This window comes from Heliomicrobium gestii, assembly GCF_009877435.1.
In the GTDB taxonomy this organism is placed as follows: Bacteria; Bacillota; Desulfitobacteriia; order Heliobacteriales; family Heliobacteriaceae; genus Heliomicrobium; species Heliomicrobium gestii.
In genome coordinates this window covers 1-115343 of the sequence record NZ_WXEX01000010.1, presented here as the reverse complement: position 1 = coordinate 115343, position 115343 = coordinate 1, and the positions used below count along the sequence as shown (strand labels likewise).

The 115343-nt window shown below is 57.2% G+C and carries 104 protein-coding genes, 7 tRNA genes, 1 other RNA gene, 1 riboswitch and 1 other annotated feature (1 of these 114 running past the window's edge); of the genes, 32 read left to right on the top strand and 80 right to left on the bottom strand.

From position 1 onward, the window contains the following. The 8 genes from fusA to GTO89_RS12320 all read left to right on the top strand — a co-directional run. Positions 1–965, top strand: partial view of an elongation factor G gene (fusA, locus tag GTO89_RS12355; protein ID WP_161262392.1) — the end only. 1066 nt of this gene lie to the left of the window's left edge; the window shows 965 of its 2031 coding nt (coding positions 1067–2031); its start codon lies off the left edge, out of view; it ends in the stop codon at positions 963–965. Positions 966–1130: 165 nt separating this feature from the next. Beyond that, positions 1131–1988 (top strand): PHP domain-containing protein, encoded by an 858-nt coding sequence (locus GTO89_RS12350; RefSeq protein ID WP_161262391.1) that lies wholly within the window; start codon positions 1131–1133, stop codon positions 1986–1988. Between the two features lie 7 nt (positions 1989–1995). Further along, the gene (locus tag GTO89_RS12345; protein ID WP_161262390.1) at positions 1996–3000 is read left to right on the top strand and encodes a potassium channel family protein; all 1005 of its coding nucleotides are present in this window, start codon (positions 1996–1998) and stop codon (positions 2998–3000) included. A gap of 43 nt (positions 3001–3043) precedes the next feature. Beyond that, positions 3044–4342 (top strand): phenylacetate--CoA ligase family protein, encoded by a 1299-nt coding sequence (locus GTO89_RS12340; protein ID WP_161262389.1) that lies wholly within the window; start codon positions 3044–3046, stop codon positions 4340–4342. A 31-nt stretch (positions 4343–4373) separates the two neighbouring features. Further along, positions 4374–4805: an amino acid-binding protein gene (locus GTO89_RS12335; protein ID WP_161262388.1), complete on the top strand. Its 432-nt coding sequence runs from the start codon at positions 4374–4376 to the stop codon at positions 4803–4805. A gap of 81 nt (positions 4806–4886) precedes the next feature. Then, the gene (locus tag GTO89_RS12330) at positions 4887–7661 is read left to right on the top strand and encodes a UPF0182 family membrane protein (RefSeq protein WP_161262436.1); all 2775 of its coding nucleotides are present in this window, start codon (positions 4887–4889) and stop codon (positions 7659–7661) included. Positions 7662–7729: 68 nt separating this feature from the next. After that, positions 7730–7907: non-coding RNA, 6S RNA (ssrS, locus tag GTO89_RS12325), on the top strand. A gap of 138 nt (positions 7908–8045) precedes the next feature. Beyond that, positions 8046–8313: a binding site (T-box leader), on the top strand. 219 nt (positions 8314–8532) lie between these two features. Beyond that, a complete protein-coding gene (locus GTO89_RS12320) occupies positions 8533–10083 on the top strand; it encodes a 2-isopropylmalate synthase (RefSeq protein WP_161262387.1) in 1551 nt (516 codons plus the stop codon). Positions 10084–10221: 138 nt separating this feature from the next. Here GTO89_RS12320 and GTO89_RS12315 read toward each other — a convergent pair whose 3' ends face one another. Together GTO89_RS12315 and GTO89_RS12310 are read right to left on the bottom strand one after the other, a co-directional pair. Then, positions 10222–12597: a hypothetical protein gene (locus GTO89_RS12315; protein ID WP_161262386.1), complete on the bottom strand. Its 2376-nt coding sequence runs from the start codon at positions 12595–12597 to the stop codon at positions 10222–10224. Positions 12598–12609: 12 nt separating this feature from the next. Continuing rightward, complete coding sequence (locus tag GTO89_RS12310) at positions 12610–13653, bottom strand: cysteine peptidase family C39 domain-containing protein (RefSeq protein ID WP_161262385.1); 1044 nt, start codon at positions 13651–13653, stop codon at positions 12610–12612. A gap of 246 nt (positions 13654–13899) precedes the next feature. On the opposite strand from GTO89_RS12310, the gene GTO89_RS12305 reads away from it, so the two are divergent. The 4 genes from GTO89_RS12305 to GTO89_RS12290 all read left to right on the top strand — a co-directional run bounded on the left by GTO89_RS12305 (position 13900) and on the right by GTO89_RS12290 (position 18690). Beyond that, the gene (locus GTO89_RS12305; protein WP_161262384.1) at positions 13900–14547 is read left to right on the top strand and encodes a hypothetical protein; all 648 of its coding nucleotides are present in this window, start codon (positions 13900–13902) and stop codon (positions 14545–14547) included. Positions 14548–14680: 133 nt separating this feature from the next. Next, on the top strand, positions 14681–14959 hold the full coding sequence (locus tag GTO89_RS17970; protein WP_161262383.1) for a late competence development ComFB family protein: 279 nt from the start codon (positions 14681–14683) through the stop codon (positions 14957–14959). Positions 14960–14998: 39 nt separating this feature from the next. Next, positions 14999–15883: a hypothetical protein gene (locus GTO89_RS12295; protein WP_235920439.1), complete on the top strand. Its 885-nt coding sequence runs from the start codon at positions 14999–15001 to the stop codon at positions 15881–15883. Between the two features lie 584 nt (positions 15884–16467). Next, positions 16468–18690, top strand: a complete 2223-nt coding sequence (locus GTO89_RS12290) for a PepSY domain-containing protein (protein WP_161262382.1) — start codon at positions 16468–16470, stop codon at positions 18688–18690. A gap of 114 nt (positions 18691–18804) precedes the next feature. Here the strand turns inward: GTO89_RS12290 and glgP are convergent, their stop codons facing one another. Beyond that, complete coding sequence (gene glgP, locus GTO89_RS12285; RefSeq protein WP_161262381.1) at positions 18805–20619, bottom strand: alpha-glucan family phosphorylase; 1815 nt, start codon at positions 20617–20619, stop codon at positions 18805–18807. An 86-nt stretch (positions 20620–20705) separates the two neighbouring features. Here glgP and lexA point away from each other — a divergent pair, with 86 nt between their 5' ends. Next, positions 20706–21317, top strand: coding sequence for a transcriptional repressor LexA (lexA, locus tag GTO89_RS12280; protein WP_161262380.1), 612 nt, complete (start codon positions 20706–20708; stop codon positions 21315–21317). 69 nt (positions 21318–21386) lie between these two features. Here the strand turns inward: lexA and GTO89_RS12275 are convergent, their stop codons facing one another. The 14 genes from GTO89_RS12275 to miaB form a co-directional block, all read right to left on the bottom strand. Continuing rightward, on the bottom strand, positions 21387–22484 hold the full coding sequence (locus GTO89_RS12275) for a D-alanine--D-alanine ligase (protein ID WP_161262379.1): 1098 nt from the start codon (positions 22482–22484) through the stop codon (positions 21387–21389). Positions 22485–22577: 93 nt separating this feature from the next. Then, the gene (locus tag GTO89_RS12270) at positions 22578–23057 is read right to left on the bottom strand and encodes a DUF456 domain-containing protein (protein ID WP_161262378.1); all 480 of its coding nucleotides are present in this window, start codon (positions 23055–23057) and stop codon (positions 22578–22580) included. Positions 23058–23184: 127 nt separating this feature from the next. Further along, on the bottom strand, positions 23185–24513 hold the full coding sequence (locus GTO89_RS12265) for a methionine gamma-lyase family protein (RefSeq protein ID WP_235920438.1): 1329 nt from the start codon (positions 24511–24513) through the stop codon (positions 23185–23187). Positions 24514–24594: 81 nt separating this feature from the next. Then, positions 24595–26427: a GTPase HflX gene (hflX, locus tag GTO89_RS12260; RefSeq protein ID WP_161262377.1), complete on the bottom strand. Its 1833-nt coding sequence runs from the start codon at positions 26425–26427 to the stop codon at positions 24595–24597. Between the two features lie 69 nt (positions 26428–26496). Next, complete coding sequence (locus GTO89_RS12255) at positions 26497–27387, bottom strand: AAA family ATPase (protein ID WP_328793914.1); 891 nt, start codon at positions 27385–27387, stop codon at positions 26497–26499. Positions 27388–27638: 251 nt separating this feature from the next. Beyond that, on the bottom strand, positions 27639–28454 hold the full coding sequence (locus tag GTO89_RS12250; RefSeq protein ID WP_161262376.1) for a hypothetical protein: 816 nt from the start codon (positions 28452–28454) through the stop codon (positions 27639–27641). A 32-nt stretch (positions 28455–28486) separates the two neighbouring features. Beyond that, positions 28487–28891 carry an NHL repeat-containing protein gene (locus GTO89_RS12245; protein ID WP_161262375.1) on the bottom strand — a complete coding sequence of 135 codons (405 nt, stop codon included), beginning with the start codon at positions 28889–28891 and terminating at the stop codon, positions 28487–28489. A 606-nt stretch (positions 28892–29497) separates the two neighbouring features. After that, the gene (gene hfq / locus GTO89_RS12240; RefSeq protein ID WP_012283609.1) at positions 29498–29734 is read right to left on the bottom strand and encodes an RNA chaperone Hfq; all 237 of its coding nucleotides are present in this window, start codon (positions 29732–29734) and stop codon (positions 29498–29500) included. Further along, entirely contained in the window at positions 29731–30693 is a 963-nt protein-coding gene (miaA, locus tag GTO89_RS12235) for a tRNA (adenosine(37)-N6)-dimethylallyltransferase MiaA (RefSeq protein ID WP_161262432.1), read from the bottom strand. Before miaA ends, hfq begins: the two co-directional genes overlap by 4 nt. Positions 30694–30761: 68 nt before the next feature. After that, positions 30762–31613 carry a class I SAM-dependent methyltransferase gene (locus tag GTO89_RS12230; protein WP_161262374.1) on the bottom strand — a complete coding sequence of 284 codons (852 nt, stop codon included), beginning with the start codon at positions 31611–31613 and terminating at the stop codon, positions 30762–30764. A gap of 2 nt (positions 31614–31615) precedes the next feature. After that, positions 31616–33580, bottom strand: a complete 1965-nt coding sequence (gene mutL, locus GTO89_RS12225; RefSeq protein ID WP_161262373.1) for a DNA mismatch repair endonuclease MutL — start codon at positions 33578–33580, stop codon at positions 31616–31618. A 2-nt stretch (positions 33581–33582) separates the two neighbouring features. Continuing rightward, entirely contained in the window at positions 33583–36336 is a 2754-nt protein-coding gene (mutS, locus tag GTO89_RS12220; RefSeq protein ID WP_161262372.1) for a DNA mismatch repair protein MutS, read from the bottom strand. A 170-nt stretch (positions 36337–36506) separates the two neighbouring features. Then, complete coding sequence (locus tag GTO89_RS12215) at positions 36507–37760, bottom strand: MFS transporter (RefSeq protein WP_161262371.1); 1254 nt, start codon at positions 37758–37760, stop codon at positions 36507–36509. Positions 37761–37874: 114 nt separating this feature from the next. Further along, positions 37875–39233, bottom strand: coding sequence for a tRNA (N6-isopentenyl adenosine(37)-C2)-methylthiotransferase MiaB (gene miaB / locus GTO89_RS12210; RefSeq protein WP_161262370.1), 1359 nt, complete (start codon positions 39231–39233; stop codon positions 37875–37877). A 122-nt stretch (positions 39234–39355) separates the two neighbouring features. Here miaB and GTO89_RS12205 point away from each other — a divergent pair, with 122 nt between their 5' ends. The 8 genes from GTO89_RS12205 to GTO89_RS12170 all read left to right on the top strand — a co-directional run bounded on the left by GTO89_RS12205 (position 39356) and on the right by GTO89_RS12170 (position 40244). Next, on the top strand, positions 39356–39547 hold the full coding sequence (locus GTO89_RS12205) for a hypothetical protein (RefSeq protein WP_161262369.1): 192 nt from the start codon (positions 39356–39358) through the stop codon (positions 39545–39547). Between the two features lie 115 nt (positions 39548–39662). Next, positions 39663–39738 (top strand) — tRNA-Glu (locus GTO89_RS12200). 2 nt (positions 39739–39740) lie between these two features. After that, a tRNA-Phe gene (locus GTO89_RS12195) sits at positions 39741–39816 on the top strand. 6 nt (positions 39817–39822) lie between these two features. Beyond that, positions 39823–39907, top strand: a tRNA-Tyr gene (locus GTO89_RS12190). A gap of 4 nt (positions 39908–39911) precedes the next feature. After that, positions 39912–39986 (top strand) — tRNA-Gln (locus GTO89_RS12185). A 22-nt stretch (positions 39987–40008) separates the two neighbouring features. After that, a tRNA-Lys gene (locus GTO89_RS12180) sits at positions 40009–40084 on the top strand. Between the two features lie 4 nt (positions 40085–40088). Beyond that, positions 40089–40163, top strand: a tRNA-Gly gene (locus GTO89_RS12175). Between the two features lie 5 nt (positions 40164–40168). After that, positions 40169–40244, top strand: a tRNA-His gene (locus GTO89_RS12170). 215 nt (positions 40245–40459) lie between these two features. Here GTO89_RS12170 and GTO89_RS12165 read toward each other — a convergent pair. Further along, positions 40460–41230, bottom strand: a complete 771-nt coding sequence (locus GTO89_RS12165) for a cytochrome c biogenesis CcdA family protein (RefSeq protein ID WP_161262368.1) — start codon at positions 41228–41230, stop codon at positions 40460–40462. Positions 41231–41315: 85 nt separating this feature from the next. Beyond that, positions 41316–42050 carry a hypothetical protein gene (locus tag GTO89_RS12160; RefSeq protein ID WP_161262367.1) on the bottom strand — a complete coding sequence of 245 codons (735 nt, stop codon included), beginning with the start codon at positions 42048–42050 and terminating at the stop codon, positions 41316–41318. A gap of 181 nt (positions 42051–42231) precedes the next feature. On the opposite strand from GTO89_RS12160, the gene GTO89_RS12155 reads away from it, so the two are divergent. Then, entirely contained in the window at positions 42232–43164 is a 933-nt protein-coding gene (locus GTO89_RS12155; protein ID WP_161262366.1) for a S8 family peptidase, read from the top strand. 58 nt (positions 43165–43222) lie between these two features. On the opposite strand, the gene GTO89_RS12150 is transcribed toward GTO89_RS12155, so the two are convergent. From GTO89_RS12150 to gap, 4 genes are all read right to left on the bottom strand, one after another. Then, on the bottom strand, positions 43223–44305 hold the full coding sequence (locus GTO89_RS12150; protein WP_161262365.1) for an FIST signal transduction protein: 1083 nt from the start codon (positions 44303–44305) through the stop codon (positions 43223–43225). A 193-nt stretch (positions 44306–44498) separates the two neighbouring features. Next, a complete protein-coding gene (gene corA / locus GTO89_RS12145; protein ID WP_161262364.1) occupies positions 44499–45470 on the bottom strand; it encodes a magnesium/cobalt transporter CorA in 972 nt (323 codons plus the stop codon). A gap of 125 nt (positions 45471–45595) precedes the next feature. Continuing rightward, complete coding sequence (locus GTO89_RS12140) at positions 45596–45766, bottom strand: DUF2197 domain-containing protein (RefSeq protein WP_161262363.1); 171 nt, start codon at positions 45764–45766, stop codon at positions 45596–45598. A 134-nt stretch (positions 45767–45900) separates the two neighbouring features. Continuing rightward, positions 45901–46905, bottom strand: coding sequence for a type I glyceraldehyde-3-phosphate dehydrogenase (gene gap / locus GTO89_RS12135; protein WP_161262362.1), 1005 nt, complete (start codon positions 46903–46905; stop codon positions 45901–45903). Between the two features lie 360 nt (positions 46906–47265). Between gap and GTO89_RS12130 the strand changes: the two genes are divergently transcribed. Continuing rightward, on the top strand, positions 47266–48096 hold the full coding sequence (locus GTO89_RS12130) for a methyl-accepting chemotaxis protein (protein WP_161262361.1): 831 nt from the start codon (positions 47266–47268) through the stop codon (positions 48094–48096). Between the two features lie 94 nt (positions 48097–48190). On the opposite strand, the gene GTO89_RS12125 is transcribed toward GTO89_RS12130, so the two are convergent. Genes GTO89_RS12125 through GTO89_RS12110 form a run of 4 tightly spaced genes read right to left on the bottom strand, consistent with a single transcriptional unit; the run spans position 48191 to position 53192 of the window. Continuing rightward, positions 48191–49684: a putative amidoligase domain-containing protein gene (locus tag GTO89_RS12125; protein WP_161262360.1), complete on the bottom strand. Its 1494-nt coding sequence runs from the start codon at positions 49682–49684 to the stop codon at positions 48191–48193. Further along, on the bottom strand, positions 49662–50768 hold the full coding sequence (locus tag GTO89_RS12120; protein WP_161262359.1) for a YheC/YheD family endospore coat-associated protein: 1107 nt from the start codon (positions 50766–50768) through the stop codon (positions 49662–49664). Before GTO89_RS12120 ends, GTO89_RS12125 begins: the two co-directional genes overlap by 23 nt. After that, on the bottom strand, positions 50765–52099 hold the full coding sequence (locus tag GTO89_RS12115) for a YheC/YheD family endospore coat-associated protein (RefSeq protein ID WP_161262358.1): 1335 nt from the start codon (positions 52097–52099) through the stop codon (positions 50765–50767). The genes GTO89_RS12120 and GTO89_RS12115 overlap by 4 nt, the downstream gene beginning before the upstream one ends. 4 nt (positions 52100–52103) lie before the next feature. Beyond that, positions 52104–53192 carry a YheC/YheD family endospore coat-associated protein gene (locus GTO89_RS12110; protein ID WP_161262357.1) on the bottom strand — a complete coding sequence of 363 codons (1089 nt, stop codon included), beginning with the start codon at positions 53190–53192 and terminating at the stop codon, positions 52104–52106. 152 nt (positions 53193–53344) lie between these two features. On the opposite strand from GTO89_RS12110, the gene GTO89_RS12105 reads away from it, so the two are divergent. Then, complete coding sequence (locus GTO89_RS12105; protein ID WP_161262356.1) at positions 53345–53587, top strand: hypothetical protein; 243 nt, start codon at positions 53345–53347, stop codon at positions 53585–53587. Here GTO89_RS12105 and GTO89_RS12100 read toward each other — a convergent pair. After that, a complete protein-coding gene (locus GTO89_RS12100; protein WP_235920436.1) occupies positions 53584–54201 on the bottom strand; it encodes a C39 family peptidase in 618 nt (205 codons plus the stop codon). The genes GTO89_RS12105 and GTO89_RS12100 overlap by 4 nt on opposite strands. 499 nt (positions 54202–54700) lie before the next feature. Between GTO89_RS12100 and GTO89_RS12095 the strand changes: the two genes are divergently transcribed. The 4 genes from GTO89_RS12095 (at position 54701) to GTO89_RS12080 (ending at position 57728) form a co-directional block, all read left to right on the top strand. After that, positions 54701–55216, top strand: a complete 516-nt coding sequence (locus tag GTO89_RS12095; RefSeq protein ID WP_161262355.1) for a hypothetical protein — start codon at positions 54701–54703, stop codon at positions 55214–55216. A gap of 11 nt (positions 55217–55227) precedes the next feature. Continuing rightward, complete coding sequence (locus GTO89_RS12090) at positions 55228–56796, top strand: flotillin family protein (protein WP_161262354.1); 1569 nt, start codon at positions 55228–55230, stop codon at positions 56794–56796. Positions 56797–56860: 64 nt separating this feature from the next. Further along, positions 56861–57337 carry an acyl-CoA thioesterase gene (locus GTO89_RS12085; RefSeq protein ID WP_161262353.1) on the top strand — a complete coding sequence of 159 codons (477 nt, stop codon included), beginning with the start codon at positions 56861–56863 and terminating at the stop codon, positions 57335–57337. A 76-nt stretch (positions 57338–57413) separates the two neighbouring features. Continuing rightward, positions 57414–57728 carry a YbjQ family protein gene (locus GTO89_RS12080; protein WP_161262352.1) on the top strand — a complete coding sequence of 105 codons (315 nt, stop codon included), beginning with the start codon at positions 57414–57416 and terminating at the stop codon, positions 57726–57728. 140 nt (positions 57729–57868) lie between these two features. Here the strand turns inward: GTO89_RS12080 and GTO89_RS12075 are convergent, their stop codons facing one another. Together GTO89_RS12075 and GTO89_RS12070 are read right to left on the bottom strand one after the other, a co-directional pair. Continuing rightward, on the bottom strand, positions 57869–58330 hold the full coding sequence (locus GTO89_RS12075) for a DUF5412 domain-containing protein (RefSeq protein ID WP_235920435.1): 462 nt from the start codon (positions 58328–58330) through the stop codon (positions 57869–57871). Positions 58331–58573: 243 nt separating this feature from the next. Continuing rightward, on the bottom strand, positions 58574–59200 hold the full coding sequence (locus GTO89_RS12070; protein ID WP_161262351.1) for a flavodoxin family protein: 627 nt from the start codon (positions 59198–59200) through the stop codon (positions 58574–58576). A gap of 310 nt (positions 59201–59510) precedes the next feature. Between GTO89_RS12070 and GTO89_RS12065 the strand changes: the two genes are divergently transcribed. Further along, entirely contained in the window at positions 59511–60431 is a 921-nt protein-coding gene (locus GTO89_RS12065) for a C40 family peptidase (RefSeq protein ID WP_161262350.1), read from the top strand. Between the two features lie 139 nt (positions 60432–60570). Here the strand turns inward: GTO89_RS12065 and GTO89_RS12060 are convergent, their stop codons facing one another. From GTO89_RS12060 to cobU, 17 genes are all read right to left on the bottom strand, one after another. Next, complete coding sequence (locus tag GTO89_RS12060; protein WP_161262429.1) at positions 60571–62223, bottom strand: ribonuclease J; 1653 nt, start codon at positions 62221–62223, stop codon at positions 60571–60573. Between the two features lie 457 nt (positions 62224–62680). Next, positions 62681–63031, bottom strand: a complete 351-nt coding sequence (locus GTO89_RS12055; RefSeq protein ID WP_161262349.1) for a hypothetical protein — start codon at positions 63029–63031, stop codon at positions 62681–62683. Further along, on the bottom strand, positions 63028–64137 hold the full coding sequence (locus GTO89_RS12050) for a ParM/StbA family protein (RefSeq protein WP_161262348.1): 1110 nt from the start codon (positions 64135–64137) through the stop codon (positions 63028–63030). Before GTO89_RS12050 ends, GTO89_RS12055 begins: the two co-directional genes overlap by 4 nt. A gap of 81 nt (positions 64138–64218) precedes the next feature. Continuing rightward, positions 64219–65052, bottom strand: coding sequence for a Cof-type HAD-IIB family hydrolase (locus GTO89_RS12045; RefSeq protein WP_161262347.1), 834 nt, complete (start codon positions 65050–65052; stop codon positions 64219–64221). Further along, on the bottom strand, positions 65049–65405 hold the full coding sequence (locus GTO89_RS12040) for a hypothetical protein (protein WP_161262346.1): 357 nt from the start codon (positions 65403–65405) through the stop codon (positions 65049–65051). Before GTO89_RS12040 ends, GTO89_RS12045 begins: the two co-directional genes overlap by 4 nt. An 11-nt stretch (positions 65406–65416) precedes the next feature. After that, complete coding sequence (gene guaB, locus GTO89_RS12035) at positions 65417–66874, bottom strand: IMP dehydrogenase (protein WP_161262345.1); 1458 nt, start codon at positions 66872–66874, stop codon at positions 65417–65419. A gap of 273 nt (positions 66875–67147) precedes the next feature. Then, positions 67148–67444 (bottom strand): YkvA family protein, encoded by a 297-nt coding sequence (locus GTO89_RS17690; RefSeq protein ID WP_161262344.1) that lies wholly within the window; start codon positions 67442–67444, stop codon positions 67148–67150. 31 nt (positions 67445–67475) lie between these two features. Next, entirely contained in the window at positions 67476–68117 is a 642-nt protein-coding gene (gene cobC, locus GTO89_RS12025) for an alpha-ribazole phosphatase (RefSeq protein WP_161262343.1), read from the bottom strand. Further along, positions 68114–69289: a threonine-phosphate decarboxylase CobD gene (cobD, locus tag GTO89_RS12020; protein WP_161262342.1), complete on the bottom strand. Its 1176-nt coding sequence runs from the start codon at positions 69287–69289 to the stop codon at positions 68114–68116. The genes cobC and cobD overlap by 4 nt, the downstream gene beginning before the upstream one ends. A gap of 11 nt (positions 69290–69300) precedes the next feature. Further along, entirely contained in the window at positions 69301–70218 is a 918-nt protein-coding gene (locus GTO89_RS12015; protein ID WP_161262341.1) for a GHMP family kinase ATP-binding protein, read from the bottom strand. A 23-nt stretch (positions 70219–70241) separates the two neighbouring features. Next, positions 70242–71084, bottom strand: a complete 843-nt coding sequence (locus tag GTO89_RS12010; protein WP_161262340.1) for an adenosylcobinamide-GDP ribazoletransferase — start codon at positions 71082–71084, stop codon at positions 70242–70244. A gap of 1 nt (position 71085) precedes the next feature. Continuing rightward, complete coding sequence (cobT, locus tag GTO89_RS12005; RefSeq protein WP_207708927.1) at positions 71086–72141, bottom strand: nicotinate-nucleotide--dimethylbenzimidazole phosphoribosyltransferase; 1056 nt, start codon at positions 72139–72141, stop codon at positions 71086–71088. 76 nt (positions 72142–72217) lie between these two features. Next, the gene (locus tag GTO89_RS12000) at positions 72218–72790 is read right to left on the bottom strand and encodes a cob(I)yrinic acid a,c-diamide adenosyltransferase (protein ID WP_161262339.1); all 573 of its coding nucleotides are present in this window, start codon (positions 72788–72790) and stop codon (positions 72218–72220) included. Then, entirely contained in the window at positions 72787–74262 is a 1476-nt protein-coding gene (locus GTO89_RS11995; protein WP_161262338.1) for a cobyrinate a,c-diamide synthase, read from the bottom strand. The genes GTO89_RS12000 and GTO89_RS11995 overlap by 4 nt, the downstream gene beginning before the upstream one ends. After that, positions 74262–75365 carry an adenosylcobinamide-phosphate synthase CbiB gene (cbiB, locus tag GTO89_RS11990; protein WP_161262337.1) on the bottom strand — a complete coding sequence of 368 codons (1104 nt, stop codon included), beginning with the start codon at positions 75363–75365 and terminating at the stop codon, positions 74262–74264. The genes GTO89_RS11995 and cbiB overlap by 1 nt, the downstream gene beginning before the upstream one ends. 7 nt (positions 75366–75372) lie before the next feature. Beyond that, entirely contained in the window at positions 75373–76929 is a 1557-nt protein-coding gene (locus GTO89_RS11985; protein WP_161262336.1) for a cobyric acid synthase, read from the bottom strand. Positions 76930–76931: 2 nt separating this feature from the next. Continuing rightward, positions 76932–77549, bottom strand: a complete 618-nt coding sequence (cobU, locus tag GTO89_RS11980) for a bifunctional adenosylcobinamide kinase/adenosylcobinamide-phosphate guanylyltransferase (protein WP_161262427.1) — start codon at positions 77547–77549, stop codon at positions 76932–76934. Between the two features lie 34 nt (positions 77550–77583). Between cobU and GTO89_RS11975 the strand changes: the two genes are divergently transcribed. Then, positions 77584–78135 (top strand): HD domain-containing protein, encoded by a 552-nt coding sequence (locus GTO89_RS11975; protein ID WP_161262335.1) that lies wholly within the window; start codon positions 77584–77586, stop codon positions 78133–78135. Positions 78136–78147: 12 nt separating this feature from the next. On the opposite strand, the gene GTO89_RS11970 is transcribed toward GTO89_RS11975, so the two are convergent. The 31 genes from GTO89_RS11970 to GTO89_RS11820 form a co-directional block, all read right to left on the bottom strand. Then, a complete protein-coding gene (locus GTO89_RS11970; RefSeq protein WP_161262334.1) occupies positions 78148–78768 on the bottom strand; it encodes a precorrin-8X methylmutase in 621 nt (206 codons plus the stop codon). After that, the gene (locus GTO89_RS11965) at positions 78768–79133 is read right to left on the bottom strand and encodes a sirohydrochlorin chelatase (RefSeq protein ID WP_161262333.1); all 366 of its coding nucleotides are present in this window, start codon (positions 79131–79133) and stop codon (positions 78768–78770) included. Before GTO89_RS11965 ends, GTO89_RS11970 begins: the two co-directional genes overlap by 1 nt. Continuing rightward, positions 79130–79966, bottom strand: coding sequence for a precorrin-6A reductase (gene cobK, locus GTO89_RS11960; RefSeq protein WP_161262332.1), 837 nt, complete (start codon positions 79964–79966; stop codon positions 79130–79132). The genes GTO89_RS11965 and cobK overlap by 4 nt, the downstream gene beginning before the upstream one ends. Then, positions 79963–80652, bottom strand: coding sequence for a precorrin-3B C(17)-methyltransferase (cobJ, locus tag GTO89_RS11955; RefSeq protein WP_235920446.1), 690 nt, complete (start codon positions 80650–80652; stop codon positions 79963–79965). The genes cobK and cobJ overlap by 4 nt, the downstream gene beginning before the upstream one ends. Continuing rightward, a complete protein-coding gene (locus GTO89_RS11950) occupies positions 80649–81851 on the bottom strand; it encodes a cobalt-precorrin 5A hydrolase (RefSeq protein ID WP_161262330.1) in 1203 nt (400 codons plus the stop codon). The genes cobJ and GTO89_RS11950 overlap by 4 nt, the downstream gene beginning before the upstream one ends. After that, positions 81848–82615 (bottom strand): precorrin-4 C(11)-methyltransferase, encoded by a 768-nt coding sequence (cobM, locus tag GTO89_RS11945; protein ID WP_161262329.1) that lies wholly within the window; start codon positions 82613–82615, stop codon positions 81848–81850. Before cobM ends, GTO89_RS11950 begins: the two co-directional genes overlap by 4 nt. Further along, a complete protein-coding gene (gene cobI / locus GTO89_RS11940; protein ID WP_161262328.1) occupies positions 82612–83328 on the bottom strand; it encodes a precorrin-2 C(20)-methyltransferase in 717 nt (238 codons plus the stop codon). The genes cobM and cobI overlap by 4 nt, the downstream gene beginning before the upstream one ends. Continuing rightward, complete coding sequence (gene cbiE / locus GTO89_RS11935) at positions 83329–84663, bottom strand: precorrin-6y C5,15-methyltransferase (decarboxylating) subunit CbiE (protein ID WP_161262327.1); 1335 nt, start codon at positions 84661–84663, stop codon at positions 83329–83331. It abuts the gene before it with no gap. Further along, positions 84576–85808, bottom strand: coding sequence for a cobalt-precorrin-5B (C(1))-methyltransferase CbiD (gene cbiD / locus GTO89_RS11930; protein WP_328793911.1), 1233 nt, complete (start codon positions 85806–85808; stop codon positions 84576–84578). Before cbiD ends, cbiE begins: the two co-directional genes overlap by 88 nt. 65 nt (positions 85809–85873) lie before the next feature. Further along, positions 85874–86045, bottom strand: a riboswitch (cobalamin riboswitch). 14 nt (positions 86046–86059) lie between these two features. After that, positions 86060–86335, bottom strand: a complete 276-nt coding sequence (locus GTO89_RS11925; protein WP_161262326.1) for a translation initiation factor 2 — start codon at positions 86333–86335, stop codon at positions 86060–86062. A 79-nt stretch (positions 86336–86414) separates the two neighbouring features. Next, positions 86415–87596: an LL-diaminopimelate aminotransferase gene (locus GTO89_RS11920; protein WP_161262325.1), complete on the bottom strand. Its 1182-nt coding sequence runs from the start codon at positions 87594–87596 to the stop codon at positions 86415–86417. Positions 87597–87892: 296 nt separating this feature from the next. Further along, positions 87893–88897, bottom strand: coding sequence for a dipeptidase (locus tag GTO89_RS11915; RefSeq protein WP_161262324.1), 1005 nt, complete (start codon positions 88895–88897; stop codon positions 87893–87895). Positions 88898–89015: 118 nt separating this feature from the next. Beyond that, complete coding sequence (locus tag GTO89_RS11910) at positions 89016–89276, bottom strand: stage V sporulation protein S (RefSeq protein WP_161262323.1); 261 nt, start codon at positions 89274–89276, stop codon at positions 89016–89018. Positions 89277–89488: 212 nt separating this feature from the next. Next, a complete protein-coding gene (locus tag GTO89_RS11905; RefSeq protein WP_161262322.1) occupies positions 89489–90271 on the bottom strand; it encodes a TIGR00282 family metallophosphoesterase in 783 nt (260 codons plus the stop codon). Positions 90272–90390: 119 nt separating this feature from the next. Continuing rightward, a complete protein-coding gene (locus GTO89_RS11900; RefSeq protein ID WP_161262321.1) occupies positions 90391–90912 on the bottom strand; it encodes a hypothetical protein in 522 nt (173 codons plus the stop codon). Positions 90913–91060: 148 nt separating this feature from the next. Continuing rightward, entirely contained in the window at positions 91061–92590 is a 1530-nt protein-coding gene (gene rny / locus GTO89_RS11895) for a ribonuclease Y (protein WP_161262320.1), read from the bottom strand. A 371-nt stretch (positions 92591–92961) separates the two neighbouring features. Continuing rightward, complete coding sequence (locus tag GTO89_RS11890; protein WP_161262319.1) at positions 92962–93540, bottom strand: regulatory protein RecX; 579 nt, start codon at positions 93538–93540, stop codon at positions 92962–92964. Further along, entirely contained in the window at positions 93537–94574 is a 1038-nt protein-coding gene (recA, locus tag GTO89_RS11885) for a recombinase RecA (protein WP_161262318.1), read from the bottom strand. The genes GTO89_RS11890 and recA overlap by 4 nt, the downstream gene beginning before the upstream one ends. 349 nt (positions 94575–94923) lie before the next feature. Beyond that, on the bottom strand, positions 94924–95991 hold the full coding sequence (locus tag GTO89_RS11880; RefSeq protein WP_161262317.1) for a DUF881 domain-containing protein: 1068 nt from the start codon (positions 95989–95991) through the stop codon (positions 94924–94926). Continuing rightward, positions 95988–96743, bottom strand: coding sequence for a DUF881 domain-containing protein (locus tag GTO89_RS11875; protein ID WP_161262316.1), 756 nt, complete (start codon positions 96741–96743; stop codon positions 95988–95990). The genes GTO89_RS11880 and GTO89_RS11875 overlap by 4 nt, the downstream gene beginning before the upstream one ends. A gap of 61 nt (positions 96744–96804) precedes the next feature. Then, positions 96805–98427, bottom strand: a complete 1623-nt coding sequence (locus tag GTO89_RS11870) for a DEAD/DEAH box helicase (RefSeq protein WP_161262315.1) — start codon at positions 98425–98427, stop codon at positions 96805–96807. A gap of 58 nt (positions 98428–98485) precedes the next feature. Beyond that, positions 98486–99760, bottom strand: a complete 1275-nt coding sequence (locus GTO89_RS11865; RefSeq protein ID WP_161262314.1) for a competence/damage-inducible protein A — start codon at positions 99758–99760, stop codon at positions 98486–98488. Positions 99761–99947: 187 nt separating this feature from the next. Continuing rightward, on the bottom strand, positions 99948–101210 hold the full coding sequence (locus GTO89_RS11860; protein ID WP_161262313.1) for an Nramp family divalent metal transporter: 1263 nt from the start codon (positions 101208–101210) through the stop codon (positions 99948–99950). 166 nt (positions 101211–101376) lie between these two features. Continuing rightward, positions 101377–102882: an AAA family ATPase gene (locus GTO89_RS11855; RefSeq protein ID WP_161262425.1), complete on the bottom strand. Its 1506-nt coding sequence runs from the start codon at positions 102880–102882 to the stop codon at positions 101377–101379. Then, the gene (locus GTO89_RS11850; protein ID WP_161262312.1) at positions 102882–103403 is read right to left on the bottom strand and encodes a hypothetical protein; all 522 of its coding nucleotides are present in this window, start codon (positions 103401–103403) and stop codon (positions 102882–102884) included. The genes GTO89_RS11855 and GTO89_RS11850 overlap by 1 nt, the downstream gene beginning before the upstream one ends. Positions 103404–103621: 218 nt before the next feature. Continuing rightward, complete coding sequence (pgsA, locus tag GTO89_RS11845; protein WP_161262311.1) at positions 103622–104173, bottom strand: CDP-diacylglycerol--glycerol-3-phosphate 3-phosphatidyltransferase; 552 nt, start codon at positions 104171–104173, stop codon at positions 103622–103624. Continuing rightward, positions 104157–105539, bottom strand: a complete 1383-nt coding sequence (gene rimO / locus GTO89_RS11840) for a 30S ribosomal protein S12 methylthiotransferase RimO (protein ID WP_161262424.1) — start codon at positions 105537–105539, stop codon at positions 104157–104159. The genes pgsA and rimO overlap by 17 nt, the downstream gene beginning before the upstream one ends. 58 nt (positions 105540–105597) lie before the next feature. Continuing rightward, complete coding sequence (locus GTO89_RS11835) at positions 105598–107577, bottom strand: YgiQ family radical SAM protein (protein WP_161262310.1); 1980 nt, start codon at positions 107575–107577, stop codon at positions 105598–105600. 95 nt (positions 107578–107672) lie between these two features. Then, the gene (locus tag GTO89_RS11830; RefSeq protein WP_161262309.1) at positions 107673–108845 is read right to left on the bottom strand and encodes an acetoin utilization protein AcuC; all 1173 of its coding nucleotides are present in this window, start codon (positions 108843–108845) and stop codon (positions 107673–107675) included. Between the two features lie 2 nt (positions 108846–108847). Next, positions 108848–109486 (bottom strand): CBS and ACT domain-containing protein, encoded by a 639-nt coding sequence (locus tag GTO89_RS11825; RefSeq protein WP_161262308.1) that lies wholly within the window; start codon positions 109484–109486, stop codon positions 108848–108850. Positions 109487–109503: 17 nt separating this feature from the next. After that, on the bottom strand, positions 109504–110142 hold the full coding sequence (locus GTO89_RS11820; protein ID WP_235920433.1) for a GNAT family N-acetyltransferase: 639 nt from the start codon (positions 110140–110142) through the stop codon (positions 109504–109506). 205 nt (positions 110143–110347) lie between these two features. Between GTO89_RS11820 and GTO89_RS11815 the strand changes: the two genes are divergently transcribed. Further along, positions 110348–111106: a hypothetical protein gene (locus GTO89_RS11815; protein WP_161262306.1), complete on the top strand. Its 759-nt coding sequence runs from the start codon at positions 110348–110350 to the stop codon at positions 111104–111106. Positions 111107–111229: 123 nt separating this feature from the next. Here GTO89_RS11815 and GTO89_RS11810 read toward each other — a convergent pair whose 3' ends face one another. Then, positions 111230–112414: a PP2C family protein-serine/threonine phosphatase gene (locus tag GTO89_RS11810; protein ID WP_161262305.1), complete on the bottom strand. Its 1185-nt coding sequence runs from the start codon at positions 112412–112414 to the stop codon at positions 111230–111232. Positions 112415–112478: 64 nt separating this feature from the next. Between GTO89_RS11810 and GTO89_RS11805 the strand changes: the two genes are divergently transcribed. Next, positions 112479–114065 (top strand): S-layer homology domain-containing protein, encoded by a 1587-nt coding sequence (locus GTO89_RS11805; protein ID WP_161262304.1) that lies wholly within the window; start codon positions 112479–112481, stop codon positions 114063–114065. Positions 114066–114197: 132 nt separating this feature from the next. On the opposite strand, the gene GTO89_RS11800 is transcribed toward GTO89_RS11805, so the two are convergent. After that, complete coding sequence (locus GTO89_RS11800) at positions 114198–115187, bottom strand: polysaccharide deacetylase family protein (RefSeq protein ID WP_161262303.1); 990 nt, start codon at positions 115185–115187, stop codon at positions 114198–114200. Positions 115188–115343 lie beyond the last annotated feature (156 nt).

The window sequence follows — 115343 nt, the reverse complement described above, 5'->3', positions numbered from 1 at the left end:
TCGCTCTGGTCAAACTGCAACATACCCACACCGGGGACACCTTGTTGGTCAAAGGCGCCGCCATTGAGCCGCTGCCCTTGATCGAATTCCCTCATCCCAGCCTGTCCATGGCTTTCCATCCCGCCACCAAGGCCGATGAAGACAAACTGGGCGGCAGCCTGCAGCGCCTTTTAGAGGAGGAACCTTGCCTCAAGATCCACCGGAACACAGAGACGAAAGAGACGATCCTCACCGGCATGGGCACCCTGCACATGGAGGTGTGTGTCGAGCGGCTGCAACGCAAGTACGGCGTCAATGTGACCACCAGTTGGCCCAAGATTCCCTACCGGGAGTCGGTCCGCAAGTCGGCCAAGGCTGAAGGGAAACACAAGAAACAGACTGGCGGCCATGGCCAGTACGGCCATGTCTGGCTGGTCATGGAGCCGAAGCATAACGGGGACTTTGAATTCGCCGAATCCATCTTCGGCGGTGTGGTGCCGAAAAACTTCATCCCCGCCGTCGAGAAGGGTGTTCGCGAGAGCCTCCTGGAGGGGGCGCTTGCCGGATATCCGGTGACGAACATCAAGGTGAACCTCGTCGACGGTTCCTACCATCCCGTCGACTCCTCGGAACTATCCTTTAAGATGGCGGCCCATATCGCTTTCAAAAAAGGCATGGAGATGGCTGAACCGTACCTGCTAGAACCGGTGATGCAGGTGGAGATCAACGTGCCGGAGTACTATCTGGGCGATATCCTGGGCGATCTGAACGGCCGACGCGGCCGGGTCCTCGGCAGCGAGATGGTGGGGAACCGGCAACTCATCCAGGCCCTCGTTCCCCAGCAGGAATTGATCCAGTTCCCGTTGCAACTGCAAGCGATCACCCATGGCCGCGGCAGCTACCAGGCCGAGTTCCACTCCTATCAGGAGGTTCCCCCGCGGATGGCCCAGACGATTATTGAAGCCGCCCGCAAGAACAATCACTGAGCCGCGAATGACCGATTAAATCGCAATGGGGGGCCGCATGGAGCAGGAAGAGCCTGCCCTGCGGCTCCCTTTATCGTCTTTACTGGTTTTTGGGTTATGAAAAAAGGTGTTTTTCTCATCCATAGGGAATATATCAAGGAAAACGCGGCGACAGGGGAAAAGCCTATGACCATCGACCTCCATCTGCATACAACAGTCTCCGACGGATTGCACACACCCTTGGAACTGCTTCAAATGGCTGTTACGGCCGGTGTAACGACCCTGTCGATTACCGATCATGAATCGATCGAGGGTTGCCTCGATATCGCCGACGCCGCGGAGGAGCAGGGGATTCGCGTCATCCCGGGTGTGGAACTGCTGGTGACCTATGCAGGCGAAGAGATCCATCTGCTTGGGTACGGCATGGATCTGACGGATCGTCCCTTCCTGATGCGCCTGGCGGAACTCCGCCAAGCGCGCAATGTGGTGGCCGAGCAGACGGTGCGGAACCTGCAAAACCTTGGCATCCCCCTGGCCTGGGACGATGTAGCGGCCCTCGCCCATCCCCATGGCGCCATCAGCAAGGGCCATATCGTCCATGCCCTTCACCTGGGCGGCCTGTTGACCCATCCCGCACCCGAGTTCATCGGCCGCTATCTCTCGCGGGAAGGACTGGCTCATGTGGAATACGATGCCAACAGCTTTGATCAGGGAGTCGAGTTGATCCGAGCGGCTGGCGGAGTGCCCGTTGTGGCCCACCCGGGCCTGATTCACACACAGTCACTGTTGCCGGAATTGCTGCGTCGTCCCCATGTGGGGCTGGAAGTCTTTTATGGCTACTATGGCCCCCACCGGGAGCAGTGGGTTCGTGAATACCGGCGCATCGCCGAAGCTAAAAAACTGGTCATGACCGGAGGGACCGATTACCACGGCCCCTTTGCGCCTTTCAAACCGGGGAGCGTTTCCATCCCTGATTGGGTAATGCCGCAACTGGACCGGGCCATGGCGATGGCCAGACAGTCGCGACAAGCCGCCGGAGTGTGATTGACTCGTGGAATCGCGCCAGATAAAATGGGCGACCCTTTCGATCGTCGGTTTTTTGGTCTTTGGAACGGTAGGGATCCTGTTTTTCGAAAAGGAATTCGGTGTCCTTGACGCGGCCTGGCTGACGGAAACGACCCTCTTGACCGTCGGTTATGGCGACCGCCTCCCAAAAACGACGGCCGGCCAGATTTTTCTGCTTGCCATCATGCCCCTTGGTGTCGGCATTGTCGCCTATGCCATCGGCATCATCGCTGGCTCTGTCGTGGAAGGGCGACTGGCTAATCTTTGGGGGAGGCGCGCCATGAAAAACAAGATCGCCAAACTGGACAACCATATCATCGTCTGCGGCGCCGGCCGTGTCGGCTGGCAGGTGGCCGAACAACTGTCTCGCGAAAACGTCCCCTTTGTGGTCGTCGATTCCCGCGAGGAAGTGCTGGAGAAGTATGTCTACGGCAAGTTCCTCTACGTCATGGGCGACGCCCTCGATGACGATGTGTTGCGCGAGGCGGGGATTGAACGGGCGCGCGGCGTCGTGGCCGCCTTACCCACCGATGCCGATAACGTCTTCATCACCCTGACGGCCAAGGGGATCAAGTCAGACATCCTTGTGGTCGCCCGCGCTGATCGGTTAGAATCGGAAGGCAAGCTCCGCCGCGCCGGCGCCGACAAGGTCGTCTCGCCCGCCGTGATCGGCGGAAAGCGGATGGCCCTGTCGATCCTCAAGCCGGTGAGCGTCGATTATGTCGATACCGTCCTCCACGACAGGGAGTTTGAATTCAGTATGGAGGAATTGGTCCTAGAAGCCATATCTCCGCTGATCGGCAAAACCTTGGCCGAGGCGCGCATCCGTGAGGAAACGGGGGCCATGGTGGTGGCCATCTACCGAGGTCGCCAACTGATCTCAAATCCGCAGGGGACGGAAAGGCTAGAGAACCAGGATATGGTCATCCTCTTCGGCACCCGTGAACAACTGCTTGCCTTTGAGCGGCTGGCAGCCGCCAAACCATCATAGATAAAACAAGTACATAAAAATGACGAGCTGAGGAGAGTGGCCCATGATCTGGAATCGACCGATGGAAACCTTATCGCGCAATGAGTTGGCGGCGCTGCAGCTCCAACGGCTGAAGGCCGTCGTGGAGCGGGTCTATCACAATGTTCCGGCTTACCGGGAAAAGATGCAGGCAGCCGACCTGACCCCCAGGGACGTTCGCAGTCTTGAGGATCTGCGTCGCTTGCCCTTTACGGTAAAACAAGACCTGCGCGACCATTATCCCTACGGTCTCTTCGCAGCGCCCATGCGGGAGATCGTCCGCGTTCACGCCTCTTCCGGCACGACGGGCAATCCGATCGTCGTCGGGTATACCCGCAAAGACCTGGACACATGGTCTGAACTGATCGCCCGCACACTGTCCTGCGCCGGCGCGGATGCCGATTCGGTCGTGCAGGTGAGCTACGGATACGGCCTGTTCACCGGTGGTCTCGGAATCCATTACGGCACGGAAAAGCTGGGCGCCACCGTCGTTCCCATGTCAGGCGGGAACACGCAGCGACAAATCAAGCTGATGCAGGATTTCGGCGCCACCCACTTGGCATGCACGCCCTCCTATGCGCTGTATCTTGCCGAGGCGATCAAGGAAATGAAGATCCCCCGGGAAAAGCTGCGCCTCAAAGCCGGCATCTTCGGCGCTGAACCCTGGACGGAAGAGATGCGGCGGGAACTGGAGTATCGCTTGCAGATCATGGCCATCGACATCTACGGCCTGAGCGAGGTCATGGGTCCCGGTGTCGCCAGCGAGTGCCCCGTGAAAAACGGCTTACATATTTTTGAAGACCACTTCATCCCCGAGATTATCGATCCCGTTACCGAAGAGCCGCTGCCTTACGGAGAAAAAGGGGAACTTGTCTTCACCACCATCACCAAGGAAGGCTTCCCCGTCATCCGCTACCGCACCCGCGACATCTCGGTGTTGCACGGCGAACCCTGTTCCTGCGGGCGAACCCATGTGCGCATGGAGAAAGTCAGCGGGCGCAGCGACGACATGATCATCATCCGTGGCGTCAACGTCTTCCCGTCCCAGGTCGAAAGCGTACTGCTCAAACTTGGTCTGACAGAGCCCCATTATGTCCTCGTCGTCGATCGCGTCGGCACCCTGGACACCCTCGAGGTATGGGTGGAGGTTTCGGAAAAACTCTTCTCCGATGAGGTGCGCAACCTGGAAAAGATCGAACGGAAGATTCAGCGGGAGTTGGAAAGTCTGCTGGGAATAACGGCGCATGTCCGCCTCGTCGAACCCAAGTCGATCGAACGCAGCGAAGGCAAGGCCAAGCGGGTCATCGATCGACGGAAAAAATAATATTGATACAGTGAAGGGGGAGGGTCAACCTATGAAGGTGCAACAGATCTCGGTCTTTCTCGAAAATAAATCGGGTCGTCTTTCCATGCTGACGAAGGTGCTCCGTCAGGAAAAGATCAATATCCGAGCCCTTTCTATCGCTGACACGACCGATTTTGGCATCCTGCGGTTGATCGTCGATCAACCGGACGCCGCTTATCTGATGTTGAAGCGATCCGGTTTCACCGTCAGTCACACGGCCGTCATCGCCGTGGAGATCCCTGACCATCCCGGCGGTCTCGCTGAAATCCTCGATATCTTGGCCGGCGCTGAAATCAACATCGAGTATTGTTACGCGCTGCCCCAAAAGTCCAATGACAAGGCGCTGGTCATCTTCCGCGTCGAACGGCTTGATGAGGCCATCCGTGTTCTGCTGGAGAAGGGTGTCGGCGTGCTGAAGGAAGACTCTGTATACGGAATCTAATTTCATGAAACAATAACGGATATGGATGCCTGTCCAAAGGCATCCATTTTCCACTCCTAGGAAAGGGATGATCCCTTGACCGTGAAGAATCGCCGCTTTCGAGGCGCAGCTGTCGTAGCGGTCCTCTTTTTTCTCGTGCCGCTGCTCTCTGCGCTGTTTCGCCTCTATGTGGAGTGGCGCTGGTTTGGTTCTGAGGGTTTCGGCGACCTTTGGTTCACCCGCTACGCCACCAACTGGGGCCTGATCATCGGCGCCGGGCTGCTTGCCTTTCTCTTCTTTTACCTAAACCTGCGACTGACCCGTAACGTCGTCGATAAGGCGCTCCAGTATGCCCGGACGACGGCGGAGGAACACCCGCGCCTCTTTGCGCTGGCCGATTGGATAAAGCCGGAGAAGATCGGGTACCTCTATCTGCTGCTCAGCCTGTTGCCGGCGCTGCTTGTGTCCCAATTGGCCCAAAACCGCTGGCAGACACTGTTGCTGGCGCTGCAAAATGAGCATTTTGGCATCGCTGATCCCCTGTTCCAACTGGATGTCGGCTTTTATGTCTTTCAACTGCCCTTATTGGAGTTCATCTATGGCGTCGTCCAGTTTACGCTGGTCGTGACCGCCATTATGCTGGTTGTCGTCTACCAGACAGCCAATACGTTGGGATTTGGCAAGGTCGGTTGGGGAGAACTGCCGCGGGCCCGTTTCCATCTCGCTGGGATCGGCGCTCTCTACTTCCTGATCAAGGCCTTCGGCTATCGTTTGGACATGTATGACCTGGTCTATTCACCACGCGGCGTCGTCGTCGGCGCCAGCTACACCGATGTGCATGCCCAACTGCCGGCTTACCAGATCCTCTCGGTGATCTCGCTGATCACGGCAGTCATGCTTGTCTTCGCTCTCGTTCGCCGTCGCATCCGTTGGGCCGCCTACGGCGTGGGTCTGCTCGTCGCGGCGTCGCTGCTGGTGGGCGCCGTCTATCCGGAATTGGTCCAACGGTTCAAGGTTGAACCGAACGAGTTTGTCATGGAAAAACCCTACATCGACATGAATATCCAATTTACCCGCCACGCCTTTGACCTGGATCGAATTCAGATTCAACCCTTCTCCGTCAAGAACGACCTGACGGCCGCCGACATCGTCGCCAACAGCGATACGATGAGCAATGTGCGCCTCTGGGATTGGCGTCCCCTGCAGCAGACCTACAGCCAACTGCAGGAGATTCGCCTCTACTACAAGTTTAAGGGGATCGACATCGACCGCTACCGCATCGACGGCGCCGAGCGCCAGGTCATGCTGGCGGCGCGGGAACTGGATCCATCGGCTCTGCCCGAAGCGGCTCAAACCTGGATCAACAAGCGCTTGCTGTACACCCATGGGTACGGAGCGACCATGAGCCCTGTCAACGAGGTCTCCTCTGAGGGTCTGCCGAAGTTTTTCTTAAAGGACATCCCTCCAAAACCAGCATCCCCTTCCGTGGCGATCACTCGTCCCGAGATCTATTTCGGCGAGACGGAAGGCGATTATGTTATCGTCAAAACGGCCACGAAGGAGTTTGACTATCCTTCCGGCGATGACAACGTGTACACCACCTATCAAGAGGACGCCGGCTTGCCCGTCGGTTCCTTTTGGCAAAAACTCGTCTATGCCGTTTATTTCGGCGACATGAAACTGCTCCTCTCCTCAGAAATTTTGCCGGAAAGCCGCCTGCTCATGGAGCGAAACGTCCTGCATCGCCTGGAGAAGGTGGCCCCCTTCCTGCGTTTTGACAAGGACCCCTACCTGGTGATTCAGGATGGGCGGCTCGTCTGGATGGCCGACGCCTACACGGTCACCCAGGCCTACCCCTTCTCCCAGCCGGTCAAGGGCACGGGCAACTACATCCGCAACGCTGTCAAGGCGACTGTGGACGCCTATACGGGTCGGATGACCTTCTACCTCAATGACCCCAACGATCCGATCATTCGCAGCTACGCGGCCATTTTTCCAGGCGTTTTCCGTCCCCTTGAGGAGATGCCGGCGGTCTTGCGCGATCATGTCCGCTATCCGGAAGAACTGTTTAAGATCCAGTCGCGGGTGTATGCCACTTATCATATGGAAGACACGGGCGTCTTTTATAACAAAGAGGATGAGTGGAACATCCCGAAGGCCCGAACGAGCGACAAGGAGCAGCAGGAGATTGAACCCTACTACACCCTGATGCGCCTGCCCGGTCAGGCAACGCCGGAGTACATCCTCATGACCCCCTTTACACCGTCGAAGAAGCCAAACATGATTGCATGGATGGCTGTTCGCAACGATGGCGCCAACTATGGACACCTCCTCGTTTACTCCTTCCCAAAACAGGAACTCGTCTATGGCCCGGCCCAGATCGAGGCGCGCATCGATCAGGACTCGGAGATTTCTCAAAAGCTGACCTTGTGGAACCAGAAGGGCTCATCCGTCGTACGGGGTAACCTGTTGGTCCTGCCGATCAGAGACTCGCTCCTGTATATCGAGCCCCTTTTCCTGCAATCGGAGCAAGGAAACCTGCCGGCCCTGCGGCGCGTCATCGTCGTCTTCGGCGAGCGGGTCGTCATGGAAGAAAACCTGGATACGGCGCTGCAGCGGATCTTCGGCCAAGGCGCCGCCGCCAGACCGCCCGGTCAGGGCGTGCCGACCCAGCCGGGGTCACCGCCGGCCGTGCCAGGCCAGCCGCCGGCGCCGCCGGGCGCTGCGGAACCGTCGGTAGCCGAACTGGCCGCCCGGGCGCGTCAACTCTACGACGAGGCTGACGCGCGGCTGAAAGCGGGTGACTGGAATGGCTATGGGGAGCGGTTGGGTCGACTCCGGGAGACATTGGAAATCTTAGAGAAAAAGACTCGCTAATTGGAAATTCATTTAATTTTCCATTTCACAAAGCGGGGCAAAGGTGTTATAATAAGCCTCGAACAGCAATGTGCCTACCGTGTTCGTCAGCCCGCGAATGTTTCTAACCTACAGGAAACATTCGGGAGTCAAGACCGGCAGTGGCTGCCAGGCCAGCGTTGATTGGAAGGCAAAGACGTGCCGTGAGATGCCCACCTGCGAGGCGCAGGTTTAGAAACCACGGTGCAACGGCATAGCGGGTACATTGCCGTTTCCTAGGTAAACAGTGCGCCCCGGCGATGAGCCGGGGCCATTTTTCTATGACTTTTGCATTCTTCGCCTATCGTCTATTGACAAGTCCACTGACAGTCTGGTAGAATTCGGGTCAACTTCACTAATATTCGGAAATAGACGATGAAAGGGAATAGTAGGTCCCGATGTGGAGCTCAGAGAGCCGCTGGTTGGTGCGAAGCGGTCGAAGCAGGGACGGAACTCTCCCTAGAGTTGCCGACCGAAATCCCTAATGGGAGAGTAGAATCGGACGGAAGCTTCCACCGTTACAAGGAAGGGGATATCGGAGCGAGAGAGTTTTTGTTCCCGTATCCTAAGTGAGTGAGCGGCCCTTGTTGCCGTTTCTTTGAGTGGTACCGCGAAGGCCCCCTTCGTCTCAATGGTTGAGGCGAAGGGGGTTTTTGTTTTTCCGGCGAAGGGGGGTGGTTCGGGATGGAGCTAGACCTTGGAGACCTTTCAGACCTAGCAAATGCAGCAGACATAGGGGGCTTCGACGAGCGAGATCGCCAACTGAAAGGGGCGCGCCTGCGCTGTATAAAGAACGTGGCGGAACGGAGCAACATCGAATTAGCTCATGAGAAAAAGGTAGGGGGAAAAGGCAATGAAAAGGCTCTACATCTTCGACACCACCTTGCGCGACGGAGAACAGTCACTGGGCATTACATTGAACCTGAAAGAGAAGTTGGAAGTGGCCCATCAACTGGTGCGTTTGGGCGTTGATGTCATCGAATTGGGCTTTCCCGCCTCGTCACCAGGCGACTTTGTATCGGTGCAAACGATCGCCAGGGCGTTAAAAGGGGTCACTGTCTGCGGCTTGTCACGCTGTGTGGCCAAAGATATCGACCGTTGCGCCGAGGCGCTCCGGGAGGCGGAATCTCCCCGGATCCATACGGGGATCGCCGTGTCGGCGCTGCACATGGAGAAAAAGCTGCGGATGCGGCCCGATCAGGTGATCGAAACAGCCGCTGCCGCAGTGCGCCATGCCAAGACCTACATGGACGATGTGGAGTTTTTTGCCGAAGACGCCTTCCGGAGCGACCGCAACTTTTTGGTGCGAGTGTTGACAGAGGTCATCAAGGCCGGGGCGACGGTGGTGAACGTGCCCGATACGGTGGGATATGCCACCCCTTGGGAATATGGCGAATTGATCGGCTTCGTCAAAAACAATGTGCCCCATATGGATCGCGTACGATTGAGCATCCACTGCCACAATGACCTGGGCATGGCGACAGCCAACTCGCTGGCGGGCATCAAGGCCGGCGCCGATCAGGTGGAAGGCACGATCAATGGCATCGGTGAACGGGCCGGCAACACGTCCCTGGAAGAGGTGATCATGGCCATCTACACGCAGAAGCAGCGGTATGATGTGCAGCACCGGATCAACACGCGGGAGATCGCCCCGACAAGCCGCCTTGTATCGATGATTACCGGCGTGCCTGTGCCGAGTCACAAAGCGATCGTCGGCGCCAACGCCTATATGCACGCCTCTGGCATCCACCAGGATGGCGTGTTGAAGGAGAAGCAGACCTACGAGATCATCGACCCGGAAATCATCGGAGTGCCGCGCAACCGGATCGTGCTCAGCGCCCGTTCCGGCCGCCACGCTTTAAAACACCGGCTGGCGGAACTGGGCTATAGTCTCCAGGCAGGCGACATGGAGCATCTCTACCAGGAGTTTTTGCATCTGGCCGATCAGAAGCAAGAGATCTATGACGAGGATCTGCACGCTTTGATGGGTGTCTGCGCGCCGGAGGCCCGCCGGTATCAACTGAAGAGTTTCTCCGTTGTGACAAACGGTCATGTCTCGGCGACAGAGGGCGCTGATGACGGCAACCCACCGGTGGCTGCCGCAACGGCTACGGCCACCGCGACGGTAACCCTTGAGATCGATGGCCTGGCCGTCACCGACGCCGCGACAGGCAATGGCCCCGTCGATGCTGTTTTCAAGGCCATTGACCGGATCGCCGGCATCGTGATCTGCTTAGAAGATTACAACCTTCGCTCTGTCAGCCAGGGCGCCACGGCTTTGGGGAACGCCACCGTCAAAATCACATCGGGCGACAGCCCATCGGTCGTGGGACGGGGGATCAGCACCGATATCATCGAAGCGAGCGCCAAAGCCTATGTGGACGCCTTATCGAAACTGAGATAACTCGGCCTCAACAAAGCCGTTTAACAAGCTGTTTTAATCGCGCTTCTGCGAAAGAGGTAACGATACAGTTGATCAGAAAAGACCGCCTTCTTGTGTCGAGGCGGTCTTTTCTTGAGCCTCTGATCATACGATTGTCGATCAGTCGGTCCACCGGCACTGGCGGATAAAGGCGTTCATGCGCTCCATGGAGCTTCGGATTTTCTCCAACATCGCCCGCCGGGTGAGCAGGTGAGAGGCGCTTACCGGCATTTCCTTATACAGGTGCAGTTCGCTGAACCGTTCGAAGAGCATCTCCCGCGCCGGCTTGAGTTTGAGCAAGGTCGCATAGCCGTCGCCAAGGCTTTTGTAGTATTTGCTGACCGTTTCACTCGTTTCGGAAATGCAGTAAGGCAGGACGGCCCGCATCGTGTATTCGTAGCTGTGGAGTGCCTGCTCCACATAGAGCTTCAAGCGGTTTCGTTCCAGTTCGTCTTTGGCTTTTTCCCTGTTATCACGGGCATCTTCGTCAAAGAACATGCGCACCAGGTTGACGGCGTAGGCGGGGTTGATGGCCACCGAGGCAATCGTAGCGCCCCACCGGACCAGATCGCTGTTATCGTCTTCAATCTCCGGTTGGGGGACGATGACATAGGAGATGGGACCCAAGCTGCGTTCCACTTCGGACAGGGAACGGGAGAGTTGGCCGGTGATGCCGGAAAGCGCCCGCTGCAGGTTTTTGAAGACCTCCACTTTGATGTTCTGCTTCGCTTTTCTGGCTAGGCGCTGCTCCTCCTGTTTCAGCATCATCGGCAGATAGATGCTGAGCATATCCAGGTGTTTTTTCAACCCTTGCATGGCGTAAAAGAGGTAGTTGGCGATCTGGGTGAACTTCTCTTTTTCCTCTACCTCCGCCGCGTGCAGCCTTTGAATCTCCACTTCGATGATGAAGAACTGGGAGAACAGCTGGGTCATGATATAGTCGTTGACCGCCTGAGACCACTGTGCAAAGAGCCTGCTGTCGGGAAGCGCCAGGGTGGCCTCTTTTTTGAGAAAGCTGTATTGGCCTTGAATCAGTCCCTTGATCGTCCACATCGTCGCCCGCAGGGGCACCTCGCCACGCCCCTGCACAAAGAGGCTGATGCGGCAGAAATCATCCTCTTCCTGTGCGATCTCTACATATTGAATCCGCTTCAGGGAGGAGTAGGGGAACTTGTCGAGATGACGCGATGAGTCCTGCATCAGGGAACAGCCGTCAGCATCAAGGCGAAGGAGGAAGGGCTGGTTGCTGCTTTCGGCAAGGCATAGTCCTGTTTGGGATAGTTTTTGCAGCGACACGTCCGTTTGCCAGAACATAGTGTATACGCTCTGTTTGTCTTCTTCACTGAGGCGCAGAGATAGGACCTGATCTCGATGGATGATGAAGGGAATGCCGCTGTTGTTGAAGTAAAACGCGGCGTCTAGGTCGAAGAAGCGCTGCACTGTTTCCATGCCAGCAGGATCGATGAAACGGCACTCCCCTTGGCGGTGGACAAAGAGGAGCTTTTCACCCATACAGGCTTTTTCGCCGAGGCTGCCAAAGACCTCGGTCAAGAAGATGTCCGATCCGTCCCCAAAGCGTTGGAATAGGTAGTCTTGTTCCTCCTTTTTGGGGTCCGTTAAGGAGAGTCGGCAGTTGTCGTCATCATGGAAGAGATAGATTGATTGCGTGTAAGGATCATAGGCGATAGCAGGTTGTTCAATGTCGGCCTTTTGTTCGGCCAGCAGGCGCATCTGCGCTTCATCGACGATCTGGGCTTTTGTCTCGCTTAAAGCGAGCAGGGCCGCTCTGCAGCCCCTTGCGGCATCGTCCAATGAGCCGGCATATTCGCCCGGCAGCAGCATGGCGTCGATGGGCACGAGATCGAACAGTTTGGGGGAGCGGGACCAGTTTGCCACAATGGTTCGAGCTGCCGGCTCATCCAGCACCAGCAGTTCCGCTTTTGTGACGGTTCGGTCTTTTTGCGCCCCATCAGACCAGGCAAAGCGTCCGGTCAGTTTCAAATAGGGTTTTTCATACTGGCATGATGTGACCCGCCTGAGGGGGAGTGTATTTTCCAAGCCGCCTGAGGTGAGGTGGATGGCCTCACAGGTCATTTTCATCTGGACGGGGAAGAAGCTCTGATCGATCTTTACATAGGTGCAATCTGTTGGGATGTCAAAGAGACCGGGCGCCTGCCGGCTCAGGGAAAGGAAATTGGGAAGGCTGTAGAGCAGGGAAAAGGACAGGTTGTACTCGTTTTTCTTGCTGTAAACGACACGAACCTGGTCATCAAAGGTAGTTCGCAAATCGCCTTTTTGCAACGATAGAACGATCACCTTGGGGTCGCCAAAGAGTCCCCCCGTATCGTGAACGAAGACCCGGCCTTGGTTGGACAGATAGAAGGTGCGCGTGCCGACGAGTGAGGAACCGGTAAAATCCAGCGAATCGACGCTGCCAGGGTTTTCGATGATGCTTTCGCCCGGTTTCAATCGCCCGTTGATCTGTGCCACCGACATGGCGATCCCTCCTTACAGCCAATCGTCTCCGCCGGCGGGATCGTCGTCGAGCAGATCGGCGTAAGAGTGCAGGTGGTCGGGCCCATGGTCGTGGTAATCGTTTTGATCATGATGATCGTCATGATCGTGACCGTGATGACTGTCAGAAGGGTTATCGGAAGGATCATCGCTGTCAAAGGGATTCAGTTCATGCAGCAATTGCTCCATAGTTGAAGGGGCGTCATCGCCATCGTCGAGCAGATCCGCCAGTTTCTCCGGCTGGCCGGGGTCGTGGTGCGCCGGATCGTTTTCCACCGGGTCATGGTTGGCCTGCAGGGTATCGGGATCCCAAGACGTCTCTGTCAAGCGCCACCACTCGTCGGGATGATACATGAGATCCTGCATCTCATCAAAAGGCACATCGCCGACAGCGGGAATGTGACCGGCGTCATAGTCAAAATGCTCCATCTCAGGCAGGTGAGCGGGCGCCGGATCCTGGGTGGCCACCATATAACAACCGCTGTCCTGCCAGGCATCAAGAAAGTCCTCCATGGGATATGTAGCGGCAGCTTCTCCCGTTCCGGGATCGCTGACGATCACCTTGACATGTTCTGGGTCGGATGTGTCGATCCCGCTGACCACAACGGCATGGTCAACGCCTGAGATGCCCAGATGATCAGCAATGCTGCTTAAAATCGGGTGCTCCTGCCAAAGTTCGCCTGAATCGACACCAATGATCACCTTGTGTCCCTGAGCCAGTTCGTTGGCCAGATTGAAGATGTTGGCGTTTTCAATGCGGTTGACAGGGATTCCATGGAGTTCGAGCAGATTGCCCACGTCCTCCATCGGTGTGCCACCTCCGGGGGTATACCAGCCGTGGGCGCTGGCTTCGGACATCAGTTGCTCTTCTGTCAGGGGCGTTCCTGTGAACTGTTCGATGATAAACTGCTGGGAGCGGATGGCGCAGGTGTCTTCATAGTTTTGCTGGCCCGGGAAAACCTCGCTGTCTTCCACTGGTGTTCCAATGACGGGATCGGCTTCTGTGATATTGGGATCTTTGGTGTTGCCGTTAGCCATGTGCCTTCCTCCTCGTAATGCGTAATTTCTGGCCCTAATGTCTTGAAAAAAGATTGCCTCGATGTGCGAAAGGTGCGGACATGTCACTTTTTTCGACACTCTTTACCCAATTCCTAGGCATAGCTTTTAATGGAGGTATATTTTTTCACTGGAAATTGATTTACACCGGTCTTACGGAAGGAAGGAAAACCCTCCTGCTTGTGGAATAGAGGTAATACCGAAATTACCTCTAGGGGGTATATGAGTTTGAGTCGCAGAAGCATCCGCTTTCGCGGTGTGATCAAAAATGGCGCCGCCATCGAATTCTTTGGGACCATGATCCCGAGCCTGCTGCTGTTCAAGCGCGATCCGCACGCATGGTGGAAACGGTGGCGAGCCAGACAAGGCCGCAATCGCCAACCGTTGCCTTCGCTCGATAGATTGTTAAATCGTCCCGATGACACCGGGCGCGTAGGGGAGACGCACATTTTCATATTCAAGTGGCAGAGCGACGTCTTCGATCTGGACGCTTTTCACGACAGCCACGACTTCTTGCTTGATTTGGAAAGAGTGCTGCGCGCTCAAGGCCGGCGCTACCGCTTGTACACATCCCTTTCGCCGAAAACAAACCTGCCCGAACTGGCTGCGGCAGCGGGTTTGGGCGACTTGTCGCCCTTCGGCCTGCTCATCCATCGGAGGTTTGGACCGCGGATGCTGATCGTTGGCGTGGAGGTGGAAGGAGGCTTGCCGATTCATCAACCAGAGCATAACGGGGTTGGATGCACCGACTGTGGGCTCTGCCTGCGCCTTTGCCCTCAAGCGCCGGAGGCAAGCGGCGAGGTGGATTTGCGCAAGTGTGAGGGGTGTGGCAGGTGCATTACATGCTGTCCAGTCGGAAAAAGTGCGGCCACCTAATGGAGGCGTAAAATGTGGCTTACTCTTGTCCAGCTAAAATTGGAGGGCTTACGTCGCATTTTGTCGAAAATTGATGAATGCAATTACTTTCATTATATGTCCCACATGCTATAATTTTTTGGGGTGAAGAGTTATGTACCGCAATGTAATGGAAGAAATTGTCGAGGAATTACTAAATGAAGTATTTGAGACAAACCCCAATGTTTGCAGAGATTGCCCCAGTTGTAGGATTGATATTACAGCCCATGCGCTAAATCGACTGCCGCCGAAATATGTTGTCCATGAAAAAGGTAGAGCCTTGACCAGGATAGATTTACGGGACCCCCAAATACGGACCGATATTTTATCTGTACTGGCGCAAAGTATTACAGTGATAAATCAAAATCGATGGTGTGAGAAAGCAAAAAAATAGTCAGGTGAGTGGCAGAAGCTCTTAAAGGGGGTTCTCGTTGTGAAAGAAAGATACGTTCTCCTTGATAAGAGAGCGCTTGCCTTCACCTTTGTCGCCTTGTTTTTCCTTTTCACCAGCGGAGTGTATTTCTCCAGATGCTCTCCGGAGTTAACCGTGCCTAAATTGTCGATGGGGAAGCAAAATGAACGGCAAGCCGTGGGTCAGGCCGAACTGGATAAAGCGATTCATGAGGCCATCAAAGAGCAGGGTAAAAGCTATTATCCTGGAGAATTCCTTGCAGAAGGCCATATTGTCCTCGCCATGGCGGAACAGAATCAAACCATCACTGTCTATAGCGTTGCCAGTGTCGGTTTTTTTGGCTTTGAAAATGGGGTTTTTACGAAAATCAGCGGCTCAGGCAATATTCCAACGGTGATCACCTTGGTAAAAGATGGTCAGGATAACTATTCTCTTTTGCAATATAAGGAACCGATGGATGGCGAGGGGTATAGGGATTCCATTCATCAGATGTTCCCAAAAAACCTATCTCGAGATTTGTTTGCTGGCAAAATAGATACTTCCGACCTGGTCCGCCAGCAAGAGAACCAGGCAGGGGCCTATCTGAAAACGATCGGTAGAAAGGATCCAGTACAAATCCGTCATGTGGAAAAACAATTCCCCACGATAAATGTCAACGCCTCAAACAAGCTCTTTACAGACTATTGCAAGAACGATACCTTTTTGAATAAATGTCCTTATTGGATCGGCACAAGAGAGGTGTTGGAAGACGGTGCGCGATACATCTATGAAACATCTCAAAGCAAACGAACCGACGGTGATGATCAGATCGCGTTTCGGAAAATGCAAACAACCGATCATACCATCGTAAAAGAGAAAGTTTATCGAATTGTGGGAAACGAGCCTGTACTTGAAAGCGAACGATAAATGTTGTGGCGCCCAATGGAAGAATGGAGTCAACACATTTGTGGGCGGAAGATAGACCGCTCCTTTTCTTTTGATCTTATTAGTTTACATAATATCGATTATGCGAAACAACGAACGGAGATTTGAAAGAGGTTGATTTATCCCGTTCAAGCAAGTTGTCCGGTTGCGCGGCTTCTTGAGGCGCATGCCGAAACAGAATTTCGTGATCGATGTTCCTTTTGTTACAACGGATGTGCAGAACCGCTGGTTGCTCGCTTTTTGGGGATTGAAAACAAAAACCCCCCAACTCTATTCCTTGATCCGTTCGGTGTGCCAAAAATCTAACTTGACTCGACCTGTTTTGGATCTACATACCTTGCTTGACAGGTATTTCGCCTCAGTGAACGTTGCCAGTGCGATCCCTACACCACTTAAACATTATGTCAACTAGCAATCTCGACAAGTTAGGCGCGATCTGTCTATTCGGGCATTCACGAAAAACTTCTAAAACAAGTGAAACCTTTCTGTCTCATTCATCGTCATATCGGTGAAGATGATCCTAGATAACCAAAGATAGCGGTTACTGGATTAAAGGAGTGTGTGAGATGAATCAAAAAGTAAGGATGCGCAATTGCCTGGCCAGTTGCCTCAGTGTCTGCCTTCTCGCCACCGCCGTCACACCGGCCGGTGCTGCAGCGGCGACAGAAACCGCCAAGGTGGTTGCGACGCCTGTCGCCCAGGGAGATTCCACGTCTCCCCACAACGTACAGGTGTCATTGGAACAAGCATTGATCAAGGCAAAAGAAGCATTCCCTGTGCCGGATGGCTTTACGAATTTCCAATCCAGTTTAAATGGTGATGGCGACCAAACGGCTTGGAGCTTATCGTGGAGACCAGAAAAGAAATCGGGATATTTCGAGGTTTCGGTGGATGCCAACAGGGGCGAGATTTTATCGATGAATATATGGCAGGAACGGGTCGAGCCGGAACGGGCGAACCCCTTCCCCTCCCTTTCTTTGGACAATGCCCGCGATAAAGCCTGGCGACTGGTGAAGCAGTTAAATCCAACAAAATGTGATGATCTGGAACTGCAAATCGATGGTTTAAGCGGTTCGATGATGCGGACCGAAATGGAAAAACGCTATCATTTTGTCTGGCAACGAACCCAGAAGGGGATCCCCTTCCCGGCCAACACGATCTCTGTCGAAATGGACGCCAATACCGGTGATCTACTTAATTATTTCGTCAATTGGGCCAATCGGGATGTGCCAAGTTCCCAGGGTGTCATCTCACTTGACCAGGCTCGACAAATCTATGAAAAAGAGGGCATGCTGGAGTTACAATACTTCACACCACGCACCCCTGACGGAAAAAAAGCGAAAGAGCCCCAGTTGGTGTACCGGCTCAATCATCCCTCCAACGGACGGATCGATGCCTTTACCGGTCAACCTGTGAAACCTGAGATGGTTGGCTTTCGAGGCGGGATGGGCAGCGGTGGCGATCTTGTGATGAGCAAAAAAGAAGCCGCCAACCTAACCCCCCAAGAAAACAAGGAGATCGAGTTGACGGGCAAACTGCTCCCAAAAGAAAAGGCCCTCCAAGCCGTAACGAAGTGGTTTGACATTCCCCAAGGCGCAACGTTGCTGAATGCCAGGCTGAGCAGATTTGAAGACGACGAGTTTGCCTGGTCCTTTGACTGGCAACCGGCAAATAAGGACGACAAACAAAGACGGCTCATCCCCTTTACCACTGCCCGGGTGAATGCTCAAACGGGAGATTTGATCGAATTCTATTCGTATAAGTCAAACGAAACAAGCAATGATGCTGGCGATTTACCGCGTGAAGAGGCTCAGAAAATCGCTGAGGCTTTTTTGCAAAAGATTCAGCCTGACCGGTTTTCCAAAATCCGCATCAACAGCAGCGAGCAGATTCTTCCGGATGTTGCCAGTAGCAAGCATGTTCCCCAGCACTCCTTTACCTATCGCCGGTATGTTGGCGATGTTCCCTACCCGGAAAACTTTATCGAAGTATCCGTCGATTCAAAAACCAAAAAAGTCACAAGTTATCAAGTTCGTTGGAACGACTCGACCTCCTTTGCTTCACCGGACGGCGCGCTTGGTCCTAGCGCCGCCGTCGATGCCTTCCTAAAATCCCGCCCCCTTACACTCACCTATGTATATGGCGATACAGTTACTGGAAAAAAAACGCCCATTAAGCTCGTCTATCTCGCCAAAGAGGAACAGAACGGCTTCTTCTATGAAATGATCGACGCCCGCTCAGGTCAACCGCTTCAATTTGACGGCAAGCCCGCAGAACTTCCCCAAAAGGGCTTCCATTTCACCGATATCGACGACAACCCCCTTGCCAAAGAGATTCATCAGTTGGGCCAGTTGAAAGCCTTTCGGGAGTTCGGCGATGCCCTGCATCCCGGTGAACCCGTATCGGCGGTCTCGCTCCTGCGCTCGATGGTCCTTACCCGTTCCGATTTCTATCGTGAAGATAAGCCTACCGATGGGGAGATCATCGATCGGGCTCGCTCTCTCGGTTGGTTGACTGAAACCATACAACCTGGCGACACGGTAAATCGCGAATTGTTGGCCAAGTGGATGGTGAGGATGTTGAAGCTGGAACCGGCGGCGCGGTTGCAATCGATTTACCAGCTTCCTCAAGAAGACGCGGCCTCCCTTCCCGACCAGTCAAAGGGCTATGTGGCGCTCGCCTGGGGCTTGGGGTTGCTGCCTGGCGGAGAAAACGCCCTCGCGATCGATCAACCGGTCACACGATTGGAAGCGGCGACTGCCCTGGTTCGCGCGCTTAAGGTGAAATAAGGGGAATACAAGCCTTCCCTGTGGGGCGAATAAAGCCATCTAAGCCAAAAGAGAAACGGTGATGTCGCCGTTTCTCTTTTGGCTTTTTTCACTATTACGGTTTGGTTTTGGCTGCTACGGCGACGGATACCCGCGATGTTCCTGCTCACGATACACACCGAGCGGCATGGAGGGGATATCGAGCTCCTGGGCGGAACGGGTGACCTCATACATCACATCGTAGTATTCGCGGATCATCCGGTGTGACGAGAACTGCCAACGAGACATGTCAATGCTGGCGCGCATCATCTGCACCCACCGTTCTCGATCCTGGTAGTAGGTCGGGATGACTTCTTGAAGAAGCACACGGTACAGTTCCCGCAGGTCTTTTTCGTCTTGCTCCCATTCGTTCAGGTTGGCTTCCAGGATGGGATTTAGCAGCCATCCGCTCACCCGGTGCTGCAGCCCTTCGCCGACCCATCCGTCGACGACGCTGAGGTTGAGGACCCCATTCATGGCGGCCTTCATCCCCGAGGTCCCACTCGCTTCCAGGGGACGGCGCGGGTTGTTCAGCCAGACATCGCAGCCGCGCACCATGTGGCGAGCGACCTCCATGTTGTAGTTCTCGATAAACACGACACTTTTGCCGTATTTCTTGGACATGCGCACCAACTGCTGGATGATGTCCTTGCCGATCCCATCCTGCGGATGGGCCTTGCCGGAAAAGACAAGCTGGATCTTGCCCTCACGCAACAGCGGTTCAATTACTTCGGAAGATCGGAAGATCAGATCGCTCCGTTTATACGGCGCGGCGCGACGGGCAAAGCCGACAATCAGCGCGTCCGGATTCAACCGGGTGTGGCAGTGTTTTTCGATGTAGTCGACCAACCTGCCCTTGTTCGCCTGGTGGGCCGCCCAGAGATCGCCTTTACGCTCGAAGGCGTCCCGGATTCCCTCATCCTGCCAGGTCTGCAGGTGCACCCCGTTGGTGATGGAGATGATGCAGGCAGATTCACGGATTTCTTTCCACATGCGGCAGGCCGTCTGCCCGTGCAGCTTGGACACCCCGTTGGCGATATGGGACAATCGCAGCGAGGCCGCTGTCATGTTGAAGGGATCGCCGCCGATCTCGCGGGCTTGCTCATAGGTCAAGCCGTTGTAAACCTCCATGTGCTGGAGCAGATCATGGCCATGGACTTCGTTTCCCGCTTCGACGGGCGTATGGGTGGTAAAAACGATCTGCTTGCGTGTCTCGCTCCGGGCGTCCTTATAGGACATCCCCTGCCTCATCTTTTCCCGAATCAGTTCAAGGCCGCAAAACACGGCGTGCCCCTCGTTCATGTGATAGATATCGACATCAATATCCAGGGCGCGCAAGGCCCGGATGCCGCCGATCCCGAGGATGATCTCGGCGGCGATCCGATCCTGGGCGCCTCCGCCGTAAAGACGGTTTGTCATCCATCCATGTTCGCTGCCAGGGAAATTGGTATCCAGCAGGTAGAGGGGCACATTACCGTATTGCTCGACCTTATGGACTTTGCAGACCACATCGGCGCCCCGCACCCGCACCTTGACCGTTACGCCCGTATCTTTAACAGAATCGAAGGTGAAATTGGGATACTTATCATAGGGGCGTCCGTCTTCTCCGATGTACTGCTGCGTATAATCTTGATTCCAGAGGATGCCGATGCCCACCATGGGTAGGCTGAGATCATAGGCTGCTTTCAAATAATCGCCAGCCAACACGCCGAGTCCGCCGGCGTAGATGGGTAACTGGGGATCTAGACCATATTCCATGCAAAAGTATGCTACTCGAGGTTTTTTCGCCGCTTCATCGTCAAGCCTCAAATCGTATTTTCCAGCGGAAAAGGGTACGTTCCGCCGGAATTCACCTCCCACTGCAGAGAATAGGGTGTCTTTTGCTATCATGCGCAACTCCGATGAATTCATACCCCATTTGTCGCGAATTGATGAATGAAAGTGCAAATTATGTTATAATGATTGGCGGAAAACGGACATATCCGGGAGGGCCCTTGATGTTCGAGTTGAGCGAACGGCAAAAACTGATTCTGAATTATATCCGCACGGAGATCCGCCGCCGTGGCTACCCGCCCTCTGTCCGGGAGATTGGCGACGCCGTCGGCCTGACCTCCAGTTCCACTGTTCATGGTCACCTCAACCGCTTGGAAAAAGCGGGCTTTATCCGCCGCGATCCTGCCAAGCCACGGGCTCTCGAAGTGCTGGCGCCCGATGAAGAAGACGGGGCGAAACGACCGCTCATCGATATCCCGATTCTCGGGCGGATTAGCGCCGGTCGCCCCATCCTCGCCACCGAGAATATCGAAAATACCTTCCCCCTTCCCCTCGACTTTATCCGTTCTGATCAGGTCTTTATCCTGACTGTCCGCGGCGAGAGCATGATCAATGCCGGCATCCATGACGGCGACCTTGTCATCGTCCGCATCCAGCAGACGGCCGACAACGGTGATATTGTCGTCGCCTTGCTTGGCGATGAGGCGACAGTCAAACGGTTTTTTAAGGAAAAGGATTACTATCGACTCCAGCCGGAAAACGATTATATGGAGCCTATCCTGATCAAAGAGGTTCACATCCTTGGCAAGGTCATCGCCCTGTTGCGAAAATTCTAGCTTTATTTGCGTTTAAAAAGCAAAGGCGCCGCTCCACGAAAAGGGAGGGCGTCTTTTTTTGTCTGTACCTTATTCGCGTGGGAGCCGTTCTGTGGCGTTGCGCTGTTTTTCCCGGTGCCGCGCCAAGGCCAGGTCGACAAGCCGGGTGAGCAGTTGTTCATAGGCGATGCCGGTGGCTGCCCACAGTTTGGGGTACATGCTGATCGATGTAAAACCGGGCAGGGTGTTGATTTCGTTGATGTAAATCTCGCCGTTGTCCTTGTCGACAAGAAAATCAACGCGGGAAAGGCCTGAGCCGTCAACGGCCCGGAAAGCGCGGATGGCCATCTCTTGAAAGCACGACGTGACCGTCGCTTCTAAGGGCGCCGGGATGAGCAACCGTGAAGCGGCGTTGGCGTATTTGGCGTCATAGTCGTAAAACTCGTGAGCCGGTACGATCTCGCCTGGCAGCGATGCCGCCACCTCGTCGTTCCCGAGCACGCTGACTTCGATCTCGCGGACATTGATCCCCTTTTCGACGACCAGTTTGCGGTCGTAACGGACGGCGTCATCGAAGGCGCCGACCAGTTCCGCCCGGTTGTTCGCCTTGGTGATGCCTACGCTGGATCCCATATTGGCCGGTTTGACGAAGCAGGGATAGCCAAGGCGGTTTTCCACATCGTCGAGCACCTGTTCGGGCGCTGTTTCCCAACGGCCGCGCAGCACGACCAAATAGGGCAGCTGGGGCAGGTCGCTCTGGGCGAAAAGCGCCTTCATGATCGCCTTATCCATCCCGCAAGCTGAGGCCAGGACACCACAACCCACATAAGGAACATTTGCTGTTTCAAAAAGCCCTTGTATGGTCCCGTCCTCCCCATTGGGACCATGCAAGACGGGGAAAAAGATATCGACAGAAACCAACTGCCGGCCGCTCGTGCTTTCCTCAACCAGGCCGGGGCAGGTCGGATCGGGCAGGAAGTAGACCCGTTGTCCGTAGGGCTTTTGTCCTTTTCGCAGGTTGTCGATCACCGCCGGCCCCATCCACCAGGCGCCTTCACGGTCAATGCCGATGGGCAACACGTTGAAGCGGGAACGGTCCAAAGCGTTGACGATGGATTGGGCCGATGCCAGGGAAACCTCGTGTTCCCCCGAGCGGCCGCCACAGATCACGGCGACGGTTTGTTTCATCGCCAGGTCCCCCTTTCCAAGCAAAAAGGATGGTTTGACCCACCCTTCTGCGTGCCATTCAATGAAATATCTTATGCGACAGGGTCGCCGGCGCTACCAGATCCGCCAGATGAAGGCGACCAGCATCCCAATGGCCAGCAGAAAACGCAATGCCGAAGCGCCGGCCAACCCGAGCACGGTGCCAACCCCTGCTTCCAGCGCGCTGTCAATGGAACGGCCATGCCAGATCTCACCGGCAACAGCCCCGATGAAGGGACCGGCTACGAGACCGATCGGTCCAAATGTGACAAGACCCAACAGCCCGCCCGCCACAGCGCCCCAGGTCCCCGAGGAGGAGGCGCCGAACCGCCGGGCGCCCCAGGCCGTTCCGATGTAATCCAATCCGCCAGACAGCAGCACGACAACCAGGTTCAACCCCAGAAACAGCGGCGTCATCTTCTGAAAACCTTCTGAAAAGCCATAGCCGACCATGGCTAAAAAGATCAGCGAAACCCCTGGAATCACCGGCAAAAAGGTGCCGAGGACGCCGATAAACATGACGACGATGGCGCCGATCAACCAATAATCGTACAAAGTCCGACTCTCCCCTGTGTCATTGCAATGTCAATAGGACTAGTATTTCCACATTGTGTGACAAGCTCCTGCATGGATCGGCATATATGTTGACTCGCTTTGATGAGTCCTTCACGCCTCCGGCTGTTTATGATGATGAGAGGTCGCCAGGTAATAGCCCTCGTTCCAGCAAGGTCTGAGCGGCCGAAAGTGCGCCGATGCGGACGAAGGTCTGCGAGAGACCGCCTTGAAAATAGACGGCATAGGGCTCGCGCATCGGAGCGTCGACGCTCAATTCGCTCGTGGCTCCTTGGATAAAGGTTCCTCCAGCCATGATCACCGGATCGGCGTAACCGGGCATCGGCGCCGGTTGCGGGATCACATGACCGTCAACGGGGCAGGCCTTTTGGAGTCCTTGGCAGAAGGCGACGACCCGCTCGGCGCTGCCAAGGGTGATGGCCTGGATGATGTCGCTGCGAGCGGCGTCGTAACTGGGAGTTACAGCAAAGCCAAGGCGTTCGAAGAGACGGGCGGCGAAAACGGCGCCTGCCAGCGCTTCGAAAACTACCTGAGGCGCCAGGAACAACCCTTGGAAGTAGAGTCTCCGTCCACCGGGGCTGCTGCCGACGTGAGCGCCGATGCCCGGGGCGGTCAGCCGCGTCGCCGCCCGGCGAACCCATTCCTCCCGACCGGCGATGTATCCGCCTGTAGGCGCCAGACCGCCGCCGAGGTTTTTGATCAACGAGCCGGCCATCAGATCGGCGCCGAATGTGGTCGGTTCCTCCGCTTCGACCAGTTCGCCGTAACAGTTGTCGACAAAACAGACCACGTCAGGCCGCAGGCTGTGGATGGCTTCGCATGCCTCGCCGATCGCCTGCGATGACAGCGACGGACGCAGGCTGTAGCCGCGCGATCGTTGGAAGAGCACCAGTCGCGTGGCCGGGCGCAAACGATCAAGAAGCGCCGGCAGATCGATGACGCCATCGGTGGTCAGTTCCACCTGATCATAGCCAACGCCAAACTCGCGCAAACTCCCTTCGGCCGGTTCATCACCGAGACCGATGACCTCCCAAAGGGTGTCGTAGGGCCTCCCCGTCGCCGCGAGGAGTTCGTCCCCCGGCCGGAGGACACCAAAGAGGGCTGTGGCGATGGCATGGGTGCCGGAGACGAATTGCTCGCGCACCAGGGCGCTTTGCGCTGACAGCGCGGCGGCAAACAGTTGGTCAAGGGTGTCGCGGGCGCTGTCGCCATAGCCGTAGCCAGTCGTAACACCCAAGTGGTAATCAGAAACGCGGCAGTCGTGAAAAGCCGACAACAGCCGGAGTTGATGGCGCTCCCGTTGGGCGGCGAGCCGGTCGATGATCGGGGCCGCGTCAGTGGCGGCTGATTCGGCGAGGCGGGCCATCTCAGGCGCAAGCCTGCCTGCCTGGCAAAGACTTGCGATGAGACCAAGATGTTCCGTGCCTATCTGTTTCATAGCATAGCTTCTCCCTGTTTCATTGGTTCTTTGTTTTCTGTTACATCTTCGTGATTCCTAGCGCTCTCGCTCGCCTTTGGTTTACGGCGTCTCGCCGTTGCCGTTATCCCCTTTTATGGCATTGCCGCCACGAAACAATCGGGCAAAGGCTTTCGGCACATCGGCGCGGATACGGACGCCTTCTGCCTCATAAGTCACTTGGCGAACCACCCCGCTCCGGTAAAAGGAATCGATCTGATTCCCTTGGTTATAAGGAATCAGCGCGTCAATGGTAACGCGATCACTCGGCAACATCTGGGCGATGGTCGCCAAAAGAGTATCGACGCCTTCTCCCGTATGCGCTGAAAGGGCGACCCACGGTCCTATTGGCAGCAGGGAGCCATCCATGTCGTTCGCCGTCACCCTGTCGATCTTGTTCAGCACTGTCAGCACCGGCTTCTCACCGGCGCCGATCTCTGTCAGCACCGCTTCCACCGTCTTCAACTGTTCAACCGCTGCCGGGTGGGAGGCGTCGACGACATGCAGCAACAGGTCAGCGGCGACGATCTCCTCCAAAGTGGCCCGGAAGGCGCGCACCAATGAGTGGGGCAGTTTGCGGATAAAGCCGACCGTATCGGAGATCAGCACATCCCGCTCTCCGGGCAGCCGGATTCGCCGCGTCGTCGGATCGAGGGTCGCGAAGAGTTTGTCTTCCCCGCCGGGACTCGGGCCTCCCAGCGGGGCGAGCCTCGACACGAGCAAGCTGCTCAGGGTCGACTTGCCGGCATTTGTATAACCGACCATGGAGATCAACGGCAGGTCTGAGCGCTGCCGCGAATGGCGCAACCGTTCCCGGTGATGACGAACATGGTTGAGTTCGCCTTCCAGTTCAGTCATTCGCCGCCGCAGGTGGCGACGGTCTGTCTCAAGCTTCGTCTCGCCGGGGCCGCGGGTGCCGATGCCGCCGCCGAGGCGGGATAATGCCTGGCCCTGGCCGGTCAATCGCGGCAACAGGTACTGCAATTGGGCCAATTCCACCTGTAATTTGCCTTCCCGGGTTCGAGCGCGGCTGGCGAAGATGTCCAGGATCAGAGCCGTCCGGTCGACGACCCGGGCCCCTGTGAGGCTTTCCAACCGTCGTTGCTGGGCTGGCGATAACTCCTCGTCAGCGATCAGCAGGTCGGCCCGTGTCACCTGCACAGCTAATGAAAGTTCGCGGATTTTTCCCGAACCGAGATAAGTGGACCGATCGGGCCGTTCTAGGCGTTGGGTCATTCGACCGACGACGACGGCGCCCGCCGTCTCAGCCAGTTGAGCCAGTTCCTCCAGCGGTGGTTCCTCATCAAAAGCGTTCCCTTCCAGGCCGATGAGAAAGGCCCGTTCTTTTTCCGCTCCTGTCACCACCGTCTCCACCGTGGAGGCGCTCTTTTCATAGAGGCGCACCGCTTCCCGCCAGGGAAAGGCGCACAGCTTCTCGTATTTCAGCGGCCCAGTCATCTCAATGGCGACTTCACCGCCAGGCGACAGGCAGGCCACTGAACCGCGGTGAGGCTCGGCGGCGGCAATTACAGCCATGCAGTCAAGGCGAAGTTGACGCAAGGCCGACAGATCGACATCGCTCAAGTGAGGACTGTCCCCAGGGTGGGTGTGGACACAGCGCACACCGGCCAGGCGCTGCGTCCCTCGGCGGCCATCATGGTCGCTCATGGCCACCGTGTGGGCATCACCGACCGCAAGATCGACCACTCGTCCGCGCCGGTCCACGAAAAGGGCCACCTCCCGTCCCGTGAGGGAGGTAAACAAAACAAGCTCCTTACCCACTTCCGGGTCAAGGAGCAAATCAGCGTCCATCTGCAGTTCCAGCAGCCCGCTCAACCGGTCCAGGCGGCTGCGCGCGACACCATCCAGGTTGCCTTTTATGCGTTGATCACTCATAGCAACATTTTACCATAACCATGACCTTTTTACTAGCGGCAGGGTCATCGACATGACCAAGGCATTCACCTATGATGACGTTTCCAAGCCGGCCAGATTGCAGCCTTCAAGCATATCTTGAGCTTCCAGCGTCATCAAGGCCTCTCGGGAGATCTTCTGATAGTCGTAGGCATGGAGCAAGCGGACAGCTTGGCGGCGAATCGCTTTTTCGGCGATATTGCGGACAAGGCGGGCATTTCCCCGGTGTTGGTGGCCGAACTTTTCCTGGTGGAGCAAAAAGTTGCGCAGCGTTAACCGGGCTTCACCAGACATGCGGTATTGCCGCTGCGCCACCATGGCGTCAGCGATGGCCAACAGTTCCGTCGTCGTGTAATCGGGAAATTCCAACTGAATGGGAAAGCGGGAGCGGATCCCTGGATTGCAGTGCAGGAAATACTCCATCTCATCCTTATAGCCGGCTAGGATCAGGATCAGGCTGTCCCGGTGATCCTCCATGGCCCGAACGAGGCAATCGATGCACTCCTTGCCGAAATCCTTTTCGCCTCCTCGGGCCAAGGAGTAGGCCTCATCAATGAAGAGCACCCCGCCGAGCGCTTTTTTTACCTGTTCCCGCGCCTTCACGGCCGTGTGCCCAATGTATTCCCCGACGAGATCAGCTCGCTCCACCTCGACAATATGACCTTTGGGCAACACGCCCAGTTCCTTAAAAAGCCGCCCGATCAGGCGAGCTACTGTCGTTTTTCCTGAGCCTGGATTGCCCTTGAAAATCATGTGCAAGGACATCGGTTCATTGAGCAGCCCCTCTTTGCCCCGGAGCTGACGGATTTCCACGAAAGAACGCAATTCATGGATGAGCGCTTTGATTTCCTGGAGCCCTACGAGCCCCGTGATCTCATCAAGGATCTCCTGAATCTTGCCTGAGGCCTTGACCTTTTCTCCAAGCTTTCCGGTAATCCCAATCTTGTCGGGCTCCCTATCTTCCTTGCCTCGCTCCTCACTGCCCTCAGCCAATCCGCCGCGTATCAAAGGGTTCGGCACGGGAAGCCAGGATGTCTTGCTCAGCAAGGACGGTTGTGAGTCGGCGTTAATATTCACCCGGATTTTCAAGTCGGTCACCTCCCGTTTGCCTGATCCATAAATCCTATGATCGCGCTGTCCAGAAAAAAACAAAGCCCGGCATAAACGCCAGGCTTTGCGCAGCTAAATGGGCTTCACAGGGTGTGTGTCGATTCGCGGTTGACCGGCATCATCCCCTGGTGACCCGACGGAGACGGCGGACCGGCATAGAGACATTGGACCTGAGCGCCATTGTAGAAGAGGACGAACCGCAGATCGATCTGTCGTTTTTGCAGGCTTTGGAACACTCGCCTCACCTCATCCAGCTCCTCATCGGAAGGAGAACGCCGGTCCTCTTCTGTCCGAAACCAGATCGCCGCCGCTTGGCCTCCCTCCAAACCGATCCAGGCCGTCAATTGGTAAGGCTCCTGGGGCCCAAATCGGAGGTGACTGGAGCGACGCACTCCGATGGTGAGCACCTCTCCCTCCCTGTTCAAAACGGCAACGGACAGACGACCTCTGCCGAAGCGGCTGTTCAGATCATTCAGATCCGGAATGGAGTGAGCTGTCCAAACCTGATCCTCCACCAAGTCATCAAATTCAAAATCCCAACCTGCCAGGACCTGTTCGATCAATACCTCCCGCTGCAAGGATAGGTACCTGCCAGTCGATACGAGCATCGTCGCCCCCATCGCCAGCACGCCGGCAGCCATCGAGCGCCCCATAACCGACAGCGGCGTCTCGGCCATGCGTGTCGCTTCACCGACGATTACATCGGCTCCCAGATAAAAAAGCGGATAGATTCCCGCCGCCAGGCAGGCGGCCCCGCACCGCAGCCACCACGTCTTTTGTCGTAAAAAACCACGCTGGAGCATAGCGGCTGACAGTTGGTCGCTGTAGTGGGCGAACCCTCCAAAGAGCGCGAACCAGGCGACCATTTCCCATTGGCTCTCCCAGGGGAAGATGCTCATGTTCACCATCTCCGTTCAAAAGAGATGACCCTTTATTCTGGATATTTCGACATCAATAGCGAATTCCCTGGTCTGGCCGCCGAAAATATTTTGATCTTGCCATTTCGATCGCTAACAAGCAATTTTCCCTCCTCATTTACCGCAAGCGATGTCACACCGCCGCCAACGGAAAAATAGGAAGCAAACTCGCCCGTTCCATGCCAAACCTCAATGCGTTCGTCGGTCCCCACAAAAATATACCCCCTGGGATCGACGGCAAGACCGGTGAGCTTGGTCACTTCGCTGCCGGCGCTGCGGCCGAACTGCCGTTCCACCTTGCCTTCAGGGTCCAGAATATACAGCATGCCTTGCGGATCGGCGGCAACGGCGCGACCGCCTGTAAGCGGAACCAGGGCGACCGGGATAAAGGGGAGACTATCGGAGGTCATCTCCGTCACCCACCCATCTCCCCAACTGGGTTCTCCGGGCGCGGATTTTCTCTCCGACCCACCGGCAAGAGCATCTGAAGCCTCCTTCGGCGCTGACAGATCCCGCTCACGAGTCGCCAGGTTTATGCCGGGCCCGGTGATTCTCCCACCGGAAAGCGTAGAGACCGTTGCGACAAGGGGGCTCCAACCGCTCCACCACGCGACCGCTCCTCCCCCAAGGATCAGCAGGAGCGCCACCGCAGTCAGGAGAAGGTAGGGCCTTCGTGAACGGGCGGCTTTTTTTTTGTGCTTATAGGGGGGCAGTGATGGTGAGAGGGGTCCTGCAACCGTTTCACCCGTAAAACCGGCAGCAGCGATTCGGCCCCTTCGCTTCGGCTGGGCCTTGTCGTCCATGTCCCTTTGTTCCGTCCGTTCTGACAGTTCCTCCATTCCAGCCACCTCGATTCTGTTCGTCTTCCCCACGTTTTCAATCATCCTGAGACGTTGGTAGATCATACCGAGTCTCACCAAATATTCTCCCAAAATATTTCATAATCCTGCCAACTATTCTAATATAATCAAGTTTATGGGCGTAAAAAAACGCCTCAAGACGAGGCGTTTTTTGGGTTGTCTCCGTTAGGCTTTATTGGCATCCATGGAAAGCGAGACCGGTCGCAGCGGCATAATCGTCGAGATGGCGTGCTTGTAGACCATCTGTTGTTTGCCTTCTACGTCAAGAAAGACGGTAAAGCTGTCAAAGCCTTTGACCATCCCCTTGATTTGGAAGCCGTTCACCAAAAAAATGGTGACAGGGAGGTTTTCTTTGCGCACTTGATTCAGGAATGCATCCTGAAGATTAAGTTGCTTGGTCATCTGAGTGCCCCTCCATCATTTATATTTCTCTCTACATGCCCTCCAAGAGCGTTCCGAACGGCGTTGCACATGCCCTCCAGCAGTTTCTCTCGCTCAATGGCGTCGGCGGCAAACCAGATCAGCCGGGAGTCCCGGCGAAACCATGTATACTGACGCTTGGCAAAATGCCGCGTATTCCGCTGCAGTAAGTAGAGTGCCTGTGTCAGGTCGTATTCGCCCTGAAGATACCCGACGATTTCCTTGTAACCGATGGCCTGCATCGATGGAAGCGTTGGCGGGAATCCCCGTTTTAGGAGCCCTTTTACTTCTTCCACTAAACCCGATTCTATCATGATCTGGGCACGCAGGTCAATGCGACGGTACAACTCTTGCCGTTCCATCGTTAGGGCAATGGGGGCAAGACGGTATTTCGGCTGTTGAATGGCGTCGGCGTAGTGAAAATCGCTCTGGCGGCGTCCTGTCAGATGATAGACCTCCAGGGCGCGGATGATGCGCTTGCGGTCATTCACATGGATCCGCCGGGCCGCAGCGGGGTCCACCTCGGTCAGCCGGTTGTGCAGGACTTCCAGCCCGAAAGACGCGGCTTCCTCCTCCAATCGCTGGCGCAGTTCCAGATCCGTCGCTTCGTCGGTGAAGGCATAGTGATCGATGATCGACCGGACATAGAGCCCCGTGCCGCCCACCAGGATCGGCAACCGGCCCCGTCCGACGATGTCGGCGATGAGCGCCGTGACACGTCGTTGAAAGTCGGCCACACTGAAGGGCTGATCGGGATCGAGAATATCGATCATGTGATGGATGATGCCGCCCCGCTCCTCCGGTTTCAGCTTGGCTGTTCCGATATCCATTCCCCGGTAGACCTGCATCGAGTCACCGGAGATGATCTCACCGTTGAAACGCTGGGCCAGGGCGATGCCGGCATCAGACTTGCCCACCGCCGTGGGTCCCACAATAAGCACGAGCGGGAGCAGATGACCGTCGCCGTTGATGTCTGGCGCAGTGAGGACATCGCCACCGAACTGGGGGATCATTCCCAAGGGTTTCCACCTCCTCCGCTCCAGATGCCGTAAGCCACAGGGGCGTATCTTCCGCATTCGATCCGTTCGGGCGCTAAGCGCTCCCATTCGAGACTATCACGCCGTTCCTTCAGCACCACTCGACGGCGAGCGACGCGGCGCGCCTCGGCGATCACCGCCGCTTCGAGGGGACGGGGATCGGCCAATTGACGAAGACCGCCGATTCCGTTGGAGGCGCGCTGGGGCCTTCGAAACATCGGGTCAAAGTAGACGCTGTCAAAGCTGCCGTCTGAAAAGCCACTGAGCAGGGCGCGGTGGTCCCCCTGGACGACACGGATGCGCCCCATCGCCTGTTGCAGAGCGGCGACACGCCCCTGTAGCGGCTGTTGCAGACCCTCGCGGACAATCAGCGCGATCAAGGGACTGTGTTCGATCCCGATCACTTCTCCTCTGTCACCGACAACGGAAGCGGCCACAAGGGCGTCGGCGCCCAGACCGAGGGTGCAGTCAAGGATCCGGTCGCCCGGTCGGATGTCGAGGGCATGGACGAGGGGATCCCACTTTCCTTCTTTTACGGCGCGAATGCGCAAGGTGGCCATATTCGGGTGAAAAAAGAAGGCGTCCTCCCCCTGGCGCAGAGTCAATCGATTCTTCTCAACAATCAAGATCGCCTTTTCGCCAGCCTCCTGGGCCAGGCGCTCAGCTGATTTCCCCTCTCGCGGGACAAAAAGGGCGCCCAGTTCCGCCGCCAGCGCCCTGGCTCTTGCTTCGACGCTCGGGGTGCTTTTATGGACGGTTGTGATCCGAAGTTCTGTTCCGGGATGTTCGAGAAACACATCCTGTCTATGTTCCGGTAGCGCCATGATCAACTCCTAAGAAAACGGCGTTCAAGTTCAGCGCGGTCGATGCGCAGCAGGTAGGGGCGTCCATGGGGGCAGGTGTCGACCCCTTCGAGCCGTGCCAACTGTTGCAGCAGGGCGCTCATCTCTGCGTGGCTCATCGCTTTGCCCGCCTTGACGGCGCCGCGACAAGCCAAACTGCTCAAGGCGGCCCCCCGGACGACCTCCCGATCACGAACACCCTTCATCAGGCTGTTCAAGATATCCCGAAAGAGTCCCTCTTCCTCACCCGGCGGCAGTCCAACCGGAACCGCCCGGATCAGCAGCGTATTGCCGCCGAAATGCTCCAGGATCAACCCGGCGTCGCGGAGTTCGGCGATGGACTCAATGGCGCCCTGAAACTCAGCGGGCGGCAGAGTCACCGTGACCGGCAGCAACAATTGCTGGCTGGCGCATTCACCGGATTCACTCAGGTAACGCTCTTTTAACTCATGATACAACACCCGCTCATGGGCGGCGTGCTGATCGATCAGGAAGAGGGTCTCGTCGCCTTCAGCCAATATATAAGATCGTCGAAACTGTCCGATGGGGATCCAATCGGCTACATCTCGCGCCAACAACAGCGGCACAGCTTCTGGCGCGGCTTCCGGCATCTCATAACCCCTGCATTCGTCAGGTGTAACGATAGGAGAATCCGCCAGCGAGCCGGCATGATCTCCTGTTACGTAGCCTTTTGGAGGTTCTTTCGGCCATTTCGGAGGCGACTGGTGCAGAGAACCGGTGGATTCCATGTTCCCGCTATCCAGGCGCGCGCCATACTCCAGCGGTTGCTCGGGTTGCTCGGGCAGGGAAGATGGCGAAGCAGCCCTTTCTCGCACAAGAAGAAGCCGGTCCTGATTCCATCGTTCCCCATCTTCCTTTTTTTCCGGGAGAGAAACAGTCGTCCCAGTGTTTCCCTGTTCCCTTTCAGGCGCACCAGACCAAAGGGAGCGCGACAGGGAACGGGCGCGCAACGTCTGCGCCACTGCTTGGCGCGTAAAATCAGCCACATCTCGCTCCCGGTCAATCTTGATCTCCTGCTTGGTCGGGTGACTGTTCACGTCGACCGTCTCCGGCGGCAGTTCAAGATGGAGCACAAAAAAAGGAAACCGACCACCCGGCAGCATGCCCTGATAGGCTTCTTCCACGGCCTGGCTCAGACTGCGGCAACGGATCCAGCGCTGGTTGACAAACCAATTCTGGTGATTGCGATTGCTCCGGTGCAGCGACGGGTTTCCCACAAACCCCTTCAAGGTCCAGCCTTCTGGCGATGCGGATGTGAGTGGAAGCAGGAACGGAAGGATCTCCCGGCCAAAGACAGCGGACAAGGTCTCTAAGGTTTTATTATTTCCAGGCGAACGGAAGCTAATCTGTTTCCCCTGGGTCAGGGAAAAGGCGACATGGGGATGGGCAGCCGCCAACCGCCAGATCACCTCGGCGCAGGCAGAGCCTTCTGCCGTGGACGAACGGAGAAACTTGCGCCGGGCCGGCGTATTGAAAAAGAGATCCTCCACCTGGACCGTTGTGCCTGGCGGAGCGCCCACCGCCTCAGTGGGGTGGCGTTCCCCCCCGTCGATGCGCACCCGCGCAGCCTGACTGTCGATGCTGCGGCGGGTGGTGATGGTCAGGCGGGCTACGGCGGCGATCGAGGGCAACGCTTCGCCTCGAAAACCGAGGGTCTGTATGGCCTGCAGATCCTCGGCCCGGCGAATCTTGCTGGTGGCGTGTCGCTCAACACATAGTTCGGCGTCATCGACAGCCATTCCGCAACCGTTATCGACGATACGGATCAGTTTTTTCCCACCCTCGGCGAGGGTCACGTCGATGCGATTCGCACCGGCGTCGAGGGCGTTTTCGAGCAGTTCTTTGACGATGGACGCCGGCCGCTCGACCACCTCGCCGGCCGCGATCTGGTTGACGGTATGCGCGTCAAGGCGTTGGATGACTCCCATGACTACCTCCCCCGTTTCAGCTTTTTCTGCTGTTTGGCCAACCAGTTGAGGGCGTCCAGGGGGGTCATGCGGTTGATGTCCAGGCGGCCCAATTCGTCGACCAGGCGGGAGGCCGTCTCGCTGTCTTTGCGTTGCACTGCAGACGAGTCTTTTTCGCCGAAGAGCATCAATTGACCTGCATCACCGCCATCGGCGACAAGAACGTCGGAAGCGTCTGTTATATCTTTTTCCGTTGAAGGATGACAAAACGTTGCTTCTCCGCCTTCAATATGGGTGTGGACGGTACACTCCAGCGGCATCCAGGCCGTCGAAGGATTGACGCCGGGAGCCGGCCTTTTATCCTGGTTGCTTTCCAAGCCGGCCAGGATCTCCCGGGCCCGCAGGATGACCGATGAGGGCAGTCCAGCCAAGCGAGCCACCTGGATGCCGTAGCTTTTATTGACACCGCCAGGGCGGATCTGGTGCAAAAAGACGATATCGTCGCCAGATTCGCGGACAGCGATGGTGTAACAGCGCACGCTGGGCAGCCTTTCTTCCAGGCGAACCAGTTCGTGATAGTGGGTGGCAAAGAGCGATTTGGCCCCGAGACGCTGGATGGCCTCTGCCACGGCCCAGGCGATGGCCATGCCGTCAAAGGTGCTGGTCCCGCGCCCCACCTCATCGAGAATGACGAGGCTGCGTGGTGTGGCATGGTGGAGGATATGGGCCACTTCTGTCATCTCGACCATGAAGGTGCTCTGGCCTGTCGCGAGGTCGTCTGAGGCGCCGACGCGGGTAAAGATGCGGTCCACCACCCCGACAGAAGCCGACGTGGCCGGCACAAAAGAACCCACCTGGGCCAGGAGCACGATCAAGGCAACCTGGCGCATGTAGGTGCTCTTGCCAGCCATATTGGGACCGGTGATCAAGAGCAGCGCCTCGCCGTCGTCAAAGCGCGTGTCGTTGGGAACAAAGACGCCCGGTCCCAGGTGGGCCTCCACGACAGGATGGCGTCCGCCCTGAATCTGAATCTCCATCCCATCGTGGATAGCAGGACAGACATAGCCCTGCTCGACGGCCACCTGGGCCAGGGAGGCAAACACATCGAGATGGGCCACCTGCTCAGCTGTCTTCTGCAACTGCGGCAGAACAGCCTCGACGGCGTCGCGCAGTTCCGTAAAAAGGCCGTATTCCAACTGGGTCAGCTTCTCTTCGGCGCCAAGGATTTTCTCCTCGTAGGTTTTCAGTTCCGGTGTGATATAGCGTTCGCCGTTGGTCAAGGTTTGCTTGCGGATATAGTCGGCAGGAACGCTGGCCATGTTGGCTTTGGACACCTCGATATAATAGCCGAAGACTTTGTTGAAACCGACCTTTAGCGACCGGATCCCTGTCCGCTCCCGCTCTCGTTGCTCAATGCGGGCCAGCCACTCCTTGCCGGAACCGGCGCTATCCCGCAGTTCGTCCACTTCCGGGTGAAAGCCGCTGCGGATCAGACCTCCGTCGCGAACAGAGACGGGAGGCTCGTCGACGAGCGTTTCAACAATGCATTGGGCCACCGGTGTGAGCGGGTCAATCTGGCGGGCAAGCCTATCGAGCACCGGCGGTCCCTGGCGAAGCTTGTCCAGAAGCGGAGGCAGCGCCTCCAGCGATGAGGCCAGGGCGATCAGGTCCCGGCCGTTGGCTGAACCGTAGGCCACCTTGCCGGCGAGCCGCTCCAGATCGTAGACGGTTCGCAATCCGGCGCGGATGTCCTGGCGCATCAGGCCGTCATCCACCAACGCCGAAACGACAGCCTGGCGCTGGCAGATGGCCTCTGCGTCTGTCAGCGGCTGTTCGAGCCAGCGCTTGATCAACCGGCCGCCCATGGCGGTGATAGTCTTGTCGATGACGCCCAACAGTGCGCCTTTGCGGCTGCCCTCGCGCATCGTCTGGGTCAGTTCCAGGTTGCGGCGGGTCGCTGGGTCAAGGCGCATGAAACGCTCTGTCGTGTAACTCCGCAAGCGCGTGATGTGGGGCAGATTGGCCCGCTGCGTTTCCTGGACGTAACGGAGATTGATGGCGGCGGCAACAATGGCCGCCGGCCAGTGGGCGCAGCCGAAGGCTTCCAGGCTAGACAGTTGAAACTGCCTTTTGAGAACTGTTGTCGCTTGTTCCAAGGTCAGACCCTCTGCCGGAAAAGGGCTGACAAGGATGCCCTGCTTCCGCCAGCCTTCCGCCAGGTCGGCGAAGTTGGCCGCCACAACCGGGTGAACGAGCAGTTCCTTGGGACTCAGGCGCAGAATTTCTGCTTGAAAAGCAGCCATGTCGCGATCATGCCAGCGCGCCGTCAGAAAATCGCCGGTGAAGACATCGAGCGCCGCCAGTCCCCACTCATCAGAGAGGTGGGCCACAGCGACGAGGTAGTTATTGCTCTTTTCTTCAAGGACATTCGTGTCCATGAGGGTGCCCGGAGTGACGACGCGGACGATCTCCCGCCGGACAATCCCTTTGGCGGCCGCCGGGTCTTCCACCTGCTCACAGATGGCGACCTTATAGCCTTTCTCGACGAGACGCGATATGTACCCCTGAGCCGAGTGGTAGGGCACGCCGCACATGGGGATGCGCTCTTTTAAACCGGCGTCTCGCCCTGTCAGGGTTATTTCTAATTCTCGTGAGGCCAGGAGCGCATCCGGTCCAAACATCTCGTAAAAATCGCCGAGACGAAAAAAGAGGATGGCGTCAGGCTGGCGGTTTTTGATCTCCTGATATTGTCTCATCATGGGAGTGACAGCTTTCATCGATCAACCTCGAAACATCAGAATTGTTCGTTTCCCTCGTATAAAAGCAATTATAGCAGGCCTTGAGTCGTATGTCCCCACGTATGTCCCCACTGAAGAGGCGCACCGCTTTCAGGCCAACGGGTTGGGAAGCGGTGTTTTCGGCAACGCGCCTTGTATGGGGCGACTCCTTAGGGACCTTGAAGCATTCTTTTTTGTTTCGCTCTCCTGCTGATCAAAATCATGGCAACAATCACCGCGATAAAAAAGCCGGTCACAAGACCGCACATGAGAAAACCGGCGCCCGGACCAAACCGATGGGTAATGGCGCCGGCAAAAAAATTGCCGACTGGTGTCGTTCCGGCAAATGCCAACGTGTAAATGCTCATGGCTCTGCCCCGGTAGATGTCATCGGAATTCAATTGAATCGTTGAATTCACCGATGTCATGAAGATCATATTGAAAAACCCCACGATGACAACAACCAGAGCGGCAAAAAAGTAGGAGTGAATAAAATTGAGAATCACGAGAAAAAGGGAAATTATCAGGGCGCTAAAAAAGATCAGCTTTTCGCTCGGCTTGTTCCTCAGTTTGGCTGCCAGCAAAACCGATGCCGCCAGCGAGCCGGCGCCTGCGGCCGAGAGCAGGACGCCATAGCCGTGCACCCCTTGACCGAGCACAACATCGGCAAAAACGGGGATCATCACATCCATATTCATGGCAAAAGTGCCGACAGCCAACATCGCGACGATCGCCCGTAAAATCAAGGGGTTTGCTGCGATATACCGCAATCCTTCAAGGATCTCGGCGAAGATCTTCTTTTGCTTCTTTTCTCGAACGCCGGCGAGCGGTTGCGTTAAATAGAGACCCCAAATCACGGGGACAAAGCTGACGCCATTTATGAAAAAACAAAAATCGGCCCCGTAGTTGGCCATCAAAAAGGCAGCCAGCGAAGGCCCGGCGATTCTCGCCAGATTGACGATTGTTGAGTTCAAGGCGATCGCGTTGGTAAGGTCCTGTCTGCCGACCAGTTCAATGATAAACGACTGCCGTGCCGGCATATCCAAGGTATTGACGAGACCCAAGGATGTTGCCAACAACAGCACCTTCCAATAGGAGACACCACCCGAATAGACCAGATAGGCCAAGATCAGGGCTTGTATCATCAAGGCTGTCTGCGTCATCATTAGGATTCGCTTTTTGGGGTAGCGGTCGATCAGAACACCGGCAAAAAGCGAAAACAGCAACATGGGCCCAAATTGTCCGACGCCCAAAATCCCCAATAAGAAAGCAGACTTGGTGAGTGTGTACACCAGCCACTGTTGCGCCGCTCGTTGCATCCAGGTTCCCAAAAGGGAGATGCACTGGCCAAACCAAAAATATCGAAAATTTTTATGACGCAATGCAGGGAATGTCGCTGTGATTCGTCCCGTCAAGTTGTTCATTTTCGCTCCCCTGTTTTCACAACGCCTATACTCCCCCGCAGGGAAGAGAAACACCGCTTTCAGGTCCCAATACCTGGAAGCGGTGTTTGCTATGATTAATGAAGCATAGCGGAATCATTGAGGCTGCCCGTTCTGCGGCACGAGTGTTCCCAAAAGCGTCCACGTCCGCGCCTCATCGATGCGAACACAGACCGTCTCCCCCGCCTGATGTTCATCGCCGGCGAAGACGACGATCTTGTTGCCCCGCGTCCGCCCTGTCATCAGTTCTTTGTTCGTTTTGCTCCTGCCCTCCACCAGAACCTCGTGTAAAGTCCCGATGTGGGCCTTGTTGTGTTCCAGGCTGATCCCATTTTGCAACTGCAAGAGCCGTTGAAAGCGCGCTTTTTTCGTGTCTGCGTCCACCTGTTCGGCCAATTCAGCCGCTGGGGTGCCGCTGCGCTTGGAATAGAGGAAGGTGAAGGCGTTGTCATAGCGGACCTTTTCGACCAGATCGAGCGTATCGGCGAAGTCCTCCTCCGTCTCGCCGGGGAAGCCGACGATGATGTCTGTTGTCAAGGCCACTTGGGGCATCGCTTCGCGGATCCGGCTGATCATCTCCATATAGTGTTCGCGGGTGTAGCCGCGGTTCATGGCGGTCAGGATGCGGTTGCTCCCGGCCTGGACAGGCAGGTGGATGTGCTCGCAGACCTTGTCCGACTCGGCCATCGCCTCAATTAAGGCCAAATCGAAGTCCTTGGGGTGAGATGTGGTAAACCGTATCCGCTTCAGCCCATCGATGCCATTGACGATCCGCAAAAGGTCGGCAAAAGTAACGGGCGGTTGCAGGTCCTTGCCGTAGGAATTGACATTTTGTCCGAGGAGGGTTACTTCCTTGACCCCTTGGCCGACAAGAGAATGGACCTCTTTGACGACGTCTTCCGGGTTGCGGCTGCGTTCCCGGCCGCGCACATGGGGGACGATGCAGTAGCTGCAGAAATTGTTGCAGCCGTACATGATCGTCACATGGGCTTTGATGCCCTCGACCTTGCGTTCCGGCAGGTCTTCGACGACCTCGCCTTCGCTGTCCCAGACCTCGACTACCTGTCCAAATTGACACTGCTCGATCATGCGCGGCAACTGGTGCAAGTTATGGGTGCCAAAGACGATGTCCACGTAGGGATATTCCTTGCGGATCCGTTCACCCATACCAGGCTGTTGAACCATGCAGCCGCCGATGCCGATGACCGTTTCCGGGCGAGCGAGCTTATACTTGCGCAGTTCGCCCAGTTTGCCCAGTATCTTGCGTTCGGCTGATTCACGGACACAGCAGGTGTTGATCAGCAGAATCCCCGCCTCATCAGGCGCCGCTTCCCTATACCCCATCTGCCGAAGAAAACCGGTCAGCGACTCTGTGTCGCGTTCGTTCATCTGACAGCCATAGGTCAAAATATGATAGGTATTCTTCTTATCGCTCACAAGTCTGCTCCTCGACATTGTTTTCAGTTAGATTATTATACCCAATGCGCCCCCTATTGAAAAGAAGAACAGGCCACCTTGTTTATTCCTCTCTCATCGGTTACATTAGTGAAAAAGAAAACAACGAGAAGGGGATGGACATGTCTGTTAGTGAATCGGTTGGACTCTATATGGGAGCCATTGCCCTGGCGCTTTTGGTTGGTTACATTGCTGCGCGGATCAAAATCAGTCGAATGGGCGCCTCTGGGAAAGTTGATCCATTAACCAAAAGATCAGAAAACCAGCCTTCAACGGCGAAAAAGACGCAAGAAAGGTCGTCTAAGCGCCGTTAACGCGTTTAGAACGATTTTTCTCCGTCAAAGATGAATATTTTTCTGTTTTTTCCGTTAAAAATAGTGTTGATTTGCCTTCTTAAATCCGTTATAATCTCACTTGCGTTCGCGATTTGGCCCGTTGGTCAAGCGGTCTAAGACACCGCCCTTTCACGGCGGTTACAGGGGTTCGAATCCCCTACGGGTCACCATTGCCTCGGTAGCTCAGTCGGTAGAGCAGAGGACTGAAAATCCTCGTGTCGGTGGTTCGATTCCGCCCCGAGGCACCATCATACGGAGGGATTCCCGAGTGGCCAAAGGGAGCAGACTGTAAATCTGCCGGCTCTGCCTTCGAAGGTTCGAATCCTTCTCCCTCCACCATCACTGGGGTGTAGCCAAGCGGTAAGGCAGCGGACTTTGACTCCGCCATTCGTTGGTTCGAATCCAGCCACCCCAGCCATTCACTTGGTTTTACATAACATGATCCATTAGCTCAGTTGGTAGAGCACCTGACTTTTAATCAGGGTGTCGCTGGTTCGAGTCCAGCATGGATCACCATTTTGCGGAAGTGGCTCAGTGGTAGAGCCTCGCCTTGCCAAGGCGAGGGTCGCGAGTTCGAATCTCGTCTTCCGCTCCATTCTGGCGGTTGTGGCGAAGTGGTTAACGCACCGGATTGTGGCTCCGGGACTCGTGGGTTCGATTCCCATCAACCGCCCCATATTGACAGCAAACTGTGGCGTTAGGTCACAGTTTTTTTATGAAATAAACGCTACATAAACCACTTAATTAATTCAACGAGAAGCCGTCTTTTGGAGCGATAGCGAAGACCCGGGAAAGAACTCCCAGGTCTTTTTTGCGTTCCTTTGTAAGCAACTTCATCTCACCGCAACCGATTTTCTACAGCGTTTATTTGAAAAGGCACAATACGCCTGCTTAGAAGTTCGGTAAAAAGTCCAGATAGGCGCTCATCCTGCCCAACCGGTCCGTCAGGATCAGGAGACCGACTGCCACCATGACGACACCGCTGGCCATTGAGATCTTGGCCAGGTGCCGGCTCATCTGACGGAACCAGGAATCAAACTTGGCAATCGAGAGGGCTGTCACCAAAAAAGGGACGGCTAAGCCTGCCGAATAGGCGGCCAGCAAGGCCAATCCCTGGCCCAGCGTCTCACCGGTTGCGGCGTAGATGTAGATGGCCGACAAGATCGGTCCCACGCAGGGCGACCATCCGGCGGCAAAAGCCATGCCAAGCAAAAATGCGCCCACCCATCCGCCGGTTTTAGGCTTTCCGCCAAAACGCACCTCCCGATAAAGACCGGGAATCGGCAACAAACCGCTCAGATGCAGACCAAAAAGGACGATGATCGCCCCGGCGGCGATGCGCAAGGCGCCCTGATACCGGATCAACCATTTCCCCAGCACCGTAGCGGTTGCCCCCAATGCGATGAAGACGACGGAAAAACCGAGAACAAAGGCGATGGCGCGCCAGAAGGGGGTATTCGGCTGTTTTTTCGCCTTGCTTTCACCCTTCCCTTTGGGGTCCCCCTCCTCTGCCCTTTCCCCTTCCCTATCGCTATGAGGCAGCTCAGCGACGACGGAACCGGTCAGATAGGTGATGTAGGCCGGAACAAGCGGCAGAACGCAGGGCGATAAAAAGGAAGCGATTCCTGCGAGAAAGGCCACAGTGAATGAAACCGAGTCCAAATAATACCCCTCCCCCCTATTCTACATCACAGTGTACCGCAGAATCATGGGGGGTTCAAGAGAAATGCGCTGAATACTCCGGGGGCTACTCAATATAGTGGCTGGTGAAGTGCTCGATCAGTCCCTCTTGCTCATCGCGGGCTACGGCAGGCGCCAACGTCTGGGCCAGCAGGCGGGCATCCTCAAAGCTGGCGCAGGGAATCCCACCGATCACAAAGGGACGGATGACCTGATAGCGGGGGATCTCGATCCGCAACGGTTCTGCCGGCAACCGAGTCACCACTGTCAGGTAGGGCACATTGGCCGCCTTGGCGAATTTTCGGAGGATGTGCTGGAGCTTGCTTTCGAACTGCTCCCCCATAGGTCCCATCAGGAGGGACTGATCGTAGAGATCCTTCCCTGATTTCTGCCACCGCCGTCCCAAGGCTTCAAAGCTTTCAAAACCGGCACGGGTGGCAAAATTGGCCGATTCGTCGCGGGCCACCTGAGCGAGCAACTGCAGGTACTCCTTACGGGACCGATCCATATCGAGGACCACAAAGGGCTGCAGATGGCGGGCCACCACATTGGAGGCAAACCGCCGGTCGTCGGCCAATTGAAAGGTCATCTTGATGATGATCAGAGACAGGTTGATGTCTCGCAACAAACGTCGTTCCGCTTCATCATAGAGCAACGGTTCCTGCTTTCCCGGCTTGCGCAGACCCTCGTATCTCGCGTCGTTCCACTGGTCAGGAATCTCCAAGCCTGGCGGCAAGGACAGTTCTCCCGGCGGCAGGTAACCACTGCTGCGCCGTTGGAAGAGCTTGACCAACATCCCCATGGCAACCACCCCCGGCAAAACATTACCAAATTTATCCACTATCTTATTCGTTAGCTCCATCGGCATTCCTCTTTCGTTTTTACACCTCTTTTGTCGAACGAAACAGGAACCGTCCAACCCTTCTTTCCCATAAATTGGATCACGATCCTGCTGTGATCGTTTGTGGGAAAGGAGCTTTTTGATGAAGAAACTCGTCGAGGGGCGAAGCGCCGCTCTGCCGTCCTACGGAAAAAACCACCTTTTCCCCCTCACCATCCACCGGATCATGGATCGAGTGCCAGGACAGGTGGTCGATTATGGCGTAAAGCTGATCAACGCCCCCCGGCAGTGGCTGCGTTCGAAGGGTGAGAATATCCGTATCGCTGTCCTGGATACAGGCATCGACAGCGCCCATCCTGATCTAAAAGAGAATATTCGAGGAGGCTACAACTTTCTCGACAACAACGACAAGTATGAAGACGACCACGGTCATGGCACCCATGTATCCGGCATTATCGCCGGTTCGGACAATGGCATTGGGATCGTCGGCGTTGCCCCCAAAAGCCAACTCTATGCGCTCAAGGTGCTCGATGAAAAGGGGGAAGGCGGTCAGGAGCATGTCATCGCCGCGATCGAGTGGGCTCTCGACAACGGGATTCACCTGCTCAATCTGTCCTTCGGCAGCCAAAAACCGAACGCCAAGTTGCGCGCCACCATGGAAAAGGCCAATCAAGCCGGCATCACCTTTGTGGCCGCCGCCGGAAACGATGCATCAAAGACGCTCAGGCAGGACTCCATCGATTATCCGGGGCGCTGGTCTGATCTGGTGTTGACAGTGGCCGCTGTGGACCGCAGTGTCAAGCGGGCTGTTTTTTCAAGTCAAGGACCGGAACTCTTTTTGGCCGCTCCGGGCGTCAATGTCTTAAGCACCTATCCTGCCAACCGGTATGTTCGCCTCTCCGGAACGAGTATGGCTGCTCCCCACATCACCGGCGCCGCTGCGCTGCTGATGGCCGAGCGCCGGAAGAAGGCCGGCGTCCCCCCTGCCCCAGCCGAAGTGCGACGATTGATGCTGGAACATGCCGTTGTGATCGGTGACCGGAAGGATTACGGTTATGGCTTTTTTCGCTTCTAGAACGTTCGATGCGAAAAAAGAGAAGGACGCCATCCAGGTGCTGAATAGCGTCCTTCTTTTATTTACCCTTTACCGGCAGCAAACCGAGGATCGTTGATTTGTTGTGGATGATCAAGTCCCCATTGCTGCGAGAGGCGATCTCGCCGATCGATAAGGCGCCCTCCAATGGGTAGCATAATCGCCTTTGGATGTTGGCAAGCTCCTCGTCGAAACGGTCCTCCAAAAACATGCCTCGCGAGATGCAATCGAAGAGCAAGGGCAGGTAGGTTTCCGGCGCTGCCTTAGCGCAACAGTCAGCGACCTGCTCGGAGGCGGCCAGCAATGTGTTGATATTGCCCTTAAGGACATAGATCTCGCTGTCCTGGGGGATGTCGGCTACACAGACGATCTCGTTATCCTCGTTGACGGTGATGGGATCGCGGACAGTGATCTCAAAGTGTCCACGTTTTTGCACCCCAAAGGGGTGGTCTTTGGCAAAGCTGAAAAAGTCCTCTCTACTGAGGCGAAGATTTTCCGCCTGTTCGATGATATCCTTATAGACCTCAAAAGCCTGCTGTCCGTCGATCTCGCTGAGGATGTTCCCCCGAGAATGTGTCACCTGGTAGGGACCGTCCATTTTTCTCCAGCCATGCTCCACGCCCAATTGAATATCTCCTTTGACAAGGCAGACGTAGAGCACATCCTTGTGCAAGCCTCGGTTGTCGTATATGCACGGGCGATGGATCAGGTCGTAAAAACCGGCTCCGCCGCCGATGTACTTGACCTTATTTCCGATCTTGGCATAAGCCGTGTCGGTCAGTTCCTTAAACTTGCTCGACAAGCCGTCAACCAATAAGATGGCCGTCGTGTCCCCCAGGGTCGCCGCGTCCAGAGGAAAACGCATCAAGTAAGGCAGCACAAGGGAACTGTAGAGGGGCTCAACCTTTATAACGATAAAACCTTCATCATAACTTTTGGCGCCGACCAAAAGCGCCGCGTAAATCCCTCCAAAAAACCGGATGCCCTTTTCATTAAAGTGATCGATGATTCTAGGGACATGCTGCGCAGATTTATCTGCCGTCAACACCATCAACTGTTCCGTAGGCTCGATCGTCAAGGAAGCGATGTAGTCTGTCAATTCTGTCAATGATGCAAGATACATGATGGCGCCCCTTTCCGTAATACGCGACTCTCTTGATTATAAAGTACAGATAAGCACGTGATAAGTGCGGATAGACATTTTTTGAATTAATTGATTGTTAAAGTTAAAAACCGCAGCCTCCAATGGAGGGCTGCGGTCACCTGTATGTCATGTTGCGTACACCTATGCTCTTTTCTTTTTTTCGAGGAACCACTCAAATCCATTTCTTGCGCCGGAACCAGTACAGCATCAGCGCCGACAGGACAAACATGCTCACCCAGATGGCATAAAACATCCAGGGCGCATCGTTTAGCGGAATGGGGACGTTCATGCCAAAAGCGCCGGTCACGACCGTCAGCGGCATGGAGATGGTCGAGATGATGGTCAGCACCCGCATGATCTCGTTCGTGCGGTTGGAGATGATCGAGAAGTAGGTGTCCATGGCGCTGTTGACAAGGTCACGGTAGGTGTCGATGGTGTCAGAGATCCGCTCGATATGGTCCACCAAGTCCAGGTAATAGGGGCGGTTGTCTTCATGGACCTCAAAGGAGTAGCGGCCGTTGATGTTGGAGAAGATCCGCTTCTGGGGCAGCACCGTCTTGCGCAGGAGAAGCAGCGTTCGTTTCAAGGCGAGCATCTCGTCTGTCGTCTCGCGCGCCGGGTTGATGTAGAGTTCATCCTCCAGTTCATCAATCCGGTCGCCGAGGCGTTCCACAATCGGAAAGTACTCGTCAATGATGCCGTCGACGATGGCATAGATGAGGTAATCGGGCCCACGGTTCATGAGTCGCGTCCCTCGCAGGCAGTGATAAGCGACACGACCGACAGCCGGCAACGCCGACCGGTGCAGGGTGACGATGTAGTTCTTGCCTAAAAAAACGTCCAGTTCAAAGAGGGTCAACTCATCGTCGCTTTCCTCATCATAGCGCAGGGCGTGGAAGACAAAGAAAAAATACCGGTCGTAGCGGTCCACTTTCGCCCGTGGACTGGCATGGAGAACGTCTTCAATGGCCAAGGGGTGAAAGTCGAAGACACGAGCCACCTGGTTGACTTCATCGGCGTCATAATCGTAGAGATCAATCCAGATGAGGTTGTCGGGGGAAGCGAGCCATTGCTCCATGTGATCAAGGTTGATGTCATGAAGGACCTTGTCTTGCTGCGCATCAAAGATATAGGTCTTGATCATTTCGTTCTCCCTCCCAAGGTCCGCCTGATCCGGATCCAATGTACTCTTCCCCGCACATCCTGTCAATACGCCAATCGGCATACAAAACCGTTATCCCCAAAAAAGAGGAACGGCGTTCGCCGTTCCTACATCGGTTTCGGTACCTTTTGTGACTCATTGGCCTCAAAATTAATCTTGGCCGTGCAGCGCAGGCATATGTATCCGGTGATTTTCGTTTTTCCTGCAAAGTCGGACCATTTGGGATGGCTTTTATCGATTTCGTCTTTTTTTCCGCAGAGCATGCAGCGCGCTTCCATAAGGCACCTCCTTATCCCTACGTGGTTCGACATGAGCAAGCGTTCTTCCTACATTCCACCGGTAAGGGATAGGTTTTTCACTGCCCTGTCTCTGCCTCAAAGGGGGCAGGCGCAGGTGGAAAGAAAGCGTTCTTTTACAGTTGTTGTCCCACTTTTGCCGCCAAGTCCAGGACGCGGCAGGAATAGCCCCATTCATTATCATACCAAGCGACGACTTTCGCCATGCGTCCTGATGTGACCATGGTGGACAAGGCGTCGACAATCGACGAATAATGGGTGCCCAGAAAATCGTTGGAGACGAGGGGTTCATCACAGACAGAGAGGATCCCCGCCATCTCCCCGTTCGCTGCGGCGCGCAACGCGGCGTTGATGGTCTCCCTATCGGCGGGGCGTTCCATGGTCACGACGAGATCGACAACAGACACGTTCGGAACGGGCACGCGCAAGGAGTAGCCGTTTAAGCGGCCTTCCAATTCGGGGAGGACGAGGGACACAGCCTTGGCGGCGCCGGTCGTCGTCGGGATGATGGACAGGTCGAGCGCGCGGGCGCGGCGCAGGTCCTTGTGGGCGTCATCGAGGATGCGCTGATCGTTGGTGAAGGCATGGACCGTCGTCATCAGACCCTCGACGATGCCAAACTCGCGGTGAAGCACCTTGGCCACCGGCGCCAGGCAGTTGGTCGTGCAGGATGCGTTGGAGATGATGTGATGCCGATCCGGATCGTAGATGTGGTCATTGACGCCCATGACGATGGTTACGTCTTCATTTTTTGCCGGCGCCGTGATGATCACTTTCTTGGCGCCGCCGACAAGGTGTTTCGCCGCATCTTCTCCGCGGTTAAATTTACCTGTTGATTCGATAACAATATCAACGCCCAAATCGCTCCAAGGCAACCGGGCAGGATCGCGATCAGACACGATGCGAGCAGCTTTGCCGTTGACGATGATGCTGTCTTCCGTGGCTTGCACATCGGCGTTAAAGGTGCCGTGAACAGAGTCATACTTCATCAGGTACGCTGTCGTTTGCGGATCCGAGGTCACGTTGACGGCGACGATCTCGATATCATCGCGGTTGACAGCTGCCCGGAACACGTTGCGCCCAATCCGGCCAAAGCCGTTAATCCCCACTCGTACGGCCAACAATAATGCACTCCTTACGTAACAATTCGGTGACACTATTTCGACCTGCACGACCGATTTCCTGCTTATATGCGCAAAAAAAGGGCAATTAGTATGTCTTTATTAATAGATATGTTATTTTTTTCACTTGCTGTTCAGTCTCTGTACCGCATTCTTCACGTTAAACAAATCAATCGTTGACCGACAAATGAGTTATGTTATGATAAGATGCAGATGAGGCCTGATTGGATGATTTATTCGGAAAAATCCACCGCTCCTCTTTTTTCGATAACTTCCTGCCACTATTTTCGCTTGTCTTTCGTAGAATAGGTTTCTGTCGTTTATACGGGTAATTTGGTTCGTGCAATTGGAGGAATCTAAATGAACGACATCTCCCTGCTGGATCACTTTGTGGCGATCAACAAATACATCAACGAAATCCTGCCTCACCCGGCCTCTGTCACCATTTGTGATCGCGCCTGCAACGTCCTTTCATATAACCCGGCGCCCGATCTCAACCTCCGAATCCGTCCCGGCGATGTATTGCCTTCTTCGACAGCCGCCTATGTGGCCATCGAAGAAAACCGGCGCGTCACCCGCAGGGTGGACAAGTCCATCTATGGCGTCGATTATATCGCAATCGGTTGGCCGATTCCGGGATCCAGCGGCGAGATTCTGGGCGCTGTCGCTTTTGCCACCCCGATTCACCGCCAAGTGGCCTTGCAGACGATGGCTGAAGAGTTGAACGCTTCTGTCCAGGAGATCAACGCGTCGGCTGCCGTCATCGCGAAATCCTCTCACGATCTGGCCAAGGCCAATGCCGAGTTGAATGACACATCGTCTGAGGCAAAACGGAATGTGGCCGCCACCGATGATGTGGTCAAGTTCATCCGCAAGGTGGCCAAACAGACGCGTCTCTTGGGCTTAAACGCCTCCATCGAAGCGGCGCGAGCCGGAGAACTGGGACTCGGCTTTTCCGTCGTTGCCGGCGAAATTCAAAAGCTTGCCCAGGACAGCGCCAGTTCGGCTGATCAGATCGCCGCCACGCTGAACCGCATCCACGAACTGATCCTGAACGTTTCCCAAGAGGGTGAAGATCTGAACAAGATCACCCAGGCCCAGGTGCACATCGCCGAGAACATCACCCATGCCCTCGACCAGATCAGCCGGATGGCGGAACGGCTTCATGAGATGGCGCAGGATCTCGTCTAATCCAGGTGCAGCATCAGGACCGTCATTGCAGAGTCTCACTTCCATTGACAATCAGCAAGAGAAAACCCTGTCGGGCGCGACCCGGCAGGGTTTTTTAGATCCGGCTGGCGCTGCCGCCCAACCAAGAGATGCTGTATCGGGGACGGGGCACATAACGGTAGCGATGCAAGCCGATCGGCAATTTCCAGGCGCGGCGAATGTCCATATCCTCGGGGAGATAACTCCCTTCTTCGGCCATGCTCCAGAGCCGTTGGGCCAAGCGGCGCATCGTTTCCGAGTCATCGATGGAGACCAGTTCGAGCAACGTCTGTCGCAACAGCGGCATGAGCGCTTGCCGCTTTCCCTCGTAAAAATCATCCTGCCTCTCAGGCTGCAGGAAGTCCCACCGTTCCAATCGACGGTAGTGTTGGGCGACAACGGCGGCCAGGTGCAGGGCAAGCCAGGCGGTTTCCGGTGAAGCGAGCCATGATCCGGGGGTGCGGTATTCAAAGCCATGGGGCTTTACCCGAAAATCGCCGAGGGCGCCGTAGAACTGGCGACGACGGGCCGCCGTTTCCGGGTTTTCCAGGTAGAGCAGGGGCAGCGCCAGGTACTGATCAAGGGCGCGGATCAACCGGCTATTGGGCTGGAGACCGCCGAAATGGATATGCCCGCCCGTCGGATAACCGGGGTATGGTTCCGAGCCGGCCACCCAGGCGATATTGCCATAGGGACAGAGGCGGTTGGCTTCATGCAGGACGACGCGCAACTGCTGCAGCGCTTCTGCTGCGTTTTCAGCTGGCGCCGGGCGAACCTCCGCGAGCGGCAGGTCATCGGATGCTCCGAAGGCCCGCCGGTTGTCACAACCAACAATGCCTGTACGGGGAAAAAAACGGGAGGCCGGCACCATGCGCCGCCCTGGTACGAGGGACAGCATGAACTCGGGATCGGAGCCAATGGTGACAGTTGCCCTTTCTTGCCACTCCCGGACGGACGCGGTGATGGCGTCGGCATAGGCCTGGGCCAGGCGGTTCCGGACGATGGGCGCCGGGTCGACGGCGAGGATGATGGGACCGCGGGAACGGTTGACACCGAGATGGACCCTGCCGAAGTCCAGACCCAGGCAATGCAACGCCCGTATGGCGGCGCTGACAAGTCGCTCCTCTTCCCAAGGCGTCAACTGTTCCACCCAGTGAAAGGAGGGCGTGACTGATTTGTTGGGCAAGAGATCGCGCAATTGCTGGGTGATCAGCACTTTGCGCTGGACAGCGATGACACGGGAATCCCATAGATAGATCTGGTATTCCTTTGGCCAGACCGCTAGGGGCCAGCGACTGGGATCCTCCCCCAGCAGCGCCTGCAGGTGGTTTCGCCGGAGCACCCTTTCCACGGCATCAAAATCGGTCGTCAGGGCTGTGACCGCTTGGACGTTAAAGAGCCGCTGGGCGGCGGCCGGTTGGCTTTCCCTCCCTGCGCCCCATTTGATCCACCAATCTACCGGCTCTGCCGGCCCATGTCGGCCGGCGGAAACGTCGATGTCACGGGCGGCTAGCCGTCGAGCCAGTTCCGCCATGCTTGAAGACGGGTCATGGTGAATATATATTTTCATGAATCTCCCCCCTCCGGGCTGCCAGGTGTTTTACGTATGACGCCAGCAGGAAGTCGCTCTTGCGTTGAATCCATGGCTCGTCGAAGCGTCCAGGTTTGGCGTTGATCTCGAGGAGCCACAGGTGCTCTCCTGGCTGTTCGAGACCCATATCCAATGTCAAGATCCCGAAGTGTTCATGGCTGTTTGCCTCCATCGCACGGGCAGCGGCGACTGCCGCCGACGCCATTTCCGATTCGATGCGCTTCCAGCGGAAACGATCAAAACGGGCGCGCACCAACTGATCCCGGCGCAGGATCTGCCCCCCGTTGGGACGGTGGGTGACGACATGGCCGGGCGCGGCCAGCCGAATGCCGGCATCGACATAGGTCCAACATCCCCGACCGTCTTTTTGAACGAGGACACGGAAATCATAGGGGCGGTCATCGATACGATCGAAGAACAAGGCCTGTTGGGAAAGGTACTCGCGCCGGGCGAGCAGATCATCAAGCCAACAGAGCAGTTTTTCTTCTTCATGGAAGGCAACCGGCAAGGCGCGCTTTTTGCGGACCTCCGTCACCTGCCAACCGGAAGCGTTCTGGCAGATCTGAAAGATCCCCTTGCCGCCGCAACTGTCAACCGGTTTCAGGTAAAGGCATGACCGGCGCTCCAGCATGGCGAACACATCCCTCGGCAGTGGCTGCAGCGTCGTTTCAGGCAAATAGGATGCCACGGCACTGCCAGAAAGGCGGCGGTGGAGGTCGGCTTTTGACAGGTACCCGGGATTGAACAGGATGTTGCCTTTTTGCTGCAACGCCCGCAGCGATGACTGCACCTCAGACCGGCGCTCGCGGCTCCGGTTAAGGATACGGTTGTAGAAGATTTTCGGGGGTCGCTTGCGTTCCGCAAGCCAGCGTTGTCTCAATCCCGGCCGCCAAACACGCACAAAGGGGTCTGGACTCAGATCGTCGACAGCCATAGCGACAGCCTGGATCCCACGCAGGCGCAGCGCATTGACTGTTTCGGCGATCGCTGGCGACCACTGGCCAAAGGGCGCTTTTTTCGAAGGATCGCCGGCGGCCAGAATCGCCACATAAGCCCCGGTCATGGAGAGTCGTCCCCTCCTTTGTTATCAAAGCCGTCCAAAAAACGCCCATAGGCAATGGGGCGTTCTAAGGCTAGACGGACGAGCCTCGGATCTCCCTCCCCTTCGTCGAGCCGTTTGAAGGGCTTTGCGTTGATCTCCAAGAGCCAGAGCTTGCCGCCGCGATCAAGGGCGAGATCGAGGCCCAATTCCCCTAACGTCATGGCGGCGCTTTCCTCCAAGATGCGCGGCAGCGATTCCCCCCACCGCTGCAACTCTTTGAGAATGGCCTGCCGTTTGCGTTTTGGGGGCAGTGACGCCGCTTTTAGGGAGTTGAGGATGCCCATCGCCCTGCCTCCCTGGCTCAGGTTGGAGGTGAATTTGCCGGGCGGGGCGATTCGCCCGAAGACTTTGGTGATCCGCCAGACTCCTTGACCGTCTTTTTGCGCCAATAAGCGAATGTCAAAGGGCGCTCCTTCGATCAAAGCCAGTCGCAGCCCTTGTTGGGCCACATAGGCGGTCCGCTCGAGCAGCCGTTTGATCTTGGCTTCAATGGCGGTCCGCGTGTACGCCAGCCCCAGCGTGGCCGTCGAATGACGACTGATCCAGGAGTACCCCCCTGAAGGATGAAGGCCGATCCGGTAGATTCCCAATCCCTGGGTTCCGTGGATCGGTTTGATGTAGATGACGCGATGCTCCTTGACCAGTGGCCACAGGTCTTCGGCTTTTTGCAACAACCGCGTTTCCGGCAAAAGAGGCCGGACGGCAACGTGCTTCTGCAGCAACTGATGGGTCTCCCATTTGTCGAGGTAGCGCGGGTTGAAGAGAATCAGGCCCGGGATGTCTGCCAGGCGTTTTTTGAGATCGCTGACCTCTGGCAGGTTTTCGAACTTGCGTGAAGGGATCCGGTTGTAGATCACCCGGGGGAGGGGGAGTGTCTGCTGTTGCCACTCATCCCCCCTGAGTATGACCCCTGTCACCGTGCGGTCCTCCCAGTTGATATCAGTGGGGCCGAAGACGACGGCCACAACGCCCATCTCACGGGCATAACGCTGTGTTTCCTTGAGATGGGCCGACCAGACATAGGGTTTGTTGGGATAACGATAGGAAAAAATACCGAGCAGCGGACCGGCGACAAAAGCCTGTTCCCTTCGCGAGTAAGCCAGTTGGCAGGGCAGGTTGATGGGCCAACGCAGGTGATTCAACAGTTCCGGCAAAAGCGGCGTCCGTGGTTTCGTTGGAACGATGCGGACCGTTGCCAGACAGGAACGCACACCGGCGCGAAGGAGAACTTCCTCCCCCGCTTCGATGCCGATTGTCCCGGCCTGGCGATCCGTCAGGTAGATGGTCCCCATACGCTCACCCGGCCTTGTTGACGTTCCTCGCCAGATACTGGGCATACTCCAAGGGCCGGCGCACTGCCGTGAGGCGGCTGCCCATGTCGCCGATACGAGAAAAGACGCTCCGCCCTGGACGAGAGTTGGCTTCCAAAAACCATACTTTCCCTTTGCTGTCGATCAGGAAATCGAGCCCCAATTCCGCCAGCCCTGGATGCAGGCGTGACAGGACCTTGGCGATGTGCAGGGCCAGCGCAAAAACCTGTTCCTCTTTCACGGCGGCGCCGCTCTCCAGGAGCGCCAAGGAAAGCGGCGCCGCGCTTGCCCCGGTGTGCAGGTTGCAGGTGATCCCATTGCCTGTCACCCGAGCGCTGCCCCCAGTGACCGCCCACTCCCCGCAGTCGCGCCGTTGGACGAGAACGCGCAGGTCGAAAATCCGCTCCCTCCAACGGGCCGGCTCGATGGCCCGCTGGATCAGGTAGCGCCTCCCTGCTGTTCGTCCCTTGAGCCAATGCCAGGCGGCTTTGCGGCGCAACTGCAGCCTCTGCCCGGCAGTCGGCTCCACAAGGACCTCCTCCTTTCCGCGCAGGGACATCCGGATGATCCCCAGGCCTTTTGCTCCATTATCCGGCTTAAGGTAGACGCTGCGCCATGTGGCCAGACAGGCCGACCACTCCCTTTCTCCCGTCAGCAGTTGCGTTTTCGGGAGATGTGGGGCGATAAAGGGATCGTCGAGCAAACGACGGTACACACTGAATTTGCCGCCAAAGGGCGGATTGAAGATGGGAATCCCCCGTTTTCGCAAGGCGCGACGACAGGTGACAACGCTGGCCCTTTGCAGATCGTATGGGAAAAATCGGTCATAGACAACGTCCGGCAAGGGGGTTCGCCGGAGAATCCAGCGCCGGCGCAGGCTGTTGAAGACATAGCCCTTGCACTCATTGCGACTCCAATGGACATGGTTGGGCGAGAAAATCACCAAGGTGATGCCCATGGTCTTCCCCAAAAGCGCCATTTGCCCGAAGAAGAGCCGGTTGCCCCGAAAGTTATCCCGAATGGTTCGGGGATGAACGAGCATGCCGAGAACGATCGGTTCACACCCCCTCCCCAAGTCTACAGCACTATATGTGCAGCCCCCAGGGGTGGTGAGCGGTGGCTTTCAGATGTTCTCTGAATTGTGGAATGCCGACGATGGGAGCATAAAGAAAACGCCCCGCAGCGGGACGTCGAAGTCAGGGGATGCTTTTAAATGGAGGTGACGCGATGCCTTTGCTCATCCTCACTGTCACAGTCATGATCGCCTTTGCCATCGGCTATGGACTGCGGAACTGCATTTCCCCACGGCAGCAGATGACAAAAGGGTTCGCCGGCTACCTCGCCGTTAGCCTGGCTGGCGTCACCTTTTCGATCGGCGCGGGGATTGACACCTGTTACGCCACCTTTGTCTGGTCAGGCATTGCCATCGCCTTTTGGCAGGGATTATCGCGGCATGATGTGTGGGACTAGGGCCTTTCACCGGCGGTTATGTAGATGTGATGAAACAGGGGCAATCCATTGTCCCACATACTCAAAAAGTACTCCTCTGTCAACGTCCGGTTGCCAGGCAGATCACTGTTTTCATCGGTTTCTCTTTTGGAGTCAAAAAAGTACAGGTCCCGCTTCTCTTCATCATACCCCACAAGGGTCATGTAATGCTGCCATAAAACCCCGTTGCCGACCAAGGTGATGACCGGGTTTCCTTGTGTCAGCCGGGCTTTTAGCGTGGGCAAGGCGCCACGGTAAATGGATGGGCCCATCCCCTGCGCTTGGAGATAGCTCATGATCCCCTTGGGCAACACATAGCCCGAAAAGGGGATTTTGTAAACCAATGCCGAATACACGCGGGCGCCTTCAGCATCCTTGCCCAGCGTTCGTAACAGGTAGGCCGTGGAAAAGGCGGAGCATTGGTTATGCCCTTGCACTTCATAAGCGGCTTCCCTGGGAACATGATACCGAGTCGGAATAGATTGGGCCGTCACGTCTTCGCTGGGAAAGGGTGTCAACAGATAGTAGACCAGACCGAGCAGAACAGCCGCAAGCATTAAAAGGGCAAGAAAAATAGGGGTGGCTTTTGCTCTCATCTTTTCTCCTGGTTTTTGTCGATTCTATATTTTTACAGATCGCCATTTCGCTGTATCCCCCCTATTTTTCCTCCTTCTCACCATTCGGACTCTCGATTTACTTCATATCTCCGCGTCTCCGATATTTTTTTCACTCATTGGACTTTGAACAGATGGAGCGGCTTTTTGATTTTGAGCACTTCCAACAGGATATTTTTTGCATTCGAGATCACCCTTTCTCCACCTTGCTTGTTCAACTGGTGAAAGAGATACACGAACAGACCGATGCGCCCCTGTCGACGACCTCGAATTGGGTGCTTAAACAATCAACCTATTAGGATTATCCTGATCTTATTTACATATATTTCTTGACGGTGGTAAATTACACAAAATATAATGAGAACATACGCTTTTCGCGTCAGCAATCTAATCATGGCCGGGGTAACTCGTGAGGAGGTGCGACGCAAAAAAGACGGTTTCACGGTGTCCAATCATCTGAATTCGAGGAGAGCGAACGCTAATGGAAACCTTATTTCAGGTATGTTTTGGCGTTGGCGCTGCCATGACCATCCTCTCTTTCGTCTTTGGCGAACTCTTTGAAACCTTTGACGTTGATCTCGACTTTTTTGACGGTCCCGCCGCTTGTTTTATGCCGCTGGGCACACAAACATTTTTTGCCTTTGTCACCGTCTTTGGCGGTGTTGGCATGTTGACAAACGAATTAACCCTGGCTGCGCGTTGGGGCACGGCTCTCGCTTCTGGCCTTCTCGTCTCTTTTCTGTTGAATCGTTTTCTCATCAGGCCCCTGAAACAGGGCGAAAGCACGACAACGGTTGAAGCGAAGAAGATGACCGGCGTACAAGCGAAAGCCTTATCTTCCATGAAAGGAGACGAACTCGGCGAAATCTCCTATCGTATCAAAGGCATCCGCCATCGCGCGCCGGCCCGTTGCTTCGATCAAGGCGAGATCCACACTGGCGATGATGTGGTCATCATCAAGGTGGAAAAACAGATCAATCTCGTGGCCAAAATCTGAGGAGGAACTATATGTTTACCATTATCGGCGATCTCCTTCCCAGCGCGTCGATCTCCGTCGGCATTGTCTTGATTCTGCTGCTCATCATCTTCGGCGTTCTTTCCATGTGGCGCAAAGTGCCCACAGGGAAAGCCTTGGTGATCAAAGGGCCGAACAACAGCCTGCGCGTCATCGCTGGCGGCGGCGGTGTTGTCATTCCTATTCTCTACCAAGTCGACACCATCTCTTTGGAATCGATCAACCTGGAGGTACGGGTACGAAAGGCCTACACGACCCAAGGGGTGGACATCAATGTGAGTGGCGTCGCGGTCATCAAGGTCAAGAGCGACACCAACGAGTCGATTCTCGCCGCTCTGGAGCGCTTTAACGCTGGAAATGCCAATGAAACGGTGCTGAAGATCCGCACGATCGCCCATGAAGTCCTGAGCGGCAAGCTGCGCGAGATCATCTCTCGCCTGACCGTCGAAGAGGTGTACCGCGATCGGGAACGCTTTTCCCAAGAGATTCTGCTCGGCGCAAAAGAGAACTTTGCCGAAATGGGTCTCTTGATCGAAACGCTGACCATCCAAGAGATCTCTGATGACAACGGGTATCTGGAAGCCCTCGGCAAAGAACGGGTCGCCGAAGTCAAGAAAGAGGCGGAGATCGCCGAGGCGCGGGCGCGCCGGGACGCAGAGATCGAAAAAGCACGGGCTCGCAAGGAGACAGAGGTCCAGACGGCGGAAGCCGTCAAAGAGGGCCAAGCGGCTCAGCTTCGCGCCGACGCCGATGTGGCAGAGGAGCGCAAAAATACGGATCTCAAGATCCAGGGCTTCAAAAAAGAACAGGAAACGGCTCGCGCCAACGCTGATTTGGCCTATGAGATCGAAGGCCTGCGCATCAAGCAGCAAGCCGAACGCGAGAAGATGCAGATCGACATCATCCGCAAGGAAAAAGAGACAGAACTGGCCCAAAAAGAGGCGGAACGGAAGGAAAAAGAGCTCGAAGCGACCGTGAAAAAGCAAGCGGAGGCCGAGCAGTTCCAGGTTGAACGCCAAGCTGACGCAACGCGGTATCAGAAGATCCAAGAGGCCCAGGCGGAAGCGGCGGCCATCGAAGCCAAAGGCCGTGCCGCAGCAGAAGCAAAGCGCCTTGAGGGGATGGCCGAGGTTGAGATCATCCGGGAAAAGGGCATGGCCGAAGCGGCAGCGATCGAAGCGCTCGGGGAAGCCTACAAGAAGTACGAGCAGTCGGCGATGACCTTGGTGTTGATGGAAAAGCTGATCGACAAGATGCCGGAAATCACGCGCCATATCGCCGAACCGCTCAGCCGCATCGAACGCATCACCATCGTCGATTCGGGCAACGGCAACAACGCCGGCGCCTCGAAGGTCACCAACTATGTGACAGAACTGATGACGCAACTGCCCGATGTGCTAAAGACAACCACCGGCATCGATCTCCATCAATTTCTCTTGAAACACATCGATCAATTGCCCGATGTGAATCAGGAGGCGGCTGCTGCTTGTGAGAGCGGATCACGGGAGTGCGCAGAAGCGGCCACCCAAGATAAGCAGTGTCTATCGCAACAACAACGCTGACCATTGCCCTGATTTTTTTGCTACACACTGACAAAGTATCACAACAGGGGAGTTTGATTCAAACATGGAAAAGATCACAGCGGAAACACAAGTTAGCAAGCAACTAGAGGGCATACCCGTAAAAGACAATGAACACAGTCCAAGTATCGGCAATTATCAGTATGAAGTCGCCTTTCAGGTGCGCGACTATGAGTGTGACCTGCAAGGAGTCGTCAACAACGCTGTGTACCTGCATTATCTGGAACACGGGCGGCACGAGTTTCTCTATGCGAAGGGCATTGATTTCGCTCGTCTGCACCAAGAGGGGAAGGATCTCGTGCTTATCCGCATCGAAGCCGATTATAAGCTTCCACTGCGCAGCCGAGACCGTTTCGTCGTCCGTATGAACGTGGTTCGCGAAGGCCGGTTGCGGCTTGTTTTTATACAGGATCTCTACCGGCTTCCCGATGAGAAACTGGTGCTGAAAGCGAAAGCCACAGGCGTCTGTGTTCATAAGGGCAAGCCGACCCTGCTCGAGGAAGTGGCCCAGGCATTCTTTTAAGATATACCGTTTAATCGAACTTCTTATCTGATATCATTTAAATAAGGGCGAACAGCAGGATAAGGAGGTCTACACAATGATCATCACCACCACGAACAACATCGATGGTCGATCCGTTACTGATTATCTGGGCATCGTAGCCGGGGAGGCCGTCATGGGGGCGAACGTGGTCCGCGACTTTCTGGCCAGCATCACTGATGTGATTGGGGGTCGTTCCGGCGCCTATGAGGAAAAACTGAATGAGGCTCGCCAAATCGCCATTCGGGAAATGAAGGAGCACGCCCTTCGTCTCGGCGCCGATGCCGTGATCGGCGTTGATCTTGATTATGAGGTGATCCGCGACGGGATGTTGATGGTGACAGCCAGCGGCACGGCGGTAAAAGTCAGGTAACCACAGGGAGAACAAAATCGCCGTTCACCTTGCCTCATTCGGGCGAGATGAACGGCGATTTTCTTATGGGCTTCCCTTTCACCGATTGATCATTTTCGTTAGTGATGAGATTTGAATGACTGTTTTTTGGGGAATGTGATTTAGTTTTGTCTGCGAAAATCGAATCGATCATGGGGAACATGGAGTTCATGCCCGTTGATGACAACCCTGTCGTCATCGAGCCAATTGATTTCCGCTTGATCCTCTCGATAGTTCCAGTATATATTTTGGGGATCTCTTTTTTGCTTGTTAAATACCAACTCTCCGCGAATAGCAAAAGCAGTCGTGGCGCCTCCGTTTGTCCGATAGGCTTTTACCGTGTAGGTTCCGGCGGGAGAAGTCGCTTCCGTGAGATACTCCCCTTCCGGCAATCGATCCATATCGTACGCCAGCCAATATATCCCGTAAGAAAAAGCGCTGATGATGAACAAAAGGATACCCACGATTGCGTAGCGGATGTTTCTTTTCACTCGCAGTATCTGTTTATACTCAGCTACTTCATCAGTTGACGACCAAATCACTGAGGGCTTTTGATGGTTTTCCGCTGCAACCACCTCCATCATTGAGGACATCTTCTACCATAATATAACTATCTCGGTGTTTTGTAAATATTTTCAAAAGTAGTGCGTCTTCACATAAGGCGATTTTCCAAAGGTCAAAAGATGTTTTTTGAACGAAAAACAGCCCGGTTCCCAAACCGAACTGTCTCTCGTTAGTCTCCGATTTCTTCTTTATCGGGCTGTACCCAGAAAAATTATATCCAACATGATGGGACGATGAATCAAAGGTGCTCGATTGCTTGTTCGTTAACGAATAAAATTGGTAATCGCCCGTGGTTCCTTTTCCGGCAGTGCGACGCCGGCGGCTTTTCCGGCTTCAATGGACTTCAACAGCCAAGCCATATTGTTGCCCAGTGTGCGCATGGTCTGCATGCCTTCCAAATCCTGACGGACTTCTTCGGGCCGATTGCCATGGACCATATTCCAATACTGAGACGACACCACCGGCATGTTGCTGATGGTGAAATATTTATTGATCTGATCGAATGTGGCAGTGGTTCCGCCACGGCGAGCGCTAACTATGGCGGCAGCCGGCTTGAAGGCAAAGAGCCCGCTGCGAAGGCCCGCATAGAACACCCTGTCCATAAAGGAAGTCAACATGCCGGAAGCCGATGCAAAATGCACCGGTGAACCAAATATAAAGCCGTCTGCCGATGCCGCCTTCTCTAAGAACTCATTGACTCCATCGTTCATGAAGCATTGGCCCGTTTTCTGACAGGCGCCGCAACCGTGGCAACCGGAAATGGGCTTTTTGCCAACATGAAAAATCTCTGTTTCGATGCCCTGTTTTTCTAAGGCGGCGGCGACCTCTGTCAACGCCGTATAGGTGCATCCCTTTTCATGGGGGCTGCCGTTGACTAATAATACCTTCATCCAGAAAAACTCCTTCTTTATTGTATTCACACATGGTAAGCACAGATGGTTGACGACGGAGCGAACATTTTAGCATTCCATATTTGAGCTCCATTATCCTTCTCAGATGTCCCTCTTCCCGCCCATCTCCCTTCCACGGAATCCCCGCCCCCACCGGTTAAGCGATATTCTTCGGTACGGCAACGATCGACTTCAGTTGTCGATCGTAAAAGTGAAATAAAATGTAAAACAGGAAATCCGTTTCACATGTCGAAAAACGAAATAGATGGGCTGACCGCCTGGCATTTTCCGTAGCAAAGGAGAACGTTCCGTGTATCAACAACCGGCAAAGATGTTCTTGCGTTATATTTGCCCCGTCCTATTGACTGCATTTTTGACAGTAGTTCCGAATCAAGCCTTCGCCGGTAATGGCATGACATACACCGTCAAATCCGGCGACACCTTATGGGCGATTTCCCGGCATACCGGCGTAACCGTCAGCAAATTGATCGAGGTTAACCCGCAATTACATAACCCCAACACCTTGAAAGTTGGTCAGGTTTTAAATCTTCCCGACTTGGATTCACCGAATGGGATAAGCCAGCCACCTCAATCCTCTTCTTCGATTTCTTCCTCCTCGTCTCTTTTTCCCTCTTCATCCTCCTCATCTCCATCGTCCCCTTCCTCCCCTTCCTCCCCATCCTCTCCGTCGTCCCTTTCCACCCCGTCGACTTCATCCCCTCTGACTCCGCTTTCCAATTCAAACTTCAGTTCTTCGTCCTTATCGTTCTCTTCGCAAACACCGTCGCAAGCGATCGGAGCTACGGGAACTTCCAAAAGCCCCGAGTGGCAGAAAACGGCCGAAGCCATCATCGCTGCAGGGAAAAAACTGCTGGGCAAGCCTTATAAATATGGCGCCCAATCGATGAACCCCTCTGCCTTTGACTGTTCCAGTTTTACGCAATATGTGTATGGACTGAACCACATCCAACTCAATCGAACAGCGGCGCAGCAAGCGACACAAGGAAAAAGTGTCGAAAAATCTCAACTCCGAAGCGGCGATCTGGTTTTTTTCTGGAACAGCTCCACGCAAAATAAAAAGGGGAATGAACGGATCGGTCATGTAGGGGTATATTTGGGCGATGGGAAGGTCTTGCATTGCTCTACGACAGATAAGGGAGTTATCATCAGCAATTTGAACGACCCCTATTATTTGAAAACCTACATCTGCGCTCGGAGAATAATCGTGTAGGAACATAATGAAAAATCCAATATGACCCTATGTATATCGTAACTGTTAGGCAAGCCGGTGAATTCTCCAAATAAAAAAGCAGAAGCCCTCTTGGCTCACCTTAATGAAGCGCAAGAGGGCTTTTGCATTTCCTGTTATGTCAAATCTCCATAATAATCGGCAACACGATCGGACGCCGCTTCGTTTTCTGATAAAAGAACTCATTCAACGTATCGCGGATCAGGTTTTTCAGCACCGACCATTCTGTTGTCCCTGTGTTGCGGCCGGTCAGGGCCTCCTTGACACGGGATTTGGCTTCGCCGAGCATGTCTCCGGCCTCACGGACGAAGACGAAGCCGCGGGAGACGAGGTCAGGCCCGGCGAGAACGTTGCCGTTTTCTTTATCAATGGTGACGACGGCGATGACGACGCCGTCCTGTGCCAGGTGGTGGCGGTCACGCAGGACGATGTTGCCCACGTCGCCGACGCCGATGCCATCGACCATGACACTGCCCGCCTCGACGGTTCCGGTCATCTGGGCCATTTCCTCGTTAAGTTCGTAACGTTCACCGATATTGACGCGGAGGATATGATCGTCAGGGATGCCCATCGTCTGCCCCAGTTTGGCAAAGGTGGCCTGGTGCCGGTATTCGCCGTGGAAGGGGATGACGTATTTGGGGCGCAGGAAGTTGAGCATGAGCTTGATTTCCTGCTGGGCGGCGTGACCGGAGACGTGGACATTGGCCACTTCCTTGTAGACCACATCGGCGCCTATGCGGAAGAGGTTGTCGATGGTCCGGGAGACGAGCTTTTCGTTGCCCGGGATCGGCGTGGCCGAGATGATCACTGTGTCACCTTGGCGGATGGCCACCTGGCGGTGGTTGTTGGTCGCCATCCGGGTCAGTGCCGCCATCGGTTCGCCCTGAGATCCGGTGGTGATGATGGTGACCTGATTGTCAGGAAGGCGATCGATCTCTTCCGCCTCGATCAACATGCCTTTGGGGATATTGAGGTAACCCAGTTGCTGGGACACATCGACGACGGTCACCATGCTGCGCCCGACGACAGCCACCTTGCGATTGAACTCAGCCGCCGTGTCGATCACCTGTTGGATACGGTGAACGTTGGAGGCAAAGGTGGCGATGATGATGCGGCTGTCCGTTTTGGCGAAGACAGCGCGGAAGGTGTCGCCGACAGTCCGTTCCGACGGCGTGTAGCCAGGACGCTCAACATTGGTGGAGTCACAGATGAAGAGCAAGACGCCTTCATCGCCGTAACGGGCCAGCTTGCTGAATTCAAGAACCTTATCGTCGACCGGCGTCTGGTCAAGCTTGAAATCGCCCGAGTGGACGATAAGCCCTGCCGGGGTGCGGACAGCAATGCCGATGCCGTCAGGGATGGAATGGTTGACGCGGAAAAACTCCACCTGGAAAGCGCCCACGTTGACTACGTCTTCGGCGGTGATTTCGTGAAGCTTGGCATCACGGATCAGTCCGTGTTCGGTCAGTTTGTTTTTGACAAGGCCCAAGGTCAGCCGGGTGCCATAGACGGGCACCTGGATTTGCTTGAGCGTGAAGGGCAGTCCGCCGATGTGGTCTTCGTGACCATGGGTGAGAAAAATCCCCCGCACCCTGTCCATATTTTGGACGAGATAGGTGATGTCGGGAATGACGAGGTCAATCCCCAACAGTTCCTCTCCAGGAAACTTTACGCCTGAATCGATGACGATGATGTCGTCGCCATACTCGATGACAAGCATGTTCTTGCCCACCTCGCCAACGCCGCCGAGGGGGATGACGCTGACTGTCGGCAAGGTCGATTTCGGTTTTGGCTTCGTCTTGCTGCGGCGGGGACGGTAACCGTTCTTTTTCGTGCGATTCGCCGGCGCTTTGGCGCTGCTGGCGCTGGTGTTGTCACTGCCACTGCCGTTTCCGCCATTCCCAGTGACCTTGCCGTCGCCGTTGATATTCGCGATAGCAACGTCCTTGCCGATGCCATCGGCATTGGCAACAGCCTTGGCCTTCGGATTGGCCTGGCCCCGACCGCTGCCTCTGCTGCCCACATTGCCTTTGCTCCTGCCGGCACTTTTGGCATTGCTCTTCCCGTCGCTGCTGGCGCTGGCGTTGACATTGCCTTTGCCGTTCACATTGGCATTGTTCTTGCCGCCACCATTTGCAGCGGCTGTAGCATTTTCCGTGCCGCCGTTGGCAGCAGCGCCGGCAGCGCCTTTGCCGTTAGGTTCTTGTGCTATGCTCATGGTATCTCCTTTATTAACCAAATACGTTTTGCAGCCCTTTTTTTATTGTTTCAGGATCCAACTCCTCTTCATTCGCCTCATTCAATTCGGATACGCTGGCCATCAGCGGCGCCAAGGTCCCTTCGTCGTCGGTCCCATCAGGGGCAGCGTCTTCCCCGCCGAAGACTGTTTTTGTTGAGTGAGCCGAGAGCGGGAGCGGAAAAAAGGCGGGCTGTGATGAAGGGATCCAGGGGGGCATGCCGTTTCCTAGCAGAACCTGGCGTATGACGGCGCCAGGTTCTTTCAACTGATCGAGCCACCAAATCAACGGGGCCTCGCGAGGGTTGCCTTCGTCTAAGGAAAGATCGACGCGGAAATGCCTCATTTGTTTTCTCCGTAACGCATGACGGCCAGTTTCAAGAAGCCCAGGGCGTTGGCAAACTGGATCACGTTCCAATCGCCAGCCACCGCTTCGCCTTCAAACTCATCTTGGACAAGCAGGATGTCCGGGAAGGTTTCTTTCAGGAAGGGGTGCATCACATAGCCACCGCCGCCGACAAGAATCATGGCCCGGAATTCCATGTGGTTCGGCCACTTCGCTGAGATCTCCCGGACGATTTTTCTCGCCACCCTAGAGGCCGATGCGTCGATTACGGAAGTGATGTCATAGACTTTCCCTTTGACCTCCACCTTCCGCTCGCGCAACATCTGATCGACTTCGGCGAGACGAGGATAGTAATGATCAAAGTTTTTCATTAAAAAGTCCCGAATATCCATGAGAATCTTGTGGGTGCCGCCGTCATTGACAGAGAAGCTGCGCTGGTCGACGAACTTCAGATCTTCCATATAGATGCAGTCGGTTGTCTTCGTTCCCCCGTCAATGATGCCGATCTTGCCACGGGCCAGACGGGGCGTGCGCACCTCAGACCGGAAATCCAGGATTTGGTTGAAGATGGCCCCACCGGCCTGGGGAAAGATCTCGAAGTTGCGAATGCGGATCAGGCGCACGTCCTGTCCCAGAACCTTGACAAAGCGGGACATCTGGTGGGCGCGCAGCTTGTCCTCAAAACGAGCTTTCTGGGTCCGATAAAAGTTGATCGGCAGGCCCAGGTATATGTTCACATCCTGATCCGGTTTGTCACTGACCAGGGCCAGGGCGGTATAGACGAGCACTTCAAAATCGACGTTGAAAATCTTATCAGGGTCGATGTCCAGTTCAGCTTCTGTCTCCCGTAAGGCCAGGTTGCCCACGAAATAACGCCGTCCATCTACATCGACAACGAGGTTGTCCATCGGGTCGTTAGAACCAAAGCCCGACAGGATATGCAATTCCCGGCCTTCACCGACGATACTGGGAAAAAGAGCCCAACGGCCGTTTCCAGCAACAACCTTCACATAGCCGAAACCGATATCAAGCCCAACGGTCAGATTTTTTCCCTCACTCGGTTCAAATCCCGGCAACTGTCGTACTCGGGCCGCATGTATGCTCATGGCGCTTCAAATCCTCCGGTTACATGTACTTTATTGTTTCTTTCGACAAATCAATTGTCAAATCCTTTTAGAAAAGGCGAACTAAGGCACATGGGAGAGCGGCGGAAAAAGGCGGTTCAAGGCCTCTAAGACGCCCATGGAATTGCGAGCCCTGGTGACGTAATCGGCCTCCCGGTGAAGCGCCTCAGGCGCGTTGGCCACGAAGACACCCTGTCCGGCCCAGCGGATCATGCTCAGGTCGTTATGATTGTCGCCGATAGCCATCACTTCACTCTGGTCAATGGACAAAGACGCGGCCAGTTGGGCCAGAGCCGCCCCCTTCGACACCTCAGGATGAAGGATTTCGATAAAGTAATCATGAGAGTTGGTGATGGCAACGGCGCCGTTCAGGTGTTCCAAGATCTCTTGGGTCATCGATGGTGTGGCCGCCGGATCGGTCATGAGAACAAACATGGTCGGATGGCGATCCGGTCCGCCTGCCAGATGAGCGGCCAGATCGTCGACAAAATGGAAGGAAAGTCCAAGCGCCCGTTCATAGCTGGCGGTGTATTCGTGAGTCCTGTCAGTGAACACGTCGTCACCGTGAAAGGAATAGCGCAACGCATCACTGCTCTTTCCTTTGAGCCACTGCAGAAGGGAAATTACCTGCTGCGCGTCTAACCTTCGATGGTGGAGGATGGGGCCATTTTCTGGATGGCGGATCAAAGCGCCGTTGCAGGTGATCAGCGGCGCCTTGAGTTCGAGCTGTTGGGCATAGGGCATGGCTGATCGGTAGATCCGCCCTGTCGCTATCGTAAAGATGACTCCAGCCTGACGTAATTCAGCGATCCGTTGAGCTACCGGTTCAGGGATCCGCCGCTTCTCATCGAGAAGGGTGCCATCCATATCCATCGCTACAAGTCGGATGGGACTCATTGCGGCCTCCATGACCAGGTGTAGCCTTGAAAGTGCAGATTCGTCTCCCGTGGGTAGCTTTCCATCTCGATAAACTGATCGACCGGAAGGGTGATCTCCCAGGCAGGTTGAATCGTTCGTGGAAGCAGTTGAAAGGCCACTTGCTCCACAGTCAAGTGGCCTTCTTCGATCCGCTCTTCCCGCCGGATGACGGCGTCCATCGTGCAGGCGCTCCGCCAGATCGCCGTATGTTGGCCTGTCTTCAGGGTGAGGATTCCCTGCCGGCCGATAAAAGCGGCGAGAGCGACCCCCAGGATCTCTTCCCGGGGGTCGGAAGTGACATATTCCGTGCCAGCCAAGTGATAATTGCCCATGGGCCACGCTCCTAGAGGCTGTAGTTGGGGGCTTCCTTGGTGATGGTGACGTCGTGGGGGTGGCTTTCCCGCAAACCGGCGGCAGTGATCCGGATGAATCGGGTCTTGGACATCAACTCTTCGATGTTGGCGCAGCCGCAGTAGCCCATGCCGGAGCGCAAACCGCCGACGAGTTGGAAGACCGTGTCGGCCAGAGGCCCTTTGTAGGGAACGCGGCCCTCAATGCCTTCCGGAACCAGTTTCTTATCATCTTCTTGGAAGTAGCGGTCTTTTGAGCCTTCCTTCATGGCGCCCAGGGAGCCCATCCCGCGGTATACCTTGAAACTCCGGCCTTGGTAGATCTCGATGTCCCCAGGGCTCTCCTCGGTGCCGGCCAGCAGGCTGCCGATCATGACCACGTTCGCCCCGGCGGCGATGGCCTTGGCCACATCACCGGAGAATTTGATGCCGCCGTCGCCGATGATGGGGACATTCCGTTCTCGGGCGGCGCGGGCGCATTCGGCGATGGCCGTGATCTGGGGAACACCGATGCCGGCGACGACGCGGGTCGTGCAGATGGAGCCAGGTCCGATGCCCACTTTGACACAGTCGGCGCCGCAGGAGATCAGGTCAGCCGTCGCTTCATAGGTAGCCACATTGCCGGCGATCAGGTCGACCTGTGGGAACTCGCCCTTGATCTTTTCCACCATGTTCAAGACACCCCGGGAATGGCCGTGGGCCGTATCGACGACAAGGGCGTCGACGCCGACGGAAACGAGGGCCTTCACACGCTCCATCGTGTCAGCCGTGATGCCAACAGCGGCGCAGGCGCGCAGGCGGCCGCGATCATCCTTCGTGGAGTTGGGGTACTGGCGAGCCTTTTGAATATCCTTGATGGTGATCAGACCCTTGAGGTGGCCTTCGTTATCGACGATGGGGAGTTTTTCCACCTTGTGGTTGCGGAGAATCTCCTTCGCCTCCGCCAGCGAGGTCCCGATTGGCGCCGTGACGAGGTTCTCCTTGGTCATTACATTCGCGATCGGTTTTTCAAAATCGGTTTCAAAACGCAGGTCCCGATTGGTCAGTATGCCGACCAGTTTTCCTTCTTCATTGGCGATGGGCACACCGGAGATGTGATACCGCTCCATGATCGCCAATGCGTCAGTTACTTTATGTTGCGGCGACAGGTAGATGGGGTCAGTGATAACGCCGTGTTCCGACCGTTTCACCCGATCGACTTCATGGGCTTGTTGTTCGATTGTCATGTTCTTATGGATGACACCGATGCCGCCTTCCCGAGCCATGGCGATCGCCATGCGCGAATCGGTGACCGTATCCATGCCGGCTGACATAAGGGGGATATTTAAACGGATGCGCCGGGTCAACCAGGTATGGGTGTCCACATCCCGAGGGAGCACCTCCGATTTGGCGGGTACGAGCAGTACGTCATCAAAAGTCAAACCTTCTACAATGTTTAGCAAGTCACTCACGTGACCATCTCCTTTCCAGGACCGGAGCCCTTTTCCCTCTCTTCTACTCTACTCCGATTTAATCGGATTATCCAAGGTTGCAGAGACCAACATCGACCGGTGGAAACCGCCCCCAGACTCTTATCCTTCATTTTACCACAAAAAAGCGAGCGGAAGAAAATTATTTCTTCCCATATGCTCCATTGGCAGCGCTGGATAAAAAACAAAGCCTTCTATCTCTTCGTGAAGAGGATAGAAGGCTTTGATCGCCCGCCACGCATCATCATTCTACCGCTACTCAAAGCGGTCCATGTGCTCGTAGACCACATAGGACGGAACGGAGGCGACGAAGCGGTCGATCAGAAACAGGATGACCGTGATATCGTCTAACTCTCCCAAGATCGGCACCAGGTCTGGAACCAGATCAAGGGGCCATAGCAGATACATCAGGCTTAGACCGAGGAACAGCGCCTTATTGACCAGCGGCACCCGGTTGTCCCTCAATAGAGCGTACAGTAGCCGCGTTGAGCGGGGTAGGTTGAGCAGCAGTCGCATCCGTTGCCAAAAACCGGGCGACTGAAGGGACGGCACATGAATCCCCCCATCCATTGCGTTTCCAGTACTATTCTACCCTGCTTTTGCCGGTGGGAAAAGCCCCTGGAATCAGGTGGGTCACGTCATTGATCCGTTCGATGATGCCTTTGCAGTCATAAAAGTCGATGATATTCAGGGCCGTGTTTTCCTGGCGGAATTGCCAGGCCCGGTCCAGGTCCACTTCCAGAATGGCGCACAGCAGGGTGCGGATCGTCCCGCCGTGAGCGACGATGGCGACTCCCTCGTTGTCGTGCTTTTTCACCAGTTCCATCATGGCTTCATGGGCGCGGCACTGGACGATGGCGAAGCTCTCGCCGCCCGGCAGTTGCAGTTTGCCCGGCGCGGTGTTCCATGTCTTCATCTCTTCCGGGTAGGCCTTCTCGATTTCGGTAAAGGTCAACCCTTCCCAAGCGCCAAAGTTGCACTCCCGAAAGCGCGGTTCGACGATCACCTCGGTGTGATGTCCTTCAGCGATCACGCGCGCTGTTTCAACGGCCCGGCTCAGATCGCTGGCAAAAACACGATCGATCTTTTCACCGGCCAGCCGCCTCACGAGCAACTGAGCCTGCTCCCGCCCCTTCTCACTCAGTTGCACGTCACTATGGCCCTGGTAGCGCCGGGCCATGTTCCATTCGGTCTCACCGTGGCGGATCAGGTAAACACGGGTCAAAGCATTCCCTCCTCTGCGAGCACGGCCCGCATGGCGTCAATCAGTCGATTCGTGGCCGCCCTGTCGCGTACGGCCAGTCGCAGGTAGCGTTCTCCCAACGATAAAAAGGTATTGCAGTTCCGGACCAAAATACCCCGGCGACGCAGCCGTTTTGTCCATTCTGTCGACGAGAGGCCGCTTTCCTCGATGCGAAGGAGGAGAAAATTGGCGGCCGAAGGCAGCGGTGACAACCCCGGCAGATCCCTTAGCCGCTGAAAAAGGTAATCCCGCTCTTGAGGGAGCCCCTCCCAGGTCTTCCGGTGGTAATCCCGGTCGGCAAGGGCGGCGATGCCGGCAACCTGGGCCAAGTGGTTGACCACCCAGGGATCGCGCCGGCGAACAATGGCATTGATGATCTCCCGGTGGGCGATCAAGGCGCCGAGGCGAAGGCCCGGGATGGCGAAAAACTTGGTCAGCGAGTAGAGGACGGCTACCTGATCGCTCTTGGCAGCTTCTGCGCAGCAGCTCAAGAGGCGGCCATCGGGGAGAAAATCCAAAAAGGATTCATCGACCAGCAAGCGGACCGGCGCTGACGTCAAGTGCGTCAAGACAGCCTGTCTTTCTTCGGCCGTCCAGACCCAGCCGGCGGGGTTATGGGGCGTACAGAGGATCGCGGCGTCACAATTCTCTTTTTGGAGAGCCTGTCGCCACGCCTCCACATCAAGCCGAAAGTGTCCCTTTTCTTCCAGTTGCAGGCGAACGGCCTCACCGCCCTGGGCAGCGACGGCGCGCTCGTACTGGCCGAAGGCAGGCTCCGGGATGAGCACACGGCGGGCTTTCACCGCATGGAGCCAGTGATCGAGGAGGTCAACGGCGCCGTTGCCCGCGCAGATCGAATCAGGCGAAACAGCGAAGTGATCAGCCAGGGCGTCGATCAGCCGGCGGCATTGGGGGTCTGGGTAGTGAACGACCTGATCGATGCTTTCCTCGATCGCCTTTTTCACCTGATGCGAAAGACCCAAATAGTTGATATTGGCGCTCAGATCCAGGATCTCTGTGACGGAGACGCCTGCAACCTCGATAGCGCCCCACACATCGCCGCCGTGCCGGTACGGGACAGGCTGCGCCTTTTGCAATTCATTATGCCGGTCGGAAATCACAGGCTGCTCCATTATCGTGCGTTTTTCTGTCATCGGTCCCCTTTTCATAAGGCTGCCTCTCTCCCCTGCCGGCTCGCATCGGCGAATCGCGGCCCCCCGCTGACGAGACGGTAACAGCCCAACCGGTTCCAGTGGGGGAAGCGGCTCTCGACCCAACTGGTGATCGGGCTGAGGCGCTGATGTTTGCCCTCCGGCACGATCACACCGAGAACTGTCCCGCTGTGGGCCACGTTGACACCGACAGCGCCAAAAGCGCGGACACCGCTGATGATCTCCTCAAGGGCTTCTTTTGGTAAAATCCCCTGGTTGGCCCGAGCGCTCAAGGTTGCCCCTTCCCCGATCCGCCTCGGATCGCCGCACCGCAGGCCTCGGGTGATCATGGCAAAGGCTTGCCGGACGGCGGCTTCTTTCTGCCGGTTCGCCTCCAGCAGATCGACCCGGTTGTTGAACTCGATCGTGTCGACTTCGCCGCCCAGGTCAAAGGCCAGGATATGCAAGGGTGGAACTGGCGCCATCCCGACCGTCTTTCCCCAGGTTCCGCTGCGGTGATCGAAGACGGCGATGCCCGGATAGAAGAGTCCGTCTGAGGGTTCTACGGCGACGGCGATAGGCCCCATCTGCGCCGGCGTCAGTTCTCGTCCCAACGCCCGGGCGACAGCGTAGACAGCGGCGCAGATATCGGCGGTGCTCGTCGCCATCCCTTTGCCCGATGGCAAGGGGTTGTCCATGTGGAAGCGGATATCGAAACAACCGGCCATGCTCCACAGATCGAGCAAGGCATTGACGGCCCGGGCCGCCTTGGGTCGATCGGCCAGTCCGTCAATGCGACCGCTGCCTGGTGTCAGGTAGGCACTGGCCGTGACCCAGGCGTCAATGGGACAGGTGAGGTGCAGGAAACGGCCCCCGATCAGGCCCTGGGCCAGTTCGCCGCATGTAGCTGGTATCTGCGCCTGGGCGTACACGTCAGATGCCTCCTTTCAGACAACTAGCGTATGTGGTAGAGGAGCAGCGCCATCAACAACAGCAGCAACTCGCCGATCTCGCAGGTGGCGCCATAGATGTCGCCCGTCAGCCCGCCGAGAAACCGGGTGAGCTTCCCGCCCCACCATTCGAAGAAGAGCCAGAGCAACACCAGCGCCGCCCAGCCGGCGACTCCGGCGATGAGCGCCGCCACCGCTGCCGTGATGACAGTGCCGATGGTCAGCACTGAACCGTCAATGTAGCGGTTGAACAGCGTTGCCATCCCCTGGCTCCGGGCATAGGGAAAGCGTTGCATCATGTAAACGACAACCCAGCGCCCGGCCATGGGCATCCATAACAAGGTGACCAACAGGGGGCTGATGGCGATCCGGTCGACGGGAGCGTACAAACCGGACAGCCAGTTCCAGGCCGGCCATTGAGCCGGGATATGGAATCCCCCCAACTGCCACAGGGCGTAGACGGCGGCGGCCTTCGTCATCAACAGCATCGTCACCGCCAGGACGGAATGGGCGCCGACACGGGAATCACGCATGATCTCGAGCACCCGTTCCGCCTTGCGAGCCGAGAAGATCCCGTCAAAGGTGTCCATGAACCCGTCAAGGTGAATGCCGCCGGTGTTGTAGATGTGCAGCGCCAGCAGCAGAGGCGGCAAGAGGACGGGCGGAAAGAAGACGCCGACGATGGTCGCCGCAACCGTGAGGAGCAAACCGAGCAGCAGACCGACGAGAGGCAGGTAGAGAAAAGAGCGACCGAAGTCTTCATCCCCGCTCTCCCCCATGGCCCCCACCGGCAGGCGGGTGAAAAAGGAGAGGGCGAGGCGAAAACGCAACCAAGGACGGACGAACATATCAGTCGATCGATTCGCTGACGCCGGCGCTGGAGAAGGTGGCCATCTCATTGGACATCTTGACCGCCGCGTCGATCATGGTCATCCCTAACGCCGCGCCGGTGCCCTCGCCGAGGCGGAAGTTCATCATCAGCATCGGTTTGAGGCCGAGGTAATCAAGCATAAACTTGTGTCCGGGCTCTTCAGACAGGTGGGAACCGATCATGTAGTCGCGCGCTTGCGGGCAGATCGTGCCGGCGATCACCGCCGCCGCGCCGGAGATGAAGCCATCGATCACCACCGGGATCCCCTGGGCAGCGGCGCCCAGACAGACGCCGGCAAGACCGGCGATCTCCAGCCCGCCCACCTTGGTAAGCACGTCCATGCCATCGGCCCGATCAGGCCGGTTCACATCGAGGGCTTTTTTAATGGCGTCGATTTTGATCTGCAGCTGCCGGTCATTGACGCCGGTTCCCCGCCCTACCACGTCCTCTACGGAAAAACCGCCGATGGCGGCGATGATGGCCGCCGATGGCGTCGTGTTGCCGATGCCCATCTCGCCGGTGCCGACGATGCGAACGCCCCGTTGAACAGCGTCAGCGACGACGTCGGCGCCGATGAGGATGGCTTGGATCGCCTCGTCGACAGTCATGGCCGGCCCTTTCGCCATATTCTTCGTTCCATAGGCCACTTTGCGACGCTGTAGACCGGGAAGGTCAGGCATGTCCACGGCGATGCCCACATCGACACAGATCAGATCAGCGCCAGCATGGCGAGCCAGGCTGTTGATGCCGGCGCCGCCGTTGGCGAAGTTAGCCACCATCTGGGGCGTCACTTCCTGCGGGAAGGCGCTGACCCCTTCCTCCATGACGCCATGGTCGCCGGCCATCAGGATGATCGCCTTTTGCAGCGGCTTCTTCGGGATTTCGCCGAAGATACCGGCCAACTGTTTGGCCATGTCTTCCAACACGCCCAGGCTGCCCCGGGGCTTGGTCAGGTCGTCAAGGTGGGCTTGCGCTTTTTCCATGGCTTCCCCGTTCAGAGGTTTGATCTGTGCGAGTAGGGCTTCCAGTGTCATTATTGAATCCTCCCTTGCATTTTCCGGCGTCATTCGAATCATACCCGTTAATAATGGCTTGTCAAAATCCTGTCTGTCAATATTCAATCCCCCGCCGGGAAGGGCTGACCCCGTCGGCCAGGGGGTGTTTTTGCGGAATCATCTCAGTGACCAGATGGGCCTGTTCGATAATCTCCGGCGGCATGCGCCGTCCCGTGAGCACCACTTCGACACCCTCGCGGCGGCTGTTCAACAGGGCGAGAACCTCGTCGACAGTCACATAACCCCGATTCATGATGTAGCTGATCTCGTCAAGAACGACCAATTCGGCGCGTCCCTCCCGCAACACCTCTGCGGCATAGGCCAGTCCCTGGCGGGGCCAGGGGTTGTCCGGCGCCCGGTTGCGGCGGAAACAGTCGCCACAGTTGACACAGTGGGCGACGCCGGAACGGATCAGCGCCCCTTGCGGGCAGCCCCAGCCGAATTGGGTGATGCTGATCTCGGGCAAACGCTGGATCGAATAGAGTTCCCCCATGTAGGCGCTGCCTTTTTGGAACTGGATGATGGCGGAGCCTTTGCCGTGGCCGGCGGCGCGCAGGCAGAGCCCCAGCGCCGCCGTTGTCTTTCCTTTGCCGTCGCCCGTATATACCTGGATCAGCCCCGGCGTCATGTGTCGCTCCCCCCTTTTGCATCGAAACGGCGGCGCTGACCTGCGCCCTGCCTTCCCCTTTCTCCGGCGGCGGCGCCAAGGCGCTCGAGAAAATGGTCCATGGCCGCCGGAAAGGCGGAGAAGTGAAAGTGGAAGTAGGAGGCGGTCAAGGCGCCTTGGCTGTAGCCGTCTGGACGGCTCTCGGGATGTTCGCCGGCGATGCTCGTTTTGGTGAGCAGGAAGGCGGGACTGGGAACGGCGTCCGGCGCGAAGGCGGCGTCAGAGTAGTGAAACTCGTGGCCGCGCAACCGATCGCCGCAGCTTCCGAGCAAGCTGTCACCAGCGATTTTGGCGGTCACGTAGCCCAGAGCGCGCCGTCTTTTGCCCATCACACAGTCGGCGGGGACGAGACCGGCCAGGGGAACCTCATGGCCGTTGCTGTCGCGAATGGACCGGCAAAGGGTCATAAAGCCGCCGCACTCGGCATAAATCGGGATTCCTTGCCGGTGCAGGTAAGCCAGTTCCTGCAAAAAAGCGCTGTTTGACGCCAATGGCTCCAGGTAGAGTTCCGGATAGCCACCGCCCAGGTAAATCCCGTCGACCCCCTGGGGGATCGGATCGCCCTCGACAGGCCGGAAGGGGATCCACTCGATACCACGTTCGGCCAGGTCACGCAAGGCATCTTCATAGTAAAAATGAAAGGCTTCGTCACGGGCGATGGCCACACGAGCCCTCGGAGCCCTCATGGCGATTCCTTTCCCTGGACTGTCCCCGTCCCCTTCCGGATGGTTCGCCGCCTGCGCTGAAATCCGTTCCAACAGCAGGTCCACATCGAGATGTTCTTCGATCACGTCTGCCAAGGACTGCCAGTAGGTTTCGAGAGAGGCCGTTTTTTCGACCGCCGCGACGAGCCCCAGGTGGCGCTCCGGCATCGGTTGGACAGTATCGCGAGGGAGGCAGCCGAGAACAGGGATGCGGCAGGTCTGTTCCACCGCCTGTCGAACCATCTGGCCGTGCCTCGTCGAACCGATCCGGTTGAGCACCACACCGGCCACCGGCAGCGCGGGGTTGAGACGGCAAAATCCATAGACGACAGCGGCGATGCTTTGAGCGGCAGAACGGGCATCGACGACCAGAACGATGGGCGCTCCCAACAAAGCGGCGAGAGCCGCCGTGCTGCCGGCCCCTCCCGGCGGTTCTCCGGCGGCGCCGTCGAAGAGACCCATGACCCCCTCGATCAGGGCAACCTGCGCCCCTTCGACAGCCCGCCGGAACAGGCGATGGATCGTCTCGGTTTCCATCATCCATGTATCCAGGTTGGAACAGGTCCGACCGGTGATCAGGCGATGGAAGCTAGGGTCGATATAATCTGGACCTGTCTTGAAACTCTGCACCGTCAAGCCCCGCCGCCGCAATGCCGCCAGGAGCCCCATGGTGACGGTGGTTTTTCCCGCGCCGCTATGAGCGCCGGCGATCACGACTGATGGGATCATTACAACCACTTTCCTAACCCGTAGAGAATGACCGAGCCGGCCAAGGCAAAAACCGCCGTCGTCGCCGCCATGACCCGCACCGTCTGACCGATATGGCGGGCCTCCAGCCTGACGTGGGGTTGCCCCATGGTGGCCCGGTGGGAAGGCCGTCCCTGGTAGTAGTTTAAACCGCCCAACTGTACCCCCAGCGCCCCAGCCATGACCGACTCGGGAATACCGCTGTTCGGGCTTGGGTGGCGACGGGCATCAATCCGCCATGTATAAACCATGCGCTTGAACGGATAGCCCAGCAGCGTCGCCGCCAGAATCATGGAGAGGCCTGTGAGCCGCGCGGGGATGTAATTGGCGACATCGTCGAGACGGGCGGCAAATCGGCCGAACCAGAGGTAACGATCATTTCGGTAGCCGATCATGGAATCGAGGGTGTTGACCGCCTTATAGGCGTAAGCGCCAGGAACACCGAACAGCAAGGCGTAAAAGAGGGGGCTGGTGATGCCGTCAACCGTGTTTTCCGCCACCGTTTCGACGGTGGCCCGGACGATCTCGCTTTCGTCCAGGTTGTCGGTGTCGCGGCCAACGATCCAGGAGAGTTTGCGCCTCGCTTCGACCATGTCTCCACGCTCCAGCAATCCCTTGATCTCCAGGGCAGCCTCAGCGAGACAGCGCCCGGCAAAGGCGATCCCAAGCAGGATGACCGTCGCCACCTTGCCCAAGAGGGTTTTCCAGTTCAGGGCGTTGAGCCCCAGCGATCCGAAGGTTGTTCCGAAACCGGATCGACTGGCCGTTCCAAACCCGGCCAGTTCAATGGCAGCCATCAACAGTGTGGTGATGAAAAAGGTGACAGCCACCGTAGTGACCGACAGGGCCATGCCCCGGAAAAAGGTGGTGAGATGCTTGTCCGCGGCGCCGGCTGTCGGGTAGAGCTTCTTTTCCAAAGAAGTGATCAGCTTGCCGATGCCGATGACCGGATGGGGCAGCCAGCGCGGGTCGCCCACCAGACTGTCATAGAGGAGCGCCGACAGCAGGGTGACGGCGCCGATGGAGAGGCTGGCGTCAAGGACAAGGAGCAGTTCCTTCAGCGAAAAAGGCAGGGATGTGTTCATAGAAGGATCACCGGGCCTGCGGACCGGCGGCGCCTTGAAGTCCGACGATCTCATAGAGCAGATCCATGCGCAGGTTTTGCCGGACGATCTCGCCCAGGCGGTCATAATCCTGCTCACGCCGCTCCCGGATTGAAGGAATGCCGGCAAAGTCAATCTCCGGCAGGCCTTTTTTGCGACGCAAGGTGTTCAAGAGGTGATGGCGGAGCGGCTCGTTGTCAAAGATGCCATGGAGATACGAACCGATGATGAGACCGTCGCCGCCGACGAGCCCATCGACCACGTCGACCGTCTCGTCGCCGCGCTGCCGGATCCGGCAAAAGGCAGGCTGGTCGCCGCCGGGGATGCTTTGGCCCATGTGGATCTCGTACCCCCGGACGGTCAGCCCTTGCAAGGGCGACAGGAAGGGACCCGGGCCGCAGAGGGTGGCCGTCGCCAAGCGAGTGACTTTTTCCGCCTCCATCGTCGTCACCATATCGAGCAGCCCCAGTCCGGCGATGGCGGGCAGGGAGCTTTCCACGCCGGTCGGATCGGCGATTTCGCGGCCCAGCATCTGATAGCCGCCACAGATGCCCCAAAGGGGGGCGCCGCCGGCGGCATGGGCCTGGAGCGCTTTGTCGATCCCCTTTTCGTTGAGCCAGCGCATGTCTTCGATGGTGTTTTTTGTGCCCGGCAGGATGACCAGATCAGGCTTGCCCAGTTCTGCCGCCGATTCAACATAGCGAACCCGAGCCACCCCTTCCGCTTCCAGGGCGTCCAAGTCAGTGAAGTTGGAGATGCGCGGCAGCCGGATGACGGCGATGTCCAGCATCTCCCCGGAAGGAACCTGCCGTTCCGCTTTCTCCAGAGCCACCGAGTCCTCTTCTTGGATGTTCAGCCCTCGGAAGTAAGGGATCACGCCGAGAACAGGGATCTTCGTATAATCCTCCAAAAAGTCGATGGCCGGCTGGAGTAGGGAGATATCGCCGCGAAATTTGTTGATGACGATCCCTTTGACCCGTTCCCGCTCATCCGGGTCGAGCAACGCCAGGGTGCCGACGACTGACGCCAAGGCGCCGCCGCGGTCGATGTCGGCGATCAGCAGCACCGGCGCATCGGCCATTTTGGCGACCCGCATGTTCGCGATATCGCGCGCCTTTAGGTTGACCTCGGCCGGTGAACCGGCGCCTTCGATGACGATGACGTCATACTCGGCATGGAACTTGTCGAGACAGGACTGAATCGTATCCAGGGCAGAGGTGGCATATTCGAGATGGTACTCACGGGCGCTGATGTTGCCGATGGGCCGGCCCAGGACGATCACCTGGGATGACGCCTGCCCGGTCGGCTTCAGGAGAATCGGGTTCATCTCCACCTGCGGTTCCAGCCCGGCTGCCTCCGCCTGGACGACTTGGGCCCGCCCCATCTCGCCGCCGTCGCGGGTGACATAGGAGTTGAGGGCCATGTTCTGGGACTTGAAGGGAACGACCTTTTGCCCGTCGCGATAGAAGATGCGACAAAGGGCCGCCGCCAGCACGCTCTTGCCGACGTTGGAACTGGTGCCTTGCATCATAATGGCTTTGGCCATGGTTACTCCGCTCCCTTCCCCTGTGGGCAGATTCCCTGTAGCGGCGCTTGGGCGCCTTTCACCTGCAGCGGGCAGCCGGAGACGGTGAGATAGACCCGGTGGGCTTCGGCAGCAAAGGCCTGCTGCACCCGGCCTGCCGCATCACGGAAGGCGCGGCTGATCGGTTCGGGCGGCACGATTCCCCAACCCACCTCGTTGCCGACGGCGATCACCGTCGCTTTCGATAGGCTGGCTCGCTTGGCCGTCCGCCGGGCCAGATCGACGATGGCATCCTCTTTTTGCGTATTCCAATCTTCTTCCCGGTACTCCGGGAGCATCAGATTGGTGGTCCACAAGGTCAGGCAGTCGATCAGGATCACCCGCCCTGCCTGGTCCCACTCGTCGATGACTCGCTCCAGATCGACCGGTTCTTCAACGGTCTGCCAAGCAGCAGGGCGACGCTGGCGGTGTGTGTTGACGCGGCGACGCATCTCCTCATCAAAAACGCCGGCGGTGGCCACGTAAACCACCTGTTCCGGCGTGGCGCCAGCCGCCTCAACAGCCAGTTGTTCCGCCCAGGCGCTTTTTCCGCTCCGGGCCCCACCGGTGACGAGCACCAATTCTCCAGGGTGAATGTGCATCAATGTCAACGCCTCTTCGTGTTATACTGACTGCATGAAGACAGAGTTTTTTTCTAAAATCATCTATCGTTGCCGGCAGGTCCAGCGCGCCTGGCGACCGCGCTTTTCTCCCGCCGAGTTGGCCTGGGTTGACGCCTTCCTTACTCCGGAAGAACGAACCGTCTTCCTGGAGATGGCCCCTGCCGACCGCCGCCATGCCCTCGATGTGGCTCGTCTTTGCCGCCAGGCAGTCGGCGAACAGTTCACTGAACCACTGACTGCCGAGGAAGAGCAGCTGCTGCTAAAAGCGGCGCTGCTCCACGATATGGGCAAGCGCAATGGGGACATCGGCTTGTTCCATCGCATCCTCTATGTGCTCCTCGCCGCTCGCTTAGGGAAGTACAAGGGCTTTCACAGCTGGCCTCTGGTGGGTAAGCCCCTGGCCGTCCTGGCCGATCATGCCTCCCTTGGCGCCCAGGAAGCGACCCGTCGCCGCTGGACACCGGCCCTGGTGGCGCTGATCCGCTGTCACCATAGCGGTGGCTGTGACAGTTGCGATAAAAGCCGGCTCTTTTCGTTGCTTCAGCAGGCGGACAACCGTTGCTGATCCCCTATCCCCTCAGGGCATCTGCAACAACATGGCATTGACGATGGCGGCGGCGACTGTGCTGCCGCCTTTGTTTCCCCTCACCGTGATAAAGGGCACGTCCGCCTCGGTCAGGGCTTCCTTCGATTCGGCGGCGCCGACGAATCCCACCGGTGTGCCGACGATGAGCGCTGGGCGGCAACGGCCTTCCTTCACCATCGACAGGAGATGGAAGAGCGCCGTCGGCGCGTTGCCGATGGCGATGACGGCGCCGTCCATCTCAGGCGCGAGCAGTTCGAAAGCGGTCATGGCGCGCGTCTTGCCCGTTCGCTGCGCCTCGGCGATGACACGAGGCTCGCTGATGGCGCAGACGGCGTCGGCCCCTTTTCCGGCCAGGAGGCGGCTGTTGACGCCAACGCGGACCATGTTCACATCGGTGTACACCGATGCTCCCCGGGCCAAGGCGGTGATGCCGGTGGAAACGGCGCCGTCGCTCCAGCGGACCAGTTTGGCGAACTCGGGATCACCTGTCGTATGGACGACGCGCTTGATCACTTTGCGCTCCCCTTCGGAGATGGGCAGCGGGCCGAGCAGACCGTCGATGATGTCCATGCTTTTCGATTCAATAGCGCGGGGATCGGTGATGTAATCCATTAACTGACCTCCTGGATGCGCTCAACGATCAACTGGGCGATGCGTTCGTCGGCGCCCAGAGGGCGTCCCACCGTCACGTGGATGTGCGGATAGATTTTGCGCAGTTCTTCCAGTTCTTCTGGGATATCCTTCTGAATGTGAACACCGTTATACAAAAAGAGCGGGATCACCTTCACATCGTCCACACCGGCTTCAACCAGTTGAGCGAGCCCATCGGCCATGCTCGGCTTCGCCAATTCCATAAAACAGACGACCAGCGGCTCGATCCCGTGCTTCTCCTGCACCATGCGACCGATGGCCACAGCATGGTTGTTGGCCTCTTGGAGGCGGCTGCCGTGGGCGATCATCAAAATCCCTGTTTTCACCAGTACCTCTCCTTTTCCTGATTCACTCGTGTGTCATCGGCTGCGTTCGGTTCTTTCCTTATCTGCGCCTTGGCCCAGGCCAAGGCTTCCTCGTGATTGCCGGTCACATGGGGATAGGACAAGCTTGGACGTCGGATCAGAATCGTCCTCAAGCCCATTCCGGCGGCGGCGCGGAGCTTGGCGTCAGCGCCGCCGACAGCGCCGCTCTCCTTGGTGACGAGCCAACGGGTCTTTGTCTGCGCAAACATGGCCCGGTTCAGGTCTTCATCAAAAGGGCCCTGCATGGCGATGATCTGATCGGGCTGAAGGCCCAGTTCCAGGCATTGCCGCAGCGACTCCAGGTCAGGCAGGATCCGGGCGACGGGGCGAAGCTTCTTTTGCAGCAATGGCGGCACCACCTGGGGGAGCGATCGGCTGCCCGTGGCCAGGAACACGGTATCCCCTTCCCGGGCCGCCGCGAGCGCCGCAAGGGCCTCTTCCCAGTTTCCCACTGCGATCAGATCGGCGTATTCGGCAAGGCCGATGGAAGGTCGCTCATAGCGAAGATAGGCGATGCGCTCGCCAGCGGCCAATTGCATTAAATTCTCCGACACGGCGCGGGCGAAGGGATGGGTGGCATCGATCACGGCGCTGATTCCTTTCTCCCGGACAAAGGCGGTCATCGCCGGGAGATCCATGGCTCCCTGATGGATGGGCACCGCACCCGAAAAAGAGGCCTGAAGAAGCTGCGCGCCATATTCAGTCACGACACTGGCGAACACGGGCAGTCCCGCCGTCCATATCCTCTCGATCAGGTGGCGAGCATCCTTTGTTCCGGCGACAACCCAGATCACCAGCGGTATCCCCGCGGGGTGATCATCCAACCGTCCCGGATGTAGGTCTGGGAGTTGCCGATGACCAGAACGGTAAACATGTCGATGGGGTGCTCCAAAAACTCGCCCAGTGTGGTGAGTACCCGTTCCTCCCCCTCCCGGCGGGCGTTGCGAACAATGCCGACCGGTGTCTCCGGAGAACGGTGCTGAAGCAACAATTGGCGAACCTCTTCAATCTGGTGCACCCGCTTGGTGCTTTTCGGGTTGTAGAGGGTGATGATGAAGTCGCCAGCAGCAGCGCTCTCAACGCGCCGCCGGATCAGATCCCAGGGGGTGAGCAGGTCGCTGAGGGAGATGACGGCAAAATCATGCATCAGCGGCGCGCCGAGAACGGCGGCGGCGGCGGTGGCCGAGGTGACGCCGGGGATCACCTCAACGGCGACTTTCCCCTGCGCTTCCCGCTGTTGCACCGCTTCCAGGACCACGCCGGCCATGCCATAGACGCCAGGGTCGCCGCTGGATACGACAACAACCGCTTTTCCTTCCAGCGCCAGATCGACGGCCAGGCAAGCCCGGTCGATCTCCTTGCGCATGCCCGAGGCGCGCACATCTTTTCCCTCGATCAGGTCCTCGATCAGCTTCACATAGGTGCTGTAGCCGACAATCGCGTCAGCTTCGGCGATGGCTTGCAGCGCCCGTCCTGTCATCTGGTCGCGGTTGCCCGGTCCCAATCCGATGACGGCCAAGGTACCTCGGCCAGCGCCACAGTCACTGGGCCGACAGCCCTTTTCTTCAAAAGAAGTCGCGCTTGCGGGTGCGTCAATAGCGCAGTCGGTTCGCATACGGCTTTCACTCCAATCGCGTCAGTCACAAACTGGGAACCGCCGATCTCCCGGTGGCTGGCGCAGCAGGCTTGGATTTGGTCGGCGGAAAAGGTCAAAAAGGGCACCTTGTACTCCTTCGCCAGGTCGAGCAGTGCCTTTTCTTCGGCCTTCACCCAGGCGCTGGCGATGGCGGCCAGGCAGTGGGGATGGACAGCCGCTGCTTGACAGGCTTCCCGGAAGGCTCGCAGCACCTGTTCCAGGGAGACACCGCGGCGACAGCCGATCCCGGCGACGATAGAGCGGGGAAAAAGCCGGAGATCGACGGGCGGCTCATCCCAGTGGGAAGAGAACAGCACCCGCCGGGCCGCTGCTTCCCTTTTGCCCGAAGGCGTTGCCTCCGCGGGCGAACCGGTCGGCAGTGACTCTCGCCGTGGCTGCCAGGGAAAGGCCCCTTCCAATTCGTTCAAAAGGGGCAAGAATCGTTCGTCGGCAAGCCACTCAACCGGTTCGCCCCGCAGTTGGGCCGAGGCGATTTTTTTTACGGCCCCCCACGGTTCAACGCGGGCGCCCCAGCGGCGGGCGAAGGTATCGACAGCCGGCAATGCATTCACATCGGTCGCCGTCGTGATCACCGGAACGGCGCCGATGCGCCGGCCTACCTCTTCTGCCAGTTCGTTGGCGCCGCCCCAGTGACCGGACAGGATGCTGATCACGAAGCGCCCCCCTTCATCAAGGGCGATCACCGGCGGGTCGGTGCGTTTGTCGGCGATCCGCGGCGCCAGCATTCGCACAAGGATGCCAAGAGCGCCGATGAACAGGAGCGGTTTTCCCTCGGCAAAAATTTGACCGAAGGTCTCCCGCAAAGGTGGCCGCCAGCGCGTGATCGCTTCCCCGGCCGGAACAGCGGCGACAGGCCCCTCTGAAGGTCTTTCCCTTCTCGTAGTGTCAGTGTCACCGGCGTCTCCGGCGCCACCGACGTCTTCAGCACAGGCAGCCGGCAGCCACAGGCGCGCCTCCGGAAAGGCCGCGCCGATGCGCTGCGCCAGGGCGCTTCCCCCTGGCGTCAACGCCAGCACGTTCACTGGCCGCTCCCCCGTTCCGCCTCCCGGTATCCGTGGGTGAACTCGGGGTGATAGAGGAGCGAACGGCTATAGGGGCCTTCGAGAAACTGGCCGACCATGATCATGGCCGTCCGGGCGATTCCTGCCTCGGCCACCTTGCCGGCGATGTCGCCCAAGGTGCCTTGAACCGCTTTCTCGTCAGGCCAGGAGGCTTTATAGACGACAGCAGCCGGCGTGTCTTCCCGATAGCCGCCGGAAATCAATTCAGCCGTCACCTGATCCAGCAGATGGGTGCTAAGAAAGATGCACAGGGACGCTTTGTGCTGCGCCAGGCTGGACAGGGATTCCTTTTCCGGCACCGGCGTCCGGCCGGCCAAGCGGGTGATGATCACCGTCTGGGACACATCAGGCAGGGTAAATTCCTTGCGCAGGCTCGCCGCAGCGGCTAAGAAGGAACTGACACCAGGGATCACCTCATAGGGGATGGCCAGTTCGTCAAGGGCGTCCATCTGTTCACGGATAGCGCCGTAAATGCTGGGATCGCCCGTATGCACCCGCGCCACCTTTTTTCCCTCGCCCACCGCCCGCTTCATGACGGCCAGCACCGCTTCAAGGGTCATGGAAGCACTGTCGTGGATCTCCGCGCCAGCCTTGCAAACATGCAGGACGGCCGGGTTGACGAGCGATCCGGCGAAGATGACCACATCGGCCTCAGCGAGGCGCTTCTGTCCCTTGACAGTGATCAGATCGGGATCGCCCGGTCCTGCGCCAATAAAGCTGATCATACTGGCACCCCCTTTTCTTTAACGATCAACAGGCTGAGATAATCGAGCTTCTGCCCAACCAGGGAAGCCAGATCGGTGACGATCTGTTCCTCCGGCGTGCCGCAGCGGGTCACAAAGGCGGCTGATTCAGCGCGCCCCTCCTCTTGCAACACCCGGAAGATCTCGTCGAAGCGAGAAGCCACTTTCATCAGAACCAGGTTGGGAAACTGCCGCAAGAGCGGTCGCAGTTCCTCGGGATCCCGCAAAGCCGGGACGACAAGCAAAGGTTCCTCTCCTTCCGCAAGGGGAAGATTCAGCCGGGAAGCGCTGGCGGAAAAGGAGGTCACGCCCGGCACGCTCTCGACGATGATGGCGGGGTCAATCGCCCGAAGCGATTTTAATAGGTAGCCATAGGTGGAGAAAAGCAGACAGTCGCCGATGGTGATGAAGGCGGCGTCTTTGCCGGCAGACAACACATCGTAAATCTGCCGCGCCGCTTGCTCCCAGGCGTCCCGCAAGAGACGATCATCCTGGGTCATGGGCAGGTGCAGCGGCGCCACCACTGTCGTCTCCGGCAAAACATCGCGAATGATGGTCAAGGCCACCCCTTCGCCGCCCCCTTTGCCACGAGGCGTAAAAATCACCGGCGTTGTCTCCAACAGGGCGACGGCCCGCCGCGTCAGCAGCGCCGGATCGCCCGGCCCGACGCCGATGCCGTAAAATCTTCCCAGCATTCAGCCACTCTCCTTTCGGGTCCAGATGATGACCACGGGGTTCTGACTCTTCCACAGGTGAACCGAACCGACCGGGTCCAGGCGGTTCACCTGAATTTGACTTGCTTCAAAGGGAATTCCCTTTTGTTTCAACCAATGGGTAGCCATGGCCACCGTCTCGACGGTGACGGCGTTGAGGACGAGCCGACCGCCCGTTTGCAGCCGGCGCCAGATGGTCTCCAGGATCTCAGGCAATTTTCCGCCGGAGCCGCCGATGATCACGGCGTTCGGCGCCGGCAGGTCGCCTAAGGCCTCTGGCGCTTCGCCCGCCACGACGACGAGATTGTCCACGCCCTGCTTCCGCCCGTTGGCTTCGATCAGGTCACAACCGACCAGGCCACGCTCGACAGCGAAGACCTGGCCGCCCCGCGCCTGCAAGGCCGCTTCCACACTGATCGATCCGGTGCCGGCCCCGACATCCCAGACGATATCACCAGGGCCGATCTGCGCTCGCACCAGGGTGAGCGCCCGGATGTCCGATTTGGTCATGGGAACCTGACCTCGGATGAAGACGTCATCAGGCAATCCGATGGCGGCGATCGAAGGGGAAGAGCCCATCGAACCGTCGCCTGGCAGGATCGCCGGAAGGGGATTCGGTTGCATCCCCTCCCGGCGGTCCGTTCGGGCGTCAACGCCCCCACGGACGATCAACACAGCCGGCCTGTACGCGCCTGTGTTCACGAGTGCAATTGTATGTACAGTACCCTCTTCGACGGTTTCGTCTTCATAGCCAAGATTCCGCGTCACAAAAGCCCGTCGCTCCCCCTCCCCCCGAGCATCCAGGTAGGCGGCGATGGCTTCCGGTGAATGGTCCGGATCGGTCAGGAAAGCAACCCAGCCCGCATGGTCGAGGGCGGCAAGGACATCCTCCATAGGGCGACCGTGCATGCTCTTCCATGTCGCCTCCTGCCAGGGCAGCTTGAGACGGGCAAAGGCCATCTGCAAGGAACTAAGTCCTGGGATGACCCGGAGCGCTTCGGCGCCGAGGGCGCCGGTGAGACGGGGCAACAGGCTGTAATAGCCGGGATCGCCGGAGACGAGGACAGCGACACGCCCTGATAACCGCTCAACAGCGATATACTCGATCAGTTCGTTTAGATGGCGGTCGATGATCCGGCCTGGTTTGTTGAATCTGGCAAAAAGCGCCAGCGCGCGAGGACCTCCGACGAGCACATCGGCCTCCTCCACGGCTTGCAGCGCGGCCGGTGTCAAATATTCGTCTGTGCCGGGTCCGATGCCGACGACGGTGACCGGAAATCCCGGTCCAGTCCCGGAAGCGTTGCTTGACGACTCCACCCTAGCGGTTCTCCCTTCAAATCTGTGAATATGACAGAAACAGTTCCGCGAAAACGTTCAGCCGCCTTTTCGGCAGCCACATCGGCCAGGTGATCGAAGAAGTTGCGTCGTCCGGCCTTCGTCAGCAGGTCCACCGCCGCTTCCGCCGTGTTGGCCTCCAACAGCTCCTTGACGAGTTCAAGGGGCAGTCCGCAGACGGCGGCATGGGCGGCGATGATCTCTCGGCGCCCGTCGGCGATCCGGCTGTGGGTGTGGAAGATGCCGCCAGCCACCTTGACCAGCTTGCCCACATGCCCCCAGAGCAGAACCTCCCGGACGCCTTTTTGGGCGCAGGCGTCCAGCATATGACCGATGAAGTTGCTCGTCAGCACGACGGCGTCTGAGGGCGCTCCCCGCTGCTCCAATCCCCGCCGCCCCATGTGACCCGGTGTGAGCAGGAGAGTCCGGTGACCGGCAGCAAGAGCCACATCGATCTGCGGTTCCAGGCTGTGTTTGAAGGCCTCTTCTGACATGGGATTGACGATGCCCGTCGTTCCCAAGATGGAGATGCCGCCAACAACGCCCAAGCGGGGATTTAATGTCGATGGGCCGACCCGTTCCCCCTCAGGAACCCAGACGATCAGGCGAACCCCCCGTCCAGGAGGGAGCGTTTCCCCCACAGCGGCGGTGATCATGGCGCGCGGCGTCGGATTGATGGCCGCTTCCCCAACCGGTATGGCCAAGCCAGGCTTGGTCACCCGACCGACGCCCAGCCCCCCGTCGATGTGTATCCCGTCCGGCGCAGGCAAGGCGGTCACGCGAATCGCCAAGCCATGGGTGGCGTCAGGGTCGTCACCGCCGTCTTTGATCACCTGGCAGGTGACGCTCTCGCTCACGGCAACAGAAGGCGCCTGCTCTTCCACCCGCTCCGCTTGGACGATCAACCGGCCGCCCAGCGGCAGCGGGATGTCGATCGGCATCTTCGAATCAGCGGGAAGCTCTGTCGCGTCAATGGTTGTCCCGGCAAGCGTTCCGTAGAGGAAGCCTGTCGCCGCCTTGGCCGCAGCGGCAGCGCAGGATCCTGTCGTGTAGCCTTTTCGCAGTTGTTCCCACTCTCCCCGCCCATAAAAAAACCACACCCCTTTGCAAGGTGTGGGATTTGACACAAATACAAACCTGGGAAATCAACAGACCATTCCCCGGTCCGGTCACCTCCCCCGTAGCGCGCGGGTTCTTGCGGTGGGGGCAGTCAGGTCTCCTGGCTCAGGTTCATCAACCGCTTCGCCTTCCCGGTTCCCCGGTGGTCATAGAAGCGCCCTCCCCGTCACAGTGGCGGCACCGCGTCGGATTCACACCGACTTCCCTGCGTCACAGTGAGTGACGCCTGCCCCGAATATGCGTAATGTGATACATAAAATTATTCGCCGTCTTTTGAGTCATTCCTGCAAATCCAAAGAACTTTTCTGTCGTCACTGCGGATCAGGGATAGTTTCTCCAAATCGTCCCGTCTTGAGCGCCTCAGGCGGCGGTTTTCGGCCTCCAGGCGAGCGATGGCGTCCCGCCGTTCACTGTCCACCGTCTCCAGCAACGCCATCAACACGCGGCGACTGAGCCTCAACTGATGTAGCCGCGAGCGCAGGTAGTCCACTTCATCCTGCAACGCCTCCAGCGGTTCACGATTTCCTTCTCCCATGACGCCACGCCCTCCTGCCTGTGTCTTATCACCATTTTATGTCAAAGGCAGGCGAACTATCCCATAAGAGAGACTTCGATCAACCGGCGAAACGATACCGTTTGGCGATCCGATCGACAGCCTCGGCCAGGCGCTCCTCGGAAACGACCAGGGCGATGCGGACATACCCCTCGCCCCGCTCACCAAAAGCGTTACCCGGCACGACCAGCACGCCCGTTTCCCGCAGCAGCTCCTCGGCAAAGGCGAAAGAAGAGGCAAATCCCTCTGGCACGGGCGCCCAGACGAACATGGAGGCCTTCGGCTTATCCATCTGCCAGCCGATGCGAGCCAACCCATCGACGAGCACATCACGCCGGCGCTGGTAGGCCTTGGCGTTTTCCTCAACCATGGCCTGCGGTCCGCGCAACGCAGCCACAGCTGCCCATTGCACCGCCTTAAAGACGCCGTAATCGATGTTGGATTTCAGGTTAGCCAGAACGGCAAGAACCTCCCGGTTGCCCACAGCCATGCCCAAACGGCAGCCGGCCAGGTTATAGGATTTGGAGACAGAGTGGAACTCAATACCCACCTCTTTGGCCCCCGGCGCTTGCAAGAAGCTGACAGGACGATAGCCGTCATAGGCCAGTTCCGAATAGGCCACGTCATGCAACACGATGATGCTGTTGCGGCGCGCAAAGTCGACGACACGAGCGAAAAACTCCAATTCCGCCGTGGCGGCCATCGGATTGCTGGGATAGTTCAGGATCATCAACTTGGCCCGTTGCAAGACCTCTTCCGGAATGGCGTCAAAATCAGGCAGGTAGTTCTTTTCTCGTTCCAGCGGTAGCGGATACGGCACGCCTTCGGCGAGAAGAACACCGGCTGAGTAGATGGGGTATCCCGGATCGGGGACGAGGGTGATGTCACCGGGATCTAACAGGGCCAAACCGAGATGACCGAGACCGTCCTGGGATCCCATGAGGGAGAGGACCTCTGTCTTCGGGTCAAGGGTCACTCCGAACCGTTGTTGATACCAATCGGCAACAGCGCTCTTGAACTCCATCAGCCCGTCTGTCAATGCATACCCAAAGGCATCGTCTCGGGCCAGACCGTCCATCAGGGCCTGCCGCACATGGGGGGCCGGAGGACGATCAGGGCTGCCGATGCCAAGATTAATCACATCAACGCCGCCGCCTTCCACCTCTTGCCGCAACGCATCCATACGCGAGAACATGGCAGACGAGAGGTTGGCCATTCGACGTGCCGGTTTCCAATCAAACATGGTATGTATCTCCCCCGCTTAAAAAAATGCTACCTTTCATTCTAGACCTACAGCGGGGGATGTTTCAAGGTTTTAATCCCTTTCTTTTTCTATCGACGGCTCGTATTCACTGCCATCGGAGCATTCATTGCAAGGCAGACAATCTCCAAAACGTTCGGCGTATAGGCAATGTTCACAATGGAGGTCTCGACGCTCCATGCGGCCTCCCCCTTCGTTCCGTTCCTTGCACTTATTCTTTGCTTCCACCTCTATTGGCCATACACAGGAACCTCACGTTTTTCCAGGCCAAACCCTTGTTACGGTTCAACCGGTCGATCCGGGAGGTTCTTGGCCAGCAGGCGCATCAGGTTGCCCGACCCAATCGCTCGAATCTGCTCGTCAGAGAAGCCTCTTTCTCCCAAGGCCTCCCACAAGCGCGGAAAACGCTCAGCCCCCTCCAAGCCGAGGGCGTAACGGTCAGCGCCGTCAAAATCGCTGCCGATGCCGACATGTTCATAGCCGCCGCCAGCCTGGCAGGCCTGCTCGATGTGATCGGCAACTGCCTTCACGCCGGCCCTGGCATCACCGAGGAAGTCCGGATAGAAGGTGATCCCCATGACGCCGCCCCGCGCCGCCAATGCAGCGATCTGCCGGTCATCGATGTTGCGGGGGTGATCGTGCAGACTGCGGCAACAGGTATGGGAAACCAGCCAGGGGCGCTGGCACAACGCACTGAGATCCCAGAAACCGGCCGGAGCGATATGGGCGGCATCGACAACCATTCCCAGGTACTCCATCCGTTCAACGACCTGCCGCCCAAAACGGGTTAAGCCGCCTTTGCTTGCTTCCTCCCAACTCCCGTCGGCCAGAAGGTTGCGCTGGTTCCAGGTCAACCCTATGGAGCGGACACCGAGACGAAAGAGGATATCCAGCAGGTCGAGAGAGCCTTCCAGCGCTTCGCCGCCCTCAATTGCCAGCAATGCGCCGCAGCGGGTCCCCGTGTCGGCGAGTTCCTCTTTCCAACACAAAGAAAAGAGAACGTCGCGGTTCTCCCGGATCATCCGGTGATAGGCGTCGATCAGTTCCAGTGTACGCCGGAGGCTCCCATAGGGTTTATAGGCCTCGCCGATATAGGCGGCGAAAAATTGCAACGCCACCCCTCCCGCTTGCAGTCCCCGGACGCAGACGGCGCCGCCGGCTTGATCGAAAAGGGAGAAGCCATCGTCGCAAACCTTCAAAAGGGTATCACAATGGGCATCGGCAACCTGGATCAAGGGGCTTCCCTTCTCCTGCAAAGATGTGATGGATTCTCCCTTTTTCATATCATCAAACCTCATGGTCTCCTTCTGACATGACATCGAAGCAGGACAAAAGTCTCAAAAAGCAAGAAACCTGCCCGCAAAGAGGCAGGTCCTATGTAGGCAGGCTGTAAACGGCTCGTCAGCGCGGTTCTACGATCAGCTTAATCGCCGTCCGCTCTTCGCCATCGATCTGGATGTCTGTGAAGGCAGGGATACAGATGAGGTCTACACCCCGGAGGGCTTCAAAACCGCGCGCAATGGCCACCGCCTTGACTGCCTGGTTCAGGGCGCCCGCCCCGATGGCCTGGATCTCGGCGCCGCCTCGCTCTCTTAGCACGCCGGCCAAGGCGCCTGCCACTCGGTTCGGGCTGGATTTGGCTGATACTTTGAGCACTTCCATGTCAACGGCCTCCCTGTTTTTTCATGTAATTTCCACTAATGTGTGTTTCTAGATTACACCGAAAATTGCTTTTTTTCAATCTATATTTTCTCCATTTTTATCCTGTTAATTATGATCCAGCACGAACAAAGGCGCCCCCTGCATAAGAGGCGCCTTTCATCGTTTTATCGACGGTTCATCACCGCGATGGAATACCTGTGAAGGTGTTTCCGTTACCCCTCAAACTTTTCGAAAACCCGTTCAATCTTCGTGGCTTTGCCCTTATCACCCAAGGTGATGATAACAGCGCAGAACTGCAACGGCCCTGTCGCCGTCTCGAAGCGGACCGGCAGTCCAGTGATGAATTTGCGCAGGATCGCCTCTTTCTTCACACCCAGCACAGAGTCATAGGGGCCTGTCATGCCGACGTCACTGATATAAGCGGTACCGCCGGCGAGGATGCGCTCATCGGCCGTCTGCACATGGGTGTGGGTCCCCACCACCGCCGTCGCGCGGCCGTCCAGGTGATAGCCGAAGGCCACCTTTTCCGATGTCGCCTCGCCATGAAAGTCAATGAACACATAATCGGTCTGGCCGTGCAAGGATTCGAGCATGCGGCCCACTCCGTAAAAGGGACAATCCAGGTTATCGAGAAAGACACGACCGCAGAAATTGCCGACGGCGATCCGTTTGCCATCGGGCAGGGTAAAGACGCCCCAACCTCGCCCCGGCGCGCCCATCGGGTAGTTTGCCGGCCGAATGAGACGTGGTTCGCTATCGATAAAGTCCAGGATCTCTCGTTTGTCCCAGACATGGTTGCCCATGGTCAGCACATGGATCCCCCGGTCGAGCAGTTCGTGGGTGATCTCTCGCGTGATGCCGTTACCGCCGGCGGCGTTTTCACCGTTGGCGATGACGAAATCGATCGCCCGTTCCCGGACCAACTTGGGCACCATCAACTCAACGGCTCGCCGCCCTGGCTTGCCGACGATATCACCGATAAACAGAATGCGCAAATCCCTTCGGCCTCCAACGTACGTCATTTTCTTTCGCCATGTCTCCCCACTATGCAGGAAACTGTGGCCGCTGTCAACCACAGTTTCTCCATGGAACCGATTCATCTATGTCCAATGGCTTACTTATTATAGACCATGACCCGTCCCTCTTCCCGGAAGGCATAGACCTGTTGATCATACCCTCCGCTCTTCAGGCTGTCCAGCATGTGGGAGATCAGTTCTTCCTGCCACAACCGCTCCTCTTCCTGCAAGGCCTCCCCCTCATCTTCCGAGAGGATGACCTGCCCGGCCTGCTGATTCAGCAAATCGATCAGGAGGGCGATCTCATTCAGCGATAGGCTCTCCACATCGCGATAGACCTCCAGGCTGGCCAAGCCATCGCCCACACGCGGTTCCACAGAGGTCACCGACGGCGAGAGTCCTTCCAGTTCATGAAAGACCTCCAGCGCGGTTTTGACGCCCTCGGCGATGGCGGGCAACTTGTCCTTGCCACTCTCGCGCTGCAGGAGAAAAGTGAACTTTAAAACCCGGCGCGCCGGGTCATAATTGACGGTGCCCACTTCCGGATAGCGGACCAGGATCGAGATCAACAGTCCCATGCTGCCGTTCACTTCCGGTCCTTGTTTAAAACGCAAGCTCAAAAAGGGTCACTCCTCGCGGCATTCGAATGTGAACTGTTTCTACATAGGATGGCAAAATCCTTCCCTATTCGTCCGCGAACCTAGGAGAAAGCTGCTGGCAAAACAGGAAGGCCGATCCGCAACGGATCGGCCTTCGCTTGACAACGGTTTACTTGGCGTAGTCAACCGCTCGGGTTTCGCGAATGACGACGACTTTGATTTGACCGGGATATTCCAGTTCAGATTCAATCCGTTTGACAATTTCCCGGGCGACGCGGAGCGACTCTGCATCATCCACCTTGTCCGGTTTGACCATGATGCGGATCTCGCGTCCGGCCTGGATGGCGAAGGCTTTCTCGACGCCTTCAAAAGAGTCGGCGATTTCCTCAAGCTTTTGCAGTCGCTTGATGTAGGATTCGAGGGTCTCCCGTCGAGCGCCAGGCCGAGCCGCTGAAACGGCGTCTGCCGCCGCAACCAGAACCGCCTCGATGGTGCGCGCCTCTTCGTCGCCGTGATGGGCGGCGATGCAGTGAATGACTTCCCGCGATTCGCGGTATTTTTTGGCCAGATCGATACCGATGCTGACGTGGTTGCCTTCCATCTCGTGGTCGACCGCTTTGCCGATGTCATGCAACAGACCGGCGCGGCGAGCCAGGACGGGATCGACACCCAATTCGGCGGCCATCAAGCCAGCCAGGTGGGCCACTTCGATCGAGTGCTTGAGCACGTTCTGTCCATAGGAAGTGCGCCAGCGCAGACGTCCCAGGAGCTTGATCAATTCGGGATGGAGCCCGTGAATGCCCGTGTCGAAGGTGGCCTGTTCGCCTTCCTCTCGGATGCGTTGTTCCACCTCTTTTTGAGCCTTCTCGACCATTTCTTCGATCCGCGCCGGATGAATCCGGCCATCGAGGATCAGCTTCTCCAGGGCGATCCGCGCCACCTCGCGGCGAATGGGATCGAAACCGGAGAGGATGACCGCTTCCGGCGTATCATCGATGATCAGATCGATGCCCGTCAGCGTCTCCAGGGTGCGGATATTTCGTCCTTCACGGCCGATGATGCGGCCCTTCATTTCGTCATTGGGCAGCGCCACGACAGAAACGGTCGATTCAGCCACATGGTCGGCGGCGCAGCGTTGGATCGCCAGCGAAATGATCTCGCGAGCGCGCTTTTCCGCCTCTTCCTTGGCCTGATTCTCGATCGTCTTAATCATCATGGCCGCTTCATGCTTCACTTCGTCTTCAATGTTGGACAGAAGCAGCGTCCGCGCCTCTTCTGAAGTCAAGCCAGACAACCGTTCCAGTTCGGCGACCTGCTTTTGCAGCGTTTCCGCCAGTCCGGCCCGGAGTTTTTCGATTTCATCTTCACGGCGCTGCAGGTTGTCTTCCTTGCGCTCCATCGATTCCATCTTCCGGTCCAGGGACTCTTCCTTTTGCAACAGACGACGTTCCAGACGTTGCAGTTCGTTGCGCCGTTCCCGGTTTTCCCGTTCGGCCTCGGAACGCATCTGGTGAACTTCATCCTTGGCCGCCAGCACCGCTTCGCGACGTTTCGCTTCCGCTTCTCTTACAGCGTCGTCGACGATTTGGCGCGCCCGTTCTTCGGCAGAGCCGATTTTCCCTTCCGCAATGGACTTCCGGTAAAAAATCCCGCCAACAAAAGCGATGACGGCCACTAAGCCAGTGATAATCCATTCCATTGAGTCCTTTCACCTCCTCACTTTTCCGCTTAACCAAAAATGAAGTAGTTGGCAAAATAGAAAAAACCGAGAAGAAACTCGGTTTCGGGAGGATTCATTCCACCTGTATCTATGGCGAATGACCCACAGCCTGACGTAAACAGGCTGTGACGCCTATTTTCTTATATGCCCATCACAGCACCCGGAGAGGGTTGAGAGGCTCCTATATCCTCACACGTAGGGAACGCTGTAGAATGTAATATATAAGAAACGCCCGTCACAAGCGGCGAGAAAAACTCCGCGAAAACCTTAACTTCCCTTTAACCATTTTAATATTTTTCAGATATTGTGTCAAGTTGTCCACGGCATCGTCGGCGTCGACCGCATCAGGCCTAAACATCAAAAGTAAATCGCCCTTCCCCTTCCAGGCTGTCGATCAGTCGGTAGATCATGGACAAGGGAAATCCTTTTTGCTGCAAATGACGGCCCAGACGGGCGGCTACGTCCCGGCTTCTCGCCGGCTCTTCCCCGTCAGCGTATCGTCCCGAGCGCGCCCATTCGGCCAGTTTTTTTTCGGCGAGACGGCGGGCTCGCGCCTCTTCCTCCGCCTCAGGGAGGAACTCCTCGATGACCGCTTTGGCTTCCACCTCTTCAATGCCACGGACGGCCAGGTCGCGCATCAGCCTCTGGGAGCCGGCGGAGGACGTTTCGACGCGGTAGCGGGCAAAGGAGCGGGCAAAACGGCTGTCATCGAGGTAACCGATTTCCCGCAGTCGTTCCAGGATTTCTTCGGTATTCTCCTCAGCAAGGCCAAGCCGCTTCAGTCGCGTCTCCACCTCGCGACGGCTGAGGGAACGACGAGAAAGCCAGAGGAGGGCCTTTGACCAGGCCTCCTCTGGCGTGATTGCTTCTTTTTCCTTTTGTCTTTTGCCCCCCATGCCGCCGAAGCCGAGCCCCCTGGTTGCGCTCACTCGCTGTCTCCTGCGGCAGGCGCGGCAGTGGCGGCGATACGGGCGCTCTCGGTGCGTCCGCGGATGATGTTCTCGATCTCTGCCGCCAGATCGGGGTGGTTGCGGAGGAATTCCTTGACGTTTTCACGGCCCTGTCCCAGACGGTCGCCCTTATAAGAGTACCAAGCGCCGCTTTTTTCGACAATACTCATGTCGACAGCCAGGTCGACCAGGCTGCCTTCGCGGGAAATGCCTTCACCGTACATGATGTCGAAATCAGCCACTTTAAAGGGCGGAGCTACCTTATTCTTTACGACTTTGACCCGTGTGCGCGAGCCAATCATGTCGGATCCCTGCTTGAGCGTTTCCACCTTGCGAACCTCTAACCGGACAGAACTGTAAAACTTGAGCGCCCGTCCGCCCGGCGTCGTCTCGGGGTTGCCGAACATGACGCCGACCTTTTCACGGATCTGGTTGATGAAGAGGCAGCAGGTTTTCGATTTGGAGACGACACCGGTCAATTTGCGCAAGGCTTGGGACATGAGGCGCGCTTGCAAGCCCACATGGGTGTCGCCCATCTCGCCGTCAATCTCGGCCTTCGGAACGAGCGCAGCGACGGAGTCAATGACAACCACATCAATGGCGCCGGAGCGGACTAAGGCTTCGCAGATCTCCAAGGCCTGTTCGCCTGTGTCAGGCTGGGAGACGAGCAGGTTGTCAATATCGACGCCAAGATTGCGGGCATAGGCCGGATCGAGGGCATGCTCGGCATCGATGAAGGCCGCCATGCCGCCCATCTTCTGGGCCTCGGCGATGATATGTAGGGCCACTGTCGTCTTACCGGAAGATTCAGGACCGTAAACCTCGACGATCCGTCCTCGCGGAACACCGCCGATGCCGAGAGCCATGTCTAAAGCGATGGAACCGGTGGGGATTATCTCCACCGAGAGTTTTGCCGTCGCTTCGCCGAGTCGCATGATCGAGCCTTTGCCAAAAGCCTTTTCAATCGAATTCAACGCTTGCTGTAACGCCTGCAGTTTGTTGTCGCCAGCCATCTTCCAAGTCCCCCTTTTTCGATTAGGAACCCTGTCGATTTGATCTGAATATACCGTTTGTTGCCACGTTCTGTCAATATGGACATTTTTTTCAATTAAAAAGGATTTCTCGATGAATGCGGTACTGGGGGCCCTGGGGCGTCAACCGGCTGTCCAGTTGACCCAACTCGCTTTGACACCAGCGCTGCGCAATGCCTTCTGTCCTTCGCGACATGCTTCCCGGACCGGCTCTGATAAGTCGACGGCAAAAAAAGCGCGCAGGGCTTTTCCTCCTTTTGCGCTTCGACACTTGAGCGCGCCCTGACAGAAGGCCGCCCAGGCTGGACAGAGTCAGCCCGGGCGAGCGATGCTAGGGGGGATTGGCGCCACTTGTCTGACCGGATCGCTGACCGCTTGCGCCCGTTGTCGCCGCGCCCCCGCCGGTGGTGCGGGAGGGATTCGCCCCGCCGGATGAGCCTGATGCGCCGGCGGGACTGGCGCCGGTTCCCCCGGAAACCGTTGTTCCAACGCTGGTAGCGCTGCCCGTTGTCCCGGCAGGTTTGACATTGCCTGCTCTTTCCTCCGTTCGCACAGTGGCCGGCTGGGCCGCCGGCGGGTTCGAACCGGCCTGGTTCATCTTGGCCGCTCCCGCATCACCGCTGGCGTTTCGACCTAGACCGGCTGGACTGGCCGTCGATGTCATCGTCGCCGCCTTGTCAAGCACAGGCTTGGCGTAGCGGAACTTAAGCGTATCCGAATAGGCGGGGATCTCCACCTCGGATTGCTTGACGATCTTTACATCGATCTTGTTTTCTTTCAAACTGGCGATCTTTCCGTCGGTGACTTGGAGGTAGCGAGACAGTTCATCGGCGTTGCCGATGGCGTCAATGACAAAGACATGATTGCGGCCGCTGCTGATCGGCGTTTTATTGACGAGAATGTTGTTTCCCGAAACATAGATTTCCGTGTTGGCCACGATACGCTGGCCGTTGATGGCAATCGCTTCCGCGCCGCCGTAGCGAAGGATATTGACCAGATCCATCAAATCAAAGATATCCAAAGAAAGATTGGGCACGAGGTGATCGTCGAGGGTCAAGCGGATGCCGGGGCCTTTGACGGGATAGTACCCGGTGAGGATACGCAGCCGGTCGATCTCATCGGAGAGACCGGCGCCGACAACCCCTTTGGCGACTTGTTCGTACTTGGCGATCTCCGCCTTGGTCCGAGCCACCTCTTTTTCCACACTGGCGTTATCGTTGTCCATCTTCTCCAGGATCCCCATGAGAGAGTTGCGCCGTTCCTGGATCTCGGAACGTCCCTTGGCGATCAGGGTGGCCGTATTAAACTGGGTGACCAGCAGAATGCCAAGGGCCAAGGCCACGATGGTGGCGGCGACCTGCCACTTTTTCCAGCGCATCTTTACGTTCATCACATTCATGGCTGTGTCCCCGCCTGGTTGTCCTGGACCGCTTTGGCGTATTGAAACTTGATTTCTCCCCGGTAGGCGGGGAGCTGGATGCTTTCGCTGGGAACGACATCAAAGACGATGCCATACTGCTGGCGCAGGTTTTTCAAAAAGAGTGTCGTCATCGCCATATTGACGGAAGCCGTCAGTGTTTTCGGGTCGCCGACGGCGCTGATGACAAAGGGCGGCGTGATGTACTCGCGGTTGACGAAGATGGTCGTTCCGCCACAGAAGATCTCCGAGGTGCTGATCAGCCGCTGGTCATTGATGCTGATCGCTTCGGCGCCGCCGGTCCAGAGGGTGTTCACCAGTTCCCGCAGGTAGGCATCGTGAATGAAGTAGTTGTTTGGGTCGTCCTTGCGGATGGTATCGAATTGTTGCGCTCTGGGGCTGTCGTTAAGGGTGATCACGACACCCGGGCCATCGACGCGTGTCAGCCCTGCGTTGATCCGTGTCTTTTCGATGGACTGCTGAAGGGCCTGTTTCGAATTTTCCCCTTCGCGGTATTTTTCCAACTGGCCTTTCAGTTCCATGAGCTGGGCAGCCAGCGCCTCCTTGGATCGCTCCGTCTGAATCAGCGTCGACGTCAGTTCGTCAACGGAAGCGGCTGAGGACTGGCGGACGATCTCCGTCTGAGTGCGCCACTGGACCGTCGTGGAGAGGCCGATGAAAAAGCAGACAAGGGTCACCACGGCGATGGCCTGGTTGCGCCGATTCCATTGCATGCTTTGCTCCCCCTCTCCCCCTAAGCCCGGAGGGGCCGGACAGGCCGGCCCTTATCCGGTTTTAGCGGGCTTTGGCCGGTTCGACGCTGATCTTGCGGCCTTTGATCATATTCTGGTGCATAACGCCCATGACACGGCCAGCCACATCTTCGGGCACTTCCACAAAGGTGAACTTGTCATAGATGTTAATGACGCCGATCACGTTGCCGGGGATGCCAGCCTCTTCGGCGACAGCGCGCACGATGTCCTGGGGACGAATGCCCTGGGCGCGGCCGATATTCATGAACAGTCGGACCATGCCCGGTTCGGCGCCGGTGTTGCCGAATTCAGGGGCCTCTTCTTTCTCGGTTTGGACTTCGGGGCCTTCGACAAGCAGTTTGAGAGTGGCCGCAGCGATCTCCATCGGATCATAATCTTCGGCCAGTTCGCTGATGATGCTCTTGTACTCGCCAAAATGGCCGGCGTCAAGGAGCTTGACGATTTTCATCTTGTGGGCTTCTTTCTGCCGTTCAACGATGTCAGCCATGGAGGGCAGATCGCGCCGCTGGATGCGGGCTTTGGTGACCCGTTCGATGAGTTTCAACTGGCGGTATTCACGGTAGTTGATCAGCGTGATGGCGATGCCCTTGCGGCCGGCGCGGCCGGTTCGACCGATACGGTGAACATAGGACTCGGGATCCTGCGGGATGTCATAGTTGATGACATGGGTCACATTTTCCACGTCCAAGCCGCGGGCAGCCACGTCGGTGGCGATGAGCAGTTCGGCCTTGCCGTCGCGGAACTTCTTCATCACCCGGTCCCGCTGGGCCTGGGTGAGATCGCCGTGCAACCCCTCGGCAAAATAGCCGCGCGTCTCCAGGGCGGCGACCAGTTCGTCGACACCGCGTTTGGTGCGGCAGAAGATGATCGACGACCCGATCTCCTCCATGTCGAGAATGCGGCAGAGTGCGTCCACCTTCTGCGATTCCTTGCACTCGTAATAGACCTGTTCGATGAGGGGAACGGTCAGCTTGTCCCGGGATATGGTGACAAACTCAGGCTCTTTCATGTACTGGCGGGCCAGTTGCTGGATCGGGCCCGGCATGGTGGCCGAGAAGAGCAGCGTCTGCCGGTCTTCGGGCGTTTCCTTGATGATGGCTTCAATGTCTTCGATGAAGCCCATGTCGAGCATCTCATCGGCTTCATCAAGGACGACCATGCGCACGTTGTTCAGGCGCAGTGTCTTGCGGCTCAGGTGATCGAGGATCCGGCCCGGTGTGCCGATGACGACTTGAACGCCATAGCGGAGCGCCCGAATCTGGCGGTCGATGGACTGTCCACCATAGACAGGCAGGGACTTGAGGTCGCTGAGACGGCCGATCTTGCTGATCTCTTGGGCAACCTGGATGGCCAATTCCCGAGTGGGGCACAACACGAGGGCCTGCACCCGGCCGTCGCGAGGATTCAGCGCTTCAGCCATGGGGATACCGAAGGTGGCCGTCTTGCCGGTGCCCGTCTGCGCCTGGCCGATCAGGTCCTTGCCCTGCATGATGACGGGGATCGCCTTGGCCTGGATGGGAGAAGGTTCTTCAAAACCCATGTCAAAGATGGCCTTAGCCACTTTCGGGCTCAGATCGATCGCGCCAAATTTCACCTTGTCATTCGCCTTGTCTTGATCATTTGCTATGTTCTTGTTTTCTGTCATCTTTGCTCTCCTTCATTGTTCTCAAAAACAGTTAGTAAAAATGGGGGGGCTGGACACTCTACTGTTCCCCTGGACGGTCAGGGTTGCCCTTGTCTCCGGTCAGGTACAAACGCAACCGGTTGAGGACGGTAAAGGCTGTTTTTTCCTTAATCGTCACCCGATCGCCGAAGAACTGCAACTTTTCAACCTCTTCCCTATCGTCAGCGGCCAGGGCCATATAGACGAGACCGACCGGCTTTTCCTCGCTCCCCCCGCCTGGCCCGGCAATGCCGGTGACGGCCAGGGCCACATCGGCGCCGGACAGGCGTCGCGCCCCACAGGCCATGGCCAGTGCAGTTTCCGGGCTGACAGCGCCGTGGCGCTGGAGGATCGCCTCGTCGACGCCGAGAACCTGCGCTTTCGCTTCGTTGGAGTAAGAGGTGATTCCTAAGAGGAAGTAGGCCGACGAGCCCGCCACATTGGTGAGCAGGTGGCTGATGTAGCCGCCGGTGCAGGACTCAGCCGCCGCCAGCGTCCGTTTCTGCTCGCTCAGCAACCGCCCGGCCACAGAGGCCAGGGTTTCCTCATCAGCGCCGTAGACAAAGGGATGAAGACGACGGCGGATTTCCGCCTCCTCACCGGCGATCATCGCTTCCGCTTCCTGCACCGACGGCGCCCGCGCCGTCAGTCGCACATGAACCTCAGCCGTCTTGGCCAGCAGCGCGATCGTCGGGTTGGACGCCTGCAACAGGTCACGCAGGCGATCCTCGACCACCGATTCCCCGGGACCGACCACTTTCAGTGTCTTGGAATGGAGAACACCGGGGCTAACCTTTGTCCGCTCCGCCAGGTAGGGCGCCACCGTTTCTTCGAACATGGGCTTCATCTCAAAAGGCGGGCCGGGCAGCAGGATGACCGTCTTGCCCTCACCCTCGACGATGATCCCTGGCGCCGTCCCCAGATGGTTGGGAATGATCCGGGCGCCGGCAGGAATCAGGGCCTGCTTGGTGTTGTTCTCCGGCATCAGCCGACCCCGGCGTTGAAAAAAGGCCTCGATGCGACCAAGCACCTCCGGGTCTGTCTCCATGGGTAAGCCGAAAATCTCGGCGACCACTTCTTTGGTCAGGTCATCCATGGTCGGGCCAAGGCCTCCCGTGGTGATGACCAGATCGGCCCGTTCAAGAGCCTTTTCGATGACGCTCCGGATCCGCACGGGGTTATCTCCCACCGTCGTCTGGTAAAAGCAATAAACGCCCAGCCCGGCCAGACGCTCGGCCAAGTACTGGGCATTGGTGTTTAAAGATTGACCCAGCAGCAGTTCCGTTCCAGTGGACACGATTTCGGCGCTTATCATGATAACACCCTCATCAAGCTTTTTCAACGGAAGGGAGTGAAAAAGGAACGTCCAAGGAGGCTTATCGTGATTTCCTCAGGAAGATTCGCCTCAGTTGCGCTCCTTTTTATTATTTGTTGCCCATTCCTTTTCCAATTATAGCTTTTCCGGGCTTCAAGGGGAAGAGTCGACACCCTCTCCGTGACGACTAAAGGAAACTGAGCAATAACATGATGTTTAAGAGGGAGACAATGCTCGCAATCGTCCACAATAGCCCCTTATGGATCAATGAATTTTTATATTTCCCCATCACGCGCTCCGATGACGTCAGATAAATCTGTAACATCACGGTGATCGGCAACTGTATGCTTAAAAACATCTGGGAGTAGACGAGCCCCTTAAAGGGATCGGCGATCAGGAAGATCAGCAGCGTGGCCAAACCCAGAATTCCGCCGACACCCATTTTGGTGTGGGGATCCTTGATATCATAGGGTTCTCGAAACATCCCGGCGACAATACTCCCTCCAGCCATGCCGGCTGTTGTGGTCGAAGATATGCCGGCGAAGAGAAGGGCCATTCCGAAGACAAGAGCGGAACCTTTCCCCAGCAAGGGCTCTAACAACTGTTGCGCCTGCCCGATTTCAGTCACGGACACTTGATGCAAGAAAAAGGTTGAAGCCGCCAAAATGATCATGGCGCTGTTGATCGCCCATCCGATCACCATGGATAACAATGTGTCAGTAAACTCATATTTTAATTGCTTGTCAATGATTTCAGGATCCTCTTTATTCCATTGCCGGCTCTGGATGACCTCAGAGTGGAGGAAGAGATTATGGGGCATCACCACAGCGCCCAGGACAGCCATAATGATCGGCATGGCGCCCTCCGGAAATGCCGGTGTGACCCAACTTTGCGCTACGGTTCCCCAGTCCACATGGACCATGCTGAGTTCGTAAAGAAAAGACACGCCGATGACGGAGACAAAGCCGATAATCCATTTTTCCAAACGCCCATAGGAGTTTGAGTAGAGCATCCACAGAACGAGGGCCAGCACAAGCACGGCGCCCAGCTTTAAGGGGATGGCAAAGAGCAGCTGCAGCGCGATGGCGCCGCCTAAAATTTCCGCCATGGCGGTGGCGATAGAGGCGATGACGGCTGTGGAAAGCACTGCTTTTGACAGGAGCGGGTTCAAGTGCTTGGAAGCCGCCTCAGACAAGCAATCGCCGGTGACGATCCCTAGATGAGCCACATTGTGCTGCAACAGGATCAACATGATGGTGGAAAGGGTGACCATCCACAAGAGTTGATAGCCGTAGTCCGAGCCTGCGGCGATATTGGATGCCCAGTTACCTGGGTCGATAAAACCGACGGTGACCAATAGGCCGGGGCCGATATATTTTAAGGCCTCTCGAATCCCCAGGATCGGTCGATGGAGTGTTGTGTCCAACAGAGACTTGATCTGTTTTTTCATGGGCTCCCCCTATTCCGTGCGGTATTGCATAGACGGCGGACGGTACTTTCTACTGTAGAGCAAATCAAAGAAAAAGTGAACCCTATCACGAGAAAACTTGCGGAACGATCGAGCATAACAGTGACTTGCAAAAAAGCCCGGCCCTGCCATGGGCCGGGCCTGCTGATCAGGCTGTCTCGGCAAACCCCTGCGCCTGCGCCCGAAACTCCTCGCCGGAAAGGGTCTCTTTCTCCCGCAGGTGTCGGGCGATTCCCTCCAGAAGGTCCCGGTGCAGTCGCAGCGCCTCGGCGACAAATTCTTGTTCACGTTTCATGATCTTGCCCAGTTCGCGGAAACGGACGGTTTCGGGGATTTCGTTGCCATCGACCGGTCCCAGGTCAGACAGTCCAGACAGGATAATCCGGAGAGACAGTTGGGAGGCGTTGGCCAGGTCTTGACGGGCGCCGGAGGAGCCTTCTCCGAAGACGAGTTGTTCCGCCGCCAGACCGGCCAGGGCCACACGGATGCCGCCGATCATATCGCTGTACGTCTCAAGCACCTTTTCTTCCGGAGGGACCTGGCGCAGATAGCCCAACGCCCGTCCCCGCGGAGAGATGGTCAAACGGGCGACAGAACCGGGCCGCTCCCACTCGCTGAGCAGCGCGTGCGCCGTCTCGTGAACAGAGACGCGCCACAACTCTTCCTCAAGGGCCTTACGGTCACCAGCCTCCCCGATGAGCACCTTCTCAATAGAATCCTTTAGCTGGTTGCCGCCGATCTCTTTATCGCCGGCCCGCAGCGCCAGAATGGCCGCCTCGTTGGCGACACTCTCCAACTGGGCGCCGGAAAAGCCGATCGTCTCCCGGGCGACGGCCTCGAGATCGACATCGCGCGCCATCGGCTTGTTGCGCATGTGGATCTCGAGGATATGCTTTCGTCCCTCCCGGTCGGGCAGATCCACTTGAATCTGGCGGTCAAAACGACCCGGACGCAACAAGGCGGCGTCGAGCAGGTCGGGCCGGTTGGTAGCGCCCATCAGGAGCACCCGGATCGGATCGTCTGCCTTCAGCCCATCCATCTCGACGAGCAGGGCATTCAAGGTCTGTTCATACTCCAGGTGGCCTCGATCGCCGCCACGCTTGGCGCCGAGCACATCGATCTCATCGACGAAGATGATGGCGCCGCTTTTTCCCTGTTTCTTCGCCTGCTCCCGCGCCCGCTTAAAGAGACTGCGGACACGGCCGGCGCCGACGCCGGCGTAAACTTCGATAAAATCGCTTCCTGAACAGGTCAGGTACACGCTGTCTGTGTACGCGGCCGCCGCCTTTGCCAATAGGGTTTTGCCTGTCCCCGGAGGCCCACAGAGCAGGATCCCCTTGAGGGGTCGAATGCCCAATTCCGCCGTAGCGGCGCTGTGTGTCATAAAATCGAGGGCCTCAATCAATTCCCGCTTGGCAACGGCTTGTCCGCCGATGTCATCGAAGGAGAAGGCCGCCGGCGCGTCATAATCGCCAAATCCGCCGCTCTGACCGATCCCCTGCCGTTCCAGGAGAAAGTAGGCCAAAAAGCCGCTGGACAAGGCGATAAACAGCGGCAAGGGGTTCATCAGCCGGTAAGAAAGAAAGATGGCCAGGGCGACACCGAATCCGAGAAGCGCCTCTTTCCAATATCGCAGGATGTCGGAACGGTTCATCACCGGTCACCCCCCTTTTCCCGCGGCACGATCCGGTACAAAAAGTGATCGCCATTGACGACCCGCAGGTACACATAGTCCTCGTCCAAGGAGGTATCGATCTTCGCCGGAGCGGCGCCTGCCGAAATCGTATCGATCTGCTTTTTCATCTCCATGTAGTTGCCCGTGGCGATCCCTTGAAACAAGGGAAATTGCACCTGTTCCCAAAGCTTGTGACACATGTCGTCCGGGTTGTCGGTCAACTGCGCTTGCGCCTCCGGTCCCAGGCGTAACCGCACGACCTTGTTCACCTGCCGGTAGGTGTCACCCAGGTCGCTGACCAGCACGGGCGACACCTCAACGATCATTTTTCCTGTTTTTTCACTTTGGCTCTGGACAAAAGCGCCCGGCGCCACGGCGGCGATGGCCTCTTGCAGCGGTTGTTCGACGCCGAAACGGCTGTACGCTGCTTCGGCGCCCCAGAGCAGCGCCAAAGCGACGGCAGCAAAAACCGCCACCCACAGCGGTTTGATCCCTCTCATCAAAATCCTCCCCTTCCCCCCAAAAAACAAGGGACCTTTGCAGGTCCCTCTTTCCACTATTCGTATGATGATTATACGCTTTTTGTAGGGTCTTTTCATTAGGGAACGGGTGGGAACAGTGCAATCACCGATGTGGCGGCGCCACAATGCAGTGTCCGATCATGGAAAGGCGAACCAATGGAATCACCAGCGATACAAACAAAAAACCGCCGGAAACATCACGCTTCCACGCGGTTTTTCAGATACTTCTTGGCTTTCACAAAATAATCCACGCCCGACCAGAGGGTGAAGAAGACGGTAAGGTAAAGGATGACCTCCGTAATCGGCAGCGGCACCACGATGCTGAGCGCCTCATCAATCAACATGGCCACGACGGTGACGATTTGAAAGACCGTTTTCAGCTTGCCCAACTTGCTCGCCGCGATGGTGTGGCCTTCCGCCGCCACGATGGCCCGCAGGCCGGTGACAGCAAATTCCCGTCCGACGATGATCACGGCCACCCAAGCCGACAGCTTTCCCAACTGGACAAGGGAGATCAGCGCAGCGGTGACCAGCAGCTTGTCGGCCAGGGGATCGAGAAAGGTGCCGAGACGAGTGATCTGCTTTCTCGACCGGGCAATATATCCGTCCAAGCCGTCGGTGACGGCGGCTAGGATGAACACAGCCGCAGCCACGAACTCCCGGTGAGGCACCTCAGGGATAAAGAGAATGACCATAAAGAGGGGGACAAAAAGGATCCTTGTCAGGGTGACCTTATTCGCCAGGTTCATCGATCGCTTCCCCCATCAGGTCGTAGTGGCTGGCAGCGGTGATCCGGACATGGGCCCACTCCCCCACCATCCGCTGGCGGCCTCTAAACTCAATGTGGCCGTCCACCTCCGGCGCTTCCCGCTCGCTCCGTCCCCGGTAAATCCCGGGGGCGACCTCTTCCTCGACGAGAACCTCCAGCGTCTTCCCTACCCACTCCTGTTGAATGGACAAGGAGATCTCCTGCTGTAAGGCCATCGCCCGGTGATAGCGTTCTTCCTTGATCTCCTCGGGAACCTGATCGGCCATTTGCCCTGCCGGCGTATTTTCTTCCCGGGAGTATGTAAATACACCGACCCGGTCAAAGCGCATCTCTGCGAGAAAATCAAGGAGCCCTTGAAACTTCTCCTCCGTCTCCCCCGGCAGGCCGACGATGAAAGAGGTGCGAATCGCCAGCCCCGGCAGGCGGTCCCGCAGGGTTTGGATCAGGCGACGGATTTCGGCAACGCTGGCGCGCCGGTTCATCGACTGTAGAAGTTCGTCGTCTGCATGCTGCAACGGCAGGTCCACATAGCGGCAGACCTTCGGCTCGGCGGCCATCGCCTCGATCAGTTCCGGCGTAAAATGAGAGGGATAACAGTACATCAGCCGGATCCACCGCAGCCCCTCGATGGGCGCCAGGTTGCGGATCAACTGGGGCAGACGAAACTCGTTATAGCGATCAGCGCCGAAACGGGTCGTATCCTGGGCGATCAGCAGCGCCTCCTGGATGCCCCGATCGACAAGGCTTTGCGTTTCCTGGATGATCGATTCCTCGCTGCGCGAACGGAAGCGTCCGCGCAACTCCGGAATGGCGCAATAGCTGCAGCGGTTGTCACAGCCATCGGCGACCTTCACATAGGCGTAATGAAAGGGCGTTGAAAGCACGCGCGGCATGGTATGGTCGTATAAAAACTCCGGTCTTCCCACTTCCAGAGAGCGTTTGCCCCCCAGCGCGTCGGCGACGATGGACGCTACGCGCGGCACATCGCCAGGGCCGAAAAAGGCGTCAACCTCAGGCAGTTCGGCCGCCAATTCACCGGCGTAGCCCTGGGGCAGACAACCGGCTACCAGCAACGCCCGGCAGCGGCCCGTCTCTTTGTAACGGGCCAGTTCAAGGATGGTCTGGATCGACTCTTCCTTGGCGGGGAGGATAAAACCGCAGGTGTTAACGAGCAACACTTGGGCGTCTTCTTCTCGTTGCGTCAATTCATAGCCGGCCTCGCGCAATAACCCCATCATCACTTCTGTGTCGACACGGTTTTTGGCACAGCCAAGGCTGGTGATATGTGCTTTTATCGTCAAAATTGCTTCCGCCCTTCCCCGCAAAAGAAATAGCGCGCCATCCATCCCCGCGCCGAGGATGATGCTCGCTAATATATTAGTATAACGGAAGGCGGCGGCGCTGTCAAAAAGAGCGACCTTTGCGTCCACTTCCTTTGCCAGCGCCTTTTCCGGCTGCCTTGCCGGTCCCTTTGCCGGCGCCCCTCGGTCCCTTCTTTGCAGGCGTCTCCTGGCGCCCCTTTCGCGCCGACCCTGCCGCATCACCGCCGCCCATGCCGGGACGGGGCGGCCGGATCAGGGCATTTGGGCCATGGCCAACCAAGTCCATCCGCCCCGCTGCGCGCAAGGCCTGGTAGACAAGCGGGTAGTTTTCAGAACGTCGAAACTGGAGCAGCGCCCGCTGGCGGGCTTTCTCCTTGGGCGAGCGGGGCACATAGACCGGTTCCATCGTCCGGGGATCGATGCCGGTGTAATAGATGCATGTCGATAAACTGCCTGGCGTGGGGATAAAGTCCTGCACCTGTTCGGGATGGCAGCCCCAATCGCGGAGCCGCTCGGCCAGTTCGATCGCCTCATGGATGTCCGCGCCGGGGTGGCTCGATACCAGGTAAGGCACCAGGTACTGTTCCCTACCCACTTCTTTGTTGGCCTGTTCATACTCCTTTTTAAACGCCTCGTAGACATCGATACCCGGTTTCCCCATCTGGCGAAGCACCTTGGGCGAGGCATGCTCAGGGGCCACCTTCAACTGGCCGCTCACGTGGTGTTCACAGAGCTCTTTTAAAAACTCGCGCCGCCGGGCCGGTTTGTCCGCCATCAGGTAATCGAAACGCAACCCCGATCGGATAAAGACCTTTTTTACCCCTTCCAGTGCGCGCAATTTGCGCAACAAATCGATGAGATCACCGTGATCGACGTCGAGATTGGGGCAGGGCTTGGGATGGAGGCACTGGCGGTCACGGCAAGCGCCAGCCTTCCCCTGTTTCCTGCAGGCCGGACGACGGAAGTTGGCCGTCGGACCGCCCACGTCATGGATATAACCCTTAAAGCGGGGGGAGCGGATCAATCGCCGAGCCTCACGGACGAGGGAGTCATGGCTGCGCCCCTGGATGATCCGTCCCTGGTGGAAGGTGAGGGCGCAGAAAGAGCAACCGCCGAAACAGCCCCGCTGGGCGGTGAGGCTGAATTCCACCTCTTCCAGCGCGGGCACGCCCCCCATACCTTCATATGCAGGATGGGGCTGACGTGCAAAAGGAAGATCGTAAAGGGCGTCCATCTCTTTTGTCGTCAGGGGCCGGCCAGGCCGGTTTTGCACCAAGAACTGTTCCCCATGGGGCTGGACAAGGGTCTTGCCATCGACCGGATTTTGCTCCCGCTCCTGGAGTTGAAAGGCTTTCGCATAAGCACACTTGTCTGCAACCACCTCGTCGAAACTGGGGAGCACGATGGGGTTCGTCTCCGGGATATCGGCGAGATCCGCTGCGATGTAACAGACGCCGGGCGTTGCTGCGCCGAGGGGATGGGCAAAGGCTTCGCCGGCGCGGCGACGGTTCAATTCTTCCGCCAGGGCGGTGATCGGTTCCTCGCCCATGCCGAAGACGAGCACATCCGCCTTGGCGTCGACCAGCACAGAACGACGGACCTTATCATCCCAATAATCATAGTGGGCGAAACGGCGCAGGCTGGCCTCAATTCCGCCAAGGATGATCGGCGGTTCCTTAAAGGCCTGACGGCAACGGTGAGCGTACACCAGGCTGGCCCGGTCAGGCCGCAAACCGGCGCGGCCGCCAGGGGAATAGGAATCTTCTGAACGGCGCTTCTTGGCTGCCGTGTAGTGATTGACCATCGAATCCAGGTTGCCGGCCGTCACCAGCCAAGCCAAACGCGGCCGGCCCAGCGCTTTAAATGAGCGGGCGTCCCGCCAGTCGGGCTGGCTGAGGATGCCGACCCGGTATCCTCGGCTTTCAAGGACGCGGCCGATGATGGCCGCACCGAAACTGGGGTGATCGACATAGGCGTCGCCGGTGACCAGGACGAAGTCGCAGGCGTCCCATCCAAGTTCGTTCATCTCTGCTTTGGAAAGCGGTAAAAAAGGCGCTGCCATGGGAACCAACAACCTCCCTTCCCTGGTAGTCTGCCCAGCCGGTCGATTTGTCCGTCTGGCGCAGAAAATGAAAATCGGATTCTGTTTCAGGCGCCTTAGGGCGCGATACGGGCTCGGATCTGGTCCACCGCGTCCCGCGTCGCCCGCTGCAAAGTCACCCGGTTTTTATCTTCAATGATCGCCCGGCGCGGGATGGGCGGATACTCATCGTGGGCGTCACGCATGCGGGACGGCAACGAAACAGGGCTTTGGGACTGCCAACGTGTCAACCAGTCCTGGGGAATCTCCTCTGCCGGCCTTTGATCATTCATCTCCGCCCAGAGCAACGACCAGGCCCGGGGAACAACCCGCCAGTGGTCGTAACCGCCGCCGCCCAGCGCCAGCCAGCGTCCCTGACAGTAGGTGTGGGCGAGGCGATGGGCCAGCCGCGGTATCGCTTCGAAGCTGCGCGTCGTCAGCGCCAGATGGGTCAGCGGATCGAGATAGTGGGCGTCACAGCCGTTCTGTGTGATCAGCAGATCCGGTTCAAAGGCCGCGATCAAGGGTTCGATGGCGCTTTCGTAGAGTTCGATGAAAGAATCATCCTCCGTGTAAGCCTCCAAGGGCAGATTGACGGAAAAACCGTAGCCATCAAAACGGCCGCGTTCCTCCACATTGCCTGTTCCCGGAAAGAGGTAGCGACCTGTCTCATGCAGGGAGATGGTCAATACGGTCGGGTCATCGTAAAAAATCGATTGGACACCGTCGCCGTGATGGGCGTCCGTGTCAATGTAGGCCACTCTCATGCCATAGCGCCGCTGCAAGTAGGCGATGGCAACAGCCGCGTCATTGACGATGCAAAAGCCCGAGGCTCGATTGCGGTGTCCATGGTGCAACCCCCCGGCGATCTGAAAAACGTGATCGGCACGCCCATCCATGATCAAGCGGACGCCTTGCAAGGTGGCGCCGGCCACCAGACGGCTGGCGTCACCCATGCCGGGAAAAGCAGGCGTGTCCTCATCCCCTAAACCATAGAGACGCAGTTGTTCCGGAAGGAGAGTCCCCTCTCCCGCCCTTTTAATGGCGTCGAGCAAGGCTTCGGAATGAACCGGACGCAGTTCCTCCCATGAGCAATCGTCCGGCGGCACGATCTGCTCCGGCGCGATCAACCCGCAGCGGCAGAGCAGATCGACGGTCACTTCGAGCCGCAAGGGATTAAAAGGGTGTTCCGGCCCGAACCGGTACGCATGAAAATCGGGCGAGTAAATCAAAAGAGGCGGTCTTCCCATGCCTACTCCCCCTTCAACGCAATCGGGAATACCACGGCATAACCGGCCTCTCCAATCTCCTGAATGATCTGGCGGGGATCAAAGGTGGCGATGCGCAGCGAAATGACCCGACGTCCCCCCTGGCGAGCAGGATTGACGAAGATGCTGATGATGTTGACGCCGTGAGCCTTTACGATCGTGGCAAGATCGAAGAGGGCGCCCGGCCGATCAGGCACCTCAATCTCCAGGTACGATCCCGGCTGCCCCATCCCCATCATGTCAACGATCGCATGAAGCAGATCGGTTGTGGTGATGATGCCCACCAATTTCCCGGCCTGCACCACCGGGAGGCAACCGATGCGGTGATCATAGAGCATCTTCGCCGCGTCTTCAATGGCATCGAGGGGATGAACAGTGATGAGAGCGGTATGTACGATATCCTTGACGCGCGTAGACGAGAGAATCGCCAGATCGTCGATTTCCATAATTGAGGGCTTCACATCCCGCAAATCGCGGTCGGAAATAATCCCGATCAACCGCCCGTCATCCACCACTGGCAGATGGCGCACCCGCATCCGTTCCGCCAGTGTCAATGCCTCAAGAACCGTTGTTTCCGGCCCAACCACATGGACCTGACGGATCATGATATCCTCCACAAGCATCAACGCAACGCCTCCCGTCAAAACATCCACCGGTTTTGATAGAGCGACTCCTCAAAAAGCAGCACCGACTCCTGCGGAACCAGGCGGCCCACGCGAGCCATGAGCATATTGGCCGGATGGGCCAGGATATCCGGTTCATCGGTGCCGACGCGCCGCAAACCGACGCGGTTAAAGAGACTTTCAAGAAACTTCTGATATTCCCACACCGAAAGACCGGCGCCCTTCAAATCCCAGTGCCAGTAGTACTCTGTGGCGATGATCACATAGGGTTCGAGGGCGCCTTCGCCAAAGGCGACTTCCAGCAGGTGGCGTCCGATATGCAACCCTCGCCACCGCTTGCTCGTCTCAATCGCCCCCAACTCCAACATGCCGGGAACCTGATCGTGGGCCCACCGCTCGAACTCTTCGGGACGGTGAAAGGTTACATATCCGATGATCTGCTCGTCGTGAAGGGCCAGAATCACCTGGCCTTCCGGCAACCGGGCGATCTCTGCCAACGCCTCTTGCTGCTCTTTTGGCAGACGAAAGGCGCACAGTCCTTCATCCATCTGATACCGCAGGATGTCGGCCCCCTCTACAGGACCGCAGATGGTCACGCATCCCCGCTCTGTCTGGATATGGCGCGGCGTCCGCGTCGGTTTTTCTGCCGTAATCATAACCCCCACCTTCCAGATCAACGTCACATGCCGTTCTGTTGCTGTTAAGCTTAACAAAGCAGGAGATTTTCTCAGGGTAGCGAAGGAATAACAAGACATTTGTCGATAATTCAAATCGCTACGGGGGTGAATTCGACTGAATCGTCGAACTCGGTCATCGGCGACTCGAAATCGTGCCCGGCGGCGGGTAAAGGTAAAGGACCCTTTGCGTTTTCTCCTGGGACTCCTGGCAGGCGGATGGGTGCTGGCTGCGGCTGTCTCCCTAGGTCTTTACGGCTACATCCGTTGGAAGACATCAACGCCTCCCACCTACTGGGAAACGATAGCGGCACGCTACTACCAGGATATGACCTGGGGCTTTGCTCTGGCCTTTTGCGCGACCGCCACGGTGTTGGCGTTTCGCGTTACCTATCAATTGGCCTCTGAACGCCCGCCCATGAACGACAGCGGCTATTGGCGGTTAAAAGGGCTTTTGCTCAGCCTGGTCGCCCTCTTTCTGATCGAGTCAGCCGGTCTGACCGTCAAATCGCTTGATGCGTACTACGCCTATTATGACGCAGCGCACCCCGCTTTTGGGGAGGGCAAGTTCCTGAAAGGCGTCGAAAACGGAAGTTCCGTTGAAATCCGGCTGGAAATCGGCGATCAAATCGTTCCTTTTAGCGCGTCAACCGGTGATGCCTGGAAGTCCTTTCAGTGGAAAGACCCCGTCGCCTTCCAGTATGGCGAAAAAACGCGAACACTGAGCCACATCGAAGCCCTCGTTGCGCCGGAGGCCATCACCGCTGCCTCCCCACCAGCGCCTGCCGATAGCGCCCCCCCGGCTGCCGCCGGCCCGTCCGGAGGCAATGGCAAAAGCACAGGCGCCACGGATAAAAGCGGTCCCGTCGCACCCAAGACTGCGCCGGCAGCCAAAGCGCATACACAGGGCACACACCCCCAACCGACCGGCGGAACGAACCGCTAGGAACCCCCATTGCCGGTACAATCGAAAAGGAGATACAAAAGTGGCATCCCCGGAGCAAAGGGTTTGCCACTTTTTGTTGGGTAAAAAAAGGCCAAAAAGAATCTGTTCCCCACGAATGTTGTATTACCTGAGGTGTTCAATCACCACAAGACAGATATCGTCCGGTTGAGGCATCTGCTGGGCGAAGGCGCTGATCCGTGCCATGATCGCCTCAGCCATCTTTTTTGCCGATAAAAAGCGAAGTTCATTGACGAGCGCCACAAAGCGACTGAAACCGAAACATTCCTTGCGCTCGTTGACCACGTCATAGATGCCGTCCGTATATAGGACCAACTTGTCGCCCGGCTGGATATCAATCTCTCGAGACTCATATTCCGCCGTATCGAAAAGTCCCAGGGGAAAGCCATCGGTGTCCAGCTTTTCCACATGGTCACTGTCTGCGCGCAACAGCAACGGGCTGGGATGACCGGCGTTGGCGTAATGGACCCGTCCCGTCGCCTCATTGACGAGCAGGGAAAAGGCCGTGACAAAAGTGCCTGTCAGTTCGCCCTCCACCATCTTGCCAAACTGCAGGTTCAAGCGATCAAGCACCTGCCCGGGCGCATGGGTCTCCTGAGTGATCGATCGCATCATGGTGCTGATCACCATCGTCAACATGGCCGCCGAAACACCATGACCGGACACGTCAGAAACAAATACGCCAATCTCGTCTTTATTGACTGTGATGAAGTCATAGAAATCTCCACCGATTTCGATGGTGGGACGATAGGTCACCTCAAAAGCCAACCGTTCCATGGAAGGATAACCCGTCGGCAGCAGGTGTTGCTGAACATGGCGCGCCATTCTCAATTCTTCTGTGAGGATGGCGTTCTTTGATTCGATCTCCTGATAACTTTTTTCTAACTGGCGGTATAACTTGCGAATGCGAAGCAGCGATTTGACCCGTGTCAGCAACTCCACACGGTTAAAGGGCTTGCTGATAAAATCATCTGCGCCGGCTTCAATCCCTTTAATCCGATCCTCCACTTCATGAAGGGCGGTGACCAAAACCACGGGAATCAGTTGCGTATGGGGATCCTCTTTCAGCTTTCCACAGACCTCAAAGCCGTTCATCCCCGGCATCATCACGTCCAACAAGATCAAGTCGGGCAATGTCCTTTTTATCGACTCGAGCGCTTGCTCCCCGTTGAAAGCGGTAAGCACCTGATAACCGGCCCGAGTCAACTGCAAACGCATCAGTTCCACGTTTGTCACCACATCGTCCACGACCAGGATCTGGGCGCTCGATTCCCAGGTTTCTTCAAACACCAAAATGCCCTCCTTGAAAGGCAATTCCTTCTAGCATTATATCACATATAACGGGAGGTCCGCCATGACAACACGCGCTTGCCTTATCGGGTTCCTCTGTTTCTGCCTGATCTCCCTCTCCATCTTAACGCCTCTGGGGGCCTTCCGGGGACCGGATCAGGCTTGGGCCGACGCGTCATGGGCGCCACAGGGGGAGAAAGAAGCCTTCGTCTACCTCTATGACGGCGATCGCTCCGCCTATCAGCAACAGTTAACGGAGAGCCGAGGGAACATCAACGGCGTCTTCCTGCCATGGCTGGAGGTGAGCAAAGAAGGCCGGTTAACGACCAACGCCGATCCAGAACTGCTGCGGTGGCTCCATAGCAACGGATTGAAGGGTGCGCCTTTTTTGACCAACAACTTTGATCGGACCGCCGGAGACGCCGCGCTGTCACCGCAACGAATCGCCTCACTTGCCGCCGAATTGGTTGCCTTCGTCGATGAAACCGGCGCCGACGGCCTCAATATCGACCTCGAAAATTTCAGCGTCACAAGACGCGACGCCTATGTAGCCTTCTTGCAAGCACTGGCCCGTCCCCTTCACGCCAAGGGCAAAACGCTTTCCGTCGCCGTCGCCCCGGCGACCCGGGCCAACACAGGCGACTGGTCCGACGCCTATGACTACCGGGCCATCGGCGCCACAGCCGATAAGGTCATTGTCATGGCTTATGATGAACACTGGGCCACATCCCTACCGGGACCCGTGGCATCGATCGGCTGGGTGGAAAACGTAACGCGCTACATGAGCACGCTCATCGCGCCGGAAAAACTGATCCTGGGCATACCCTTCTACGGCCGCCAGTGGGTAAACGGAAAAAACGGCAATGGGGTGGGGTATAAGCGCGCCCTCCGCCTTTCAGCGGAATATGGCGCACCGATCGAATGGATAGCGGATCAAGGCGCCTTTCGCCTGCGCTATTGGGGATCGAACGGCCAGAACGAACTTTGGCTCGATAACATGGCCTCACTGCAGGCCAAGATGCGACTGGTGCAGGTCTATAACTTGGCTGGTGTTGCCGCTTGGCGCCTTGGCCTGGAAGATCCCCAGTTATGGAACAACTTCCAACCATGGTTGCAGGAATTAAAGTTTTCAGATACAAAGTATCATTGGGCCACCAAGGAAATCAGTGAGATGGTGAAACAAGGGTTGCTTTCCGGCTCTCCCGACGGAAAATTTGACCCTGATCGTAAGATCACCCGGGCGGAAGCGATTCAACTGATCGCCCGCCATCTGAACTTGCCTGCCGGATCATCGATCTTCTTCCGCGACGTTCCCAATGATTACTGGGCCCGAGAGGCCATCTCCCGCGCCGTCAAGGCCGGCCTGATCAATGGGCGCGGCGAAGGTTTCTTTGCGCCCAACGAAACGATGACACGGGCTGAACTGGCTCTTCTGTTGCAGCGCGCGTATTCGCTCCAGAATACCGGCTCGGTCTCCCCCTTTTGGGATGTGCCGTCCACCCATTATGCAGCACAGGCAATCGCCGCCCTGACATCGCGCCGTTGGTTGACCGGTTTCAGCGATGGTTCATTCCAACCGGATCAGGCAATGACCCGCGCCCAACTGGCTGTTCTACTGAAACGAACGGAGCCCACCATCAGTCTATACTAATTTGACACTGCAGACAGCGCCATAGCGGGCGCGCAAAAAGGCCGGAAGCGCCAATTTCTGACGCACCCGGCCTTTTTTAAGATTTCCCGTTTTATCGAGCGGCATGGCGCCTTCTTTCTTCGGAAGGTTCCATCAGTTTTGGTACATCACAACCGGTCTCTCGATATGATCCAACGATTTGAACATAAAACCCTGTTTCTTCAATCCTTCAATGATCGCAGGGAGTGCAGACGGCAGAGTGATCTTACCGGGTCCGTCGTGAAAGAGAATGACGGCGTTTTGCTTGTCAGCCGCCTGCCGTAACACCTGCATGCGAATGGATTCGGCCCCTACGATCGGCGCCGACGTATCCTTTGAATCGACATTCCAATCGTGAAGCACATAGCCTTGGGAAGTCAGCTGTTTGATCAATTCGCTCGACATGTTGCCCAGTGTGCCGCCAGGAGCGCGAACGTGCTTCGGACGCTCATTAAGCAACTGGTTGAGGACCTCTTCCCCCTGTTGCAGATCCTGGATAAAGGCCAATGGACTGGCATAGATCTGTCGATACCGGTGAGAGTAGGTATGATTTCCAATCAGGTGCCCTTCCGAATGGATTCTCCGAATCGTGTCCGGGCGCGACTCTGCTTGATTGCCGATCACAAAAAAGGTGGCTTCTATGCCATACCTATGCAGTATATCCAAGACTTGCGGCGTAATGTCACTCGGACCATCATCAAAGGTCAGGTAGGCTACCTTGGTCGATGACTTGTGCGCGCCTACAGGGGCGGAGATCGAAAGGATGGGTGTTGTTGCCTGTTGGCCCGATCCCGCCTCCCCATTTCTGCCCGTCCCGTCCAGCACCCTGCCTGATGCGGCTTCAGCGTCAGCGAGATGTTGTTGTTCTGCAAAGATAATTCCCTGTGTCAACGTCACATCGTCAATGGGATAATTGACTTCCCCGGCCATGGCGACGACCTCATGGGTAAATAGCCAAGGAAATATGTTCATCGCCAGTTCGCTTCTTTTCTCTGGCGCCAGTTGGCTGATATACATCCCTGTTTGAATGAGGAAAAAAAAGGCAAAAGATAAAAAGAATAATTTCATGAGCGGAATGATGATACTCCGCAGTCTATGCTCCACAGATTCGACTCCTTTCCCCACAATTGATTATAGTTTATTCTGCACGATAATACCACACAACCTTACGGCTTTATCTTCCCATAAAAAGCAAAAACAGGTGTTCTTTCTAACACCTGTTCACTGACTTGGTTGCGGGGGCAGGACTTGAACCTGCGG

What these genes read in the sequence shown, in the direction of transcription:
- GTO89_RS12350 (WP_161262391.1), top strand. Translation starts at nt 1,131, where the DNA reads ATGACCATCGACCTCCATCTGCATACAACAGTCTCCGACGGATTGCAC.
- GTO89_RS12340 (WP_161262389.1), top strand. Translation starts at nt 3,044, where the DNA reads ATGATCTGGAATCGACCGATGGAAACCTTATCGCGCAATGAGTTGGCG.
- GTO89_RS12335 (WP_161262388.1), top strand. Translation starts at nt 4,374, where the DNA reads ATGAAGGTGCAACAGATCTCGGTCTTTCTCGAAAATAAATCGGGTCGT.
- GTO89_RS12320 (WP_161262387.1), top strand. Translation starts at nt 8,533, where the DNA reads ATGAAAAGGCTCTACATCTTCGACACCACCTTGCGCGACGGAGAACAG.
- GTO89_RS12315 (WP_161262386.1), bottom strand. Translation starts at nt 12,597, where the DNA reads ATGTCGGTGGCACAGATCAACGGGCGATTGAAACCGGGCGAAAGCATC.
- GTO89_RS12310 (WP_161262385.1), bottom strand. Translation starts at nt 13,653, where the DNA reads ATGGCTAACGGCAACACCAAAGATCCCAATATCACAGAAGCCGATCCC.
- GTO89_RS17970 (WP_161262383.1), top strand. Translation starts at nt 14,681, where the DNA reads ATGTACCGCAATGTAATGGAAGAAATTGTCGAGGAATTACTAAATGAA.
- GTO89_RS12290 (WP_161262382.1), top strand. Translation starts at nt 16,468, where the DNA reads ATGAATCAAAAAGTAAGGATGCGCAATTGCCTGGCCAGTTGCCTCAGT.
- glgP (WP_161262381.1), bottom strand. Translation starts at nt 20,619, where the DNA reads ATGAATTCATCGGAGTTGCGCATGATAGCAAAAGACACCCTATTCTCT.
- lexA (WP_161262380.1), top strand. Translation starts at nt 20,706, where the DNA reads ATGTTCGAGTTGAGCGAACGGCAAAAACTGATTCTGAATTATATCCGC.
- GTO89_RS12275 (WP_161262379.1), bottom strand. Translation starts at nt 22,484, where the DNA reads ATGAAACAAACCGTCGCCGTGATCTGTGGCGGCCGCTCGGGGGAACAC.
- GTO89_RS12265 (WP_235920438.1), bottom strand. Translation starts at nt 24,513, where the DNA reads ATGAAACAGATAGGCACGGAACATCTTGGTCTCATCGCAAGTCTTTGC.
- hflX (WP_161262377.1), bottom strand. Translation starts at nt 26,427, where the DNA reads ATGAGTGATCAACGCATAAAAGGCAACCTGGATGGTGTCGCGCGCAGC.
- GTO89_RS12250 (WP_161262376.1), bottom strand. Translation starts at nt 28,454, where the DNA reads ATGAGCATCTTCCCCTGGGAGAGCCAATGGGAAATGGTCGCCTGGTTC.
- hfq (WP_012283609.1), bottom strand. Translation starts at nt 29,734, where the DNA reads ATGACCAAGCAACTTAATCTTCAGGATGCATTCCTGAATCAAGTGCGC.
- GTO89_RS12230 (WP_161262374.1), bottom strand. Translation starts at nt 31,613, where the DNA reads ATGGCGCTACCGGAACATAGACAGGATGTGTTTCTCGAACATCCCGGA.
- mutL (WP_161262373.1), bottom strand. Translation starts at nt 33,580, where the DNA reads ATGGGAGTCATCCAACGCCTTGACGCGCATACCGTCAACCAGATCGCG.
- mutS (WP_161262372.1), bottom strand. Translation starts at nt 36,336, where the DNA reads ATGAAAGCTGTCACTCCCATGATGAGACAATATCAGGAGATCAAAAAC.
- GTO89_RS12215 (WP_161262371.1), bottom strand. Translation starts at nt 37,760, where the DNA reads ATGAACAACTTGACGGGACGAATCACAGCGACATTCCCTGCATTGCGT.
- miaB (WP_161262370.1), bottom strand. Translation starts at nt 39,233, where the DNA reads ATGTCGAGGAGCAGACTTGTGAGCGATAAGAAGAATACCTATCATATT.
- GTO89_RS12205 (WP_161262369.1), top strand. Translation starts at nt 39,356, where the DNA reads ATGTCTGTTAGTGAATCGGTTGGACTCTATATGGGAGCCATTGCCCTG.
- GTO89_RS12160 (WP_161262367.1), bottom strand. Translation starts at nt 42,050, where the DNA reads ATGGGGATGTTGGTCAAGCTCTTCCAACGGCGCAGCAGTGGTTACCTG.
- GTO89_RS12155 (WP_161262366.1), top strand. Translation starts at nt 42,232, where the DNA reads ATGAAGAAACTCGTCGAGGGGCGAAGCGCCGCTCTGCCGTCCTACGGA.
- GTO89_RS12150 (WP_161262365.1), bottom strand. Translation starts at nt 44,305, where the DNA reads ATGTATCTTGCATCATTGACAGAATTGACAGACTACATCGCTTCCTTG.
- corA (WP_161262364.1), bottom strand. Translation starts at nt 45,470, where the DNA reads ATGATCAAGACCTATATCTTTGATGCGCAGCAAGACAAGGTCCTTCAT.
- GTO89_RS12140 (WP_161262363.1), bottom strand. Translation starts at nt 45,766, where the DNA reads ATGGAAGCGCGCTGCATGCTCTGCGGAAAAAAAGACGAAATCGATAAA.
- GTO89_RS12130 (WP_161262361.1), top strand. Translation starts at nt 47,266, where the DNA reads ATGAACGACATCTCCCTGCTGGATCACTTTGTGGCGATCAACAAATAC.
- GTO89_RS12125 (WP_161262360.1), bottom strand. Translation starts at nt 49,684, where the DNA reads ATGAAAATATATATTCACCATGACCCGTCTTCAAGCATGGCGGAACTG.
- GTO89_RS12120 (WP_161262359.1), bottom strand. Translation starts at nt 50,768, where the DNA reads ATGACCGGGGCTTATGTGGCGATTCTGGCCGCCGGCGATCCTTCGAAA.
- GTO89_RS12115 (WP_161262358.1), bottom strand. Translation starts at nt 52,099, where the DNA reads ATGGGGACCATCTACCTGACGGATCGCCAGGCCGGGACAATCGGCATC.
- GTO89_RS12105 (WP_161262356.1), top strand. Translation starts at nt 53,345, where the DNA reads ATGCCTTTGCTCATCCTCACTGTCACAGTCATGATCGCCTTTGCCATC.
- GTO89_RS12100 (WP_235920436.1), bottom strand. Translation starts at nt 54,201, where the DNA reads ATGAGAGCAAAAGCCACCCCTATTTTTCTTGCCCTTTTAATGCTTGCG.
- GTO89_RS12095 (WP_161262355.1), top strand. Translation starts at nt 54,701, where the DNA reads ATGGAAACCTTATTTCAGGTATGTTTTGGCGTTGGCGCTGCCATGACC.
- GTO89_RS12090 (WP_161262354.1), top strand. Translation starts at nt 55,228, where the DNA reads ATGTTTACCATTATCGGCGATCTCCTTCCCAGCGCGTCGATCTCCGTC.
- GTO89_RS12085 (WP_161262353.1), top strand. Translation starts at nt 56,861, where the DNA reads ATGGAAAAGATCACAGCGGAAACACAAGTTAGCAAGCAACTAGAGGGC.
- GTO89_RS12080 (WP_161262352.1), top strand. Translation starts at nt 57,414, where the DNA reads ATGATCATCACCACCACGAACAACATCGATGGTCGATCCGTTACTGAT.
- GTO89_RS12075 (WP_235920435.1), bottom strand. Translation starts at nt 58,330, where the DNA reads ATGATGGAGGTGGTTGCAGCGGAAAACCATCAAAAGCCCTCAGTGATT.
- GTO89_RS12070 (WP_161262351.1), bottom strand. Translation starts at nt 59,200, where the DNA reads ATGAAGGTATTATTAGTCAACGGCAGCCCCCATGAAAAGGGATGCACC.
- GTO89_RS12055 (WP_161262349.1), bottom strand. Translation starts at nt 63,031, where the DNA reads ATGAGGCATTTCCGCGTCGATCTTTCCTTAGACGAAGGCAACCCTCGC.
- GTO89_RS12050 (WP_161262348.1), bottom strand. Translation starts at nt 64,137, where the DNA reads ATGAGCATACATGCGGCCCGAGTACGACAGTTGCCGGGATTTGAACCG.
- GTO89_RS12045 (WP_161262347.1), bottom strand. Translation starts at nt 65,052, where the DNA reads ATGAGTCCCATCCGACTTGTAGCGATGGATATGGATGGCACCCTTCTC.
- GTO89_RS12040 (WP_161262346.1), bottom strand. Translation starts at nt 65,405, where the DNA reads ATGGGCAATTATCACTTGGCTGGCACGGAATATGTCACTTCCGACCCC.
- cobD (WP_161262342.1), bottom strand. Translation starts at nt 69,289, where the DNA reads ATGACAGAAAAACGCACGATAATGGAGCAGCCTGTGATTTCCGACCGG.
- GTO89_RS12010 (WP_161262340.1), bottom strand. Translation starts at nt 71,084, where the DNA reads ATGTTCGTCCGTCCTTGGTTGCGTTTTCGCCTCGCCCTCTCCTTTTTC.
- cobT (WP_207708927.1), bottom strand. Translation starts at nt 72,141, where the DNA reads ATGACACTGGAAGCCCTACTCGCACAGATCAAACCTCTGAACGGGGAA.
- GTO89_RS12000 (WP_161262339.1), bottom strand. Translation starts at nt 72,790, where the DNA reads ATGACGCCGGGGCTGATCCAGGTATATACGGGCGACGGCAAAGGAAAG.
- GTO89_RS11995 (WP_161262338.1), bottom strand. Translation starts at nt 74,262, where the DNA reads ATGATCCCATCAGTCGTGATCGCCGGCGCTCATAGCGGCGCGGGAAAA.
- cbiB (WP_161262337.1), bottom strand. Translation starts at nt 75,365, where the DNA reads ATGAACACATCCCTGCCTTTTTCGCTGAAGGAACTGCTCCTTGTCCTT.
- GTO89_RS11985 (WP_161262336.1), bottom strand. Translation starts at nt 76,929, where the DNA reads ATGGCCAAAGCCATTATGATGCAAGGCACCAGTTCCAACGTCGGCAAG.
- cobU (WP_161262427.1), bottom strand. Translation starts at nt 77,549, where the DNA reads ATGCACATTCACCCTGGAGAATTGGTGCTCGTCACCGGTGGGGCCCGG.
- GTO89_RS11975 (WP_161262335.1), top strand. Translation starts at nt 77,584, where the DNA reads ATGAAGACAGAGTTTTTTTCTAAAATCATCTATCGTTGCCGGCAGGTC.
- GTO89_RS11970 (WP_161262334.1), bottom strand. Translation starts at nt 78,768, where the DNA reads ATGGATTACATCACCGATCCCCGCGCTATTGAATCGAAAAGCATGGAC.
- cobJ (WP_235920446.1), bottom strand. Translation starts at nt 80,652, where the DNA reads ATGACAGGACGGGCGCTGCAAGCCATCGCCGAAGCTGACGCGATTGTC.
- cobM (WP_161262329.1), bottom strand. Translation starts at nt 82,615, where the DNA reads ATGATCAGCTTTATTGGCGCAGGACCGGGCGATCCCGATCTGATCACT.
- cobI (WP_161262328.1), bottom strand. Translation starts at nt 83,328, where the DNA reads ATGCTGGGAAGATTTTACGGCATCGGCGTCGGGCCGGGCGATCCGGCG.
- GTO89_RS11925 (WP_161262326.1), bottom strand. Translation starts at nt 86,335, where the DNA reads ATGGGAGAAGGAAATCGTGAACCGCTGGAGGCGTTGCAGGATGAAGTG.
- GTO89_RS11920 (WP_161262325.1), bottom strand. Translation starts at nt 87,596, where the DNA reads ATGTTTGATTGGAAACCGGCACGTCGAATGGCCAACCTCTCGTCTGCC.
- GTO89_RS11915 (WP_161262324.1), bottom strand. Translation starts at nt 88,897, where the DNA reads ATGAAAAAGGGAGAATCCATCACATCTTTGCAGGAGAAGGGAAGCCCC.
- GTO89_RS11910 (WP_161262323.1), bottom strand. Translation starts at nt 89,276, where the DNA reads ATGGAAGTGCTCAAAGTATCAGCCAAATCCAGCCCGAACCGAGTGGCA.
- rny (WP_161262320.1), bottom strand. Translation starts at nt 92,590, where the DNA reads ATGGAATGGATTATCACTGGCTTAGTGGCCGTCATCGCTTTTGTTGGC.
- recA (WP_161262318.1), bottom strand. Translation starts at nt 94,574, where the DNA reads ATGGCTGGCGACAACAAACTGCAGGCGTTACAGCAAGCGTTGAATTCG.
- GTO89_RS11880 (WP_161262317.1), bottom strand. Translation starts at nt 95,991, where the DNA reads ATGAATGTGATGAACGTAAAGATGCGCTGGAAAAAGTGGCAGGTCGCC.
- GTO89_RS11875 (WP_161262316.1), bottom strand. Translation starts at nt 96,743, where the DNA reads ATGCAATGGAATCGGCGCAACCAGGCCATCGCCGTGGTGACCCTTGTC.
- GTO89_RS11870 (WP_161262315.1), bottom strand. Translation starts at nt 98,427, where the DNA reads ATGACAGAAAACAAGAACATAGCAAATGATCAAGACAAGGCGAATGAC.
- GTO89_RS11865 (WP_161262314.1), bottom strand. Translation starts at nt 99,760, where the DNA reads ATGATAAGCGCCGAAATCGTGTCCACTGGAACGGAACTGCTGCTGGGT.
- GTO89_RS11860 (WP_161262313.1), bottom strand. Translation starts at nt 101,210, where the DNA reads ATGAAAAAACAGATCAAGTCTCTGTTGGACACAACACTCCATCGACCG.
- GTO89_RS11855 (WP_161262425.1), bottom strand. Translation starts at nt 102,882, where the DNA reads ATGAACCGTTCCGACATCCTGCGATATTGGAAAGAGGCGCTTCTCGGA.
- GTO89_RS11850 (WP_161262312.1), bottom strand. Translation starts at nt 103,403, where the DNA reads ATGAGAGGGATCAAACCGCTGTGGGTGGCGGTTTTTGCTGCCGTCGCT.
- pgsA (WP_161262311.1), bottom strand. Translation starts at nt 104,173, where the DNA reads ATGAACCTGGCGAATAAGGTCACCCTGACAAGGATCCTTTTTGTCCCC.
- rimO (WP_161262424.1), bottom strand. Translation starts at nt 105,539, where the DNA reads ATGGATGGCGCGCTATTTCTTTTGCGGGGAAGGGCGGAAGCAATTTTG.
- GTO89_RS11835 (WP_161262310.1), bottom strand. Translation starts at nt 107,577, where the DNA reads ATGGCAGCGCCTTTTTTACCGCTTTCCAAAGCAGAGATGAACGAACTT.
- GTO89_RS11830 (WP_161262309.1), bottom strand. Translation starts at nt 108,845, where the DNA reads ATGGGAAGACCGCCTCTTTTGATTTACTCGCCCGATTTTCATGCGTAC.
- GTO89_RS11825 (WP_161262308.1), bottom strand. Translation starts at nt 109,486, where the DNA reads ATGCTTGTGGAGGATATCATGATCCGTCAGGTCCATGTGGTTGGGCCG.
- GTO89_RS11820 (WP_235920433.1), bottom strand. Translation starts at nt 110,142, where the DNA reads ATGATTACGGCAGAAAAACCGACGCGGACGCCGCGCCATATCCAGACA.
- GTO89_RS11805 (WP_161262304.1), top strand. Translation starts at nt 112,479, where the DNA reads ATGACAACACGCGCTTGCCTTATCGGGTTCCTCTGTTTCTGCCTGATC.